Origin of the sequence: Streptomyces sp. NPDC088766, assembly GCF_044750845.1 — a bacterium.
In the GTDB taxonomy this organism is placed as follows: Bacteria; Actinomycetota; Actinomycetes; order Streptomycetales; family Streptomycetaceae; genus Streptomyces.
Genome location: NZ_JBIVKQ010000008.1, coordinates 111,384 through 223,275 on the forward strand (window position 1 = coordinate 111,384; position 111,892 = coordinate 223,275).

At 72.9% G+C, this 111,892-nt stretch carries 103 protein-coding genes and 7 pseudogenes (2 of these 110 only partly in view); 55 read left to right on the forward strand and 55 right to left on the reverse strand.

The features are described from left to right. The 5 genes and pseudogenes from ACIP5W_RS13665 to ACIP5W_RS13685 form a co-directional block, all read left to right on the forward strand. On the forward strand, positions 1-1,255 hold the 3' portion of the coding sequence (locus ACIP5W_RS13665; RefSeq protein WP_401471486.1) for an MFS transporter. It extends 29 nt beyond the left edge of the window; only the last 1,255 of its 1,284 coding nucleotides appear in the window; its start codon lies beyond the left edge, outside the window; its stop codon occupies positions 1,253-1,255. 125 nt (positions 1,256-1,380) lie between these two features. Then, positions 1,381-1,857 (forward strand): hemerythrin domain-containing protein, encoded by a 477-nt coding sequence (locus ACIP5W_RS13670; protein WP_401471488.1) that lies wholly within the window; start codon positions 1,381-1,383, stop codon positions 1,855-1,857. A gap of 119 nt (positions 1,858-1,976) precedes the next feature. Next, a pseudogene (locus ACIP5W_RS13675) lies at positions 1,977-3,887 on the forward strand (molybdopterin dinucleotide binding domain-containing protein); the annotation flags it as partial. Between the two features lies 1 nt (position 3,888). After that, positions 3,889-4,299 (forward strand): annotated as a pseudogene (narY, locus tag ACIP5W_RS13680) (nitrate reductase subunit beta); the annotation flags it as partial. Then, positions 4,289-4,540 (forward strand): annotated as a pseudogene (locus tag ACIP5W_RS13685) (respiratory nitrate reductase subunit gamma); the annotation flags it as partial. The pseudogenes narY and ACIP5W_RS13685, both read left to right, overlap by 11 nt. A gap of 59 nt (positions 4,541-4,599) precedes the next feature. Here the strand turns inward: ACIP5W_RS13685 and ACIP5W_RS13690 are convergent. The 6 genes and pseudogenes from ACIP5W_RS13690 to ACIP5W_RS13715 form a co-directional block, all read right to left on the reverse strand. Then, positions 4,600-5,085: pseudogene (locus ACIP5W_RS13690) on the reverse strand (GAF domain-containing protein); the annotation flags it as partial. Between the two features lie 250 nt (positions 5,086-5,335). Continuing rightward, the gene (locus ACIP5W_RS13695) at positions 5,336-5,638 is read right to left on the reverse strand and encodes a hypothetical protein (protein ID WP_401471491.1); all 303 of its coding nucleotides are present in this window, start codon (positions 5,636-5,638) and stop codon (positions 5,336-5,338) included. Positions 5,639-5,698: 60 nt separating this feature from the next. Continuing rightward, positions 5,699-6,871, reverse strand: coding sequence for a PP2C family protein-serine/threonine phosphatase (locus tag ACIP5W_RS13700; protein WP_401471494.1), 1,173 nt, complete (start codon positions 6,869-6,871; stop codon positions 5,699-5,701). A gap of 254 nt (positions 6,872-7,125) precedes the next feature. After that, positions 7,126-7,524, reverse strand: coding sequence for a gas vesicle structural protein GvpA (locus tag ACIP5W_RS13705; protein ID WP_401471497.1), 399 nt, complete (start codon positions 7,522-7,524; stop codon positions 7,126-7,128). Positions 7,525-7,730: 206 nt separating this feature from the next. Then, entirely contained in the window at positions 7,731-8,714 is a 984-nt protein-coding gene (locus ACIP5W_RS13710; RefSeq protein WP_401471500.1) for a zinc-dependent alcohol dehydrogenase family protein, read from the reverse strand. Positions 8,715-8,831: 117 nt separating this feature from the next. Further along, positions 8,832-9,404 carry a TetR/AcrR family transcriptional regulator gene (locus tag ACIP5W_RS13715; RefSeq protein ID WP_401471503.1) on the reverse strand — a complete coding sequence of 191 codons (573 nt, stop codon included), beginning with the start codon at positions 9,402-9,404 and terminating at the stop codon, positions 8,832-8,834. A 202-nt stretch (positions 9,405-9,606) separates the two neighbouring features. Here ACIP5W_RS13715 and ACIP5W_RS13720 point away from each other — a divergent pair, with 202 nt between their 5' ends. The 3 genes from ACIP5W_RS13720 to ACIP5W_RS13730 all read left to right on the forward strand — a co-directional run bounded on the left by ACIP5W_RS13720 (position 9,607) and on the right by ACIP5W_RS13730 (position 12,367). After that, the gene (locus ACIP5W_RS13720) at positions 9,607-10,305 is read left to right on the forward strand and encodes an alpha/beta fold hydrolase (protein ID WP_401471506.1); all 699 of its coding nucleotides are present in this window, start codon (positions 9,607-9,609) and stop codon (positions 10,303-10,305) included. An 83-nt stretch (positions 10,306-10,388) separates the two neighbouring features. Further along, positions 10,389-11,627: an acyl-CoA dehydrogenase family protein gene (locus tag ACIP5W_RS13725; protein ID WP_401471509.1), complete on the forward strand. Its 1,239-nt coding sequence runs from the start codon at positions 10,389-10,391 to the stop codon at positions 11,625-11,627. Positions 11,628-11,725: 98 nt separating this feature from the next. Then, entirely contained in the window at positions 11,726-12,367 is a 642-nt protein-coding gene (locus ACIP5W_RS13730; protein WP_401471512.1) for a TetR/AcrR family transcriptional regulator, read from the forward strand. 116 nt (positions 12,368-12,483) lie between these two features. On the opposite strand, the gene ACIP5W_RS13735 is transcribed toward ACIP5W_RS13730, so the two are convergent. From ACIP5W_RS13735 to ACIP5W_RS13750, 4 genes are all read right to left on the reverse strand, one after another. Beyond that, a complete protein-coding gene (locus ACIP5W_RS13735; RefSeq protein WP_401471515.1) occupies positions 12,484-12,612 on the reverse strand; it encodes a hypothetical protein in 129 nt (42 codons plus the stop codon). Positions 12,613-12,682: 70 nt separating this feature from the next. Continuing rightward, complete coding sequence (locus ACIP5W_RS13740) at positions 12,683-12,985, reverse strand: hypothetical protein (RefSeq protein WP_401471518.1); 303 nt, start codon at positions 12,983-12,985, stop codon at positions 12,683-12,685. 157 nt (positions 12,986-13,142) lie between these two features. Next, complete coding sequence (locus ACIP5W_RS13745) at positions 13,143-13,970, reverse strand: helix-turn-helix transcriptional regulator (protein ID WP_401471521.1); 828 nt, start codon at positions 13,968-13,970, stop codon at positions 13,143-13,145. A 160-nt stretch (positions 13,971-14,130) separates the two neighbouring features. Then, positions 14,131-14,619, reverse strand: coding sequence for a nuclear transport factor 2 family protein (locus tag ACIP5W_RS13750; RefSeq protein ID WP_401471523.1), 489 nt, complete (start codon positions 14,617-14,619; stop codon positions 14,131-14,133). Positions 14,620-14,871: 252 nt separating this feature from the next. On the opposite strand from ACIP5W_RS13750, the gene ACIP5W_RS13755 reads away from it, so the two are divergent. Next, positions 14,872-15,630, forward strand: a complete 759-nt coding sequence (locus ACIP5W_RS13755; protein ID WP_401471526.1) for an SDR family oxidoreductase — start codon at positions 14,872-14,874, stop codon at positions 15,628-15,630. 118 nt (positions 15,631-15,748) lie between these two features. On the opposite strand, the gene ACIP5W_RS13760 is transcribed toward ACIP5W_RS13755, so the two are convergent. After that, positions 15,749-16,162, reverse strand: coding sequence for a DUF302 domain-containing protein (locus ACIP5W_RS13760; protein WP_401471529.1), 414 nt, complete (start codon positions 16,160-16,162; stop codon positions 15,749-15,751). 291 nt (positions 16,163-16,453) lie between these two features. Between ACIP5W_RS13760 and ACIP5W_RS13765 the strand changes: the two are divergent. The 3 genes and pseudogenes from ACIP5W_RS13765 to ACIP5W_RS13775 all read left to right on the forward strand — a co-directional run. Further along, positions 16,454-16,699 (forward strand): annotated as a pseudogene (locus ACIP5W_RS13765) (rhodanese-like domain-containing protein); the annotation flags it as partial. 70 nt (positions 16,700-16,769) lie between these two features. Next, on the forward strand, positions 16,770-17,156 hold the full coding sequence (locus ACIP5W_RS13770; RefSeq protein ID WP_401471532.1) for a rhodanese-like domain-containing protein: 387 nt from the start codon (positions 16,770-16,772) through the stop codon (positions 17,154-17,156). Then, complete coding sequence (locus tag ACIP5W_RS13775) at positions 17,153-17,899, forward strand: sulfite exporter TauE/SafE family protein (RefSeq protein ID WP_401471535.1); 747 nt, start codon at positions 17,153-17,155, stop codon at positions 17,897-17,899. Before ACIP5W_RS13770 ends, ACIP5W_RS13775 begins: the two co-directional genes overlap by 4 nt. 16 nt (positions 17,900-17,915) lie before the next feature. On the opposite strand, the gene ACIP5W_RS13780 is transcribed toward ACIP5W_RS13775, so the two are convergent. Then, positions 17,916-18,203, reverse strand: a complete 288-nt coding sequence (locus ACIP5W_RS13780) for a metal-sensitive transcriptional regulator (RefSeq protein WP_401471538.1) — start codon at positions 18,201-18,203, stop codon at positions 17,916-17,918. Between the two features lie 104 nt (positions 18,204-18,307). Here ACIP5W_RS13780 and ACIP5W_RS13785 point away from each other — a divergent pair, with 104 nt between their 5' ends. From ACIP5W_RS13785 to ACIP5W_RS13795, 3 genes are all read left to right on the forward strand, one after another. After that, the gene (locus ACIP5W_RS13785; RefSeq protein WP_401471541.1) at positions 18,308-18,895 is read left to right on the forward strand and encodes a rhodanese-like domain-containing protein; all 588 of its coding nucleotides are present in this window, start codon (positions 18,308-18,310) and stop codon (positions 18,893-18,895) included. A 411-nt stretch (positions 18,896-19,306) separates the two neighbouring features. Then, positions 19,307-20,215, forward strand: a complete 909-nt coding sequence (locus ACIP5W_RS13790; protein WP_401471544.1) for a pyridoxamine 5'-phosphate oxidase family protein — start codon at positions 19,307-19,309, stop codon at positions 20,213-20,215. 159 nt (positions 20,216-20,374) lie between these two features. Beyond that, positions 20,375-21,049: an OsmC family protein gene (locus ACIP5W_RS13795; RefSeq protein WP_401471547.1), complete on the forward strand. Its 675-nt coding sequence runs from the start codon at positions 20,375-20,377 to the stop codon at positions 21,047-21,049. A gap of 48 nt (positions 21,050-21,097) precedes the next feature. Here ACIP5W_RS13795 and ACIP5W_RS13800 read toward each other — a convergent pair whose 3' ends face one another. Continuing rightward, entirely contained in the window at positions 21,098-21,547 is a 450-nt protein-coding gene (locus tag ACIP5W_RS13800; RefSeq protein ID WP_401471550.1) for a universal stress protein, read from the reverse strand. Positions 21,548-21,932: 385 nt separating this feature from the next. On the opposite strand from ACIP5W_RS13800, the gene ACIP5W_RS13805 reads away from it, so the two are divergent. The 5 genes from ACIP5W_RS13805 (at position 21,933) to ACIP5W_RS13825 (ending at position 26,551) form a co-directional block, all read left to right on the forward strand. Then, complete coding sequence (locus ACIP5W_RS13805) at positions 21,933-22,610, forward strand: CBS domain-containing protein (protein ID WP_401471553.1); 678 nt, start codon at positions 21,933-21,935, stop codon at positions 22,608-22,610. A 147-nt stretch (positions 22,611-22,757) separates the two neighbouring features. Next, entirely contained in the window at positions 22,758-23,171 is a 414-nt protein-coding gene (locus tag ACIP5W_RS13810; protein ID WP_401471556.1) for an Hsp20/alpha crystallin family protein, read from the forward strand. Between the two features lie 413 nt (positions 23,172-23,584). Then, on the forward strand, positions 23,585-24,358 hold the full coding sequence (locus ACIP5W_RS13815) for a hypothetical protein (RefSeq protein ID WP_401471559.1): 774 nt from the start codon (positions 23,585-23,587) through the stop codon (positions 24,356-24,358). 111 nt (positions 24,359-24,469) lie between these two features. After that, entirely contained in the window at positions 24,470-25,483 is a 1,014-nt protein-coding gene (locus ACIP5W_RS13820) for a 2-hydroxyacid dehydrogenase (protein ID WP_401471562.1), read from the forward strand. A gap of 237 nt (positions 25,484-25,720) precedes the next feature. Then, positions 25,721-26,551 carry an alpha/beta fold hydrolase gene (locus ACIP5W_RS13825; RefSeq protein WP_401471565.1) on the forward strand — a complete coding sequence of 277 codons (831 nt, stop codon included), beginning with the start codon at positions 25,721-25,723 and terminating at the stop codon, positions 26,549-26,551. Here ACIP5W_RS13825 and ACIP5W_RS13830 read toward each other — a convergent pair. After that, positions 26,541-26,954 (reverse strand): ATP-binding protein, encoded by a 414-nt coding sequence (locus ACIP5W_RS13830; RefSeq protein WP_401471568.1) that lies wholly within the window; start codon positions 26,952-26,954, stop codon positions 26,541-26,543. The two genes, ACIP5W_RS13825 and ACIP5W_RS13830, sit on opposite strands and share 11 nt — an antisense overlap. A gap of 321 nt (positions 26,955-27,275) precedes the next feature. Then, complete coding sequence (locus tag ACIP5W_RS13835) at positions 27,276-27,857, reverse strand: DUF4383 domain-containing protein (protein WP_401471571.1); 582 nt, start codon at positions 27,855-27,857, stop codon at positions 27,276-27,278. Between the two features lie 249 nt (positions 27,858-28,106). On the opposite strand from ACIP5W_RS13835, the pseudogene ACIP5W_RS13840 reads away from it, so the two are divergent. Continuing rightward, a pseudogene (locus ACIP5W_RS13840) lies at positions 28,107-28,286 on the forward strand (hypothetical protein); the annotation flags it as partial. 417 nt (positions 28,287-28,703) lie between these two features. On the opposite strand, the gene ACIP5W_RS13845 reads toward ACIP5W_RS13840, so the two are convergent. Beyond that, complete coding sequence (locus tag ACIP5W_RS13845; protein ID WP_401471574.1) at positions 28,704-29,381, reverse strand: alpha/beta fold hydrolase; 678 nt, start codon at positions 29,379-29,381, stop codon at positions 28,704-28,706. 235 nt (positions 29,382-29,616) lie between these two features. Between ACIP5W_RS13845 and ACIP5W_RS13850 the strand changes: the two genes are divergently transcribed. After that, on the forward strand, positions 29,617-30,201 hold the full coding sequence (locus ACIP5W_RS13850; protein WP_401471577.1) for a sigma-70 family RNA polymerase sigma factor: 585 nt from the start codon (positions 29,617-29,619) through the stop codon (positions 30,199-30,201). Beyond that, positions 30,198-30,950: an anti-sigma factor domain-containing protein gene (locus tag ACIP5W_RS13855; RefSeq protein ID WP_401471580.1), complete on the forward strand. Its 753-nt coding sequence runs from the start codon at positions 30,198-30,200 to the stop codon at positions 30,948-30,950. The genes ACIP5W_RS13850 and ACIP5W_RS13855 overlap by 4 nt, the downstream gene beginning before the upstream one ends. A gap of 59 nt (positions 30,951-31,009) precedes the next feature. On the opposite strand, the gene ACIP5W_RS13860 is transcribed toward ACIP5W_RS13855, so the two are convergent. The 9 genes from ACIP5W_RS13860 to ACIP5W_RS13900 form a co-directional block, all read right to left on the reverse strand. Continuing rightward, the gene (locus ACIP5W_RS13860) at positions 31,010-31,807 is read right to left on the reverse strand and encodes a DUF1295 domain-containing protein (RefSeq protein WP_401471583.1); all 798 of its coding nucleotides are present in this window, start codon (positions 31,805-31,807) and stop codon (positions 31,010-31,012) included. Further along, complete coding sequence (locus ACIP5W_RS13865) at positions 31,804-33,108, reverse strand: class I SAM-dependent methyltransferase (protein WP_401471586.1); 1,305 nt, start codon at positions 33,106-33,108, stop codon at positions 31,804-31,806. The genes ACIP5W_RS13860 and ACIP5W_RS13865 overlap by 4 nt, the downstream gene beginning before the upstream one ends. Next, positions 33,105-34,382: a class I SAM-dependent methyltransferase gene (locus tag ACIP5W_RS13870; RefSeq protein ID WP_401471589.1), complete on the reverse strand. Its 1,278-nt coding sequence runs from the start codon at positions 34,380-34,382 to the stop codon at positions 33,105-33,107. Before ACIP5W_RS13870 ends, ACIP5W_RS13865 begins: the two co-directional genes overlap by 4 nt. Continuing rightward, positions 34,379-35,113, reverse strand: coding sequence for a DUF1365 domain-containing protein (locus ACIP5W_RS13875; protein WP_401471592.1), 735 nt, complete (start codon positions 35,111-35,113; stop codon positions 34,379-34,381). The genes ACIP5W_RS13870 and ACIP5W_RS13875 overlap by 4 nt, the downstream gene beginning before the upstream one ends. After that, positions 35,110-36,435, reverse strand: coding sequence for an NAD(P)/FAD-dependent oxidoreductase (locus tag ACIP5W_RS13880; RefSeq protein WP_401471595.1), 1,326 nt, complete (start codon positions 36,433-36,435; stop codon positions 35,110-35,112). Before ACIP5W_RS13880 ends, ACIP5W_RS13875 begins: the two co-directional genes overlap by 4 nt. A gap of 88 nt (positions 36,436-36,523) precedes the next feature. Beyond that, positions 36,524-36,739, reverse strand: a complete 216-nt coding sequence (locus ACIP5W_RS13885; RefSeq protein WP_401471598.1) for a hypothetical protein — start codon at positions 36,737-36,739, stop codon at positions 36,524-36,526. 291 nt (positions 36,740-37,030) lie between these two features. After that, complete coding sequence (locus ACIP5W_RS13890; protein ID WP_401471601.1) at positions 37,031-37,879, reverse strand: carbohydrate ABC transporter permease; 849 nt, start codon at positions 37,877-37,879, stop codon at positions 37,031-37,033. Beyond that, on the reverse strand, positions 37,876-38,835 hold the full coding sequence (locus tag ACIP5W_RS13895; RefSeq protein WP_401471604.1) for a carbohydrate ABC transporter permease: 960 nt from the start codon (positions 38,833-38,835) through the stop codon (positions 37,876-37,878). The genes ACIP5W_RS13890 and ACIP5W_RS13895 overlap by 4 nt, the downstream gene beginning before the upstream one ends. 119 nt (positions 38,836-38,954) lie before the next feature. Continuing rightward, on the reverse strand, positions 38,955-40,274 hold the full coding sequence (locus ACIP5W_RS13900) for an ABC transporter substrate-binding protein (RefSeq protein ID WP_401471607.1): 1,320 nt from the start codon (positions 40,272-40,274) through the stop codon (positions 38,955-38,957). A gap of 268 nt (positions 40,275-40,542) precedes the next feature. Here ACIP5W_RS13900 and ACIP5W_RS13905 point away from each other — a divergent pair, with 268 nt between their 5' ends. Together ACIP5W_RS13905 and ACIP5W_RS13910 are read left to right on the forward strand one after the other, a co-directional pair. After that, positions 40,543-42,990, forward strand: coding sequence for a glycoside hydrolase family 2 protein (locus tag ACIP5W_RS13905; RefSeq protein WP_401471610.1), 2,448 nt, complete (start codon positions 40,543-40,545; stop codon positions 42,988-42,990). After that, positions 42,987-44,024, forward strand: a complete 1,038-nt coding sequence (locus ACIP5W_RS13910) for a LacI family DNA-binding transcriptional regulator (protein WP_401471613.1) — start codon at positions 42,987-42,989, stop codon at positions 44,022-44,024. Before ACIP5W_RS13905 ends, ACIP5W_RS13910 begins: the two co-directional genes overlap by 4 nt. A gap of 66 nt (positions 44,025-44,090) precedes the next feature. Here ACIP5W_RS13910 and ACIP5W_RS13915 read toward each other — a convergent pair whose 3' ends face one another. Continuing rightward, a complete protein-coding gene (locus tag ACIP5W_RS13915) occupies positions 44,091-45,437 on the reverse strand; it encodes a cellulase family glycosylhydrolase (protein ID WP_401471616.1) in 1,347 nt (448 codons plus the stop codon). Positions 45,438-46,467: 1,030 nt separating this feature from the next. Here ACIP5W_RS13915 and ACIP5W_RS13920 point away from each other — a divergent pair. The 3 genes from ACIP5W_RS13920 to ACIP5W_RS13930 all read left to right on the forward strand — a co-directional run bounded on the left by ACIP5W_RS13920 (position 46,468) and on the right by ACIP5W_RS13930 (position 48,512). Continuing rightward, the gene (locus ACIP5W_RS13920) at positions 46,468-46,770 is read left to right on the forward strand and encodes an ArsR/SmtB family transcription factor (protein WP_401471619.1); all 303 of its coding nucleotides are present in this window, start codon (positions 46,468-46,470) and stop codon (positions 46,768-46,770) included. Next, positions 46,767-47,159 (forward strand): VOC family protein, encoded by a 393-nt coding sequence (locus tag ACIP5W_RS13925; protein WP_401471622.1) that lies wholly within the window; start codon positions 46,767-46,769, stop codon positions 47,157-47,159. Before ACIP5W_RS13920 ends, ACIP5W_RS13925 begins: the two co-directional genes overlap by 4 nt. Before the next feature lie 861 nt (positions 47,160-48,020). Continuing rightward, positions 48,021-48,512 (forward strand): hemerythrin domain-containing protein, encoded by a 492-nt coding sequence (locus tag ACIP5W_RS13930; protein ID WP_401471625.1) that lies wholly within the window; start codon positions 48,021-48,023, stop codon positions 48,510-48,512. Positions 48,513-48,767: 255 nt separating this feature from the next. Here ACIP5W_RS13930 and ACIP5W_RS13935 read toward each other — a convergent pair whose 3' ends face one another. Then, on the reverse strand, positions 48,768-51,107 hold the full coding sequence (locus tag ACIP5W_RS13935) for a heavy metal translocating P-type ATPase (RefSeq protein ID WP_401471628.1): 2,340 nt from the start codon (positions 51,105-51,107) through the stop codon (positions 48,768-48,770). Positions 51,108-51,304: 197 nt separating this feature from the next. Here ACIP5W_RS13935 and ACIP5W_RS13940 point away from each other — a divergent pair, with 197 nt between their 5' ends. Both ACIP5W_RS13940 and ACIP5W_RS13945 read left to right on the forward strand, forming a co-directional pair. Next, positions 51,305-51,862, forward strand: a complete 558-nt coding sequence (locus ACIP5W_RS13940) for a CGNR zinc finger domain-containing protein (protein WP_401471631.1) — start codon at positions 51,305-51,307, stop codon at positions 51,860-51,862. Positions 51,863-51,935: 73 nt separating this feature from the next. Continuing rightward, complete coding sequence (locus ACIP5W_RS13945; RefSeq protein ID WP_401471634.1) at positions 51,936-52,667, forward strand: hypothetical protein; 732 nt, start codon at positions 51,936-51,938, stop codon at positions 52,665-52,667. 70 nt (positions 52,668-52,737) lie between these two features. Here ACIP5W_RS13945 and ACIP5W_RS13950 read toward each other — a convergent pair whose 3' ends face one another. The 4 genes from ACIP5W_RS13950 to ACIP5W_RS13965 form a co-directional block, all read right to left on the reverse strand. Beyond that, complete coding sequence (locus ACIP5W_RS13950; protein ID WP_401471637.1) at positions 52,738-53,403, reverse strand: DUF4389 domain-containing protein; 666 nt, start codon at positions 53,401-53,403, stop codon at positions 52,738-52,740. Between the two features lie 164 nt (positions 53,404-53,567). Then, the gene (locus ACIP5W_RS13955) at positions 53,568-54,224 is read right to left on the reverse strand and encodes a potassium channel family protein (RefSeq protein WP_401471640.1); all 657 of its coding nucleotides are present in this window, start codon (positions 54,222-54,224) and stop codon (positions 53,568-53,570) included. Then, complete coding sequence (locus tag ACIP5W_RS13960; protein ID WP_401471643.1) at positions 54,221-54,880, reverse strand: potassium channel family protein; 660 nt, start codon at positions 54,878-54,880, stop codon at positions 54,221-54,223. The genes ACIP5W_RS13955 and ACIP5W_RS13960 overlap by 4 nt, the downstream gene beginning before the upstream one ends. Continuing rightward, a complete protein-coding gene (locus tag ACIP5W_RS13965; RefSeq protein WP_401471646.1) occupies positions 54,877-57,576 on the reverse strand; it encodes a cation-translocating P-type ATPase in 2,700 nt (899 codons plus the stop codon). The genes ACIP5W_RS13960 and ACIP5W_RS13965 overlap by 4 nt, the downstream gene beginning before the upstream one ends. Before the next feature lie 923 nt (positions 57,577-58,499). Between ACIP5W_RS13965 and ACIP5W_RS13970 the strand changes: the two genes are divergently transcribed. Both ACIP5W_RS13970 and ACIP5W_RS13975 read left to right on the forward strand, forming a co-directional pair. Beyond that, entirely contained in the window at positions 58,500-59,339 is an 840-nt protein-coding gene (locus ACIP5W_RS13970; protein ID WP_401471937.1) for an endonuclease/exonuclease/phosphatase family protein, read from the forward strand. A 757-nt stretch (positions 59,340-60,096) separates the two neighbouring features. Beyond that, entirely contained in the window at positions 60,097-60,693 is a 597-nt protein-coding gene (locus ACIP5W_RS13975) for a LuxR C-terminal-related transcriptional regulator (RefSeq protein ID WP_401471649.1), read from the forward strand. A gap of 44 nt (positions 60,694-60,737) precedes the next feature. On the opposite strand, the gene ACIP5W_RS13980 is transcribed toward ACIP5W_RS13975, so the two are convergent. From ACIP5W_RS13980 to ACIP5W_RS14000, 5 genes are all read right to left on the reverse strand, one after another. After that, on the reverse strand, positions 60,738-62,609 hold the full coding sequence (locus ACIP5W_RS13980; protein WP_401471652.1) for an ATP-binding cassette domain-containing protein: 1,872 nt from the start codon (positions 62,607-62,609) through the stop codon (positions 60,738-60,740). Continuing rightward, positions 62,606-64,444, reverse strand: coding sequence for an ATP-binding cassette domain-containing protein (locus ACIP5W_RS13985; RefSeq protein ID WP_401471940.1), 1,839 nt, complete (start codon positions 64,442-64,444; stop codon positions 62,606-62,608). The genes ACIP5W_RS13980 and ACIP5W_RS13985 overlap by 4 nt, the downstream gene beginning before the upstream one ends. A 166-nt stretch (positions 64,445-64,610) precedes the next feature. Then, the gene (locus ACIP5W_RS13990; RefSeq protein WP_006130296.1) at positions 64,611-64,739 is read right to left on the reverse strand and encodes a SapB/AmfS family lanthipeptide; all 129 of its coding nucleotides are present in this window, start codon (positions 64,737-64,739) and stop codon (positions 64,611-64,613) included. A gap of 40 nt (positions 64,740-64,779) precedes the next feature. Then, positions 64,780-67,431 carry a class III lanthionine synthetase LanKC gene (lanKC, locus tag ACIP5W_RS13995; protein WP_401471656.1) on the reverse strand — a complete coding sequence of 884 codons (2,652 nt, stop codon included), beginning with the start codon at positions 67,429-67,431 and terminating at the stop codon, positions 64,780-64,782. Between the two features lie 298 nt (positions 67,432-67,729). Beyond that, positions 67,730-68,275, reverse strand: coding sequence for a DUF2231 domain-containing protein (locus tag ACIP5W_RS14000; protein WP_401471659.1), 546 nt, complete (start codon positions 68,273-68,275; stop codon positions 67,730-67,732). A gap of 878 nt (positions 68,276-69,153) precedes the next feature. On the opposite strand from ACIP5W_RS14000, the gene ACIP5W_RS14005 reads away from it, so the two are divergent. From ACIP5W_RS14005 to ACIP5W_RS14015, 3 genes are all read left to right on the forward strand, one after another. Further along, the gene (locus tag ACIP5W_RS14005) at positions 69,154-70,560 is read left to right on the forward strand and encodes a rhodanese-like domain-containing protein (protein WP_401471662.1); all 1,407 of its coding nucleotides are present in this window, start codon (positions 69,154-69,156) and stop codon (positions 70,558-70,560) included. A 105-nt stretch (positions 70,561-70,665) separates the two neighbouring features. After that, positions 70,666-71,250: a rhodanese-like domain-containing protein gene (locus tag ACIP5W_RS14010; protein WP_398097947.1), complete on the forward strand. Its 585-nt coding sequence runs from the start codon at positions 70,666-70,668 to the stop codon at positions 71,248-71,250. Positions 71,251-71,597: 347 nt separating this feature from the next. Continuing rightward, complete coding sequence (locus ACIP5W_RS14015; RefSeq protein WP_401471665.1) at positions 71,598-72,326, forward strand: adenosylcobinamide amidohydrolase; 729 nt, start codon at positions 71,598-71,600, stop codon at positions 72,324-72,326. Positions 72,327-72,562: 236 nt separating this feature from the next. Here the strand turns inward: ACIP5W_RS14015 and ACIP5W_RS14020 are convergent, their stop codons facing one another. Then, positions 72,563-75,250: a family 78 glycoside hydrolase catalytic domain gene (locus tag ACIP5W_RS14020; protein WP_401471668.1), complete on the reverse strand. Its 2,688-nt coding sequence runs from the start codon at positions 75,248-75,250 to the stop codon at positions 72,563-72,565. Between the two features lie 46 nt (positions 75,251-75,296). Further along, positions 75,297-76,841, reverse strand: coding sequence for an MFS transporter (locus ACIP5W_RS14025; protein ID WP_401471671.1), 1,545 nt, complete (start codon positions 76,839-76,841; stop codon positions 75,297-75,299). 167 nt (positions 76,842-77,008) lie between these two features. Here ACIP5W_RS14025 and ACIP5W_RS14030 point away from each other — a divergent pair, with 167 nt between their 5' ends. Beyond that, entirely contained in the window at positions 77,009-77,641 is a 633-nt protein-coding gene (locus ACIP5W_RS14030; protein WP_401471674.1) for a TetR/AcrR family transcriptional regulator, read from the forward strand. A 331-nt stretch (positions 77,642-77,972) separates the two neighbouring features. Here ACIP5W_RS14030 and ACIP5W_RS14035 read toward each other — a convergent pair whose 3' ends face one another. Beyond that, positions 77,973-78,662 carry a DUF5701 family protein gene (locus tag ACIP5W_RS14035; RefSeq protein WP_401471677.1) on the reverse strand — a complete coding sequence of 230 codons (690 nt, stop codon included), beginning with the start codon at positions 78,660-78,662 and terminating at the stop codon, positions 77,973-77,975. Positions 78,663-78,852: 190 nt separating this feature from the next. Further along, a complete protein-coding gene (locus ACIP5W_RS14040; RefSeq protein WP_401471680.1) occupies positions 78,853-79,362 on the reverse strand; it encodes a DinB family protein in 510 nt (169 codons plus the stop codon). A 192-nt stretch (positions 79,363-79,554) separates the two neighbouring features. Between ACIP5W_RS14040 and ACIP5W_RS14045 the strand changes: the two genes are divergently transcribed. After that, positions 79,555-79,872, forward strand: coding sequence for a UBP-type zinc finger domain-containing protein (locus ACIP5W_RS14045; RefSeq protein ID WP_401471683.1), 318 nt, complete (start codon positions 79,555-79,557; stop codon positions 79,870-79,872). 24 nt (positions 79,873-79,896) lie between these two features. Here ACIP5W_RS14045 and ACIP5W_RS14050 read toward each other — a convergent pair whose 3' ends face one another. From ACIP5W_RS14050 to ACIP5W_RS14060, 3 genes are all read right to left on the reverse strand, one after another. Then, complete coding sequence (locus ACIP5W_RS14050; protein ID WP_401471686.1) at positions 79,897-80,454, reverse strand: TetR/AcrR family transcriptional regulator; 558 nt, start codon at positions 80,452-80,454, stop codon at positions 79,897-79,899. Between the two features lie 10 nt (positions 80,455-80,464). After that, positions 80,465-81,049, reverse strand: a complete 585-nt coding sequence (locus ACIP5W_RS14055; RefSeq protein WP_401471689.1) for a sugar O-acetyltransferase — start codon at positions 81,047-81,049, stop codon at positions 80,465-80,467. A gap of 107 nt (positions 81,050-81,156) precedes the next feature. Further along, entirely contained in the window at positions 81,157-82,188 is a 1,032-nt protein-coding gene (locus ACIP5W_RS14060) for a MerR family transcriptional regulator (protein WP_401471692.1), read from the reverse strand. 274 nt (positions 82,189-82,462) lie between these two features. Between ACIP5W_RS14060 and ACIP5W_RS14065 the strand changes: the two genes are divergently transcribed. From ACIP5W_RS14065 to ACIP5W_RS14075, 3 genes are all read left to right on the forward strand, one after another. Further along, a complete protein-coding gene (locus ACIP5W_RS14065) occupies positions 82,463-83,656 on the forward strand; it encodes an acyl-CoA dehydrogenase family protein (protein ID WP_401471695.1) in 1,194 nt (397 codons plus the stop codon). 328 nt (positions 83,657-83,984) lie between these two features. Beyond that, on the forward strand, positions 83,985-84,233 hold the full coding sequence (locus ACIP5W_RS14070; RefSeq protein WP_401471698.1) for a WhiB family transcriptional regulator: 249 nt from the start codon (positions 83,985-83,987) through the stop codon (positions 84,231-84,233). Between the two features lie 296 nt (positions 84,234-84,529). Continuing rightward, complete coding sequence (locus tag ACIP5W_RS14075) at positions 84,530-85,156, forward strand: RNA polymerase sigma factor (RefSeq protein WP_401471701.1); 627 nt, start codon at positions 84,530-84,532, stop codon at positions 85,154-85,156. A gap of 123 nt (positions 85,157-85,279) precedes the next feature. On the opposite strand, the gene ACIP5W_RS14080 is transcribed toward ACIP5W_RS14075, so the two are convergent. The 5 genes from ACIP5W_RS14080 to ACIP5W_RS14100 form a co-directional block, all read right to left on the reverse strand. After that, positions 85,280-86,083 (reverse strand): anti-sigma factor, encoded by an 804-nt coding sequence (locus ACIP5W_RS14080; protein ID WP_401471704.1) that lies wholly within the window; start codon positions 86,081-86,083, stop codon positions 85,280-85,282. Then, the gene (locus tag ACIP5W_RS14085; RefSeq protein WP_401471707.1) at positions 86,067-86,681 is read right to left on the reverse strand and encodes an RNA polymerase sigma factor; all 615 of its coding nucleotides are present in this window, start codon (positions 86,679-86,681) and stop codon (positions 86,067-86,069) included. The genes ACIP5W_RS14080 and ACIP5W_RS14085 overlap by 17 nt, the downstream gene beginning before the upstream one ends. Then, entirely contained in the window at positions 86,678-87,382 is a 705-nt protein-coding gene (locus ACIP5W_RS14090) for a class F sortase (RefSeq protein WP_401471710.1), read from the reverse strand. Before ACIP5W_RS14090 ends, ACIP5W_RS14085 begins: the two co-directional genes overlap by 4 nt. An 86-nt stretch (positions 87,383-87,468) precedes the next feature. Beyond that, complete coding sequence (locus tag ACIP5W_RS14095) at positions 87,469-88,296, reverse strand: DUF4397 domain-containing protein (RefSeq protein WP_401471713.1); 828 nt, start codon at positions 88,294-88,296, stop codon at positions 87,469-87,471. 402 nt (positions 88,297-88,698) lie between these two features. Continuing rightward, positions 88,699-89,133 carry a MarR family transcriptional regulator gene (locus ACIP5W_RS14100; protein WP_401471716.1) on the reverse strand — a complete coding sequence of 145 codons (435 nt, stop codon included), beginning with the start codon at positions 89,131-89,133 and terminating at the stop codon, positions 88,699-88,701. A gap of 213 nt (positions 89,134-89,346) precedes the next feature. On the opposite strand from ACIP5W_RS14100, the gene ACIP5W_RS14105 reads away from it, so the two are divergent. From ACIP5W_RS14105 to ACIP5W_RS14115, 3 genes are all read left to right on the forward strand, one after another. Then, the gene (locus ACIP5W_RS14105; protein WP_401471719.1) at positions 89,347-90,501 is read left to right on the forward strand and encodes a PP2C family protein-serine/threonine phosphatase; all 1,155 of its coding nucleotides are present in this window, start codon (positions 89,347-89,349) and stop codon (positions 90,499-90,501) included. Positions 90,502-90,970: 469 nt separating this feature from the next. Further along, a complete protein-coding gene (locus tag ACIP5W_RS14110) occupies positions 90,971-91,390 on the forward strand; it encodes an ATP-binding protein (protein ID WP_401471943.1) in 420 nt (139 codons plus the stop codon). Between the two features lie 243 nt (positions 91,391-91,633). Beyond that, a complete protein-coding gene (locus tag ACIP5W_RS14115; protein ID WP_401471722.1) occupies positions 91,634-92,854 on the forward strand; it encodes a PP2C family protein-serine/threonine phosphatase in 1,221 nt (406 codons plus the stop codon). A 6-nt stretch (positions 92,855-92,860) separates the two neighbouring features. On the opposite strand, the gene ACIP5W_RS14120 is transcribed toward ACIP5W_RS14115, so the two are convergent. Then, entirely contained in the window at positions 92,861-93,367 is a 507-nt protein-coding gene (locus ACIP5W_RS14120) for a MarR family winged helix-turn-helix transcriptional regulator (RefSeq protein WP_401471725.1), read from the reverse strand. A gap of 401 nt (positions 93,368-93,768) precedes the next feature. Here ACIP5W_RS14120 and ACIP5W_RS14125 point away from each other — a divergent pair, with 401 nt between their 5' ends. The 6 genes from ACIP5W_RS14125 to ACIP5W_RS14150 all read left to right on the forward strand — a co-directional run bounded on the left by ACIP5W_RS14125 (position 93,769) and on the right by ACIP5W_RS14150 (position 99,235). Next, positions 93,769-95,388, forward strand: coding sequence for a PP2C family protein-serine/threonine phosphatase (locus ACIP5W_RS14125; protein ID WP_401471728.1), 1,620 nt, complete (start codon positions 93,769-93,771; stop codon positions 95,386-95,388). Then, positions 95,385-96,491 carry a B12-binding domain-containing protein gene (locus ACIP5W_RS14130; RefSeq protein WP_401471731.1) on the forward strand — a complete coding sequence of 369 codons (1,107 nt, stop codon included), beginning with the start codon at positions 95,385-95,387 and terminating at the stop codon, positions 96,489-96,491. The genes ACIP5W_RS14125 and ACIP5W_RS14130 overlap by 4 nt, the downstream gene beginning before the upstream one ends. A 50-nt stretch (positions 96,492-96,541) precedes the next feature. Beyond that, on the forward strand, positions 96,542-96,892 hold the full coding sequence (locus ACIP5W_RS14135) for an STAS domain-containing protein (RefSeq protein ID WP_401471734.1): 351 nt from the start codon (positions 96,542-96,544) through the stop codon (positions 96,890-96,892). 246 nt (positions 96,893-97,138) lie between these two features. Then, on the forward strand, positions 97,139-98,479 hold the full coding sequence (locus tag ACIP5W_RS14140) for a PP2C family protein-serine/threonine phosphatase (protein ID WP_401471737.1): 1,341 nt from the start codon (positions 97,139-97,141) through the stop codon (positions 98,477-98,479). A gap of 29 nt (positions 98,480-98,508) precedes the next feature. Continuing rightward, positions 98,509-98,751 (forward strand): hypothetical protein, encoded by a 243-nt coding sequence (locus tag ACIP5W_RS14145; RefSeq protein ID WP_401471740.1) that lies wholly within the window; start codon positions 98,509-98,511, stop codon positions 98,749-98,751. Between the two features lie 31 nt (positions 98,752-98,782). Further along, entirely contained in the window at positions 98,783-99,235 is a 453-nt protein-coding gene (locus tag ACIP5W_RS14150) for a hypothetical protein (protein WP_401471743.1), read from the forward strand. Between the two features lie 221 nt (positions 99,236-99,456). Here ACIP5W_RS14150 and ACIP5W_RS14155 read toward each other — a convergent pair whose 3' ends face one another. Continuing rightward, a complete protein-coding gene (locus tag ACIP5W_RS14155; protein ID WP_401471746.1) occupies positions 99,457-100,311 on the reverse strand; it encodes a family 16 glycosylhydrolase in 855 nt (284 codons plus the stop codon). A 477-nt stretch (positions 100,312-100,788) separates the two neighbouring features. On the opposite strand from ACIP5W_RS14155, the gene ACIP5W_RS14160 reads away from it, so the two are divergent. After that, the gene (locus ACIP5W_RS14160) at positions 100,789-100,977 is read left to right on the forward strand and encodes a hypothetical protein (RefSeq protein WP_401471749.1); all 189 of its coding nucleotides are present in this window, start codon (positions 100,789-100,791) and stop codon (positions 100,975-100,977) included. Between the two features lie 281 nt (positions 100,978-101,258). Here ACIP5W_RS14160 and ACIP5W_RS14165 read toward each other — a convergent pair whose 3' ends face one another. Beyond that, positions 101,259-101,447 (reverse strand): hypothetical protein, encoded by a 189-nt coding sequence (locus ACIP5W_RS14165; RefSeq protein WP_401471752.1) that lies wholly within the window; start codon positions 101,445-101,447, stop codon positions 101,259-101,261. Positions 101,448-101,453: 6 nt separating this feature from the next. Beyond that, positions 101,454-102,029, reverse strand: a complete 576-nt coding sequence (locus tag ACIP5W_RS14170) for a DUF5994 family protein (RefSeq protein ID WP_401471755.1) — start codon at positions 102,027-102,029, stop codon at positions 101,454-101,456. A gap of 1,269 nt (positions 102,030-103,298) precedes the next feature. Here ACIP5W_RS14170 and ACIP5W_RS14175 point away from each other — a divergent pair. Then, the gene (locus ACIP5W_RS14175; protein ID WP_401471946.1) at positions 103,299-104,279 is read left to right on the forward strand and encodes a hypothetical protein; all 981 of its coding nucleotides are present in this window, start codon (positions 103,299-103,301) and stop codon (positions 104,277-104,279) included. A 118-nt stretch (positions 104,280-104,397) separates the two neighbouring features. Here ACIP5W_RS14175 and ACIP5W_RS14180 read toward each other — a convergent pair. Next, positions 104,398-104,748 (reverse strand): annotated as a pseudogene (locus tag ACIP5W_RS14180) (dienelactone hydrolase family protein); the annotation flags it as partial. A gap of 352 nt (positions 104,749-105,100) precedes the next feature. Here ACIP5W_RS14180 and ACIP5W_RS14185 point away from each other — a divergent pair. The 3 genes from ACIP5W_RS14185 to pntB all read left to right on the forward strand — a co-directional run bounded on the left by ACIP5W_RS14185 (position 105,101) and on the right by pntB (position 108,593). After that, complete coding sequence (locus tag ACIP5W_RS14185; protein ID WP_401471758.1) at positions 105,101-105,274, forward strand: hypothetical protein; 174 nt, start codon at positions 105,101-105,103, stop codon at positions 105,272-105,274. Positions 105,275-105,563: 289 nt separating this feature from the next. Further along, positions 105,564-107,120, forward strand: coding sequence for a Re/Si-specific NAD(P)(+) transhydrogenase subunit alpha (locus ACIP5W_RS14190; protein ID WP_401471761.1), 1,557 nt, complete (start codon positions 105,564-105,566; stop codon positions 107,118-107,120). 6 nt (positions 107,121-107,126) lie between these two features. Beyond that, on the forward strand, positions 107,127-108,593 hold the full coding sequence (gene pntB, locus ACIP5W_RS14195; RefSeq protein ID WP_401471764.1) for a Re/Si-specific NAD(P)(+) transhydrogenase subunit beta: 1,467 nt from the start codon (positions 107,127-107,129) through the stop codon (positions 108,591-108,593). Between the two features lie 285 nt (positions 108,594-108,878). Here the strand turns inward: pntB and ACIP5W_RS14200 are convergent, their stop codons facing one another. After that, complete coding sequence (locus ACIP5W_RS14200) at positions 108,879-109,514, reverse strand: response regulator (RefSeq protein WP_401471767.1); 636 nt, start codon at positions 109,512-109,514, stop codon at positions 108,879-108,881. After that, on the reverse strand, positions 109,511-110,737 hold the full coding sequence (locus ACIP5W_RS14205) for a sensor histidine kinase (RefSeq protein ID WP_401471770.1): 1,227 nt from the start codon (positions 110,735-110,737) through the stop codon (positions 109,511-109,513). The genes ACIP5W_RS14200 and ACIP5W_RS14205 overlap by 4 nt, the downstream gene beginning before the upstream one ends. Positions 110,738-110,909: 172 nt before the next feature. Here ACIP5W_RS14205 and ACIP5W_RS14210 point away from each other — a divergent pair, with 172 nt between their 5' ends. Continuing rightward, positions 110,910-111,892, forward strand: the 5' portion of a protein-coding gene (locus tag ACIP5W_RS14210; RefSeq protein WP_401471773.1) for an ABC transporter permease. The gene runs 112 nt beyond the window's last position; the window shows 983 of its 1,095 coding nt (coding positions 1-983); it begins with the start codon at positions 110,910-110,912; the stop codon falls past the right edge of the window.

Below are 111,892 nucleotides of genomic sequence, written 5' to 3' on the forward strand. Positions count from 1 at the left end.
CAGCTCGGCGTCCAAGGCGCCGGTGCCCCGCCGGGCGTGGCTGATGCTGGCTCTGTCCACCGTGGGTTTCGCGGTGAACTTCTGGGCCTGGGCGCTGCTCAGCCCCCTCGGCCCGCGGTTCAAGGACAGCCTCGGCCTGTCGTCCTTCGAGCAGTCGCTGCTGGTGGCGGTCCCGGTCGTGGTCGGATCGCTGGGCCGTATCCCGGTCGGCGCCCTGACCGACCGGTTCGGCGGACGGGTCATGTTCCCGATCGTGTCGGCGGCCACCATCGTGCCCGTGCTCTACCTCGGCCTGGCCGGTCACTCCTCCCTCGCGGCCCTCCTGATCGGCGGGTTCTTCCTCGGCATCGGCGGCACCGCCTTCGCCGTCGGCGTGCCGCTCGTCAACGCCTGGTTCCCGCCCGAGCGCCGGGGCCTCGCCGTCGGCGTCTTCGGCGCCGGCATGGGCGGCACCGCCATCAGCGCCCTGACCACGGTGAAGCTGGTCGACGCGAACAGCATGTCCACCCCGTTCCTGATCACCGCCGCGGTGCTGGCCGTGTACGCGGCGGCCGCCGCACTGCTGCTGCGTGACGCGCCCGGCCGCACCGTGCCGACCGAGCCGCTGGTGCGCAGGCTGGCCGCCACCGCCCGGCTGCCCATCACCTGGCAGGCGTCGGCGCTGTACGCGGTCGGGTTCGGCGGGTACGTCGCCTTCTCCGTCTACCTGCCCACCTACCTCAAGACCGGCTACGGGCTCACCCAGGCCGACGCCGCGAACCGGATGGCCGGGTTCGTGCTGCTGGCGGTGGCGATGCGTCCGGTCGGCGGCTGGCTGTCGGACCGCACGGGCCCGGTCCGGGTCCTGGCCGGCTCGCTGGCCGTGGTGGTGGCCGGCGCGGTGACCCAGTCCTTCACCCCGGCACTGGCACCCGTCGGCACCGTCGCCTTCCTGGCCATGGGCGCCGCGCTCGGCGCGGCCAGCGGCGCCACCTTCGCCCTGGTGGCCCTCCTCACCCCGGCCGGCCAGGTCGGCTCCGTCACCGGCGTGGTCGGCGCCGCGGGCGGCCTGGGCGGATTCCTGCCGCCGCTGGTGATGGGCTCGCTGTACGGCGCGTACGGCACCTACGCGGCCGGTCTCGCCCTGCTCGCCGTCGTGGCCGCCGCGGCGCTGGCCTACACCCTCACCGGGGTCCGCGCGGCCGCGGACGGCGACGAGCGGAAGCGGAGCACCGGCCGCCGCCGCGAACACCGCCCCGCGGGCACCACCGCCTGAGGACCGGCGGACCGGAAGCGACGGTCCGACGACCGATGGCCCGACGACCGACGGGCCCAGGACTGCCGGGCCGAAGAACCGGTGGGCCGAGGAACCGGTGGGCCGAGGAACTACGGAGAAGACCGATGTGCGAGTACTGCGGCTGCCAGGCCCTGGAGACCATCGACGAACTGACCCAGGAGCACGAGGAGGTCCTGCGACTGATCAGTCACCTCCGCCCGGCCCACCGGAGCGGCGAGACGACCCGGATGGCACAGACCGCCCGCGAGATCGCGCGGGTCCTCGGCCCGCACACCCGGGTCGAGGAGGAGGGCCTGTTCCCGGCGCTGGCCGGGGAGTTCCCCGGCCAGATCGCAGCCCTGGAGGCCGAGCACCGCCGTATCGAGTCGGTTCTGGCCGAGGCCGCCGACGGTGCGACCCCCTCGGATCCGGACTGGCCGGACCGGCTGATGGACGCGACGGCCGTGCTGCGCGACCACATCCTCAAGGAACAGGACGGCGTCTTCCCGGCCGCGCTCGCCAACCTCGGCACCGAGGAATGGGAGGCGGTCGAGGCCGCCCGGACCAGGGCGGGCAGCACACTGTCCCGGCCGGCCGGCTGACAGGCCCCGCCCGCCGGCCCCGGCGCGGCGGCACCACCGACCGCCCCGCACCACCGACCGCCCCGCACCACCGACCGCCCCGCACCACCGACCGCCCCGTGCCCCGCTCGGGACGAGCCTGGAACCGGCCGGCCCGGCTGATGATCCAGACCGCGTACTGGTACCTGCACAGCGACCAGTTCCGCTACGACCCGTTCTCCGCCGACACCCTCGCGGCGGCCGGTGCGGGGGCCCCGTTCGCCGGGAGGACCACGGCCGACGTCATCGCCCAGTCCGCGCGGATGGGCTGGATGCCGTCCTACCCCACCTTCGACCGCAACCCGCTGGACCTCGCCGACGAGGCGGCCGCCGCGGACCGCCCGGCCGCCGAGCACGTCGTGGACGAACTCACCGCGGGGCGGCTGCGGTTCGCGGGCGAGGACCCGGACGCCCCCGAGAACTTCCCGCGGGTGCTGACCGTGTGGCGGGCCAACCTGCTGGGCTCCTCGGCCAAGGGCAACGAGTACTTCCTCAAGCACCTCCTCGGCACCGACGCGTCGGTGCGGGCCACCGAGGCGCCGCCTCAGGCCCGCCCGCGGGACGTGGTGTGGCGGGAGGAGGCCCCCACCGGCAAGCTCGACCTGCTGCTCACCCTGGACTTCCGCATGACCAGCACGACCGTCTTCTCCGACATCGTCCTGCCCGCCGCCACCTGGTACGAGAAGCACGACCTGTCCAGCACGGACATGCACCCCTTCGTCCACGCCTTCAACCCGGCGATCGCCCCGCCCTGGCAGACCCGCACCGACTGGGACGCCTTCCACACGCTGGCCAGGGAGTTCAGCCGTCAGGCCACCGGCCGCCTCGGCGTCCGCACGGACGTCGTCGCCGCGCCCCTGCTGCACGACACCCCGGACGAGATGGCCAACCCGCGCGGCAGGGTGCTCGACTGGAAGGCGGGCGAGTGCGAACCGGTCCCCGGCCGCACCATGCCGAAGCTGGTGACCGTGGAGCGCGACTACACCGCCGTCGCCGACAAGATGGCCGCCCTCGGCCCCCTCCTGGACACCCTGGGCGCCACCACCAAGGGCGTCACCTTCAAGGTCGACCGCGAACTGGATTACCTGCGCCACAAGAACGGCACCGTGCGCGGCGGAGCCGCCGGCGGGCGGCCCTCGATCGCCCGCGACACGGACGCCTGCGAGGCGATCCTCGCCCTGTCCGGCACCACCAACGGCCGTCTGGCCACCCAGGGCTTCCACACCCTCGAAGCCCGCACCGGCACCCCACTCGCCGACCTGGCGGCCGAGCACGAGGGCAAGCGGATCACCTTCGCCGACACCCAGGCCGCGCCGGTCCCCGTCATCACCTCACCCGAGTGGTCCGGCTCGGAGACCGGCGGGCGCCGCTACTCCCCGTTCACCGTCAACGTCGAGCGCCTCAAACCCTGGCACACCCTCACCGGCCGCCAGCACTTCTTCCTCGACCACGACTGGATGACCGCGCTCGGTGAGCAACTCCCGGTCTACCGGCCCCCGTTGAACATGGACGTGCTGTTCGGCGAGCCGCGCCTCGGGAGCGTCGGGGAACTGGGGGTGACGGTGCGCTACCTGACCCCGCACAACAAGTGGTCCATCCACTCCGAGTACCAGGACAACCTGTTCATGCTCTCCCTCTCCCGGGGCGGCCCGACGATCTGGATGAGCAAGGAGGACGCGGCGAAGATCGGCGTGCACGACAACGACTGGGTCGAGGCCGTCAACCGCAACGGCGTGGTCGCCGCCCGCGCGGTCGTCTCGCACCGCATGCCCGAGGGCACCGTCTACATGCACCACGCGCAGGACCGCCTCATCGACGTACCCCGCACCGAGACCACCGGCCGGCGCGGCGGGATCCACAACTCCCTCACCCGCCTGCTGATCAAGCCGACCCACCTCATCGGCGGCTACGCCCAGCTCTCCTACGCCTTCAACTACCTCGGCCCCACCGGCAACCAGCGCGACGAGGTCACCGTCGTCCGCCGCCGCACCGACCAGGAAGTCGAGTACTGAGATGCCCCGTGGCGAAGCCACCGTCGGACGAGTGATGGCCCAGATGGCGATGGTGATGAACCTCGACAAGTGCATCGGCTGCCACACCTGCTCCGTCACCTGCAAACAGGCGTGGACCAACCGCACCGGCGTCGAGTACGTGTGGTTCAACAACGTCGAGACCCGCCCCGGCCAGGGCTGTCCACGCCGGTACGAGGACCAGGAGCACTGGAAGGGCGGCTGGGAACTCAACAAGAAGGGCCGGCTGGCACTGAAGGCGGGCGGCCGGTTCAAGAAGCTGATCCAGATCTTCTCCAACCCGGTGCTGCCGTCCCTCGACGACTACTACGAGCCCTGGACGTACGACTACGAGACGCTGACCAACGCCCCGCTGCAGGAGCACACCCCGGTCGCCCGCCCCAAGTCCCTGGTTCCGGTCGGTCTTCTTCCTCCAGCCCGACCCGGACCTGATGGCCGACACCCCGGTCCTGTTCCGGCTGCACGCCCTCAGCGCGCTCCTGCTCTTCGCGTTCTGGCCCTTCACCCGACTCGTCCACATGCTCACCGCGCCGCTGGGCTACCTGACCAGGCCCTACATCGTCTACCGCAGCCGCGACGAGAGCCGCCTCGGCGCCCGGACCCCGCGCCGCGGCTGGGAACGCACGGGATCGTGAGCGACGGATCGTCCCCAGCCTCCGGCACCGGCTCACGACGGTTCCGGTGCGGGCAGGGGCACCGCCTCGTCCTCTTCGTCGAATTCCGCGCCACCCCGTTTGTCGGTGAGGTACGGGTTCCCGAAGACCTTCTCGCGCACCCGGACCGGCGCCCCCAGGAACGTGGTCATTGTCGGATGCCCCTCCGGGAAGCCCGCCGCTTCGGGATGGCTGCCCGGATCGGCCAGGCGCAGCGGCTGCGGGTTGCTGATCAGCAGCCCCGGGATGCCCCGGCCCTCGGGGTAGGGGCCGATCGCGCCGGCGGTCTCCTCGTCCATGCCGACCGTGACGAACTGCCTGATCCGGCCCTCGTCACCCAGTACCCCCAGCGCTCCGTACCGGGCATCCACCAGGGTCACGGCCGACTCGGTGATCCGCCGCAGCACCACGTCGAGATCCAGGTCGGAGCCGATGGCGAGGACCGCGTCCAGCAGCGTGGACACCCGGTCCCCGGCGGCGCGCACCTGCGCGACCTGTGCCTGGAGCCCTTCCAGCAGCTCGTCCAGCCTGAGGCGGGGCGCCGTCGGCCTGCGCTCCCGCGCCGGAGTCTTCGCCGTTCCCGCTCCCTCCCGGAAGGCGCCGGCGGCACCTTCCGCATGATGCCGGAGCGGCCCTTCCCGCACGCGAACGCACGTGCTGCGCACGGTCGTCCCGGCACTCAGGATCCTACGACCCGGTGCCCCCGGGAACCGAAGCGCTCCCCACCCGGCACCCGGACCGCCGAAGGCGCGCACCGGCACGGTGGCCTCCCGGCGATCAGAGCCCCGTGCCGTCGGGCGGCCCGGCCGGGGGCGACGGCAACTCGGCGTCCGCTGCCTCTCGGCCGGCCGATGCGTCAGTGCGTCCACGCCTCCACGCCTCCGGGCCGCCACCGCGCCACTCGACCATCTCCGACTGCCGCACCCAGGCGTCGTCGACGTCGTCCAGGCCGGCGAGACGCAGGAAATCGACGACGTCCAGCAGCCCGTACGCCAGCCCGACGAAACGTTCATTGACGCGGACACGTCGGCCGCCGTCCTCGGCGGGCGGGTAGATAACGATGGGCTGTGTGCCGTTCATACGGCCAGCCTGCCGTCGAAACGAGAGGGACGCGCGGTGGGATGCGCCGGCCGCGCTGCCTCAGGCGGTGCCCATCCGGCCGCGCCAGTCCAGGCACATGACGCTGGCGTCGTCCTGAGGGCGGCCGTGGCAGGCGTCCTTCACCGCCTCCGTCAGCGCCTGCACCGTCTGTCTGGGATGCAGACGGCGGGTCCGGCGAAACAGCGCGGGCAGGTCGACCGCCGCCGCCTCCCGGTCCTGCATGCCGTCGGTGAGCAGGACGAGCCGGTCACCGGGACGCAGGTCGAGCTTCTGCACGCGGTAGGGGATGGGCGAGGGGACGCCGAAGGGCAGGTTGATGGCGAGGGGGATCTCCTCCACGACGCCGTCACGCAGGCGCAGGGGCCAGGGATGGCCGGCGTTGACCAGCTCCACGCGCTCCTGCACGAGGTCGACGCAGAGCAGTTGCCCGGTCGCCATGGCGCCGCGTCCGTGGGACAGCAGCGCCTGGTGGGCCTGACGTGCCTGGCCGTCGACGCTGCACCCCGCGCGCCGGGCACCGCGCAGGGCGCCGAGCAGCAGGGTGGCCAGCAGGGCGGAGTCCACGTCGTGGCCCATGGCGTCGGTCAGCGACAGGTGCAGGGTGTCGCGGTCCAGGCTGTAGTCGTAGGTGTCTCCACCGATGTCGTCCGCGGGGACGAGCGCGCAGGCCACGGTGAACTGCGGTGCTTCGCAGCAGGAGGCGGAGGGCAGCAGCTGGTGCTGGATCTCCGCGGCGAGCGTCAGGGGCTTGGTGCGCTGACCCCACTGGTAGGCGTCCGTGAAGCGGCGGTCGGTGACGATGATGTACGCGAGGGCGTGGGCCGCCTCCGCCACGTGCCGCAGCACGTCCCCGTCGATGTGGGGGAGTGTCATCTCGAGGACACCGATGCAGTCGCCGCGGTTGGTGACCGGCGCGATGACCCGGTGCCGGCCCTCGGCGTCCCGCTGCCGGTGAAGTCGCTGCTCGTGGAGGACCAGTTCGTAGACGCTGCCCTGCACGGGGATGCGCACGGGGCTGGTTCCACCGGCTTCGGCGTCGTCGGCAGCGGTGAGCCGCACCAGTTCCTGGCCGACGAAGTCCAGGAACAGGAAGGAGACGGAGACGGCCCCGAAGCGCTTCTGCACGTTGCGTGCGACGACGTCGACGGAATCCATCGGCGCGGCGTCCTCGGCAGCCGCCAGGACTTCTCCCAACGCGAACTCATCGGCCATGACAACCTCCTGACGGGTCGCCCCTACGTCTTTCCGCAACCGGTCGAGACATCCCTGGCCGATCCCGGGCGTCGCCCGCATGGGTGATCCACCGGCGGTGGGCGCGGCCCTTTGAACCCGGCGTGCGGACATGGCCGTGCCCCCGGACCGGGGGCACGGCCGGGGGCACGGACGCGGGGGTGGTGCGAGGTGAACCGGTCGCCGCGCCGGGACGGCACGCGACGACGGCGGGGGTCCGGTCATGCGGTCGTCGCTCAGTCCGCACTCCTGCGCGCGCCGGACCGTCCCTCCTGGCTCCGGCTCTGGCCGCGGCCCTGCTGGAAGGCATCGGCGACCGTCTCCGCGGCGCCGGACAGCACGCCCTTGGTCTTGCCCTTGGCGCCGGACTCCATCATCTTTCCGGGCAGCTCCGTGAGGCCCGCCGGCTTGCGCGGCCCGGCCTCGAGATCGAGACGGTTGCACGCCTCGGCGAACCGCAGGTACGTGTCGACGCTTGCCACCACGATCCGAATGTCGATCTTGAGTATCTCGATGCCCACGAGGGAGACCCGCACGAAGGCGTCGATCACCAGCCCGCGGTCGAGAATGAGTTCCAGCACGTCGTAGAGCCCGCTGGAACCTCCGCCGCCACCCTGCCGCGCCGCTACCGTCATCACCCAACCCCCTGTCGGACCCGTGTGTACCGCCCCGGGCCGTGCGCCGACCGTCGGAAGTGACGCGGGTGCGGACGACAGCGGCGAGGCGGAATCGTAGGGGTACGGGTTGCCGCTGCCGACGGTGGGCAAACGCGTGTGACGACGCGACGGTCAGGCCGGCCGGGTAGGGGCGGGCGCGGACGAGGGGGTGCCGACGAGGGGCGTCAGCCGACGTCGACCACGATCTTGCCGTGGGCGGTGCCGGTCTCCACGGCCTCGTGGGCGTCCGCGACGGTGGCGAGGGTGAAGTGCCGGGGATCGAGCAGGGGCTTGAGAGCCCCCGCGTCGGCGAGGGCGGCCGCCTCGCGCATGATCTCTCCGTGGTGCTCCCGGCCGCGGCCGGTGAGCAGGGGCAGCAGCGTGAAGACACCGGAATAGGTGGCCCCGCGGAAGGAGAGCGGGGCGATGCTGTGCGTGCCCCAGCCCAGGGCGCTCAGGACGTGGCCGGTGTAGGTGCGGACCGCGGTGAAGGACGCGTCGAGCACGGGACCGCCCACGGTGTCGAAGACGACGTCGAAGCCCTCGCCGCCCGTGTGCCGTGCGACGTACTCGTCCACGGTGGTCGTGGTGCGGTCGATCGGGGTCGCCCCCAGGTTCTCGACGACGTCCGTGCGCGAGGGCGAGACGGTGGCGAAGACCTCGGCGCCGCGGGCACGGGCGATCTGGACGGCCACATGACCGATGCCACCGGCCCCGCCGTGGATCAGGACCTTCTGTCCCGCGTGGACCCGCGCCCGGTCCACCAGGCCCTCCCAGGCCGTGATGACGACCAGGGGCAGGGCCGCGGCCTCGCGCATGGTCAGCGAGGCCGGCTTGCGGGCCAGCAGGCGGGCGTCGACGGCCGCGTACTCGGCCAGCGAGCCCTGCAGGTCACCGACACCGCCGGTCATGCCGTAGACCTCGTCGCCGGGTGCGAAGCCGGTGACGCCCGCGCCGGTCTCCTCGACCACGCCGGCGAGGTCGAGGCCGAGGACGGCCGGCAGCGTACGCCTGGCATGGGCGGCCTTGCCGGCCCGGATCTTGGTGTCCAGCGGATTGACGCCGCTGGCCCTGATCTTGACCAGCACCTGACCCGGGCCGGCGGCGGGCTTCTCGATCTCCCTCAGGACCAGCGGAGTGCCGAACTCTTCCAGAACCACTGCGCGCATGGTGTGCGCCTCTTTCCTGTCGTGTCGAACGGGTCTTCCCGGCCGCTGCCGGCCGTGGCGGGGCGAGGACCGGGTCCTCGCAGGCCGCCGCTCCTCCTCCGGGCATGTCGCCAGTGATCAGGTGTGGTCGGCGACGAGGCGGCGGGCGGCACCCTTCGCCTCGTCCACGACGGTGCGGTCCTGGAGCAGGCGCCCGGAGGCCAGGGCGCCGTCGATCAGGAGTCCGAGGTGCCGGGCGAGCGCCTCGGGCGCACCGGCGCCGGCCCGCTCGCTCAACTCCGTGAGCCACGCCTGGCGGCGTCGCGTGTGCTGCACGGTGACGGCCCGGGCCTCGGAGTCCAGGTCCGCCTCGACCGCCGCGCTGACGAACGGGCATCCGAAGAACCCGTGCCGGTCGAAGGCGTCCGTGAGCGCGTCGAACAGTCCGACGAGCTGGTCGCCGGGATCGTCGCCGGCGCGTGCGGCGGCGCCCTGGAGCTGCGCCATCCAGGAGTCGTCGGTCCTGCGCAGGTACGCCGCGACGAGCTGTTCCTTGGTGCGGAAGTGCACGTACAGCGTCGATTTCGCGACTCCCGACGCCGCGATGACCTGATCCATCCCCACGCCGCGGAGCCCGTGCGCGTAGAACAGCTCGGCCGCGGCGCTGAGGATCTTCTCCTCCGACTTGGTCTTCCTGACCTGGGTCACCATGACCACACCTCCTTAATCAAACAGACTAGTACGTTCGATTAAGCTCGGCAAGCGCCGGACGGAACGCACGGGACGTGCTGTTGGACGCGCTGTCGGACGGCACGTCGGACACGGTGTTGGACACAGTGTCCGATCTTTCGTAGTCTTCCGCAACAGCCCGCAAGGGCTCCTTGACCGTCGAATCGTGAGAGTGGGATTTCCCGTGATCTCTGGTGGAGTGGACCGTCCGACCCTGTTGCTGGTGCACGGGGCGTGGCACGGCTCCTGGTGCTGGGACGCGCTGAGAGCGGAGCTCGGCGCCGGGGGCTGGACGACCAGGGTGGTCGACCTGCCCAGTGCCGGGCAGGAGGCCGGCGTGCAGGACGACGCACGGGCGGTGCTCGCGGAGCTGGAGCGCATCGGCGGACCGGCGGTCGTGGTGGCCCACTCCTACGGAGGCATACCCGTCACCCAGGCCGTCGCCGAGGCCGGCGATGTGGCACACGTCGTCTACCTGGCGGCGTACCAGCTCGACGTGGGCGAAAGCCTGCTGGGACACCACGGCGCGCCCGTCCCGCCGGAGCCGCACGGTTTCCAGGCGGTACCCGACAACCCGGTCCCGGTGTTCTACGGGGACGTGCCCGGGGCGGAGGCCGACCGGGCCGCCCGGCGGCTGGTGCCGCAGAGCACGAAGTCCTTCGTCGAGCCGCTGACCCGGGCGGGATGGCACACGGTCCCGTCGACGTACGTCGTCTGCGAGCACGACCGGGCCCTGCCGCCGGAGAACCAGGAGACGCTGGCCGCCAGGTCCGGCGCCGTCCACCGCCTCGCCTGCCACCACTCGCCGTTCCTGTCGATGCCCGGGGAACTCGCCGCCCTCCTCGCGGAGATCGCGCACGGATCCGTCGGCCCCGCCGCGTGAACCGGCCGTACCCCGCAGCCCCGCAAGGATTTCGGGAAGGGGCCGCGTGGCCCGCCCGGACAGCCCCGCAGAAGGAGAACGAGATGACCGGCACCACGACCACCGTCACCACCGGCACCGGCCGTGCCCACGAGGCGGGCGTACGGTCCGAGGAGGACGTCAGGGCCGAACTCGTCGCCCGTGCCACGGCTCTGCGGCCGCTGCTCCGTGACCAGGCGGCGCGCGGCGAGTCCCGCCGCGCCGTCCCGGAGCCGGTCGTCGAGGCCCTGGCCGAGGCCGGAGTCTTCCGCCTGCTGACCCCCAGACGGTACGGCGGCCACGAGAGCGACCTGCGTACGCTGACCGAGGTGTCGGAGACCCTGGGGGCGGGGGACGGCTCGGCCGCCTGGGTCGGAATGATCATTTCGGTGACCAACTGGCTCGCCTGCCTGTTCCCGGACAGGGCCCAGGAGGAGGTGTTCGGCGCCGATCCCGACGCCCGGGTGACCGGAGTGGCCGCGCCGACCGGCATGGGGGAGCGGGTCCCGGGCGGCTGGCGGGTGAGCGGCCGCTGGTCCTACAACTCCGGCGCTCCCTACGCCACCTGGGCGGCGGTCGGCGCGCTGCTGAAGGACGAGGACGGCGCCGTCGCCGACCAGGCGCTGGTCCTGATACCCGCCCGCGACCTCACCGTCGAGGACACCTGGCACGCGGCGGGCATGAGGGCGACGGCGAGCAACACCCTGATCGGCCAGGACGTGTTCGTGCCGGAACACCGGGTGCTGTCGGTCCCCGCGGCCGCGGAGGGCGCCTACCCGCGCTCGCACCGGGGCGAGGACCTGTACGGGTCGGCATTCGGTCCGATGCTGCTGCTGTGCCTGGTCGGGCCCCTGCTCGGACTCGGGAGGGCGGCTCTGGACCTGGTGGTGGAGGCGGCCGGCACCAAGCCCCTGTCGTTCACCGTCCACGCCAGGCAGGCGGACTCGGTGGGCGTCCAGACGCAGGTCGCCGACGCGGCACTGCGCCTGGAGACGGCCCGGCTGCACACCTACGGCGCGGTCGCCGAGGTCGACCGGGCCGCCGGGGCCGGCGTGCTGGACCACGCGGCGCGCACGCACATCAGAGCCCGCGCCGGGTACGCGGCGCAGCAGGTCGTCGAGGCGATCGGCATCCTGCTGAACGCGCACGGCTCGTCCGCGTTCGCCGACACCCACCCCCTGCAGCGGATCTGGCGGGACGCCAACGCCGCGGCCCGCCACGCCGGCCTGGTCCCGGCCGTCGGCCTGGAGGTCTACGGGAAGTCCCTGCTGGGAATCGGTGACCGGGTGAGCCTCATGGTCTGACCGCGGCGGTGCGGACGCCTGCGGACCCGTGCGGCCGGCACGGATCCTCCACCGGGCCCTGCGGGCCGGTCGTCCGGGCGGCTCCCTAGGATGACGGCATGGCCTCCACCACTCGACGACCCTCCGCCGCAGCCGACCGACGGTCCGCGCTCGAGAAGCGGATCCTGTCCGTGATCGAGGAACTCCTCGGCGGTGGTGTGAGCTACACCGAGCTGAGCGTGGAGCAGATCGCCCAGCCCGCGGGAATCTCACGCTCCACCTTCTACCTGTACTTCCGCGACAAGGTGGATGTGCTGCTGCGGCTGAGCGGTTCCCTCAAGACGGAGAGCTTCGCGATCGCGCAGGCCTGGCGGCCCACGGGCCCCGACGGCGGCGTCGAGGGGCTGGCCCGCACCTACGAGCTGATCCTGCGGCACTACCGCCGGCACGCGGTCCTGCTGTCGGCGATCAACGAAGTGGCCGCCTACGACCCGGTGGTCCGCGGGGCCTGGACTGCCGACCAGAACCGGTTCACCGACCACCTCGTGTCGGTGCTGCGGGAGGAGCAGCGGGCCGGCCGCACACCGGCGGACATCGACCCCCGACTCGCCGCGGGGATGATCGTCCAGGGGGGCAGCCAGGTCATCGCCCAGCAGGTGGCGAACAGTGACGGCGGGGACGACGCACGCGTCGCCCGCGAGCTGGCGCACACCTTCTGGTACGGCGTGTACCGGCGCCCCGCCGCCCCGGACGCCGGCTGACGACACCACCCACGGCGCCCCGTCCCCGTCCCCGTCGGCCGCCGTCGCCCGGAGGGCCGCGGTCCCTGTCCGGCGGACGCCACCGGACAGGGACCCGCGCCGCGAAGCGGGCCCGCTCACGCAGCGAGAGGGTGCCGTGCCGCCGCCCGCGACGCGGGGAGTTCCGCGCCGGGGAGCACCGCGTGCACGGCCCGTGTCAGAGACCGTGCGGTGTGGGCGTTGACGAGTTCTTCGGCGAGGGACATGTCCGGCTCTTCCAGGGGCTCAGGGCTGCTCGGGCGGGGTGACTCGGCCGTCGGAACGGCTCGGGGCGCGTCACTCGACGTGCTGGAGCACGGTGGTGAACTGCCAGTCGACGGTGCGGTGATCGATGGCGCCGTGCACCGGGGAGCCGCCCATCTCGCCGGTGATGCCGGCCGCCCCGGAGCGGGCGTGCTCGATGCTGTCGTAGGCGACGAGGTCGAGGATCGTGCCGTCGTCGCGCACGACGATGCGGCGCCACCGGAAGCCGGGCCGGCGCCTGAGGTACTCGTTGATGTCCGCGTTCGCCGCGACGAAGTCCTCCGGTGTGAGGCCGGGGGCGGGGCGCAGGGTGGTCACTTCCAGGATTTCGGCCATGACGGCATGCTCTTTCGCAGAGGGGGCTGATCCGGTCCGCCCGGTGGTCCGCGGGCGCCGGGTCCAGCGTGCGGTGCGGGCCGGAGCGCGGGAAGGCAGTGTCTTCCCGGGTGTACGGCACCCAGGAAGCGAGGGCGGTCCGCGCAGACGGTGGGGGTCAGGCCGGCTCTGCCATCGGGGCCAGACAGGCCAGGGCCTCCTCGCTGCGGCTTCCGGGCTCCGGGGTGCCGACCAGCAGCAGCTGTCCCGGAGCGTCGACCACGTCGAACGTCTGGTAGGTCAGCTCGATGCGTCCTGCCCGGGGGTGCACGAACACCTTGAAGGCCCGGGCGAGGCCGCCGACCTCGTGGTCGTCCCACAGGGCGCGGAACTCCGTCGACGCCGAGCCCAGTTCGGCGACGAGGCTGGTGATGCCCGCGTCGTTCGGGAACCGTCCCGCGTTCAGCCGCAGGGCGTGGACGGTGCTGCGCCGCAACATCTCCCGGTCCGTGAACACCGTCTTGGCCGCGGGGTGCGTGAACAGGATGCGCGGCATGTTCCGCTCGTCCCCGAACGGTGACAGCAGCGCGTCGGCGACCGGGTTGACCGCGAGCACGTCGAAGGCCGGGCCGAGTACGTAGGCCGCGGCTCGGGGAAAGGCGTCCAGCAGACGCAGGAGATCCGGGTGCACCTCGTCCCTCGGGCTGTCCGGGCCGAGCCGGGGGTTCAGCCCCGCCAGCCGGTACAGATGCTCGCGCGCGTCGGGCGCGAGGCGCAGCGCGCGCCCGACGGCACCGACCACCTGCGCCGAGGGGTTGCGCTCGCGCCCCTGTTCCAGACGGGCGTAGTAGTCCGCGCTGACCCCGGCGAGCACGGCCACCTCCTCGCGTCGAAGACCGCGGACGCGTCGTCCCGAGATCCCGCCGGCGAGTCCGGCGTCGGCCGGGTCCACCCGTGCGCGGCTCGCGCGGAGGAACACGCCGAGTTCGTTGTCCCGTGCCGTCATGACACCGATGCTAGCGGTGCCCGCCCCCGCCGCCCTGGGACGGCCGGGGACCATGAGGCGGGTGATCATGACCTGCCCTTCCGTCCGTGCGTCGCGGCGGTGGTTCCTCCCCGGAGTGGGACCACCGCCGGCGACACCGCCCGTGCCGGGCCCGTCCCTGTCAGACCCCCGGGACGACGTACGGCATGTCCAGTCGGATGCGGTGGCCCACGATCTTCCACTCGCCGTCGATCCGCAGCAGATCGGTGTCGTAGTAACCGGATTCGATCGGCTGCACGGTGCCCTGCGCGCCGAAGGCACCGGCCGGCCAGCCGGTCTCGGGACGCGAGGCGGCCTGAACGCGGAAGACGACGAACTGGGCGTTCAGGTGGGCACGGTCGCCGTCGACCTCGATGAGATGGCCGGCGGTCATGTGGTGGCTGGAGCCGCCCACGGGATGCGGGGCCATGTAGTTGTCGACCGCGTAGGCCACGGCCGCTCCGCCGATCAGAGGCGGCGCCACCACCTCGTAGCTGTCGGGGCCGGTCCTGGAGAAGCTCTGCACCACCGCGTCCTCCGTGAACAAGGCGCCCTGCGCCTTGCCGTCCCGCCGGTCCGTGGCCCGCACATAACGGGCCAGTATCTCCTGGATCTCGCGCTCGTCGCTCATGACGGCTTCCCTTCCTGTCCGCATCGCACCGCGGTCCCGACTGCGTCGCGGCGGCTCCCCCGGAGTGGACCTTTGCCGGGGTCGGCCGCCGTCACCGACCGGCACCCCCAGCATCCGGCACCGCCCCGCGTCCAACCAGGCAGTGTGAGCCCGGGTGCCCGGCACCCAGGCTCACGCTGCCTTCCGGCCCCCGGCACCGCGCGGTGCACTTCAGGCGGCGGCGGCCGCCGCCTGAACACCGAAGGAGCACCCATGACCACGTCCGCAGATTCGACGACCACGCCGGCACCCGCGAAGACCGTCCTCGTCACCGGCGCCAGCAGCGGCATCGGGGAGGCCACCGCCCGCCGGCTGGCCGGGCTGGGACACCGGGTGCTCCTCGGCGCCCGCCGCACCGGGCGGCTCGCCTCACTGGCCGGGGAACTACGGGCCGGCGGAGCGACCGTCGCCCACCGCGAGCTGGACGTGACCAGCCTCGACTCCGTGCGGGCGTTCGCCGCCGCCGGCCTCGAGGAGTACGGCCGCATCGACGTGCTGATCAACAACGCCGGGGTGATGCCGCTGTCCCCCCTCGCCGACCTGCGGATCGACGAGTGGGAGCAGATGATCGACGTCAATCTGCGCGGCGTGCTGCACGGCATCGCCGCGGTACTGCCTCAGATGCGGCGGCAGGGCGGCGGACACATCGTGAACGTGTCCTCCGTCTCCGGGCACCGGGTGGATCCGACCGCCGCGGTCTACAGCGCCACCAAGTTCGCCGTGGCGGCGCTGTCCGAGGGTCTGAGGCAGGAGAGCCGGGACATCCGCGTCACCGTCGTCAGCCCCGGTTTCACGCAGAGCGAGCTGACCGACCGCGGTGGCTCGGCGCAAGCACAGGCCGCCGCACGGGCCGCGGCCGCGCAGCTGGCGATTCCCGCCTCGGCCATCGCCGACGCCATCGCCTTCGCCGTGGACCAGCCGGCGAACGTGGACGTCAACGAGCTGATCGTGCGGCCCACGGCACAGGGCTGATCCCGCCCGCCCGCCCGCGCGCCGCGTCACCGTCCCGGGTGCGGCCTCACCACCTGCGCGCCGGGACCGGGGACCCCGGCCCGGCCGTCCGTCCCCGGCGACGGGCCGGTGTCCGCCGTCAGCTCTTGAGGTCCGTCGCGGTGAGGTCGGCGAGGGCGGCGTCGAGGCGCCGCCCGGCCTCCTCGGCGACCGGTCGGAGGGCGTCGCTGCCGGTCAGGGTCACCATGGTGTCCGGGTCGAGAGCCTGTACGGCGGTGCGGTCGCCGTCGCGGCGGACGACGACGTTGCAGGGCAGGAGCAGGCCGATGGTGCGGTCGACGTCCAGGGCCCGGTGGGCGAGGGGCGGGTTGCAGGCGCCGAGGATGACGTAGTCCTCCATGTCCTCTGCGGCGCGGCCGAGTTTGGTCTTGAGGGTGGCGGTGACGTCGATCTCGGTGAGGATGCCGAAACCCTGGGCGGCCAGGGCGTCGCGGGTGCGGGCGACGGCGGTGGCGAAGTCGGTGTCGAGGTGGACGGTGCGGTCGTAGCGCATGACGATGACCCTTCCGGTGTCTCGCGCGGCAGCGGACGGGTGTCCGGTGCGGGCGAGCGGTCTGTGAGGTGTTTCCCGGGGCTCTCCCTGCCCTCCAAAATACCCCCCGGGGTACTCGTGCTACCTTCGTATGTATACCCCCCGGGGTAATTTTCCACTGGAAGGGAGTACCGCGTGTTCTTCGTCGACACGATCGAGGTGCAGGGGCTCGGCAACCGGAGCCACCTCGCCGGCGGTGAGCGGACGGCGGTGGCCGTCGACCCGCCGCGCGACATCGACCGGGTGATCGCGGCGGCCGTACGGCGTGGCTCGGAGCGGGCGGGCGGGTACATCGAGGGCTCGGTCCACATTCCGGTCCACACCCTGCACCGCCGCCTGGCGGAGGTCCCCGACGGTGAGGTGTGGGTGCACTGCGCGGGCGGCGCGCGGGCCGCCATCGCCGCCTCCCCGCTGGACGCCGCCGGCCGGGACGTCGTCGCCGTGGACGACTCCTTCGACGCCGCCGCGGCGGCAGGACCGGCCATCCGGAACCCCTGAGGGCGCCGGGCGCCGCGCCGGCCCCCGCCGACCGTCCGTACCGACACGGGAAACAGGAGCGAGAAACCACATGAGCATCTTCCGACGGGACCAGGGGGATCCGGGCCGGGTGACCGCGCGGGAAGCGGCCGCGCGCACCGGCCACGGCGCCGCCGACGGCGCGGGTGACGCCGTGCTGCTGGACGTGCGCGAGCCGTACGAGTGGCAGTCGGGGCACGCCCCCCGCGCCCTGCACCTGTCGCTGTCCGCGCTGGCCGCCGGGGTGGCGCTGCCCGCGCACGCGCAGGCGCGGCCCCTGATCGTGATCTGCCGCTCCGGCAGCCGCTCCCGGCAGGCCGCCGAACTGCTGGCGGCCCGCGGCGCGGTGGCCGTGGACGTGATCGGCGGGATGCGTTCCTGGGTGGAAGAGGGGCTGCCGGTGGTGGACACGAACGGCAAGAACGGCACCGTCGCGTGAGCGCGGTCGTCCTCGCCCTCGCCGCCGGCGCCGTGATCGGTGTGGCGCTGGGCGCGCTCGGGGGCGGCGGGAGTGTGCTCGCCGTCCCCGCCCTGATCTACCTGCTCGGCTTCAGCCCGGTCGGTGCCACGACCGCCAGCCTGGTCATCGTCACCCTGACCTCGGCCACCGCGCTGCTCGCGCACGCCCGCGACGGTCATGTGCGCTGGCGTACGGGGCTGCTGTTCGCGGCGGCCGGGATCGGCCCGGCGATGCTGGGCGGCGCACTCGCCGCCCAGGTGCCGGCCGCCGTACTGACGGGGGCCTTCGCCCTCGTCGCGGCGGTGGCCGCCCTGCGCATGATGCGGTCCGCGCCGGCCGCGGCGGACGCTGTGCCGGTCCGGCAGGCGCGCGCCGCGGGGACCGGTGCCGGGCTCGGCGCGGTCACCGGCGTCCTCGGCGTCGGCGGCGGCTTCCTCGCCGTGCCGGCACTGGTGGGCGTGGTCGGGATGCGGATGCGCAACGCGGTGGGCACCAGCCTGCTGGTCATCACCGTCAACTCCGTGGCGGCGCTGGCGACGCGTGCGGGTACCGTCCAGCAGCTGGACTGGGCGGTCGTCGGCCCGTTCGTCGGCGCCGCGATCCTCGGCGCGTGGGACGCGAAGCGGCTGGCCGCGAAGGTCACCGGCGACACGCTTCAGCGGATCTTCGCCGGGGTGCTGCTGGCCGTGGCGGCCTTCATGCTGATCGACGCGCTGCTGTGACGGCCGCCGCGGCGGCTCAGGCCAGCGACAGGAACAGTTTCTCCAGCCGGGTGCGTATCGCCTGCGGGTCCTCTCCGTCCTCGCGCCCCGAGTCGATGTCCCTCACGCACTGCTGCAGGCCGGTCGCGATGATCGCGAACCCGGCCCGGTCGAGGGCGCGGGAGGCCGCGGAGAGCTGTGTGACGACGTCCTCGCAGCCGCGTCCCTCCTCGATCATCCGGATCACGCCGGATATCTGACCCTGCGCACGGCGCAGCCGGTTCAGCACGGCCGCCAGGTCCGCGCCCGCAAGCTCCAGTTCCACGACCACTCCTCGGTCCACGCCCGCTCGATCAATACCCCTAGGGGTATTGTACGTCCCGGTTCGTGCCCATACCGATCAGTACCGACCCTCAAGGACCCCCTGCCATGACCGGCTCCTCCGCCCCCTCCGCCCTCCGCGCCGACGAGGCCCGCACCCGGCTGCACGAGTTCACCGTCATCGACGTGCGCACGCCCGCCGAGTACGCCTCCGGCCACCTGCCCGGCGCGGTGAACATCCCCCTCGACCACATCCGCCGCGCGCTGCCGGAGATCCGGCACGCCGCCGAGCGCGGCGACGTCCTCGTGGTGTGCGCCTCCGGCGCCCGCTCCGGGAACGCCTGCAAGCTCCTGGCCGAGCAGGGCATCGACGCCGCCACCCTGGTCGGCGGCACCGGCGCCTGGGCCGCCGAGGGGCACGACCTGCAGACACCGGCCGCATGCGACACGCGGGCGGGCTGGAGCATGGAACGCCAGGTCCGTTTCACCGCCGGCAGCCTGGTCCTGCTCGGTCTCCTCCTCGGCCTGCTCGTGCACCCGGCCCTCCTGCTCATCTCCGCCGGCATCGCGGGTGGCCTGGTCTTCTCCGCCCTGACGAACACCTGCGGCATGGCGGCCATGCTCGGCAAGCTGCCCCACAACCGCCCGCGCGCGGCCGACCTGGACGCGGCGCTCGCCGCTCTGCGCAGCCGCTGAGCCCCACGCCGCCCGCCGACGGTCCGGGAGGGGTGCACAAGCTCCCCGCGGATCCCGGGCCGACGCGTCGGCCCACCCATGCCGACCCGGGGGCGTCCGAGCGGCGTGCACCGGTCCGTCCCGGCTCCCAGCGTCGCCGGGGGCCGAGCCGGGGTCAGGGCCGAACGGGTCGCGGACGGACGGCGGCCGCGGTCGGTCGCCCGCCCCCCACCGCGCCCCGGCCGCCTGGTGCCGGTCGGCGTCCCACGGGACCCGGCGGCGGCCGCCGCCGGGTCCCGGACTCCTCGGCCCGGCCCGTGGGTCCCGTCGCAACGGGCCGACGGGACCGCTGCGACGGGACCGTCGGCCCTGTGGTGCGGTCGGCGCCGCGGAGCGATGCTGGAAGGGGATCCGCAGCGAGAGGGCACGGTCATGCACGCACACGTTGGGGACCGGCTGATCGTCGAGAGCCCGGCCACGGGCGTCGTCCGGCGCGACGGGGAGATCGTCGGCCTCCACCACCAGGACGGAACCCCGCCGTACGACGTGCGGTGGTCGGACACGGGCGACATCACGCTCGTCTTTCCCGGGCCGGACGCCCACATCCATCACCCCGGCCACGACGAGGCGGCGCCCGGCGCACCTGCGTCCGCGAACGCGGACGCGGAGACCGGGGGCGGTGAGACGGCCGTCGCCGGCCCCGGCGACGTGGGCCGCCGGGTGGCGGAGGCGCGCCGGCGGCAAGGCCTCGGCCTGACGGAGACCGCCGACCGCGCCCGTATCTCACCGGCCTACCTGGACTACCTGGAGACGCACCCGGCCGACCCGAGCCTCGGGACCCTCATGCGTCTGGCCGACGCGCTGGGGACCACGCTCCTCGAACTCCAGGGCGGCGGCCAGGAGCGGCCTCCCGGACAGGGGCAGGCGCTCTACCACCCCCGCCTGCGGGACCTGGACGAAGAGGAGTGCCGGGCCCTGCTGTCGACGCACGGCATCGGGCGCATCTCGCTGACCACGCAGCACGGCCCTGCCGTGTTCCCCGTCAACTACGAGGTGGTCGACGGGGCGATCGCCTTCCGTACGGCGCCCGACGCCGTCCCCGCCGCCGCCGTCGGCCACGAGGTGGCCTTCGAGGCCGACCACATCGACGAGGCCATGAGCCAGGGCTGGAGTGTCCTGGTGGTGGGGCCGGCGCGGGCCGTCACCGACCCCGCCGCGGTACGCCGGCTCGACGAGCGGGCACACAGCGACCCCTGGGCCGGAGGACGGCGCACGCTGTGGGTGGTCATCACCGTCGAACGGCTGACCGGCCGCCGCATCACGCCCGCCGACGACGCCTGAACGCCCGCGGCGGCAGGCGGCCCGGAGCCGCCCCGGTGACTTCGGGACTTCCGGGCCCCCGCGGGGACCGTTCCACCCCGGACAGCTCCGCGCGCGGGCGGTGCACCGGAAAGCGCAGTGCCCGGCCGCCGCGGCGGCACCGGCCGACAGGGAGCCGAGATGAAGATGCAAACGCGCTGTGGCCGCACCATCAACGTCACCCGCTTCGCGCCACAGGGACTGCCGGCCCCGATGGGCCGCGTCGTCCTGGACACCTCCTTCGAGTCCCACGACGAAGGCGGTGAACTGTGGGCGTCGCTCACGGCCGAGGAGGCCCGGCGGCTCGCCGGACTGCTGTTGTTCCAGGCCGCCGCGGTGGACCCCGAACCCGGCGGCCGGCCCGGAGTGGCCGAGGTGGTGCCCATCGCCGGCGACGCGTACGAGGTCCGGGTGCGCGGACACGTCCTGACGGTCGACCAACCGCTGTCCGACGGGGGAAAGGACACCGCCCCCACCCCGGTGGAACTCTTCGTGGCCGCCGTCGCCTCCTGCGCGGCGCACTACGCGGGTCGCTTCCTCGACCGCCACGGCGCCGACCGGGACGGCCTGTCCGTCCGCGCGGAGTTCCGCATGGCGGACGACCGGCCGCCCCGGGTGGCCGGGATCTCCCTCACCGTCCTCGCCCCGGGCCTGGCGCCGCACCGGCTGGCCGCGTTGCGCGCGGTGGTCTCGCACTGCACGGTGACGAACACGCTGGCCCAGGCCCCCGAGGTGCAGCTCGAGGTCCGCTGCGCCACCGGCGACGAGGCCGACGGCGATGCCGGGGCGGGCCCGCGTGCGAGTACCCGCCGGTGAACCGGCCCCGTCCCGCCGGGACGGTGCGTCGGGGTTCCCGGCGGGCGTTCAGTGAGCCGTGTCCTCTTCCCGGGGGACGACGACGACCGGGCAGGCCGCGTGCTGGGCGCAGCGCTGGCCCACCGACCCCAGCATCGCCCGGGCGAAGCCGCCCCGGCCCCGGCGGCCGACGACGAGGAGTGCGGCTCCCTCCGAGGCCTGGATCAGGGCCTCGGACGGGTCGCCCTCGACGAGATGCTCCCTCAGCCGCGCCGGACGCTCCCCGGGGAAGACGGAGTGCAACTCCGCCGCGAAGCGCTCCCGTGCCTGCTGCAGGTCGAAGTCGGGATCGATCGCCGGTCCGCTCCAGCCCGCGGAGGACGGCGTGTCCCAGACGTGGATCGCCTCCACGACACCGCCGACGGCCCGTGCGTACCGCTCCGCCCACCGCAGCGCCGCGTACGACGTCGGGGATCCGTCCACACCCACGACCACCCGTGGTACCGGCTCAGATTGCATGGTCACCTCGCTCAGCCGTCGTTCTCCATACGTATGTGCATATCTGCGTATCCGCGTGTCCACGCTGCCGGGCCGCGCGCCACCGCGCCAGCCGGGGAGCCGTTCGGCGGTCCGGCAGCGCGGACGGGACGGCCGGCGGACGGGCGTGCGGCGCCTCACCGGTGCCGGGACGCGTCCGGCCGCGCACGGCGCACACATGCCGGGTCCGGACTGGGCCAGGTGGGCGGCGAACCGGCGGGGCACGCGGTCGTCGCGGCGGTGCGGCCCGCTGGCGGTCAGGGGCGGGCGACCCCTTGAACCGGGCCCTTCGGCCCATGCCCGGGCCCGCCGGACGGCACAGGCTGGAGGTGTCGCGACACGCGGCCCGTACAGGTGGGAGGACACCATGATCGGCTCCGAGTACCGCGTGAGCGATGTCATGACCCGAACGGTCGTCGCACTCGCCGCCGGGGCGACGTTCAAGGACATCGTCAGGACCGTCGAGGTGCAGCGGATCAGTGCCCTGCCCGTTCTCGACACCGGGAACCGGGTGGTCGGCGTCGTGTCCGAGGCCGACCTGCTGCGCAAGGAGGAGTTCCGTGACAGCGTCCCCGACCGGGGACCGCGGGCCCGGCCCCCGGCCGGCCTCGAGAAGGCGCAGGCCGTGACCGCGGCCGACCTGATGACCTCTCCGGCCGTCACCGTCCGCCCCGACGCCACTCTCGCGCAGGCCGCCCGCGCCATGGCCCGGCACGGGGTGAAACGCCTGCCCGTGGTCGACGGCGACGGCGTGCTGAAGGGCATCGTCAGCCGTTCGGATCTGCTCAGGGTGTTTCTCCGCTCCGACCGGGACATCGCCGAGGAGGTGCGGCGCGAGGTGGTCCTCGGCCGGTTCCCGGACCCGATCGAGTCGGTCGGCGTGGAAGTGCACGAGGGTGTCGTCACACTCACCGGCCGCGTCCGGGACCTGTCCGTCGTGCCGCTGGCGGTGCGGCTGGCGCGGTCCGTGGAAGGCGTGGTCGACGTGCGGTGCGCGCTCACCGGGCCCCCGCACCGCCCGGCCCTCGAACCGGACCTCCCGTAGGACGACGGGGCCGACGACGGGGCCGACGACGGTGTCGAGGACGGGAAGACGGGGGACAGGGGCCGGCCGGCTCCCGACCCGGGCCGGTCGGCCCATACGCGTGCGGGGTCGCCTGAGCGACGCTGGAGGAGAGGGAAGGAGCGTGCCATGACCAGCATGCTGGAGCGGCTGCCTGGGTGGCCGGACGTGTTCGGCTGGATGGAGACCGGGCTTCCCGGGGCGCAAGCCGCCCCCGGGCTGCACGGCATCCGTGTCGAGGATCATTTCGGGGACGGCACGTACGTCCTGAGGGCCGAACTTCCCGGCGTGGACCCTGACAAGGACGTCGAGATCACCGTCGACGAGGGTCTGCTGACGCTGCGCGCCGAACGCACGGAGCAGACCACGGAGAAGCACCGCACCGAGTTCCGCTACGGCACCTTCGCCCGTTCCGTCCGGCTTCCCGCCGGGGCGCAGGGCGACGAGGCGACCGCCGACTACAAGGACGGTGTCCTGACCATCACGGTCCCGGTCCCGGAGGAGAAGCCGGGCGCCAGGACCATTCCGGTGCGGCACGCCTGAGCGGCTCGGGAGCCCGCACCGAACCCCCGTGCGCGGCCGGTGCACCACCGACCGCGCACACGCCTCCCCACAGCGGATCAGGACCCGCAAGGGGAGGCGGAACGAGGCCGGTCGGTACTCCGCGGGGGCCTGCCCGGCTCCCGGTCTGCCCGGCCCCGTGCCGGGCCCGCCGGCCCGTGCCTGCTGAACCCGCGGGCGAGCGGGACGGAGACCGCTCGCCGGGCGTGATGCCCGGCCACCGGGCCGCCGTCGTCCGCGGCGCGGGCGGGCCGCGCGGCCTCCCGTGCACCGTCGTCGTCCCTACCGGAACGGAGGCGCCATGAACGCCCGCACGAACAGCGCGTGGAGCGTGGGCAACCCGGCCCGGGGCGGCACCACGCGCTTCGGGCGCCCCACCGGCGACCGACCCGCCCGTGCTGCGCGCCACCTCGTCGGCCGACCGCGTCGTCCTGGACGGACCGCTCACCGCCAAGCAGCTCGACCGGCACCTGCCGCGCACCGCGCTCGACCGGCTCGTCATCACCGACAACCCCGCCCTGAGTGACCTGTCGTTGCTGAGGGGGCGCCCGCGGATCAGGCACCTGCACGTCGAATCCACCGTCCGGATCCGGGACATCTCCGACGTGGCGGGCTCCCGCCTTGCGACCCTCGCCCTGGACGCCGCACTCCTGCTGCCGGAGGATCTGGAGGCCATCCCCGCGGTGGACAGCCTGCGGGAACTGCACCTGCACCGGCTGCCGATCGGACCGTACGCGTGGCTCCCGCCACCGCACCCGTCCGTGGCGCGGCTGTCGGTGTCGAGCCAGGACCTCCAGGTCGACTCCCTGCACCGCCGGGTCGGGCTGCGCGCCCTCGCCGTCCGGCAGCCGACCAAACAGGGACCCCCGCCCGGCCGGCCCTGCAGGCGGTCGCACTCCTCGACCGGTTCACCGCAGGCCGCCGGGGTCACGGCCCGTCCCTTGCGGACCGCGAGGATCCCCGCCGCGTCGCAGCCGTCCGCCAGTTTCACGGCCGCCGCGGCGATCTCGTCCAGTGTCGCCCGGACGGAGTCCTGGGCCGGCAGATCCCGCGCGAGCACGGCCATCTGTTCGGCGTGCTCACGCCACTCCACCGTCACCGCCGCCTCCGTCACCGGTTCGACCGCACCAGCGGCACGGCGGGGCGTCAGCGCCACGGACGGACGGTGACCACGTGAGCGGCTCACAGGTGACCCACCCCGACGAAACGTGCACCGGTCCCCGGCCGCCGGTCACCTTGCCTAAAGTTGGGAGGCCGACAGCCGCTACCGAGGAGTGCACGTGGAGATCGTTGCGTACGGAGTCCTGGCGGACGAGCAACCGCTGCTGCAGGCGGAGTTCGAGCGGGTGCTCGCCGACCGTCACGACCTGCGCTGTCTGGGGCTCTTCCTGAACCGGGACACCGTCCCGACCGCGGTGGGGCATGAGATCGTCCTCAGCAGTGTCAACGACACACTGGACGCCGAGGTGCTGCGCGCACTGGCGGCCGGCGGTACACGGATGATCGCCCAACGGGCCACCGGCTACAACAACATCGACCTGACCGTGGCGCGTGAGCTGGGGCTCGCCGTGGCGCGGGTGTCGTACTACTCGCCGTACTCCGTCGCCGAGTTCGCCTGGACGCTGGCCCTGGCGGTCAACCGCCGGATCGTGCGCGCCGCGCACCGCACCCGTGAGTTCGACTTCCGGCTCGACGGTCTGATGGGCCGCGATCTGCGCGGCCGGACGGCCGGGGTGGTGGGCACCGGCAAGATCGGTGCCGCGTTCGCGAGGATCGCCCACGGATTCGGCATGCGCCTGCTGGGCTGGGACATCGCCGAGAACCCCGACTGCCTGGCCCTCGGCATGGAGTACGTGGAGCGGGAGCAACTGTTCGCCGAGGCGGACCTGGTGAGCCTGCACGTGCCGCTGCTGCCCGAGACGCACCATCTTCTCGACGCGAAGGCCCTGAGCCTGATGAAGCACGACGCCGTCCTGGTCAACTCCAGCCGCGGCGGTCTCGTCGACACGGACGCCCTGCTGGAGACGCTGCGCGCCGGACGGCTGAGCGGGGTCGGCCTGGACGTGTACGAGGAGGAGGCCGGGGTGTTCTTCCTGGACAAGTCGTTGGAGGTGATGACGGACGAACGCCTCGCCAGGCTGATGACGTTCAGCAACGTCCTGGTCACCTCGCACCAGGCGTACTTCACCGAGGACGCCGTCGGCCAGATCGCCCGGACCACGGTCGCCAACGTCGCCGACTACTTGTCCGGCCGCACCGGTGACAACGTCCTCGTCCCACCGCCCGCCGGCTGACCTCCGCCCGCGTCGCGCCGGCGACGCGGGTGACGCCGGAGGGCGGGCATCCGGGAGCCCCGCGCACCGCCCCGCGCCGTGCTCCCGGAAGCGAGTCGCCCTGCGAGGGGGTAATGTCCGGAGTTGCCCGCAATCGCGACAGCCCCGGTCGGCGCGTCGACGCGCCCCGACCGCCCTGTGCGACTGCCGCTTCTCGTGAACCCCCCGATCGGGAAAGACAAGTGGGAAGGATCTGCCATGGGCACGGTCACCACGAACGACGGCACCAGCATCTTCTACAAGGACTGGGGTCCGCGCGACGCCCAGCCGATCGTCTTCCACCACGGCTGGCCGCTCAGCGCCGACGACTGGGACGGTCAGATGATGTTCTTCCTCAACGAGGGATATCGCGTGATCGCCCACGACCGGCGGGGCCACGGCCGCTCCTCCCAGAGCCCGACCGGTCACGAGATGGACACCTACGCCGCCGACGTCGCGGCCCTGACCGACGCCCTCGACCTCCGGGGAGCCGTCCACATCGGCCACTCGACCGGTGGCGGCGAGGTCGCCCGCTACGTCGCGCGCGCCGAGCCCGGCAGGGTGGCCAAGGCCGTCCTCGTCGGCGCCGTGCCCCCGATCATGCTGCGGACACCGGACAACCCCGGTGGTCTGCCGATGGAAGTCTTCGACGGTTTCCGCGCCGCCCTCGTCGCCAACCGCGCGCAGTTCTACCTCGACGTACCGTCCGGTCCGTTCTACGGCTTCAACCGGCCCGGCGCGCACGTGTCGCAGGGCGTCATCGACAACTGGTGGCGGCAGGGCATGCAGGGCGCGGCCAACGCCCACTACGAGTGCATCAAGGCCTTCTCGGAGACGGACTTCACCGAGGACCTCAGGCGGATCGAGGTCCCCGTCCTCGTCGCACACGGCACCGACGACCAGATCGTGCCCTACGACGACTCGGCACCCCTGTCGGTCGAGCTCCTGCAGAACGGCCGGCTCAAGAGCTACGAAGGGCTGCCGCACGGCATGCTGACCACGCACCCCGACGTCCTCAACCCCGACCTGCTGGCCTTCGTCAAGGAGTAGCGGCGTCCGTGTCGAGCGTCACGTGCACGGTCTTGCCGCCCAGGGCGGGAACGACCGTGACGCTGTCGCCGAGGAGGGCGACGAGAGCCAGTCCGAAGCCGCCCCGCTCCCCGGGCGCGCTCTGCCGCTCGGGGAGGTCTTCGCTCTCGTCGGCGACGCCGATGTCCAGCAGCGTTCCCCGCAGGGTGAGTGTCAGTACGCACGGGCCGCGCGCGTGGTGGACGGCGTTGGTGACCAGTTCGGAGACGATGAGCTCCGCGTCCGCGGTGCGGCGCGTCCCGCCGGCTTCGGCGGCGAGCCACCTGGTGGTGTAGCGGCGCGCGGTGCGCGGGGCGTGCGGGTCGTAGGGGAGGAAGACGGTGAGGCGTCGCATGGGGGTCGCCGTCGGTGTGGTGATGGTCATGACCGCTTCCCTCGCGGGGTCCGGTCGGTCGATGCTCAGTGCCGGCGATCTGCCGGTGTCGCGGCGCCGCGGCGTCGGCGGACAGGAGCTGTCCCCGTGCCGTCGGCAGCCCTGGGGATGAGTCGACGCCCCGGGCGGGCGCCCGCTGCGCGCGGGCGGCCGTGCTCGCCCGCGCGTCGCGGTAACCGCTCGCCGTCGAAGCGGGAACTCGGCGGCAGGGCGGTGCGCGCCCGGCCGTCGTGACGGTCGGGCGCGCACCGGTGCCCCACCGCTTCATGGCCGCCCGGCGGCAGATGCCGCCGGGCGGCCCGGGATGCGGTGTCACTCGCCATGGCCCACACGGCCGGTCAGGGCCGGGCCGGCCACGGCGTCGGCATGGCTCCCGGGAAGGCTTGCGGCGGCGGTGACGGCCCGCCGGCGCGCGAGGGACTCCCGGGCCGCCTCGCGCGGGTGGCGGCGGCGCCAGTAGGGGTTGTCGTGGGACAGCTTGCTGGAGACGCGGCCGTACATGCCGAAGGTCAGGATGACCAGGCCCATGATGAAGCTGAACATCACGTTGGTCATGCCGAAGTCGAGGACGTTGGCGGGCTTGTCCAGGATGAAGATGTGGGCGAAGCCGCTGAGCAGGAAGAGGGTGCCCACGGTCATGTTGAGCGTGGAGGCGAAGTTGCCGCCGACGACGCCGCCCGCGACGAGGGCGAGGCCGACGACGACGGAGACGAGGCTGAGGACGCCGTTGGTGGTCAGCCCGGCGAGGCTCTCGCCGTCGGTGTTGAACGGGGCGAGCCGGTCCGCGAAGCCCAGCACGCCGAAGACGAGCAGGACCACACCGCAGAACGCGGCTCCGTAGCGGTACACCGTGGCGAGCTTGTGATCGACGGGAAGCTCGTCGCTAAGCCTCATGGCGTTTCCTTTCCGGCCGGGAAGACGGCTGGCCGCCGGGCTGCTGCGCCCGGCGCCGCTCCCTCTCGTCCCCGTATTCGCGACATAGGGTGCGAAAGGTTGCAGGGGGGCGAAGAAAGGCGGTACCGGTGCGCCGAGCCGTCCTCGCGGGTCGCGTCGCGGACGCGGAGAGGCGCGGCATTCCGTTGAGGGATCGCCCCTCGTCCTGGGATGATCACCGGATCTCAGGAACGAGGCAGGGGTGGGAACATGGCTGTCGTGGTGATGCTGGGCGTCCTGGCGCTCGTCGTCGGAGGATGCGTCTGTGTGGTGTGGGCGGCTCGCGGCGGGCCCCGCTGGACCCGTGTCGTGGCGGCCGTGACGATCGCCGCGGGCGAACTGCTGAGCAGCAGCTCGGGGAAGAAGCGGACCACGACGGACGGCGACGACGCTAGGGCGTGTTTCGAAAGTCCCGTCTGCCCGGCGGCGTCTGGCACGCACGCTCGCCGCGTTGTCGGGATCACCCCGATACAACCAGTATCGGGGCGACCCTCCGCCTTGCGATCGCACGCACCAGACGCCGCCGGGCCTGCCCTTCGGGCAGACGACGCCACTTTCGAAACACGCCCTAGGACGTGACGGGCGGCCGCACGGCGCCGGTCCTCACGGCGCCGCTCCTCATGGCGCCCGCCCGCCCGTCGCGCGGCGCCGGCCCTGGGCGTCGCCCTCGCCCGCGAGCGGGGCGTGGCCCCAGTTCTTGAGCCAGTGGCGCCGGCCCGCGTCGCCTGCGTCCCCTCCGTCTCCGAACCTTGCCCCCCACCCTGCCGCCCACCCCGCGGCCCGCACCGGTGCGGGCCGCGGCGGCTCCTACGCCGGGCCCCGCTCGACCGCCAGCAGATCGGCGACGGCCGAGCCCGTCGTACGGTGCCAGGTTCCGCTGTGGCGGAGCATGGCGTGGTCGCCGCCCACCACGGGAAGGAAGCGGGCCCGGGCACCCGCCAGGCGGGCCCGCCGTACGTATGCCGCCGATGCGCCCGGGTCGGTCACGCGATCGCGGTCCCCGTGGACCACGACGATGCCCTTGTCCCTCAGATGCGCGACCGGTTCCCCGGCGGGGCACCACGGAGCCAGGGCCACCACGGACCGCACCTGGGGCGCCGAGGCGGCGCGCAGAGCGGCCCGCCCGCCCATGGAATGGCCCACCAGGACGACCGGCACGTCACCGACGAGACGGGTCAGTTCCGCCAGCGCCCGCCGGGCGTCCCGCAGGGGATCGGCAGCCTCCTGGTTCCAGCCCCGCACCCGGTAGCGCACCGCTCCCAGGAAGACGTCGTCGTCCGGCACGGCGGCGGCGACGGCCCGCACCACGGGCCTCATCCGCACGGCCGCCAGATGCCAGGGACGTGAGGGGTCCCGGCTGTCGGACCTGCCGCCGTGCAGGAACAGCACCGCGGCGCGGGCCGCACGGGGAACGCGGCGTGTCAGCAGGGCTCCGGCGGGCTCGACCGCCACCTGCGAGGGCGCTTCGTTCTCGGGCGTGGGCATCGGTGCTCCTCGGCGTTCGCGGGGGTCTCCCGGCCGGGACGACCGGTGATCCACTGATGATTCGTCGCCGACGGTCCGACGGTTCGGTCCGCAGGCGACGCGCTTTCGCCCGTCCTCCTGCCCGGCTCCCCGCACCCCACCCGCGACCGCCCGCGGGTGGTGTACGACTGGGACCAATCCGCCGCCCGCCGGGGACCGGATTACCAGCGGAAAAGCCCGACCTCGGAGGACCCTTGTGAAAGAAGCCGTCTACATCGGCACGAACCCCTCGGCCAAGCCGGACCTGCAGGAACTGCTGAGCCAGGTGGCTCTCGGCGACGAGAAGGCGTTCGCCATGGTCTACGACGCCGTGGTGGGGTCGGTCCTCGGGGTCGCCCGTGCCGTCCTGCGCGACCAGGCACAGTCGGAGGAGGTGGCCCAGGAGGTCCTGGTGGAGGTGTGGCGTACGGCACCGCGCTACCGGGCCGACCGGGGTACCGCCATCAACTGGATCCTGACGCTGGCGCACCGCCGTGCCGTCGACCGGGTCCGCTCCGTGGAAGCCGCGGCCGTCCGCGATCACAAGGCGGCGCTGCTGGACCGGACACCGGAGTACGACGAGGTGACCGAGCAGGTCGAGGCCCGTCTGGAGCGGGAGCAGGTGCGGCGCTGTCTGCGTACCCTGACCGACATCCAGCGGCAGGCCGTCACGCTCGCGTACTACCGCGGCCTGACGTATCGCGAGGTGGCGGAGGCGCTCACGCTTCCGCTCGGCACGGTCAAGACCCGACTGCGCGACGGACTCATCCGGATGCGCGACTGCCTGGGGGTGAGCGCGTGACGACCGCCGATCTGCACCGCATGACAGGTGCCTATGCCCTGCACGCACTTCCCCCGGACGAACGCGAGGACTTCGAGCGGCACCTCGAGGACTGCGAGCTGTGCGTGGAGGAGACCGCGGAGCTGTCCGCCACCGCCGCCCGCCTCGGACTGGCGACGTCCGCCACACCCGGCCCGGCACTGCGCGAGCAGGTCCTGCGCCGCATCACCACCGTCCGGCAGGACAGCCCCGGCGCACCCGTGCCCGCGCGCTCGGTCGGTGCCGCCCGGCGCATGCGGACGATGTCGCGGTGGGCGCTGGCCGCCTGTGTCGCGGCCGCCGCCGGACTGGGCGGCGCGACCGTGTGGCAGCACCAACGGGCCGACGACGCCCGGGAACAGGCCCGCCGGGCCGAACGCAGCGTCGACGAGATCGCCGCCGTCCTCGCGGCTCCGGACGCCAGGACCAGCACCGCGCGTCTGGCCGACGGCGCCACCGGCACCGTCGTCGTCTCCGGCAGCCGGGACAAGGCCGTCTTCCTCGCCTCGGGGATGGACCGGCCGCCCTCCGGGAAGGTCTACCAGCTCTGGTTCGACGACCACGGCACCATGCGGTCCGCCGGTCTGATGGACCCCGACCGCACCGACCAGGCCGTCGTCATGGCCGGAGCCCTGGACGGGGCGTCCGCAATGGGCATCACCGTGGAGCCCGAGGGCGGTTCGCGTCGGCCCACCTCCGATCCGGTCGCCGTGGTGGCGTTCACCGCCTGAACGGACCCGGACGGACCGGGCCCCGCCGGCACCGGCGGGGCCCGGTCCGTCTTCGCACGTCACTTCGGCGGCAGCGGGAAGAACCCGCTGGTCCGGGCCGCGTACGCGGCATAGCCGGGCCGGCCCGCCATGTGCCGCTCCAGCAGCCGCTTCCCGCTGCCGTTGATCAGCAGCAGGCTCATCACCACCGGGGAGACGACCGTGGCCGCCGCCGCTCCGGCCGAGTCGCAGGCGATGAGGAACAGCCCCCACCAGACGCAGAAGTCACCGAAGTAGTTCGGGTGCCGCGTCCAGCTCCACAGCCCGCGGTCCATGATCCGCCCCTTGTTGGCCGGGTCCCTCTTGAAGCGGGCGAGCTGGGCGTCGCCCACCGCCTCGAAGACCAGCCCGACCGCCCACACGCCGGCGCCGGCCCAGGCGAGTGCCGTCATCGGCCCCGGCACGTAGGAGGCCGCCTGCACGGGCAGCGACACCAGCCACACCAGGAAGCCCTGCAGGAGGTACACGACGCGCAGCGCGTACAGATTCCGGCTGCCGGAGGCCTTCGCCAGCAGTGCCTCGTACCGCGGGTCCTCGCCCTGCCCCCGCCCGCGCCGGGCGATGTGCACGGCCAGCCGCAGCCCCCACACGGCCGTCAGCGCGGTCACCAGCAGCCGCCGCCCGGGGTCCCCCGTGCCGGCCGACGCCACCCAGGTGACCGCGGCGACCGCGGTGAAGCCGACACCCCAGGCGACGTCGACGACCCGGTGCACCCCCTTGCGCACGGCGATGCCGAAGGTGACCAGCATGACGCCCAGCGCGGCCGCCGCCGACCACGCGAGGTTGACGGCGAAAGCGCTCCACACCACGTCGTTCACCACCGCTCCGGCCCCGTGTACCAGTCGCCGGGCGTCACGGGGGTGTCGTCGGCCCCGCCCGGCGCCGGCCGGGTGCTCAGGATCTGGTCGACGCCCATCCGGCCCTCCTCGAAGGCCAGTGCCGCGCCCACCAGATACAGCCGCCACACGCGCGCCGTCTCCACGCCGACGAGCCGCACGACGTCCTCCCAGCGTTCCTCCAGAGTGCGGTGCCAGGCGTTGATCGTGCGCACGTAGTGCTCACGCATCGACTCCACCGACCGCACCTCGAGACCCGCCCGCTCCAGCAGGGCGACCGTCTCGCCGAGCGGGCGCATGTGCATGTCGGGGGCGATGTACGCCTCGATGAACGCGCCGCCGCCGGGCGCCTTGCGCCCGCGCGACATCTGCTGCACCAGCACCCGGCCCCGCGGGCGCACCAGGCGGTGCAGGGACGCCGCGAACGCCGGGTACTCGGCGTCCCCGACGTGTTCGCCCATCTCGACCGTGGCGACGGCGTCGTAGGCACCCCCGGTGATGTCCCGGTAGTCCTGGCACACCACCTCCACGCGGTGCTCCAGGCCCCGCTCGCGCACCTGCTCGCGGACGTACGCCGCCTGTTCCCGGGCCAGCGTCACCGCGGTGACCTGCGCCTTGTGCCGCTCCGCCGCGTGGAGCGTGAGCGAACCCCAGCCGCAGCCGATGTCGAGCAGCCGGGCGCCGGGCACCAGCGCGAGCTTGCGGCAGATCAGCTCCAGCTTGGCGCGCTGGGCGTCGGCCGGGGTGCACTCCGGGTCCTCGGCGGGCCAGTAGCCGCACGAGTAGGCCATCGTCTCGTCGAGCAGGAGGCGGTAGAAGTCGTTGGACAGGTCGTAGTGATGGCTGATGGCGGCCCTGTCCCGGGCCTTGCTGTGCAGACCGCCGCGCAGCCGGGCCTGCGAGGCCGGCGCGCCGGGCCGCGGACCGAGCGCACCGAGCCGCAGCGCGGTGCCGACCGCGCGGGCCCGGTCGGCGACCGAGGGACGGGGAAGGTCCAGGTCCCGTTCGCGTGCGGCGGCCCACACGGCCCGCAGCCCTTCGCCCAGGTCGCCCTCCACGTCCAGGTCACCCGTCACATAGGCCTGCGCCAGGCCCAGTTCGCCGGGCTCCCACAGCAGCCGGCGCAGGGCGCGTCGCGACCGTACGACGACGACGGGCCCGTCGGGCGGGCCGGCCTCGCCGCCGTCCCAGGTGCGCAGCCGCACCGGAAGAGGACCGCCGGTCATGGTCTCGGCGAGGTCGGCGATGCGCCCGGCGGCGCCGGACCGGGAGGTGGTGGTCATCGGGCGTGGTTCTCCTTGGTGAGCAGGTACTGCTGTACGTCCAGGTAGCCGGAGCGGAAGCCGGCCTCGGAGTAGGCCAGGTAGAACGTCCACATGCGGCGGAACGTCTCGTCGAAGCCGAGGGCGTCGACCTCGTCGGCGCGTCCGGTGAAGCGCTCCCGCCACAGCCGCAGGGTCTCCGCGTAGTGCGCCCCCAGGGCTTCGCGGCGGGCCAGGCGCAGCCCGGTGTGGTCACGGACGGTCTCGGCGACCGCCTCCACCGAGGGCAACTGCCCACCGGGGAAGACGTACTTCGCGATCCAGGTGAAGGTGGTCCGGCTGGCGAGCATCCGCTCGTGCGGCATGGTGATGGCCTGGACGGCGGCCCGGCCGCCCGGCGCCAGCCGCGCCTCCAGCGTGCGGAAGTAGTGCGGCCAGAACTCCGCGCCCACGGCCTCGATCATCTCGACGCTCACCACGGCGTCGTACGTGCCGCGCGCCTCGCGGTAGTCCCGCAGCTCGACCGAGACCCGGTCGCCGAGACCGGCCGCCGCGATCCGCCGGAGGGCGAGGTCGCGCTGCTCGCCGGAGAGCGTGATCGAGGTGACCCGCGCGCCGCGCGCCGCGGCGCGGATCGCCAGCTCGCCCCAGCCGGTGCCGATCTCCAGCACCCGGGTGCCCTCCTCGACCCCCGCCAGGTCCAGGAGCCGGTCGATCTTGCGGTGCTGCGCGGCGGCGAGCAGGTCCCAGGTGGCGGGAAAGCCCCGGAACAGCGCCGCCGAATAGGTGAGCGTGTCGTCGAGGAACAGCGCGAACAGGTCGTTCGAGAGGTCGTAGTGACGGCTGATGTTGTTCCGGGCGCCGTCGGGGGTGTTGCGCTGGGAGGCCGGCCGGCGCGGCGCCCACAGCGCGCGCAGCCGCTGGAGCGGGGCCGGGACCAGCCGGTCCATGTTGCCGGCGAGCACGGTGAGCACGGCGACCAGGTCGGGGGCGTCCCACTCGCCCGCCATGTACGACTCGCCGAAGCCGACGGTTCCCCGGCTGCCGATCCGGCCGTGGAACGCCTGCGCGTCGTGGATCTCCAGGACCGGTCCGCCCCTGCCGAGCCAGCTGCCGTCGGCGAACCTGACCCGCAACGGCAGTCGTTCCAGCGCCCGGCGCAGGACGGCCGCGGTGATCGCGGTCCGCCCCGCGGAGGCCTTCGGCGGTTGTGCCACGTCGGGCCAGCGGGCCGGGTCGACGGCCGCGGTGGTCGTCCGTGCCGAGGCGGCGGGTCGGGTCTCGGCTGTCCTCATGCTGCGTTCTCCGGTGTCTCGTGGTGGTCGGCGCGCGGCTGGACGGGCAGCCCGCGCAGGTACAGGCGGATGCCGTGCAGGCGGATGGCGGCCGACACGGCGAGCGTCGACCAGGGGTGCCGCAGCGCCAGCCGCAGCACGGTCCCCGCCGTGACGGGGTGCCGGGCCCCGCGTACGGTCGCGGTGAAGGCCCTGCCGCCGTCGCGCTCCAGGTGTACGGCCAGGTCGAGCCGGCGCTCCGGCGCCGGAAGGCGCATGCGGTAGTGGCCGTCGACGGGGAAGAACGGCGAGACGTAGAAGGCCTTGTCGGACCGGGCCGTCCCGGAAGGGTCCGGGTGCAGCAGGTAGCAGTGCCGTCCGCCGTAGGTGTTGTGGACCTCGGCGACGACGCACCGCGGTGTGCCGTCGCGGTCGTGGCACCAGTACAGCGTCAGCGGATTGAACACGTGGCCGAGGACGCGCGCGTGGGTGAGCATCACGACGCGGCCGCCGTCGAGGTGCACGCCGCGGCCGGCGAGGAACGCGTCGAGTGCCGCGCGGAGGGACGGATGGTCGCCGGTGAAGTGGTCACGCGCGTCGAAGCGGGCCAACGGCCGCAAGAACCAGGGCAGTTCGGGAAGCCGGTCGACGTCGACGAACCACATGTACGTACGGTGGCGCAGCGTGTACCGCGAGGGTGCCGTACGCACATGGGATATCGCGCACGAGTACAGCGCGGGTGCGTCGCTCACCAGCGTGCCCCCAGCGCGGCGGCCGCCGCCACCCCGGACCGGCAGCCGTCCTCGTGGAAGCCCCAGCCGTGGTAGGCGCCCGCGAAGGCGGTCACCGCGGTGGCGAGTCCGGGCAGCCGGCGCTGCGCGGCGACCGACTCGGGGGTGTAGACCGGGTGTTCGTACTCCATCCGCGCGAGCACCCGCGCGGGATCGACGCGGTCGGCCGCGCCGAGCGTGACGACGAACGTCTCGTCCGCGTCGAGGCGCTGGAGCCGGTTCATGTCGTAGCTGACCCGCACCCGGTCGGCGGCCGCCGCGCACGACGGCATCAGGTAGTTCCACGAGGCACGGGCCGCCCGGGACGTCGGCAGCAGGGCCGTGTCGGTGTGCAGGAGCGTGGTGTTGCGCGCGTAGCGGAACGCGCCCAGCACCTCCTTCTCCCGCGGCGTGGCGTCGACCAGCAGACGCAGTGCCTGCTCGGGGTGAGTGGCGACGACCACGGAGTCGTACGGCTCCGTGGTGCCGTCCTCGGCGGTGATCTCCACGCCGTCGGGGTGCCGCCGCACGGCACGCACGGGCGTGGCGAGGCGGACCGCGTCCAGCCGCTCGGCGACACGGTCGACGTAGGTGTGCGAGCCGCCGGTGACGGTGCGCCAGGTCGGCGAGCCGTGCACGGAGAGCAGGCCGTGGTGCTCCAGGAACCGGAACAGGTAGGCGGCCGGGTAGCGCTGGGCGGTGACGGCGTCGCAGGACCACACGGCCGACACCAGCGGGGTCATGAAGTGGGTGCGGAAGTAGGGCGAGAAGCCCTGCCGGTCGAGGAACTCTCCCAGCGTCGAGGTGTCCCGGGCGTCCGGGTCCCGCGCGAGATGACGGCGGGCCGCGCGGTGGAAGGCGGGCACCTCGGCGAGCATCCGCAGGTAGGGCGGGCGCAGGGCGTTGCGGGGCTGCGCGAACAGTCCCGCGGGCCCGCGGGCGCCGGCGTACTCCAGGCCGCAGCCCTCGCACCGCACCGACATGCTCATCTCCGACTCCTGCGTGGCGACGCCGAGTTCGCCGAAGAGCCGCCGGAGGGTCGGGTAGGTGCGGTCGTTGTGCACGATGAAGCCCGAGTCGACGCGGTGGGTGCGTCCGTCACGGCCGGTCAGCCGGTGGGTGTGGGCGTGCCCGCCGAGCCGGTCGTCGGCCTCGTAGAGGGTGACGTGGTGAGCGCCGCCGAGTACGTACGCGGCCGTCAGGCCCGCCACCCCGCTGCCCACGACGGCCGTGCGACGGCGTCCGCGGTCCCCTCCCGCCGCGGACGCCTGCCGCCCCGGTTCCCTCCGTGGTGCGCGTGCCATCGTCACTTCCTCTCAGCCGGTCACGGACGCTGCGTACGCGCGTAATCCGGAGCCCGGCGGAGAGCGGATTGGCCTAACGGCGTTCTTCCTACGATGCGGTGAACACCCTCGTCGCGGCCAGTTCCGGACCGAGGCCGTCCGGCGGGCAGCCGTCCCGGTCCTCCCGGTCCTCCCGGTCCTCCCGGTCGTTGCGGCCGACGGCCGCGGCGTGGCCTGCTGTGGCGGGCATCGCCGTCACCGGGACCGGAACGCACGCGACCGGCAGCGCCGCGGTGAACAGCCGGCGCGAGGGGTACGCCGCCACGCCAGGACGCTTCTTCCGGTGCCGGTGCCGGTGCCGGGCAGGTGCGGGTGCCGGTGCAGGTGCGGCCACGTCACCGTCCCGGCTCTGGGGCGAGGCCCCCGCCCGGCCCGGACGGCTCCGCCCCGGGAGACGTCCGGGCCGGGCCGCTACGCGACGGGGGCCGGTTCCGGCCCCGGCCCGCGGTCCGTCCGCCTGAGCGGACGACCGGGGGGCGTCGTCCCGTGCGACCCGGCGGGCGGAGCGGAACCCCGGCTCCGCGGCCGCCGTCCGCGGTGCCGCGGTGCCGCGGGGTCACTTGGTCGCGCCCTGCGAGAACCCGTTGTAGATGTAGCGCTGGAGGAAGAGGAACACGAGCAGGGTCGGGACGATCACCAGGATCGTGCCGGCCGAGATGTTCTCCCAGTGCGCACCGAAGGGGCCCTTGAAGCGGAACAACGCGGTGGAGATGGTGCCCAGGTCCTCCGAGGGCATGTAGAGGAAGGGGATGTAGAAGTCGTTGTAGACGGTGATCCCCTTGATGATCACGACCGTGGCGATCGCCGGCTTGAGCAGCGGCAGGATGATCTTCCAGTAGATGGTGAGGGAGTTCGCCCCGTCCAGGCGCGCGGCCTCGTCGAGGGAGACCGGAATGCCCCGGATGAACTGCAGGAAGACGTAGATCGAGACGATGTCCGTCCCCATGTAGAGCAGGATCGGCGCCCACAGGCTGTTGAACAGGCCGAAGCTGTTGACCACCTGGAAGGTGGCCACCTGGGTGGTGACCCCGGGCACCAGGGTCGCGATCAGGAACAGCGCCATGACCGGCTTCTTCGCACGGAAGGCGAAGCGGTCGACGGCGTAGGCCGTCATCGATCCGATGAGGACCGTTCCGGTGATCGAGAAGAGCAGGATGAACGCGGTGTTCGCGAAAGCGGACAGCATGTGGCCGTCGGTGAAGGCCGTGGCGTAGTTGCCGAAGTTGAGCCAGTCGCGCGGCAGTGTCAGGGCGCCGCCGTCGGCGACCTCCTTCGACGTCTTCAGCGAGGTCAGGAAGACGACGACGAGCGGGACCAGCACGATCAGGGACGCGGCGACCAGCGACAGATAGGTCAGGGCCGGAGCGATCCGGCGACGGCGTGCGGCGGGCGGCGGCGTGGTCATACGAGATCCACTTTCTCGTCGGGCACGAGGCGGCGCTGGATCCAGGTGACGAGCAGGATGATCAGGAGCAGGACGACGGCGGCGGCGGAGGCCAGACCCGTCTTGTTGAACTGGAAGGCGAGCTTGACCGTCTGGATGACGAAGGTCGAGGTGCCGGTCGCGCCGCCGGTCATGATGTACGGGATCTCGAAGACGGACAGCGACCCCGAGACGGCCAGGATGACGCTGAGGCCGACGACGGGTCGGATGCCCGGGGCGATGATGTGGCGGAACTGCTGCCACCGGGAGGCCCCGTCCAGTTGGGCCGCCTCGTACAGTTCGGCCGGGATCGACTGGATCGCGCCCAGGAACAGCACGAAGTTGAGCCCGGTGAAGCGCCAGACGGACACCCCGGCCAGCGAGGTGTTCGCCGATGCGGGGTCGCCGAGCCACGCGTGGTCGGAGCCGGCGCCGAAGAAGGACAGCACCGAGTCCAGCGTGCCGCCGTCCTGGAAGAAGTAGAGGAAGACGAAGCCGATGGCCACGCCGTTGACGAGGTAGGGGAAGAACAGGATGCCCTTGAAGAGGTTCCGCAGGCGCAGGTCGAAGCTGAGGACGGTCGCGAAGTACAGGGCGATCACGATCTGCACGGCGGAGGCCGCGAGGTAGTAGAAGCTGACGAGGAACACCCGGAACAGCTCGGGCCGGGTGAAGATCTGACGGTAGTTGTCGATGCCCGTGAAGTCGCGGTCCGGGCTGACGCCGTCCCAGTCGGTGAAGCTGTAGAAGATCATGTTTCCCACGGGTACGTAGGTGAACGTGATCAGCAGGGCCAGGGGGGCGGCGAGGAAGAACCACGGGGTGAGGCGGCGCAGCAGCGGGGGGCCGCCGCGGGGCGACGGGCGGCGTGGCCTGCCGGGGGGCGGGGTGGCGGCGCGCGGCACTTTCGCGGGTGCCGTCTCGGTCGTCTCGGGCATGTCGGGCCTTTCGTCGTCCGCTGGTGTACGGCGGCCGGCCGGCCCCGTCCGTCGGTCCGGGCGGGGCCGGCCGCGGCTGGGGGCTGTCCGGCGGGTCGGGTCGGAGGGGCCGGCCGGGGTCAGGAGCCGACGGTCCCGGCCGCCTCGTTCCACCGCTTGTCGAGGTCCGAGAAGAAGTCCTCCAGGTCGCCCTTCTGTGCGCCCCGAGCGGTGTCGACCAGCTTCTGCCGGTAGTCCGGCTTGTTGAGGCCGATCTCGGCCGCGTTGTCGATCGCGTTCACCTCGCCGGTCTTCGCCTCGGAGCGCTCCAGGAAGGTGACATCGTTGTCAACGAAGTCCTTGAGCGTGCTCGGCATCTCGGCGGACTTCAGCGCGGAGACGGCGCCCTCCTTCGCCGCGAAGCCGGACTTCTCCGCGAACCAGTCGATCCAGGCCCGCGCGGCGGCCTTGTGCTCGGAGTGGGCGTTCACCGCCTGCTGGTAGTCGGAGCCGAGCACGACGCAGTACTTGCCGTCCTTCTGTGCGGGGAAGGGCATGAAGCCGATGTCGTCGGGGTCGGTGCCGGCCTGCCGGGCGGCGTCGCGCATCTGGGTGATGGCCCAGGACCCCAGCTGCATGGTGGCGATCTCGCCCTTGGCGATCATGCCCTTGGACGCCTCCCAGTTGGTGGTGCCGGGGTCCTTCTCCGACAGGCCGGAACTGACGATGTCGTGGAGGAGCGAGTCGATCGTGTGCAGCTCGCCGCCCTTCCTCCAGGGCGACACCGCGCCGGCCAGCTTGTCGTTGGCCCGGGCGTCACAGGTGACCGAGCCGATGTTGTTGCTCCACGCGGTCAGCGGCCAGCCGTCCTTGAAGTTCGTGTAGTACGGCACCGAGTCCGTTTTCGACCCGATCGCCTTCAGGTCGCCGACGAACTCCTGCGGCGTGGTGGGCCAGGCGGTGATGCCGGCCTTCTTCCACACGGCCTTGTTGTAGAGGAAGCCGTTCGCGGTGCCGAAGGTGGTGATGCCGTAGATCTTGCCGCCGACGTCGGTCCTGTCGCTGAAGCGGTACCTGCCGCCCAGCTCCTCGCGGCTGCCCAGCGGGGCGAAGAACTTCGGGTAGTCGTTCTTGGCGACGGCGGCCGGGATCATCAGGACGTCACCGTAGTCCTCGGTGTTCATCCGGATCTTGACCTCGCCCTCGTAGTCGGTGAGGGCCTCGAACTTCACCTTCACCTTGGGGTAGGTCTTGTTGAACTCGGCGGCGTACTTGTCCATCGTCCCGTTCTGGACGAGGTCGGTGCGGTGCGTCAGAACCTTGATGGTGCCCGAGGCGTCGGCGGGATCGGCGGGTGCCTCCGCCGCCTCGCCGGAGGCCGTGCCCTGGCCACTGCAGCCGGCGACGGTCAGGATCGTGGCGGCCAGAAACGCTCCCGTGAGCGACTTCTTCTTCCCCATGTGCCCAGCTCCTTCAGGATTGCGGCTCAGCGCTGCGGGTGGGATGTGGGCACTATGGCAGTCGCCGATTAACCGGTAAAGCTGGGATTTCCCGCACGATACGCAATCGTTACCGTGGGTCGCGTGCGGCCGATGCTGACGTGCACTGAGTCACGGGAAGGGATCACGGAGGGAACTAGACCGGTTTATGGACAGTCGTTGATCAGCGGGCTAGGTTGTCGGCCGTTGTCCCTCCACCGGGGCCTGAGTCAGGCGATTGGAGCCGCACATGAAGGACGTCACCCAGCTCACGGAAGGCTGGAGCCTGCGCCACGGACAGGAACTGCTGGAGGCCACGGTGCCCGGCTGCGTCCACACCGATCTGCTGGCCGCCGGCGTCATCCCCGACCCGTTCGTCGGACTCAACGAGACGGAGGTCGCCTGGGTCGGCCGCCGAGCCTGGACCTACGTCCGCGATCTCGCGGACCTCACGCACGACAGCGCGCACGAGCGCACCGACCTGGTCCTCGACGGCCTCGACACGGCCGCGCACCTCACCCTCGGCGGCCGTCCGGTCGGCACGACCCGCAACATGCACCGCCGTTACCGGTTCGACGTCACCGGCCGCACCGGGCCGCTGGAGATCCGCTTCGCCTCCGCCTACGACGAGGCCGCGGCCGTCCGCGCCGTCACCGGGGAGCGGCCCAACGTCTACCCGGAGCCGTCGCAGTACATCCGCAAGATGGCCTGCAGCTTCGGCTGGGACTGGGGTCCCACGCTGGTGACCGCCGGCATCTGGCGGCCCGTGCGACTCGAGCACTGGTCCACCGCCCGCATCGCCGGCGTACGCCCGCTCGTCACCGTGGACGAGGGCACCGGCCGGGTGGAGGTGCGGCTGGAGGTCGAACGCACCGCGCAGGGGCGCGGGCGCACGCTGCGCGCCGAGGCCCGGCTGGCCGGCGCCCGCGCCGAGGCCGTCCTGACCTGCGACGAGGCGGTACTGCACCTGGAGGTGCCCGGCGCGCGCCTGTGGTGGCCCCGCGGATACGGCGAACAGCCCCTGTACGACCTCCACCTCGCCCTGAGCGACGACGAGGGCGGTCCGCTGGACACCTGGCACCGCCGGATCGGCTTCCGCACGGTCGAACTCGACCGCTCGGCCGACGAGCACGGCACCGGCTTCACCCTCGTCGTCAACGGCGTGCGGATCTTCGCCCGCGGTGTCAACTGGATCCCCGACGACGCCCTCCCCTCCCGGATCACCCCGGAGCGCTACCGGACCCGGCTCACCCAGGCCGCCGAGGCCAACGTCGACCTGGTGCGGGTCTGGGGCGGCGGCATCTACGAGGACGACGCCTTCTACGACGCCTGCGACGAACTGGGCCTGATGGTCTGGCAGGACTTCCTCTTCGCCTGTTCCGCCTACCCTGAGGAACAGCCGCTGCGCGGCGAGGTGGAGGCGGAGGCGCGCGACAACGTTGTCCGGCTCATGCCGCATCCCTCCCTGGTCCTGTGGAACGGCAACAACGAGAACCTGTGGGGCTTTCGCGACTGGGGCTGGGAGGACGCGCTCGCCGGCGACTCCTGGGGCGAGGGCTACTACCTCGGCCTGCTGCCCCGCGTCGTGGCCGAACTCGACCCGACCCGCCCCTACACCGCCGGCAGCCCCTGGTCCGGTTCCTGGGACCACCACCCCAACGACCCCGCCCACGGCACCCACCACTCCTGGGAGGTGTGGAACCGCCAGGACTACACCGAGTACCGGGCGAGCGTCCCCCGGTTCGTGGCGGAGTTCGGCTGGCAGGCACCACCCGCGCAGGCCACCCTGCGGCGCGCCCTGCCCGGCGAGCGGCTCGCCCCCGACTCCCCGGGCATGCTCCACCACCAGAAGGCCGAGGACGGCAACGGCAAGCTCGACCGCGGTGTCGCACGCCACTTCCCGCTGCCCGAGGGCGACTTCGACCGCTGGCACTACCTGACCCAGCTCGTGCAGGCCCGGGCGGTCGCGGCGGGCATCGAACACTGGCGCTCGCACTGGCCCGTCTGCGCGGGCACCATCGTCTGGCAGCTCAACGACTGCTGGCCCGTCACCTCCTGGGCCGCCGTCGACAGCGACGGCCGCCCCAAGCCCCTCCACCACGAGCTGCGCCGGGTCTACGCCGACCGGCTCCTGACCCTGCAGCCCGGCACCGACGGCCCGGTGCTCGCCGCGGTCAACCAGGCCGCCGAGCCCTGGCCGACGGCGGTCACGCTGCGCCGGTGGCGGGCGGACGGAACCCTGATCCACGAGAGCGTCCTCGACGTGACCGTCGGGCCCCGCTCGGTCGTCCGGCTCGCGGTGCCCCGCGACCTCGTCCCGGACGCGCAGTCGGCGAAGGAGTTCCTGGTCGCCGACGCGGGGGCGTCTCCCCGCCCGGGCGAGGGCGAGAGCGGGGAAGGACTGCGCGCCCTGCACTTCCCGGTCGCCGACAAGGACTTCGCCTACCCGCGGCCCGTCTACGACGTCAGCGTGGAACCCGTTCCCGGACAGCGGGATAGAGTCGACGTCGTGGTGAGCGCCCGTACCCTCGTCCGAGACCTCCTGCTCCAGGCAGACCGGCTCGGCCCGGCCGCCGTCGGCGACCGGGGCCTTGAGACCCTGCTGCCCGGCGAACACGTGCGGATCCGGGTCACCGGCTGCGACAGCGTCGACGTACAGGATGTCCGGGCCGCACTGCACTGCGTGGACGTGACGTGAACAGCTCGACGGACCGGGTCACCATCAAGGACGTCGCCGCCCGGGCCGGGGTGTCCAAGGGCGCGGTGTCGCTGGCGTTCAACCACAAGCCCGGCGTCTCCGCGGCCACCCGCGAGCGGATCTTCGAGGCGGCCCGGGAACTGGGCTGGGCCCCCAGCGCCACCGCGCGCAGCCTGTCCAACCAGCGGGTGGACGTCGTCGGGCTCGCGCTGTGCCGGCCCGCCCGGCTGCTCGGCCTCGAGCCGTTCTACATGGAGTTCATCTCCGGCATCGAGAGCGTCCTGGCGGAGCGGTCGTGCTCGCTGCTGCTGCGGCTGGTGCGCGACCTCGACGAGGAGATCGCCGTCTACAAGGCGTGGTGGAGCGGCCGGATGATTGCCGGGGCGATCCTGGTGGACCTCCGCGAGGACGATCCCCGGCTGCCCGCCCTCAAGGGGGCCGGGCTGCCCGCCGTGGCCGTCGGCCACCCCTCCCTCACCGGTCCGTTCCCGGCTGTGTGGACCGACGACGCCTCCGCGGTCGGCGAGGCCGTCCGCTACCTGGCGGCGCTCGGCCACCGCAGGATCGCCCGCGTCGGCGGCCCGGCCGACCTCGGCCACAGCGCCATCCGCACGCGGGCGTTCGCGTCCACCATGAGTGAACTCGGGCTGGAGGAGGCCCGGCAGATCGCCACGGGCTTCGACGAGAAGGAGGGTGCCCGCGCCACCCGCTCGTTGCTGCTCGCCGCCGACCGGCCCACCGCCATCGTCTACGACAACGACATCATGGCGGTCGCGGGCGCGGGCGTCGCCGCCGAAATGGGCTTCACCGTCCCCGACGACCTGTCGCTGGTCGCCTGGGACGACTCCCAGCTGTGCCGCATCACCCACCCGACGCTGTCGGCGATGAGCCACGACGTGCACCACTTCGGAGCGGAGGTGGCGCGGATCCTGTTCGACGTGATCAACGGAACGCGGACCGGTCCGCACCAGGCGCCGACGCCCACGCTGACACCACGGGGCTCCACCGCCCGGGCGCCCAGGACCGGTGAATAGTGCGGTGAACGCGCGCAGGGCCGCTCCGCCGAGGGAAGCGACCCTGCGCCTGCCGGCCTGCGGCCGTCAACTCGTCGTGCAGGTGCTGCCGTTGAGGGTGAAGGACGCGGGAACGCCGTTGGTCCCCACGGTGGAGGAGCCGTTGAAGCCGAAGCTCACCGTGCCGCCGGCCGGAATCGTCTCCGTCCAGGACTCGTTGGCGGCCTGCACCTGGCGCCCCTGCTGAGTCGCCCGGGCGTTCCAGGCGTGGCCGAGCCTCTGCTCGCCCGGGAAGGCGAAGTCGAGCCGCCAGCCCTTCACGGCCGTGGCGGCGGTGTTGCGTATGGTCACGTCCGCGTTGAACGAGTTGCCCCAGTCGCTGAGCCGGTAGGTGACCGCACAGCTTCCCCCGGTGGAACCGTCGTCCGGGACGGAGCCGAAGACGCCGGACTCGCGCGCGGTCTGCTTGGTGCCGTTGGTGCCGTCGAAGATGCGGCGACCCCAGTCGGTGAGCCGGGAGGCGTCGAAGCCGGTGGCCATGTCGAGGTACTCGACGCCGCCGCCGTTGCCGCTCCAGGACCACCCCAGATACCCGACGCCGAGTCGCTGGGCGGCGGCCATGACGGCGTCCTCGTCCGGGTTGCCGTCCGAGTGGTTGTTGCCGAATTCACCCACCACAATGGGCAGCTTCTGCGATGTGAACCGGTTCAGGTAGTCGTTCACCTCGGCGGCGGTGTCGAAGACGCCGTACATGTGGATCGAGAAGACCGTGTTGCGGTCGGGGTCGGCCGCGAAGACCTTCCCGGCGTTGTCCCGCATGGTGAAGGACCAGTCCTGGCCCCAGTTGGGCGCGTCGACCATGAGGGTGTGGTCGAAACCGGCGTCACGCATGCGCGCGATCGCGTTCTGCGTGTCCGAGGTCCACGCCCCGTAGCCGGAATTGCCGTACGGCTCGTTCCCGAGGTTCAGGACGACGTACTTCTCCTGGCCCCGCAGTACGTCCCGGATGCCGATCCAGTAGTCCACGGCGCGGGCGAGGGACGCCGCCCCGGCCTGCTCGCCGTAGCCGGTGGTGTCGTGCGCCTCCAGGACGCAGATCAGACGGTTCCGCCTGCACTCGGTGATGACGGCGGCCACGTCGGCGGCGGTGTTCCTGGTCCAGCGGTCCCCCGTGGCGAGGACCACGCGCACCGAGTTGGCGCCCAGCGCCTTGACGTCCTTCAGCGCCTGGGGCGTCCGGGCGGGGTACCAGGTGTGGGCGTGGTTGACGCCGCGCAGGACGAAATCGTTGCCGTTCGCGTCCAGCAGGCGGCCGTCACCGACGTGGAACCCCGCCACCGCCTGCGTCTCCGCCTGTGCCGGGGACGGGGCGGCCAGTAGCGAGGCCGCGACGGCCAGCAACGCTCCCGCCGCGGTGGCCAGTCCTCTTCTCATTGCTGCTCCCAAGGTTGTCACGGGCGCGGACACGCGTGCTCGCCGTTCCTGGCCGTGCCCGGGCCGGGAAAGGGGTGCCTCGTGCCTGCCGGGAATCCCGCTGCCCGGGTCTGGCGTGCGACTCGCACCGGGCAGCGGGACGTCGGACGACCGCGACGGACCACCACACGTTTCCCGTGGTCAGGAAAGAAACGAATGGCGGGGATGACCCTCCCGTCGGCGGTCGTGAGAGAGGCTAGAAGGAGAATCGGCGCACAGACAACCATTCGAGCAAAACCGGTTAAGTTTAGTTGCGGTTAAGTGCTCGGGAGGGAAAACGTTGCGGGCCGCAACGGCGTCCCCGCGTCCCGCGGGCGTTCCCTCTCCCGCCGCGGACACGGATCTCCTCGCCCGGCGACGCGTGGGGTGCCGGGCTCCCCGTGCGGTGCGGTGACATGCGCAAGTCCCTCGAGGAGGAACCTGGTTGCCCGTTCCTTCCTGTACCCTCCCGGCCGGAGCCATCGAGTCCGACACCCGGTTCGGGCCGACTGCGGGACGCGGGTGCGGTCACTCGGCTCACGCCGCCCCACGGACTGGAGAACACCATGCCCCGATGGGTCGTCCTGCGCGCCGAAGGTGAGGCGGAGGCCTGGCGCCACACGGTTCACCGGGAGTTCGAGGGAACGGAGGCCGAAGCCCTGGCCGTGATGCTTCACCTGGCCGACACCTTCTCGGAGGCGTCGACCGCATCAGGGCGCCGACGCCAGAGGAGACAGGTCTTCCGTGTCTCCGAACGCGCCTGCTTCGTGCGCGTCCAGAACCGGATGTCTTGCCGTGAGGCTCATTTCACCCTCGCCGAGCTCGTGGCCGACACGCATGACGACGACCTCCCTGACGTCGTGGGCGGTCGGCGGAGTCCGGGGCGGTGACGAAGTGCCGCCGCTCGTCCCGGGCGGACGCGCGCAGGCGGCGCGGGTGCGGCGGGGGGCAACCCCTGCCCGTTGCCCGCTCCGACTTGATAGGCAAGTGATTGCTTGCCTATGCTGGGGTGGTGGCCGACGACGTTTTCAAAGCTCTGGCCGACCCCACCCGGCGTGCCATCCTCGACGAGCTCACGGAGAAGTCCGGGCAGACCCTGTTCGAGATCTGCTCGCGCCTGACCATGAAGCACCAGCTGGGCATCTCACGCCAGGGCGTGTCCCAGCACCTCGCCGTGCTGGAGGCCGCCGGGCTCGTCGGGACCAGGCGGGAGGGCCGCTACAAGTTCCATGACCTGAACACGACGCCGCTGCGGCAGATCGCCGAGCGCTGGCTCGTGCCCGACCCCTCCGGACCGCAGGAGAGCACCCCGTGAAGATCCATCTCACCAGCGTCTTCGTCGACGACCAGACCAAGGCCGAGCGCTTCTACACCGAGGTCCTCGGCTTCGTGAAGAAGTACGACGTCCCGTTGGGCGGGAACGCCCGGTGGCTGACCGTCGTCTCGCCCGACGAGCCGGACGGCACCGAACTGCTCCTGGAGCCCGCCGGTCATCCGGCCGTCAAGCCCTACCGCGATGCGCTCGTCGGTGACGGCATCCCGCTCGCCCAGTTCGCCGTCGACGACGTGACGGCGGAGTACGAGCGCCTGCGCGACCTCGGCGTCCGCTTCACCCAGGAGCCCCTGGAGACGGGCCCCGTCACCACCGCCGTGTTCGACGACACCTGCGGCAACCTGATCCAGATCGCGACCAGGCCGCAGTAGCCGGCCGGTTCCCGGGACGGAGGGGGACGGTCCGGTCGGTCGTTGCAGGTTCCCCGGTCCGAAGAAAAGGCTCCATCCGGGTGGGGACCGAGCGGGTACGGCAACGGCCGGACCCGCTCGGACCCCACACGCCTTCGGGATCGTCCATTCGACCAGGTCGCGTCCCTCCACGCTCACGCTGCAGATCACCCGGTGGGGGCGGGTGCCCCGTTCGACGGAGTACGTGATCTTTCCGCGCAGGCAGGTGCCCGGCTGCACCGCGGCGCCGTCGGCGGAGTACTCCGGCTTCGGCACCCCGAGCCGCTGAGGCCGGGGGAGTCCAGGCGGGTGTCATCGGCGAAGCCCAGAGCCCACGGGGCCTGCGAGACCATCACGGTGGTGCTCTTGTCGTCGGCGCACACCTTCACCTCGAGGACGGCCCGCACGGGATCGGGGAAGTCGGCGGCCGTGTCGGGCAGGTCGACGTCCTCGGCAGGCTGGGCGTACCCGACGACGGTGGTGGTGCCGCTGACGGGGCTGCCGTCCGTGTCGATGTCGCTCCAGTGGCGGCCCGTACCGATCGCGAGCGGCCCGGTCCCGGCCGAGGCCGAGGCCGCAGGAGTGGGCGTGGGAGTGGGCGTGGGCGTGCGCGCTCCGGGCGGCCGGAGACGGCCACCGCGTCGAGCGGCCCTCCCACGCCGGTCCGCGGAAGCCGGACGTCGTCGAGCGTGGCCTCGTCCCGCCGGCTCGGGGCGGGACCGTCCGCTGTTCCCGCGCCCCGACGCGGAGCCGGGAACGTCGCGGAGCCGGGAACACTGAAGTCGCCGGGCGGGGGTAGCCGGTTCCGGCAAGGTTCCCCCGCACGAAAGAGAAGCCCCTTCCATGGCCGAGACACGAGACGTCGTCGAACTCATCCTCCGGGACCACCGCAGGATGGAGGACCTCTTCCGCCTGATGCGCAGCGTCGAGGCCGACCGGGCCGCCGCCCTGCGCGAGTTCGCCGATCTGCTGATCGCGCACGCGCTGGCCGAGGAGGCGAAGGTGTATCCCGCCCTCAAGCGCTACCAGAAGATCGACGACGAGGAGGTCGAGCACGGCGAGGAGGAGCACGAGGAGGGCAACAAGGCGCTCCTCGAACTCCTGGAGGTCGAGCAGGTCGGCTCCGAGGAGTGGGACGAGAAGCTGGAAGCACTGGTGGAGGCGGTCACCCACCACGCCGACGAGGAGGAGCGGACGATTCTCAACGGCGCACGCGAGAACGTCGCCATGGAGCGTCGGCAGGAGCTGGGGGAGGCCTTCCTGGCGGAGCGCGAGCGTCAGTTGAAGGCGGGCTGCGGCACGCTGGACAACGTCCGCGCTGTCGTCGGCTCCTGACCGTCCCCTCGCCGTGGTGTTCCCGGGTCGGGTCAGGTCCTCCCGACCCGACCCGACCCGACCCGACCCGACCCGGGGCGGCCGCGGGCGAAACCGGCCCGTTCCCGACGTGGTGCGGCCGGTCGGGAGCGGGCGGCCGCTGCGCCGCCGGGGGCCTTCGGGCCACGTCCACCGACGGATCCGGCACGGGGGACACCGACGCCGGCGACGCAGGTCCGGGCGGCCGGGTGCGCTCGCCCGGACCCGGGCGCGTTCTCACGGGGCCAGCGAGAAGTAGTTCTCCTCCTCCTGCGTGAAGTGCAGGCGCAGGACGGTGTTCAGCCCGTACAGGCTGGAGCGCAGGTCGTCCAGCTGGCCGGGGGTGAGGCCGCCGTCGGCGTGCGCCAGGCGCAGATGGGTGGCGATGCGGCGGGAGAGACGTTCGATCTCGGCGTGGGCGCGGCTCATGGTGGCGGTGGCCTCGGGGCCGCCGAGGGCGGGGGCCAGGGCGGGGTAGAGCTGGTGTTCTTCGGCGTACTCGTGGGGCAGCAGCCGTTCGGTGAGCAGCCGGTGGGTCTCCTCGACGGCCGCGAGGGCCTTGGGGCCGGGGTCTTCGGAGAGCTGGTCGGCGGCGTCGCGCACGGCTTCGAGGACGTCCTGGAGGTCGTCGTGCTCCGCCGCGAAGCGGTGGATGAGCGCCTCGGCGGTCGGCGTCAGGGCCGGTCGCGCGGACCGGTCGACGCGCAGCGCGCGCAGGGCGTTGAGGATGACCGCGACGTCGATGCCCTCCTGGAGCAGCGCGCCGGCGGCGGGCGGGAGCAGGCCGAAGGCGGCCACGCCCATGGCGGCGAGCGACATCAGCATGCCGCCCAGCGCGCTCTGCACGGCGATGCGCCGGGCTCGTACGGCGATGGAGACGGCGTCGGCCAGACGGTCGACGCGGTCCGAGGTCAGGACGATGTCGGCCGCCTCGGAGGAGGCGGTGGAGCCGCGAGCCCCCATGGCCACGCCGATGTCGGCGGCGGCGAGGGCGGGTGCGTCGTTGACGCCGTCGCCCACCATCACGGTGACCGCGCGTTCGCGTTCGGCGCGCACGACGGCGACCTTGCCGGCCGGGCTGAGCCCGGCGCGCACGTCGTCGAGGCCGAGGACGGTGGCGACCTCCTGGGCGGGTTCGGCGCGGTCGCCGGTGAGCATCAGCAGCCGTTCGATGCCCGCCGCCCGCAGGTGGCGCAGGGTGCGGGGCGCGTCGGGCCGGACCGGGTCGCGCAGCAGGACGGCGCCGGCCGGTTGTCCGTCGACGGTCAGCCAGGCGACGGCCGCGCCGTCGAGGAGGGCGCGGTTGTCGACGGCGCGGGCCCACGCAGGCTTCAGGTCCGAGGCGTCGAGACGGCCGATGTAGACCCGGTGCCCCTCGACCGTGCCCGAGGCGCCGCGTCCGGGCTCCTCCCCGACGTCCGCCGGAACCGACAGTTCCAGCTTGCGTTCCCGGGCCGTGTCGACGATGGCGTGGGCGAGGACGTGCGGCGAGTACTGGTCGAGGGACGCCGCCAGGCGGAGCACCTCCGCGGGCTTGCCGCCGGGCGCGGCGGTCACGTCCAGGACCCGGGGGCGGCCGCCGGTGAGGGTTCCGGTCTTGTCCAGCAGCAGGGTGCGGGCGCGGCCCAGGTTCTCCAGGGCGCCGCCGTCGCGGATGACCACGCCGAGGCGGGAGGCGCGGGAGAGACCGGAGACGATCGCGACCGGCGCGGCCAGCAGCAGGGGGCACGGGGTGGCGACCACCAGCACCGCCACCGCCCGTACGGCGGATCCGCTGATCAGCCAGGCGAGTGCCGCCACCACCAGGGACAGGGGCAGGAACCAGGCCGCGTAACGGTCGGCGAGCCGCACCACGGGCGCGGACTCCGCCCCGGCCTGCCGGGCCAGGCGCACGATGCCCGCGTAGGTGCTGTCCTGCTCGGTCGCGGTCGCCCGCAGTTCGAAGGCACCGCCCGCGTTGACCACACCGCTGCGGACCGTCTCGCCCCGCGGCCGTTCGACCTGGAGGGGCTCACCGGTGAGCACCGACTCGTCCAGGACGGCGGCGTCGCTCTCCACCCTGCCGTCCACGGGGACCACTTCGCCGGGACCCACGACGAGCAGGTCGCCGACACCGACCTCGGCCAGCGCCACCGTGTCCACGCCGGCGTCCGTCCGCCGGCGCGCCGATCGCGGCGCGTGTTCCAGCAGGGCGCGCAGGTCGTGGGAGGCGCGCCGCTGGGCGGCGGCTTCGAGGGTGCGGCCGGTCGCGAGCATCAGCGCGATCAGGGCCCCGGCCAGGTACTCGCCCACGGCCAGGGTGCCGCCCAGGGCCAGCACGGCGATCAGGTCGACGCCGGCGCGCCCGTGCCGCAGCGCGGCCACCACCCACCCCACCGCGGGTATGACGGCGGACACCGTCCCCAGGGCCCAGAGCAGGTCCGCGAGACCGTCGGCGCCGACGAGCCGGGCGATGCCACCGGCCGTCAGAGCCCCCGCCGTGACGGCCAGCAGCACCGGTTCCCACCGGAGGGACAAGACGGCGCCCGTCAGGCGGCGCAGCCGTCCGGTGAGGGTGGGGCTGGTGGAGTCGTCCATGGCACACCTCGTCCGGCCGTCGCGGCAGCCGCCTTTGGCCCCGTCCCTTCCATCACACCGCGCCGACCGGCGTTCCTCCAGCGGACGTAAGGCCCTGATGCGTGGGCCGTACGGCGGTCCGCGCGGGCGCCGGTCAGGTCACGGCCCTCCTCACCGCGCCTCTTGCATCCCGATCCGTCACCGCTCAAAATGGTGACATGATGCACGCTTTCCCCGGAGGTGCCCCCGCGCTCGACTTCGCGGGAACGCTGCGTTACCGGCACCGCTCTGCGCCCCGTGAGGACCTTTCCTCACCCGAGAGCCTCAGCGTCTGGTTTTGCGAGAGCGGGATCGCGGAGCACGAGATCCCCTGCGAGGCCACGGATCTCCGTGCGGCCCTGGCGCTCCGCGAGGCCGTTCACCAGCTGATCCTGGCGCGGATGGCCGGTGCCGCCTACGACCGCGACGCGCTGGCGCTCGTGAACGCGTACGCCCGCAGGCCCACCCCCGTTCCGCAGCTCAGCGCGACAGGGCGTCATGTCGAAGCCTCCCTCGAGCAGGCGTTCGCCGCCGTCGCCCGGGACGCCGTCGCGGTGCTCGGCGGGCCGGACGCCTCGCTGCTCAAGGAGTGCGGCAATCCCGAGTGCTCGCAGGTCTACATCGACAGGTCCCGGGGGGCGCGGCGCGAATGGTGCGCCATGGATCCGTGCGGCAACAAGATCAAGGCGGCGGCCTATCGTGCCCGCAAGCGGATGAGCGGGCAGAGGACGGGCTGAACGCCCTCGCCGCGGTCACCCTGATGGACGCGGCCCCCGCGCAGGTGCGCGAGGGCCGCCACAGACTGCCTGCATGTCCGAGGACGAGACGCGGCGTACCCCTGCGGACCCACTGCTGCGGGTGATCGACAACCTGGCGCGGTTCCACCGGGAGCACGAGGAGTACTACTCACAGGCTCCGCTGCGGCAGGCCGCGGAGCTCCAGGCGCGCTCCCGCGCGCTGAAGTCGCTGGCCGACCGGTGGAGCGAGGCCGAGGCCGGTGAGCGGACGTCGGCGATCGGATTCGCCGGCGCCGAGGACCTGAACGCCCCGGGGCTCGTCGCGGAGTCGGGGATCCTCTTCATGGAAGGGGAGGACGAGCCCGCGGAACTCCGGAGACTGAAGAGGGAAGTCGGCACGATCGCCGACGACACCGAGCAGGGCGGTGCCTGGCTGGCCCGGGCGATGGAGCAGGCCTGGGAGATCGCGGGAAGCCTGGCCGCCTACCCGGCGCTGGCCGACCTGCTGGGGGAGCGGCACCGGATCATCGCCGACGACTGGCAGTCGGCGGGGCTGCAGACCCTGGTCGCGCGGCTGCTGCGCCGCGCCCTCGACCTGCTGGCCCGGGTCGACTTCTCTCCGGCGGCGCTCAGGGCCGACCTGGAGGGCGAGCGCGAGGCCCCCCGCTACCTGTACGCGGCTTCCGAACTGTTCGACCGGGCGGCCGACCTCATGGCGGAGTCGGCGATGCTCGTGCACGGCAACGAGAGGCGCTGGCGCGTGTTCCGCGCCCGGGTCCGCGAACTGCGATCCGAGCACGGATGAGCGGCCGTGCGGGCGGCGCCGGAGGGGAGGAGGCGCCGGAGGGGAGGAGGCGCCCCTCCGGGGGCGGCGATCAGGCCCGCTCTTCGGCGGCCGGCGTTTCCGAGCCGCCCATGTCCAGACGGAACGGCGGGTACGCGTCCGTCATCAGCGCGGCGTAGGCAAAGACGCGCAGCACCCACCGGTTGAGGCCGATGACCAGGTCGAACAGGTCCTTCGGATACTTCTCGGTGAAGGCCAGGACCACGACCGCGACGAGTGTCAGCACGCCGATCAGCCCGCTCGACCACCAGCCGAGGTGCGCGCCGCCGACGAGGAAGCCGATGACCAGGTAGTGCGGGATCGCCAGCAGCCACCACTTCACCAGCACCAGGCCGCGGGAGAGCCGCTCGGGGTAGGCGATGTCCAGCCGGGCCGGGTAGTCCGCTTCCTCGCCCAGGCTGAACGGGGGGTACCGGTCCGTGCCCAGCGCGTCGTACGCGTAGAAGGCCACCCGCCAGTTCCAGCGCAGCACCCCCAGGTTGAAGTCGAACAGGGCGCGGGGGTAGCGCTCGGTGAACAGGATGGCGAAGAACGCGATCACCGTCACCACGCAGAAGGCGATCCAGAGGAAGAAGAGCACCACGTAGTGCGGAACGGCGAGTATCCACTTCACGAGCCACAGCCATCGCGACAGCGGCGCGTCGACACGGGCGTTCACCCGGACCGGGCGGTCCGGGGACGCGGCCAGGTGTGTCATGGCGATCAGCTCCTTCACTCCGGCGTTTCGGTGAGTCGCCGGATTGGGCTCATGACAAGCCTGGCCGCTTCGGCGCGACGCCGCGAGGGCGGTCCGGCCCTTTCCGGGGACCTGTCGGCCCACGCGACCGCCGCTCTCGACATCCCGTGCGGGGCCCGCGGCCGTCACTGGAACGCGGCGTGGATCTCCTGCTCGGTGGCGGTGTGGGAGACCAGGAGGAGTTCGTCGCCGGCCCGGAGGGTGAAGGCCGGGGTGGGGACGGTGGGCTGCCCGTCGCGGATGACGGTGGCGATCACCGTGCCGTCGGGCAGCGGCACCTCGGCGAGGGTGCGGCCCGCGGTGCGGGACCGCGGCGTGATCACGGTCTCGATGACGTCGACGCCCGCCTTGCTCAGCCGCAGGAGTGCCACGGTGTCCGTGGCGCCGGTGGCCTCCTCGATCAGGGAGATCAGCGGGGTCGCGGCGGGCACGACGACGTCGACTCCCCAGCGCTGGTCGAACAGCCAGGTGTTGTCGGCGTCGTTGACGCGCGCCGCGACCCGGTCCACGGCGAACTGGCGCTTGGCGAGCAGGCTGATGACCAGGTTGTCCTCGTCGGCGCCGGTGGTGGCGACGACGAGGTCGGCGGTGAGGGCACCCGCGTGTTCCAGGAGGCCGGGCTCGCAGGCGTCTCCGGCGACCAGACGGAGCGGGAGGCGGCCCGCCAGCTCGGCGATGCGGTCGTCGTCGGAGTCGATCAACGTCACCTCGTTGTGGGCGGCGGCGAGCACCTGGGCGATCTGGGTCCCGAGCCGTCCGGCCCCGGCGATGATCACGTTCATGTGCCCAGCTCCTTGTCCAGGAAGCCGCGCAGTCTGCCCAGCGCGGTGGTGGCGACGGCGAAGGTGACCAGATCACCCGGGCGCGCGGTGGTGCTGTGGGAGGGGACCATGGAGTGGCCGCCACGAGTGACCTCGACGACGCGGATCTCGCCGTCGACGTCGAACTCGGCCAGCCGCCGTCCGCTCAGATAGGCCGGCAGTTCGGAGCGGTGGAGCAGGGTCTCGCCGTTGCCGAAGCTGATGTCGGGGGAGAGATGGCGGTGCAGCAGCATCCGGTGGATGCGGTGCACGGTCCAGCGGACACTGGCGATGGTGGGGATGCCGAGCTCGCGGTAGATGTCGGCGCGGCGGGGGTCGTAGATGCGGGCGAGGACGTTCGGCACCCGGTACGTCTCCTTCGCCGTCCGTGCGCTGACGATGTTGCTGTTGTCCCCGGAGGTCACGGCCACGAGGGCGTCGGCGTGCTCGACGCCGGCCGCCTCCAGCACGGCCCGGCTGTAGCCGTTGCCCTCGTGGAAGTGGATGTGGGAGCTGTCGGGCAGCCACCGGGCCGCCTTGGGGCACCGGTCGACGACGTGCACGTCGTGCCCCTCGGCGGCGAGCTGGACGGCCAGCGTGGAACCGACTCGTCCGCAGCCCACGATGATCACTCTCATCGGTCCACCTCTTTCCCGGCGACGCGGTGGTGACGACGCAGCCACCCCTTGCGGAGCTCGTCCGCCAGCAGCGGCAGCACTCCCAGTCCGGCCAGGACCGCCCAGTCCCCGGCGGCCAGCGGCGCGGTGTTGAAGACCGCCTGCAGCAGGGGGACGTAGCTGATCGCGGCCATGAAGGCGATTCCGACGAAGCCGGCGCCCAGCAGCGCGGGGTTCGACAGCAGTCCGGCCTTCAGGACACTCTCGCGGTCGGTCCGTACCGCCTGCGCGTTGAAGAACTGGCTGACCACGATCCCGGCCTGGACCATGGTGATCGCCTCCCGGTAGACCGGATCGTCCTTGGTGAACTCGTCGAACGGGATGCCCGCGGAGTGGATGTGCCAGAAGAACACGGCGCACACGCCGAGAGCCTGGATGCCGCCGAGGAACAAGATCCGTCCCACCACCGCCGCCGAGAACAGCGGCTCGCGCCGGGAGCGCGGGGGGCGGTCCATCACGTCCGGCTCCGGCGGTTCCGCGCCCAGCGCGAGGGCCGGAAGCACATCCGAACCCAGGTCGATCGCCAGGATCTGCACCGCGCTGATGGGTACCAGCGGGAACCCGGCCAACGTCGCGGCCAGGATCGGGACCAGCTCGCTGATGTTGTGGCTGAAGAGGTACACGAAGAACTTGCGGATGTTCTGATAAACCGTCCTGCCCAGCCGCACCGCCGTGGCGATGGAGGCGAACGAGTCGTCCAGCAGCACCATCGAGGCCGCCTCCCGGGCCACGTCCGTGCCCGAGGCACCCATCGCCACCCCGATGTCGCCGTGCTTCAGGGCCGGTGCGTCGTTCGCGCCGTCCCCGGTGACCGCCACCACCTCACCCCGCCGCTGGAAGGCGGTGACCACCCGCATCTTGTGCTCCGGGCTGACCCGGCACAGCAGCAGCTCCGACGGCTCGGCCAGCAGCGCGTCCAGCGCGTCCTCGTCGAGGGTGTCGAGCCGGGCGCCGGTCACCACCACGGGATCCGGCCCGAGCACGATGCCCACCCGGCGGGCGACCGCCTCGGCGGTCAGCGGATGGTCGCCGGTGACCATGACGATGCGGATACCGGCCCGGCGGCAGGCCCCGACCGCGTCCGTGACCTCGGGCCGCGGCGGGTCCAGCATGCCGACCAGACCGAGCAGCGTCAGCCCGGACTCCGCCTCCTCCTGCGCGGGGTGGGGGCCGGCCACCTCGCGCCGTGCCGCCGCCAGCACCCGTAGTCCCTGGGACGCGAGGTCGTCACCCGCGGCGACGACGGCGGCGCGCGTCTCCTCGGTCAGGGGCCGGCGCTCGCCCTTCCACTCGACGGCGGTGCAGCGGGCCAGCAGCTCCGAGGGAGCTCCCTTGACGTACGCGTGGTGATCCGCACCGCTGCGGTGCACCGTCGTCATCAGCTTGCGCTCGGAGTCGAAGGGGAACTCCGTCACACGGGGCGTGGCCGCCTCCGCGGCGTCCAGGTCGACCCCGGCCTTGGCCGCCGCGACCAGCAGCGCTCCCTCGGTGGTGTCGCCGAGCACCCTCCAGTGCCGCAGATCCGCCGGCGGGACCAGCCGGGCGTTGCAGCACAGCCCCGCCACGCGCAGCAGTTCCCGCACGGGCGCCGGATTCTCCACCTCGCCGACGGGCGCGTAACCCACGCCCGACACCGAGTGCAGCGAGCCGTCGGCCCACACCTTGCTGACGGTCATCTCCGCCTGCGTGAGCGTGCCGGTCTTGTCGGTGCAGATCACGGTCGTCGAGCCGAGCGCCTCCACCGCGAGCAGCCGCTTGACCAGCGCGTGCCGCCGCGCCATGCGCCGCACGCCGATCGCCAGCGACACCGAGAGCGTCGCGGGCAGCCCTTCGGGAACCAGCGCGACCATGACACCGAGCGCGAAGACGAACGAGGACACCACGGACTCGCCGGTGGGCAGCCGGACGGCGAACAGCAGGGCGCCGATCGCCAGGGCCGCCCCCGCCACCCGGCGGGCCATCGAGGCCACCTGCCGCTGCAGCGGCGTCTTCTGCCGCGGCGCCGCCGCGGCCAGGCGGTAGATCTTCCCGAACTCCGTTCTCGCGCCGGTGGCGAAGACGACGGCCCTGCCCGACCCGGCGACCACCTCCGTACCCATGAACAGGCAGTTGCGGGCCTCCAGCGGCGGTCCGGCCGACACCGGTTCGGCCGTACGGCCGACCGCGTTGCTCTCCCCGGTCAGCGGAGCGTTGTTCACGGACAGCTCGTGTGCCTCGACGATCCGGCAGTCGGCCGACACCGCGTCCCCGGCCTCCACCCACACCACGTCCCCCGGCACCAGCTCGCGCACCGGCAGCTCCAGCCGCTCCCCGTCGCGCAGCGCCCGGCAGGCGTGCGGCACCATCGCCTGCAGCGACTCCGCCGTACGCTCCGCCGAGTACTCCTGGGCGAAACCGATGACGGCGTTGAGCACCACCACGCCCAGGATGGCGAAGGCCAGCTGCAAGGTGCCCGGGTCACGGGGCTGTCCCAGCCCGTACGCGACGAAGGTGATCCCCGACGCGACGAGCAGCACGATCGCGAACAGGTCCGTGAACTGCGCCGCCAGCTGCCGCCACACCCGGGTGCGGCCCGAGCGGGGCAGCTCGTTGGCGCCGTACCGGTCCAGTCGTGTGCGTGCCTCGGCCGCCGAAAGCCCCCGCGGCGAGGTGTCCAACGTGGTGAAGACGTCCCCGGCACGCAGCTCCTGAACGGCCGGCGCCCCACCCGGACCGGCTGACGGGCCGGTCCGGGCACCGGGCCCCGTGAGGTCCGCCCCGACGTTCATCAGCCCCGCCCGTGGAGCGAGACCCGCGGGGCCGCGGAACCGTCCGGCGGACACCGTCCGGCTGTGGCGCACGTGCTGGTGAATGTCTCCATCGTGGGCTCCTGGGTTCCTGGACGCTCACAAAGCGTGCCGGCGGGTACCGGCCCCGTCGCGGGGGTGACGACCACCTCCCCGTCCTTGGCCCCGCCCGCCGCGGCGGCCAGGGCCGTCCGGGCCTTGAAGGCGGGCCCGTCGTCGCGACACCGCCGGCTCCGGGCCGTGAACCAGGGCCTGTCGTCGCGGCACCGCCGACACCCCCATGAGCGTCCGCTGCCGTCCGAGCCCGGCACGGCCGGCTCCGGGCGGTCCCGCGCCACGGTCGTCCCTGTCACCAGCCTGAGGGCCTGCGGCGTTCGGCGCCACGGCACCGGGTCCGGTTCCCCGGCAGGTGCGCGAGCGGTTCGCCGGCGCGGGCGCCGGCCGCGGCGCGGAGGGTGCGCACGACTCCGGCCGGTGCACGACCGGGACCGTCTTCGGGCCTTCCACGGCCCCGCGCCCCGGTGCACCACGCCCACCGCCCGTACGCCCACGACCGGCCGCGGTACCCGGCGCCGGCTTCGGCTTCCCGGGCCCGGACGCGGCCGTCGAGCGCGGACACCCCCTACCGGGACGCGGTGGCGCCGTCCCGGGCGGCCGGACGACGCCCCGCTGCCCAGCCGGCTCAGGAGGGACCAGCACGTGTTGCCGGCCGTCCCGTCCCGTAATCTCGTCGCCGGGGGCGTCTGTTGCCGTGTGCGCCCCACAGCGAGGAGGCGAGGGTGTCCGGAAGGCGCATGCCGTTGCTCGCGGGTGCCGCGATCCTGGCCCTGGTCTGCGTGGCGCTCGTCGGCCGCAGTGCGCCGGGCGATGACCTCTCCGGCAGATCACTGCCCGCCGACGCCGCCGGGGACGTCGTACCGAACCGCGTCATGACGTGGAACCTCTGCAACCCCTGCGACACGGGCGCCGCCGACCGGGCGGCGCAGATCGCCGCGTACGCGCCCCAGGTCGTCGGGCTGCAGGAAGCGTGTGTGCGTGACGTCGAGAAGATCCGGGACCACCTGGAGAACCTCTACGGGCTCGTCTACCACGTCGCGTACGGGACGGTCCTGCGGAACTGGGGCCGCTGCGGCGGAATGCCCTGGAGTCCCGGAGGCTACGGCCAGGCAGTGCTCTCGGCGGCCCCGATGACCGACCTGGTCGAGGTGGAGTACCCCGACGGCGGATCCGAGGACCGCGGGTACATGGCGGTCACCACCACGGTCGGCGGCCGGACCGTCCGGGTCTTCAACACCCACCTCGCCGAACGACGCCAGGAAGCGGTCCGGGCGGAGCAGGCCGCGGTGCTCGCCGCGGAAGTCGCCCGTCACGACCGCGCGATAGTCCTCGGCGACTTCAACGCGGTGCCGGACGCTCCCGAACTCGGCCGGATGTGGGCACTGGCCGAGGACGCGGACCCCCGGTGCCGTCCCTCGTCCGCCGGCACCTGCGAGCCGACCACCGACTGGCACAGCAAGTTCGACTACGTCTTCCTGCGCGGCATCACCCCGCTCGCGCACCGCGTGCGATCCACCCCGTACTCGGACCACCACCTGTTCCACGCCGACCTGGGCCCTGTCCGGAACCCGGTCTGAGGCCCGCCGGGCGGACCGAAGGCCTGTCCGGGAGCGCATCGCCAAAGCGGCCAGGACCAGCAAGGAACGGGTCTACGCCTACTTCCGCAGCAAGGAAGCCCTCCACCGGTTCATCGCCGAGCAGGAGTTGGCCGCGGTCTCCGAAGCGACCCGCACGGACGTCACCTGCCTGCCCGAGGCGGCCGTCGTCGCGGCCGTCCAGCGCCTCTTCCCCGCTGCCGGCCCCGGCACCCGCGCGGCGGACGGGGCGCAACCGCACGCACCGGGCAGAGGGAGCCGCTGATCCGCGAAGCGCCTCCTCGAGAACTCACTCCGCGCGGCAGCGGCGGCAGGGGAGCCGTCCGGTGGGGCCGAGGGTTTCGCGTCAGATCGGAAGAGAACTGTTTCCGGCCGGGCTCCGGGCGGTGCCGCACCACTGTCCGTCACCTCTCGTCCGGCGGGGTACGGCCGCTCCGCGGGGCGGTCCGCCGTCGTGGCCAGGGGGGCGAGGACGGCGAAGGGGGCGCGCCGGCCCGCCGTCCGGGCCTCCGGGGGGTGGTCCCCGTCGGCGGCCGGAGCGTGTCTCCGCCGTTTTCGCCCGCGCGGGCAGCGGTTTCGCGCTCCCTTCCGTGCGCCGGAAGCGGCGGATTGCATCCGGTGCGCCCCCACCCGGCTCCTGTGCCGTGTTCCCCCGGGGCGGATCAGGGCACATGGCCCTGGTGTGCGAGCGGCGCGGCCGGCCGCCCCACGGAAGAGCCGCTGACAGGGGATGGGGGAGATGGTCCGTATCCGCGTGGTGCACGAAGAGGAATTACTGCGCTCGGCGTTGGTGGAACTGCTGAGATCCGACGACACGCTGGAGGTCTCGGCCATGTCCCCCCACGCCGACGCCAGGGACGACGAGGTGCTGCCGACGGACGTGTGCGTCGTGGACGGCGAGTGCCTCCAGGGGCCGGGGGAGGCGCGTGACGCGCCGTTCCGGGCGCGGCAGGGGGACCTGCTCGTCGTCCTGACGACACCCAGGCGTCCGGGCGTCCTGCGCAGGGCGTTCGACGCCGGCGCACTCGGTCTGGTGGACAAGAACGCCCCGGCCCAGCGGTTGATCACGGCGGTGCACACGGTGGCCAAGGGGGAGCGCTTCCTCGACGCCGCCCTCACCGTGGCCCTGCTCGAAGGCGCGGTCATGCCCCTGACCGCCCGTGAACTGAGCGTGCTCTCCCTGGCGGCCGAGGGGACGCCGATGGCCGAGATAGCAGCCCGTCTGCACCTGTCCAGGGGGACCGTCCGCAACTACATGGCGACGGCGATCCGCAAGGTCGGCGCCCGCAACCGGGTCGACGCGATCCGCATCGTCCAGGACGCCGGCTGGACCTGAGGAACCGCGCGGTGCCCCACCCGCGCCCGTCCGGCGTCCCGCGTTCAGGCCTCCCGGCCGGGACCGCCGTTCCAGTGGCCCGTCAGGTCGCGGTAGAGGGCCGAACGGGCCAGCACCTCCTCGTGCCCGCCGCACACCGCCGCCACGCCGTCCAGCACCAGCACCCGATCGGCGCGGACGGCCGACGACAGGCGGTGCGCCACCACCAGCAGCGTCCCCGGCCGCCGTGCGAGGGCCTCCTCCGCCCGGGCCTCGGACGCGGGGTCCAGATGGCAGGTGGCCTCGTCGAGCAGCAGCAGGGGTGCGGGCGACAGGTACGCGCGCGCCAGCGCGACCGACTGCCTTTCGGCCGGGGAGAGTTCGCCGGGCCGCACGGTGCCGTCGAGTCCGCCCAGACGATCGACCAGCGACCTCAGGCCGAGCGCCCGGACGGCTGCGTCGAGATCCGTCCGGCCCGCGTCCGGACGCAGATACGCCAGGTTGTCGCCCACGGTGCCGGAGAAGACGTACGCCTCCTGGGGCACCAGCGTGCGCAGTGCGGCGAGTTCGAGGGCGGCGCGCCCGGTCACCCGGCGTCCCGCCACCCGCACCTCACCGCCGCTGGGCGCGAGCGTCCCCGCGACCAGGCGGGTGAGCGTCGACTTGCCGATGCCGCTCGGTCCGACGACGGCGAGGTGCTCACCCGGCGCTACGCGCAGGTCCAGCGCGTCGAGGACCGGCTCGGCGCGGACGCCGTAGGACAGGGTCACGGACCGCAGCTCCACCGCCGCGGCCGGCCCGTCGTCCGCGGGGGGACGCGAGCGCGCGCGAGGGCGGTGGCCGCCGGGCGCCGGGGCGGCGGTGGCTGTACCGGCGGCCGGGGGCGGCCCTGCCGGGTGTGCCGGCGCCGGCCGCGTGCGGTCCGCGGCCGCCGGCGAGGGCGCTGGACCGGCGATGCGGTCCAGGACGACCAGCAGCCGGGAGCCCGCCGCACCGAGCGCGGTCATCAGCGTGTGCAGGGCGGGCAGCAGCGACTGGACGAGATAGGTGAACGCGCCCAGCAGCGCGCCCGCCGTCACCCCGCGACCGCGTAGCCACGGAACCGCCACCAGCAAGGCCAGGACGGGCAGCTGGCCCGCGATGCCGAGCGCCGCCGTGCGCACCGCCGCCCAGCCGGCCAGGACACGGGATGCGGCGGCGGCATCGGCGACCAGGTCCGCGCCGCGCCGTGCCGTCCCGGGGCCGGTCCCGCAGGCCGTCAGATCGCGCAGCGCCGCCCGGGCGCGGGCCGCGTGGTCGCCCAGCGCCTCGTCGGCCGCCAGGGCGTGCCGTTGAGCCGCCGCCATGGGCCGCAGCGTGGCCAGGAACAGGGCCAGGCCGCCGATCAGCGGCGGCAGGACCACCACGATCAGGGCCGGGTGCAGGGACAGCAGTCCGAGCAGCGCTCCGGCGGCGGTGAAGAGGAACGAACGCAGGGTGAGGACCAGGCCGGCGAAGCTGTCCCGGGCGATCTCGGCCTGGTTCGTCAGCCGGGAGACGGCCGCCCGGTCCGCCCCGCCGGGCCCGTCCAGGGCCTGCTCCATGGCCCGGTCGACGGCACGCCTGACCAGGCCGTCGCGCAGCGGCTCCGTGAGCCCGGCCAACTGGGCGAAGACACCCCGGATCACCGGAGCACCCAACAGCACCGCGACCACGGCGACCGCGAGCCACAGCAGCCCCTTGCGGGTGTCGCCGGCGAGGAACCCCTGGTCGACGGAGTGGGCGACGCCGTAGCCCACCAGGAAGGCCTGCCCCGCCTCCGCCAGTGACCAGAGGGCGAGCCGCGCGAGGACCCCTCTGCGGCGGGCGAGGAAGCGTCGGGCCGGCGGTGCGATCCGGCGCAGGGCCCCGGACCCGTCGTCCGCGCGGTGGGCGCGGTCGTCGCCGGCACGGCTCACGGCCGCGCCTCTTCGGGTTCGGGCAGCCGCGCGGACCCCGCTGCGGGCGCGGGGGCCTCGCGGCCGCCGGTGCCGTCGCTGCTGCCGTGGCGTTCGTCGCCGCCCGTGCCGTCGACGCGGCCTGCGTCGCCGAGGCCGAAGACCGCCCGGTAGTCGGCCTCGTGCCACAGGTCGCGGTGCGGCGCGACCGCCCGCACCCTTCCGTCCTCCAGCCAGATCACCAGGTCCGCCCGGCCGGCGACCGACGGGCGGTGCGCGACGACCAGCCGGGTCCCGGGCCGCGGCGACCGGCGCAGCGCCCGGTCCACCTCGTGCTCCGTGGCGGTGTCCAGGCTGGACGTCGCGTCGTCCATGATCAGGAGCCGTCCGGCGTGCGCGAACGCCCTTGCCAGTCCCAGGCGTTGGTGCTCGCCGCCCGACAGCGGCGCAGCGGGCAGCGGGGTGTCGTAACCGTGCGGCAGCCGGCGTACGAAGCCGTCGGCGCCGGCGGCCCGGGCGGCCTGCCGTACCTGTTCGCGGGAGACGGGGCGTGGCCCGGTGGCGACCGCTTCGGCGACCGTCCCCTCTCCCAGCGCCGGACGCTCGAAGGCGTAGGAGACCTCGGTGCGCAGCGCCTCGCGGTCCAGCCGGTCGAGGCGGACGCCGTCCAGCAGCACCTGTCCCTCGTCGGGGTCGATCAGCCGCCCCGCCACGGCCGCCAGCACGGACTTCCCCGCTCCGCCGCGGCCGACCACCGCGGCGGTGGTGCCGCCCGGTATCCGCACGCCGTCGGCGCGCAGCACCTGTCTGCCGTCGCGCACCACGCGCACACCGCGCAGTTCGAGAGCGCCCCGGCCCTCCGGCGGCAAGGTGCGTGTTCCGTAGGCCAGCGCGGGCAGCCGTTCCAGCTCCAGGGTCCGCTCCCGCGCCCGGCGGCCCCGTACGACCGTGCCCAGCAGCGACGCGGCACCGCCGACGCCGGCCGTCAGCTGTGCGTACCGGCAGACGGCGAGCAGGCCGCCCACGCTCAGGGCGCCCGACGCGAGCCGCAGGCCCCCGACGGCCGTGGCGGCCAGGACCAGCAGCGGCACCAGGACGCCGCTCCTGCCCAGCGCCCGTCCGTGCAGTGCCCACATGCGTCGGCCCAGGGCCGCGAGTTCCCCCAACGGCGCGAGCACCCGCTCGCGTTCCCGGGCGCCGGTCCCCGCGGCGGCGATCGTCGCGGTGCCCTCCAGCGCTTCCAGCAGCCGGGACGCGATCTGTGACTGGGTGCGCTGGTAGGCGGCCACCGACGCACCGGTGTCACGGGCGAACGCCCGCAGCACCAGCACCAGGGCGGGCAGCCCGGCCAGTACGCACGCCGCCACCCATGCGTCGACGACGGCCAGCGCGGCGAGCGCGCCCACCGGGGTGACCAGCGAGGCCGCCAGCGCCGCGCGGGCCGCCGGGGCGCCGCCCGCGTCGGCGGCGTTGAGGGTCAGGCGGGTGCCGACGTCCCCCGGGGTGTGGCCTCGTGCGCGGTCCGGTACGGCGCCCAGCAGTCCGGCGAAGGCGCGCGAACGGATGGCAGCCGTCCAGCCGGCGTTGCAGCGGACGGTGAACAGCGCGGTGAGGCTGTCCAGCAGTATCTCGCCGACGAGCAGTGCGGCGCTGAGCGCCGGCCAGTGCCCCGCGTCACCGCCGCGCAGCAGAAGATCGAGGGTGCGGCCGAGCACGAAGGGCTGGGCCACCGCCGCCACCGCCGCCCCGGCCGAGGAGAGCAGCACCAGCAGTTCGGGCGTGCGGCCCGGCCCGCCGCCGTCGGCCCCGTCGTCCGCCGTGGGCACCTGCCGTGCCCGTGGCCCGGTCGTCACCACCACCCCACCAGCCCCTTCCCCTCCGTCCCTCTGCCGGGACACCGCTCACGCACGCGGTGGAGCGTGTGGCGGAGGTGTCCGTGCACGCGGGCACCGGTGCCCCGGGCGAGGGCCCGGGGCACCGGTGCCGAGCGTCACCGCGTCATCGCGGCGGTCGGCCCGGGCGTCAGTTACAGGTCGTGACGCTGAGGCTGCTGTCGCCGCAGAGCAGCAGGCTCGCGCGGCTGCCGGTCTCGACGTCCCCCATGGCCTCTTCCTTGGGGGTCTCCATCGACTGCAGGTCGAACAGGTTCATGACATCTTCCCTTCGTACGGCAACGGGTGCTGCTCTTTCATCACGACCCCGGGTGGGGCCGAGTCAGGGGCCGCCGGCCGGTGGGCGGCGGCGGTGGGAGGAACGGCAGGGCGGCGGGCCGGTCGCCGTGGACGGAGGCGACGGCCAGCAGGCATCCGGCCGTTCCGGTGGAGAGGTCCATGGACAGGCGCATCATCTGCTCGCCGGGGAAGGCCAGGTGGCCGCGGTAGGACATGGCGTGCCAGGCCAGCGCGTCGAGCTGGCGCCGCAGAGCCCCGGGCCCGGTGCCGGGAGTCGTGCCGGCGGTCGCGGCGGCGGTGCGGCCGAGGTACAGCACCATCCCGGACACACCCCGGTAGAGGCCCGGCTGGGCGTAGAACATGGCCTGCGCGGCGGCCACGATCTCGTTCCTCGCCCGCGCGAACTCCTCGTCGTCGCGGTGCGCCAGGTAGTCGTCGAGCACCATGCCGATGCCCACACTGCCCGCGCCCAGGTACGGCATGGTGCGCCACCCCTCGTCGACCTGCAGCGCGCCGCCCGCGCCCCGGACGCAACGCGCCAGGTCCCGGCGCAGCGCGTCACGCGCGAGGTCGAGCAACGCGCGGTCCCCGGTGCGTTCGTGGAGCCGCAGGAAGAGCAGCGCGCCGCCCGCCGCACCGTGCAGCAGGCCCGCGCGCGGCCGGGCGGAGCTCCCGGCCGGTGTGCCGCGGGCGGTCAGGTCGGCGCAGCGCAGGGCCGCCGCGTGCAGCGCGGCCTCGCCGGTGGCGGCGGCCAGGGAGTCCAGGGCGAGGCCCAGTCCGGCGGTGCCGCTGTGCAGGTCCGGGGTCAGATGGTCGAAGGACTGGTCGAGGAGCAGCTCGGTGAGGTCGAGGGCGCGGTCGCGATGGCCGAGGCGCTCCAGCGTCCAGGCGATCCCGGCGAGCCCGTCGTGGAAACCGAGCGGCATCCCGGACGGCGGCTGCTTGGTCCGCTCCAGCAGCCACTGTTCGCCGTCCTCACTGCGCCGCGCGCCGCTCTCGGCGAGGGCGTACAGCACCCCCGCCGCGCCGTGGCCGAAGGCCAGCCCGCCGCCCGCCGTGGCGAACTGCGCGATGTCGCCGGGGAAGAGACGGTCCGTGCGGGACGGCGTCGCGGACGCGTGGATCGCCGCGGCCATGGACTCCCGGCTGCGCGGCCAGTCGCCCGGCCGCACCGGTACGAACGGCTCGGCCGCAGCCGCGGCGGCGGGTCGCACCGCACCGGCCTCGGGCCGCACCGCCGGCGCGCCGACGGCGTCGGCCGTGATCTCCTCGACCGCCGCGTCCAGGAAGGCCCGGTCCACCGGGAACTGGTCCGCCACCACGTCGGCGAGATGCGCCGCCTTGCGCCGGTCCAGCACGAGCAGACTGGTGAGCGGCAGGAACAGCGCCAGCCGCAGACAGGCCAGCGCGTACCGGTCCACGGCCACGCCCCGCCGGTCGGAGGGCGCCACGAACGCCGGGTTCGCGACGGTCTGCCGGCCGGCCTCGTCCACCTGGTGCGCCGCCTCGAAGTCCAGCAGGGCGACGCTGCCGTCCTCCCGGAGCATGATGTTGAACAGGTGCAGGTCGTTGAAGACCACGCCCCGCGCGTGCACCTCTTCGACGGCCCGTTCCACCCGGGCGTGTACGTCGAGCGCCCAGGCGGTGTACTCGGCCAGCCGCTCCGCGTCCGGGTCGGCCTCGATGAGCGGATGGCGGCGGGCGAAGAACGTGTTGAGCGGCTTGCCGTCGATGTGCTCCAGCACGAGGAAGTGGTGCTCCCCGACGGTGAGGTGATCGAGCACCTCGGGTGTGCAGTCCAGCCCCGACAGACTCTCCAGCGCCCGGCGTTCGCGGTGCAGCCGGGTCACGGCGTCGGCGCCGTCGGCCGCCAGCCCGGCGTGCGGACGGGCCTCCTTGAGGACGACCTGCTCACCGGTGCGGGTGTCCCGGGCGAGGTAGACACCGCCGCCGTTGGAGAAGTGCAGTGCCGACTCGATGGTGTAGGGGAGGTCGGCGACGGTCACCGCGGAACGGGCGGCCAGGTGCGGGTGCAGGAAGGCGGGCGGGCTCACCCAGTCCGGCACCCGGAAGACGGGACCGCGCAGGTCGGGTACCAGCGCTCCGTCGGGACCGGTCACGGCGGGCCGCAACTCGCCGTTCGCGTCGTAGCAGTTGCGGCGGGTGAAGCCGCCGTAGCGGACGTGCACGGGGCCGTCGCCGAGCCGCAGGTCACTGAGGATGTGCGGCCCGGCCTCGCCGGCCAGCAGGGCCGAGAGCTCGCCCGCGAGCTGTTCGAACCGTGCCTCGTCCGCCGGGTACACGGTGATGAACTTGCCGCTGCCGGCCCGGTCGGCGTACTTGGCGTTGCGCAGGTGCAGCAGATGGCGGCTGGGGACGAACTTGAAGGCCGTGCCGCCGGCGACGCAGTGCCGCCACACGCGTTCCAGCACGGACTCGGCGTTGTCGAGGCAGGCGGAGACGTGGATCTTCCAGCCCTGGTCGGGCAGGTCCGCGTCCACCGGGCGCAGGGCGAGCCAGTCCCCGCTCTCGTTGCGCTGCCATCCCGCCGGGACGGGCGACGAGGCCGCGGCGTACCGGGAACGTCCGGAGCCGGTACGGGGAACCGTGCGGTACGGAGCGTCGTAGAAGTACGGGTCCGCGTCGCAGTACACGGCGTAGCCCTTGTTCACGCCTTCTCCCTCCCACCGATCGCTGACGGGCAAGACGCTGTCACGCGGCGCGGGAGTCCGCACAGTTGCCGCTGTCATCAATCCGACGTGCGGAACGCACGGGTAACTTCGGCGGGGCATCGGCGGGGGAAGGGAGCGGAGGGGAGCGGAGGGGAGCGGAGGGGAGCGGAGGGGAGCGGAGGGGAGGAGCGGGCGTCCGGTCCGTCGGCCGGAGCGCTCGCGGCGCACCGCGGCCTGGATCGCGGGCGGAGCGCGGGCGGAGCGCGGGCGGAGCGCTCCGGGCCGGGAACCGGTGGTGTCAGTCGTTGTCGCCGCGGTCGCCCGTGGCGGTCCGGGAGAAGCCGTCCTGCCAGGCCGCCTTCGCCCCCGAGTCGCCGACCCGGTACACATCCACCACGGCGCCCGCGGCCACCCCGACGCACAGCACCGCCGCCACCACCCGGACGACCAGCGCGGACCGGGGCGAGACGGAGCGGGTCCGGCCCCCGGAGGAAGCGGTCTGCGCGGCGGCCGACCTGCGGTTCGTCCACCAGATCGCCGTCGCCAGCAGGAACAGGCCCGCGGCCCAGGGGAGCAGTCCGTCACCGAGTTCGGCGTGCCTGCGTACCAGGGGGTTGCTGTCGACGTGCTCCTCCAGCCACTCGCCGGCCTCCGCGGCGACGGGCACGCTCGCCAGCGTCACCAGGGCCAGCGCCGGCAGCACGATCCCCATGCGCCGAGCGGCACTCGGCCATATCGCGCCGACCACGACGGCCAGGGCGCTCAGGGGGACCAGCACGATGACGAAGTGCACGATCAGGACGTGTGCCGGCAGGCCGTTCACGAGGGAGAGGCTCAGGCTCATCGGGTGTTCCTCCATGGGGCGACGACGAGGAGTCGGCGCGGGCGCGTCTGCGCGTACCGGCCGAGGGGGCGCGTCAGCCTCGCACAGGAATCTCTCAACTTCCTCTGAGGATCACGTCCTTCCGGAAGCAGTGATTCCGTGCCCCGCGCCCGCCACGGCCACTCGTCCACGGGCACCCGACCGGAGCCGCCGGGTACCCGGCCCGGTTCTCCGTGCCCGCCGTCACCGCCCCGCGGACGGGGCGACGAGCCGCACCCGCACGGCGCGTTGCGCACGCCCGCCGGGGGTATGGTGCCGCGCCACGGCGGCGACGCCCGGGACGACCCGGCACACCGTGCGGCCATGCCGAGGTGTCGGTGCCGATGAGCGGCACCGTGGTGCGTTCCAGGCCCACGAGGCCGCCGACGGCGATGTTGACGACGACGAGCAGTGAGAACTGAGGCCAGTTCTCTCGCAGCCCGAGGCGGACCGGGCGCCCGCAGGCATCGGTCGGCGCGGTGCCGGTCGGTGCGGTGGCCGTCGGCACGGCGGCTGTGGGCGTGGCTTTCACGTACGGGGTCCTCCGTGCCGTGGAGAGGCGAGGGCAGGGGTGCGGGCGCTGGGCGGAAGGCGGGCTGCATCCGCACTTCAATATACCCCCACGGGTATTTTAATCATGGGCCGGAGGGCGCGTCTCGCCTGTGATGCGGAATACCCCTGGGGGTATTTGACAGCGACGTGGGCGTCGGCCTACTGTCGAGTACGTAAATACCCCAGGGGGTATGTAGTCGGGTCGGGCGGCACCGCAGGAACCCGTACCCGTCACGCCGGGCGTGCGACAGCCCGCGTCGCCCCACCCGCGCACCCCTGCGGTGCGCGTTCCTCAGGAAGGGATTGCCGTGTTCTTCGCCCAGTACTACCTCGACTGCCTCTCCCAGGCGTCGTACATGATCGCCGACGAGCGCACGGGCCGGGCGGTGGTCGTCGACCCGCGCAGGGACGTCTCCGAGTACCTGGCCGACGCCGCCGCGCACGGCTTCACGGTGATCGGCGTGATCAACACGCACTTCCACGCCGACTTCGTCGCCGGCCACCTGGAGATGGCGGACGAGACCGGCGCCTGGATCGGCTACGGCCGACGGGCCGAGACCGAGTACCAGATCCGCAAGCTGGCCGAGGGCGAGCGCATCCTTCTCGGTGACGTCGTCCTGGAGATCATGGAGACGCCCGGGCACACCCCCGAGTCCATCAGCGTCGTGGTGTACGAACACGCCGACGACAGCGTCCCGTACGGCGTCCTCACCGGCGACGCCCTGTTCATCGGCGACGTCGGACGCCCCGACCTCCTCGCCTCGGCCGGCGTCACCGCCGAGGAGCTCGGCGCGATGCTCCACGACAGCGTCCAGAACAAGCTCATGGGCCTCGCCGACGAGGTGCGGGTCTTCCCCGCGCACGGTGCCGGCTCCGCCTGCGGCAAGAACCTCTCGACCGAGAAGCAGTCGACCATCGGGGAGCAGCGCGCCACCAACTACGCGTGCGCGCCGATGGGCCGCGAGGAGTTCGTCGCGCTCGTCACCGCCGGCCAGCCCGCGGCACCCGGCTACTTCGCCTACGACGCCGAACTCAACCGCAAGGACCGCGTCCGCTACGACGCCTCGGCGGCCCCGCGGCCGCTGTCCCTCGCCGAGTTCACCGGCCTGCGGGCCGCCGGCGCGGTCGTGGTGGACGCCCGCGACCCGCAGGAGTTCGCCGCCGGACACCTGCGCGGCGCGGTGAACGTGCCCGCGGACGGGCGGTTCGCCGAACAGGCGGGCACCGTTCTCGACCCGACCGACGAACTGGTCGTCATGGCGCCGCAGAACCGGGAGGAGGAGGTCGTCACGCGCCTCGCCCGGATCGGCTTCGACCGCGCCGCGGGCTACCTGCGCAACCCCGAGGACGGGTTGGAGGCGCTGGCCGACGAGGTCGTTCCCGCCAGCCGCGTGACCGCCGCGCACCTGCGCACGGCCCTCGCCGGCGACACCCCTCCGCTCGTCGTGGACCTCCGCACCTGCGGCGAACGCGAGGCGAACGGCTTCATCGAGTCCGCCCTGCACGTCCCGCTCAGCGAACTGCCCCGCCGGGCGGACGAACTGCCCGCAGACCGTCCCCTGGTCCTGCACTGCGCGGGCGGCCACCGCTCCTCGATCGCGGCGAGCCTGCTGCGCCACCGCGGTTTCCAGGACGTCTCCGACATCCTCGGCGGATACGCCGCCTGGGCCCTGTCGGCGGAGCCGGCCGAAGCCGCCGCACCCGCCGGCGCCTGACCGCCACAGCCCACCCACGCCCCCCGGGGCCCCACCGCTGACAGGGCCCCTCCCACTCGCCCGCACACCCCCCTCGGTATGCGGGGCCGACCGGAACGGAAACCCATGAGCACCACCCCCGCACCCGCCGCCACCCTCACCCCCGCCGTGCTGCACCGGCTCGTCCAGGAAGGACGGGCGCCGCGCCTGCTCGACGTGCGCACCCCCGGCGAGTTCCGTACGGCCCACATCCCCGGCTCGTACAACGTGCCCCTGGGCACCCTGCGTGAGCACCGGGCCGAACTCCTGGCCCACCTCGACGAGGACGTCGTGCTCGTCTGCCGCTCCGGGGCCCGCGCCGCCGAGGCCGAGAAGGCCCTGGCCGACGCCGGCCTGCCCAACCTCCGCGTCCTGGAGGGCGGCATCGTCGCCTGGGAGACGGCCGGCGCGCCCGTCAACCGGGGCCCCGAGCGGTGGGACATGGAGCGCCAGGTCCGGCTCGTCGCAGGCTCGATCGTCCTGACCACCGGCCTCGTCGGGGTCTTCGTGCCCGGCGCGCACCTGATCGGCACCGCGGTCGGCGCCGGCCTCACCTACGCGGCCCTCAGCAACTCCTGCGCCATGGGAGTCCTGCTGTCCAAGCTGCCGTACAACCGCGGGCCGCGCCCCGACATCCGCGCGGTGATCGCGGAACTGCGGAGCACACCGTGATCACCCCTGCGCGCCGTCGCCCTGCAACGCCTCTCCCCGGACACGGCCACGGTCGACCACGTTCTCGACCTCCTCGGTCCCCTGGAACCCCACGACGGCCTCCGGTTCTGGGCCGCGGCCGCCGCGGCGGGATGGCCGGGACCCCGGGTCGGGGAGTTCCTCCGGGAATGCGCGGCCGGACCCCGGGCCGACGTGGCCGAGGCTGCGACCGCATCCCTGCGGGGCGAGCACCGGGCCTGCTCCCCTTCGTGGAGGGGCCCCGCCGGGGAGCGCGGTACCGGCCCTCCGCGTGACGGGGCCGGTTCGTAGCATGTGCAGGTCATACCCGCCCGTGCGAGGAGCCCCCTGTGCAGCGCGCCGTCCTGCCGCCGACCCCGACCGCGCGGCGGCTGACCGTGGAGCGCCTGAGCCGCTTCGAGGACGGGGAGGAACTGTCGGCGCTGGTGTGGCGGGCGGGCCCGGGATGGCGGATGGTCAGCAGCGCCGTCCTCGGCGGGGGAGTGGGGGAGCGGCTCTGGGTCCTCAACGCCCAGGTCTGCCACGGCTACCGGCGCCTCGACCCGGCCGAGCACCTGGAGGAGGTCGCCACCGCCGCCGGTCTGACCGGCGAGGGCGTGGGCCTGATGACGGCGGCCGACGTCGCGGACCACGCCCACGCCGGTGACGGTGGCGTCGATGCCGTGGTCACCGCCGGCATCGAGGTGCGCGGGTGGGCCGCCGCGTCCGCCGACCCGGAGGGCACGAACGGCCCCTTCGAGCCCGGCACGATCAACGTCCTCGCGACGATTCCTGCGGCCCTGAGCGACGCCGCGCTGGTCAACGCCGTCGCCACCGCCACCGAGGCCAAGGTGCAGGCCCTCGTCGAGGCCGGTCTCGACTGTTCCGGCACGCCCACCGACGCCGTCTGCGTCGCCGCCCGCGTGCCTCGGCCGGGCGAGGACGTGCACGCCTTCGCGGGACCGCGGTCGCTGTGGGGTGCACGCCTCGCACGGGCCGTGCACCGTGCCGTCCTCGCCGCCCTGCCGCGGCCCGTCGCCCCGCCCGTCGCCCCGCCCGCCGGAACCCGCGAGCCGTGACGGCGGCGCCGCCCGTGCCGCCGCACCCCGCGACGAGGGGAAGGGCCGTCGGCACCACGGCCAGGCGCCGCGCGTACGTCGTCGTCATCGCCACCGCGTCCATGCCGGGTCGCCTTCCCCGTCTCACAGCGGTCAGGTCCGGGCTTCCGCGGATACCCTCAACGGGCTTGCTCTGAACAAATACTGATGGCGTGTCAGTACGTGACCGCCATGCGCCGCCGCACCGTGCGTCTGCCTCAACCGCGTGGGCAGGTGACGGTGTACGTGTGGGTGCCGGGGTGAGCGATGGTGGGCTCGCTTCCGGGGAGCCGGACCTCGGCCGTCGTACCGGGCGGAACGGTCACGGTCACGGTGAACTCCTCACCGTGCTGCCGCCATCGGCAGGTGAGGGGCCCGTGCAGGCAGTCGTGGCGGGCCGAGGTCCACGTGAGGCCGCCGCCGGGCCGGGGCGCGATGACGAAGCGCCGGTGTCCGGCAGCGGCCGGGTCCGGGACCGGGTGCGGACGGATGCCGGCGACGTACCGGTGGAGGAAGGAGACGACGGCCCCTTTGCTGTAGTGGTTGTACGACATCTTGGGGCGGCCCCGTTCGTCGACGCCGTCCCAGTCCTCCCAGACGGTCGTCGCGCCGCGCTCGATCATGGCGAGCCAGGACGGCGGGGTGGGCTGCCGCAGGAGCTCGTGGGCGAGGTCGAGGTGACCGTGGTCGGCCAGGACCGGCAGGAGCAGGCCGGTGCTCAGGAAACCTGTGGTCAGGTGGGTGTCCGCGGAGCGGACCAGGGTGGCGAGCCGGTCCGCGGCGCGGGCGCGCACGGCTTCGGGGACGAGCCCGAAGGCCAGGGCGCGCACCAGGGTGGCCTGGGTGTCGGGGGCGGTGACGGGTTCACCGGGGGAGGCGTCGGCGACGAGGTACTCGGCCCGCCAGGCGGTACGGGCGCCGTCGGCGACGCGCCGGTAGCGGGTCTCGTCGTCCCGGTGGCCCAGCAGGGCCGCGGTACGGGCGAGCAGGTCGGCCGAGCGGTGCAGGTAGGCGGTGGCCACGTCACCGCGGTCCCGGGTGGGGTCGAGGTCAGGGGCGACGCCGGGCTCCAGCCACTCGCCGAAGTGGAAGCCGGTGTCCCACAGGAACTCCTCGTGCGCGGCGGCGCGGGGGCGGGAGGCCGCGCGGTCCGGGTGGCGGCGGGTGCGGGCCTGGCGGGCGGCGAAGTCCACCCAGGCGCACATCGAGGGGTACTGGGTGTGCAGCAGGTCCAGGTCGCCGTAGGCGCGCCAGATCTCCCAGGGGACGATGACGGCCGCGTCGCCCCAGCCGGCCGAGCCGTTCATGCCGCCCTCGGGCGAGCCGCGGCGGGTGGCCTCGTCGGCGGGGTCGGGGACGAAGTTGGGGACGGTGCCGTCGGCCCACTGGTCGGCGGCCAGGTCGGCGAGCCACTTGGCGGTGAAGCCGGCGACGTCGTAGAGGAAGGCGGCGGTGGGGACGAACACCTGCCAGTCGCCGGTCCAGGCGGCGCGCTCCCGCTGGGGGCAGTCGGTGGGCACGTCGCAGATGTTGCCGCGCATGCTCCACACCGCCGCCTCGTGGAGGCGGTTGAGACGTTCGTCGCTGCAGGTGAACCAGCCGGTGCGGGTCAGGTCGCTGTGCACGACGACGCCGGTGACGTCGTCGGCGGTCAGGGGGCCGGGGTGGCCCTCGACACGGACGTAGCGGAACCCGTGGGTGGTGTGGCGGGGTTCGAACACCTCGCCGGGCCGGCCCGCGGAGGTGACGGTGTCGATCTGGCCGGCGGGCAGCGGCCGGCGAGTGGTCCAGTCGAAGGCGCGGATGTTGTCGGTGGTGACGTCGCCGTGCTCGTCCAGGGCCTCGCCGTGCACCAGGCGGAGCCGGGTGCCGGCCGGGCCGAGGTTCGTCAGCCGCAGCCGGCCGTTGATGTTCTGCCCCAGGTCCACCACGTGCCGTCCCGGCCCCCGCCGGGTCACCGCGACCGGTCGCACGTCCTCGACCTGGCGGACGGGTGGGGCGAGGGGGCCGGTCAGGCGGGTGAAGTCGTCGTAGAGGCCGCCGTGGGCGACGGCCGCCGGGTGCCACGGGCGGTCGTCGAAGCCGGCCGTCGCCCAGCGCGGGTCGTGGACGCGCAGGTCGCTCTCCTGGCCGTCCATGAGGTCGGCTGCGCTGACGGGACCGGCGGTGCTGCGCCAGCCGGGGCCGGTGCCCAGCACGGTGGTGGTGCCGTCGGGATGCCCGACGGTCAGCTGGACGAGGAGGGCGGTGCGGGTGCCGAAGCCGTCGGCCTCGCGGGCGAAGCCGTGGCGGCCGCGGAACCAGCCGTCGGAGAGTACGGCGCCGAGCGCGTTGTCGCCCTGGACCAGCAGGCCGGTGACGTCGTAGGTCTGCACCTGGAGGCGGGAGCGGTAGGCGGTGAAGCCGGGGGTGAGTTCGGCGTCCCCGACCCGGTGGCCGTTGAGGAACGCCTCGTAGATCCCGTGGGCGGTGGCGTGCAGGCGGGCCTCGCGGACGGGCTTGCCGAGGGTGAAGGCGTGGCGCAGCAGGTGGGCGGGGCGGAGGCCGGCCGCGGCGGGTTCCGGCTCGGCCGGCTCGATCCACCGGGCCTGCCACGCGTGCGGCTCCAGGAGGCCGGTCTCCCACCAGGAGGCCTGCGACCAGTCGCTCTCGCCGAGGTCCGTCCAGACCTTGACCCGCCAGGGGATCCGGGCGGCCGACCCCGGCGTGGGGCCGGCGTACCGGACGTAGGTGTTGACCGTCGAGTCCACCCTCCCCGAATCCCAGTCCCCGGCCTCGATCCGGTACGCGGTCTGCGTACGCGATCCGTGCGGGAGTCTCCAGGACAGGCGCGGACACCGAACGTGGATGCCCAGTGGCCTGTCGAGGTGTTCGACCCGCAGGTGGGTGGGTGTGGTGCTGAACAAGGAGGGTCCTCTCGGGGAGGGGGTCGGCGGTGAGCGGGAGGTGCGGTCAGGCGGACCGGAGCGCCTCGGATCCGGGGGGTGCCGGATCGAGGTCGCGGGCCGCGACGTCCGCGGGACGGGCCAGTCTCGGGATGGCGAGGGAGATGAGCAGTCCGACGGCGACGACCGCGGCCATCGCCAGGTAGGCGTGGGTGAAGGCACGGTCGTGGTAGAAGGCGGTGCCGTCCAGCACGGTGGAGTCCGCCGCCAGGACCGCGTAGAGCATCTGGTTGGTCAGTGCCAGGAAGACCTGGGTGAGCAGGGAGGACATGCCGTTGGCGGCGGCCTGCTCCTCCGCGGAGACCACCGACACGATCATGGTCTGCTGCCCGGCCATCAGGATGCCGCCGCCCAGTCCCATGACGATGCCGGTGGCGATGATCTGCGTCGCGTCGCCGTGGTGGAAGGCGGCCAGGACCAGCCCGCAGGTGAGGATGCCGAGGCCGGCGTACCAGACGGCGCGGGGGCTGACGGTCCGTACCGCCCGGCCGACGCCGATACCGGCGGCGAAGGTGACGAGCCCTGCGGGGATGCCGATGACGGCGATGCGGGTGGTGGACCAGCCCAGACCGTCGGACACGTGCGGGATGGGCGGGAAGAGGGCGAGGAAGATCAGGATCACCTGGGAGGCGAAGAAGGCGGCCTGCGGCACGGAGGAACCCAGCAGGACTGTGGCCAGGGAGCGGCGCCCCAGCATGCGCAGGTCCATGATCGGTGCGGCGACGCGCAGTTCGACGACGACGAAGGCGGCCAGCGCGGCCACCCCGCCGGCCAGGGTGAGGAGGACCCCCGCAGAGCTCCAGCCCCAGTCGCGGCCCTGGCCTATCCCGATGATCACCAGGGAGAGGCCGCCGCCGAGCAGGAGGGCGCCCGCCCGGTCCAGCGGACCGGCCGCGGTCCGCAGGGGGGTTTCGGGGACGGCGAGCAGGGTGGCGATGGCGACGACGGTCGAGGCCACCAGGAACCACAGGGCACCGCGCCAGCCGAAGGCGTCCAGCAGCCAGCCCGACAGCAGCGGGGCGAGCAGGCTGAGCACGCCGACCGAACCGGCGACCGTCCCGAGGGCCATGGCGACCTTGCGGGGCGGGAACAGATCACGGACCGCGGCCAGGACGAGGACCGCGACCGGACCGTACAGACCCCCGATCACCCGGCCCAGGACCATCACCGGATAGTTCGGCGCCACGACGGTGACGACGTCGCCGATGAGCCCGAGGGCGGCCAGGACGAGCATGACGCGCCGCTTGCCGTGCACGTCGCCCAGGCGCACCGCGAACGGGGTGGCCACGATCGTCGCCAGTGTGAACGACAGGCTGAACCAGGCGATCTGTGTGGTGTGGAAGTGCTGGGCGATCTGCGGCTGGGCGTTGGCGGCGATGATGCCGGCCACGACGAGCAACTGGCCGGGCCACACCAGGGCGGCCAGCCGGCGCAGTTCCGCGCCGGTCCAGCGAGAGGTTTCGGAGGCGAACCGTGTGGGGCCGGTCGCGTCGGTGTCACCGGTCGAAACCGGCGCCGCGGGCAGCGGTGCCGGGTCGGGTGAAGTGTTCATGGTCGCTCCGAGGAGAGGTCGGCGCGTCGTTACGCCGAGGTTTCCGACCGATGATGCGAATCAAAAACCGAGTGCGCTAGGTTTTGGGAATGTGTTCCACGTCACACCGGGCTGCCGTCGGTGCCCCGCAGGTGTCCATCCGCCGCGTGATGACTACGGTGAACGGCATGACCAGCAGCACCCGAGGCCCACGCGGCAGCTACTCGGTAGGCGTAGCCCGGCGGCAGAAGATCGTGGAGGCGGCCGCACGGCGGTTCGCGCAGGAGGGGTACCACCGCACCGCGCTGACCCGCATCGCGGAGGACGTCGGCATCACAGAGGGCGGCCTGCTCCACCACTTCCGCAGCAAGAAGCACCTGCTCCTGGCCGTCATGGAGCACCGCTTCGCCACCGAGGCGGAATGGTGGTCGCGTCTGCCCGGTGACGTGGGCGGCCGGGACGTCCTGCGGGCCATGGTGGCGGCGACCGAACGCCACCTGGCCGAGCCCGGCCTCATCGAGCTGTTCGTTCTCACCTCGGCGGAGGCCGCCGATCCGGCCAGTGCCGCCCACGCCCTCTTCGCCGAGCGCTACGAGCGCGCCGTCGACGCACTGGCCCGCCAACTGGGCGCCGCCATGGGCAACGGGACGCTGCGCGAGGGCACCGACTGCCGGGCGGTGGCCCGGGAGTGCATCGCCGTCAGTGACGGCCTCCAGCTCCAGTGGGTGATCTCGGGCGGCACGCTGGACCTCGCGGGGGCTGTCCACACCCACGCCGACCGCATCGCCCGCACCGTCCTCGCCGACGGCGGTGGTCTCTGACGGCCGGATCACGGCCTCGGCGGCCCTGACGCGGGCCGTGGAGGAAGAACCGCTCCCGGCGAAAGGGCGGCTGCCGGCGCGGGAGCCGAAGGCGACGGCGGCGGCTTCGGGACCGCCGCGGCCGAACTCCCCTCGGGGCGACGGACGTTCACCGTGGAGCCGTGCCGGATCCTCTCGGCCGCGCCGGCGGACCGTTGGCGGCCGCTGTGCGCCGGTCCGCACCGGCAGTGAGGCGTGTGCGGCGGCGGGCCGCCCGATGGGGGGGCGGGTCGGCCGATGTCCGCCGTCGTCGCGACGCTCGGCGGCCGCCCCTCCGCACGATGACGGCGCGTCACATCTCGCGGCCCCAGCGGCCCGTCGCGGACGCGAAACCCAGCCAGGTGTGCCGGTTGCCTGCCCAACACCAGCCGACCTTCGGCGCGTTGCGGCGCTCGCGGCCGTCCCGCCCGGTGCCGTTGCTGATCCAGATCGCCGGAGTACGGGAATCCAGCGCGCCGTTGGCCTTGCGCAGCCGGGAACCGATGGTCATGAAGCAGCGGTTGCGTTCCAGCACGGCGGGCAGCTGCATCACCCAGTGGATGCCCTCGGTGAGCAGCAACGGGGTGCGGCCCTCTCTCGCGAGGGCGGGCAGAGCCTCGTCCGGGCTCCAGTTGGCCATGCGGTCGCCCCGGTCGATGCCCCGGAGGAGGTAGAGCGGGGAGTCGGGCAGCGCGATGCCGTCGAGCGGCGCGAAGAGGTCGACGTCGGGCATGTCGGTGACGACGAAGCCCGGCTTGCCGTCGAGGCGGAGCAGGGGTGCCAGGGCGGAGACGGGCGCCCGGTCCGGGTGAACGGCGAGCAGGACGCCTTCACCGCCCCGGGAATCCTCGGCGGACTCGGCGGACTCGGCGAACGACCGCAGGTCGGCCGTGGACAGCCCCGCGATCTCGTGCATCCCCAGTTCGATCAGGCGCTCGGCCTGTGCGCTCGGGGACGGGAGCGCGGGCAGGGCGGTGGAGGCGGTCTGCGAGGTCTCGGGCACGGTACTCCCAGGGTCGGCGATGTCGTCGGCCCAGTGACAACGCGGCAACCCGCCGGGACGTTCCCCGGCCGGGTCGGCGGGCGCCTGTCGCGGATGCCCGGACGCCGACGCGACCCGGCCCGCGCGCGATGCGGCGGTCCCCCGCGGCACCGCGCGCCCGGCCGCGGGTGCCGCAAGGACGGTCCCGGCCTCAGAGGGGGCGCGTCGTACCGGCGAGGATCTGTTCGCGCAGGATGTCCGCGTGGCCGCAGTGCTGGGCCAGTTCGCGCAGCGTGTGCAGGTAGACCCAGCGCAGCGGCAGCGGGCCGCGGCGGTTGCCCCGCAGGAGGTCGTCCAGGGCCAGATCCGCCGTCGCTCGGCGGGACGCCGCACAAGCCTGCCGGTGGGCGCGCTGGACCGAGGCGATCGTGTCGTCGTCGTGGACATCGAACGACTCGTCGGGAGAGGCGGGAATGCCGATCTCGGTACGTGACCGGCAGGTGATGGCCTCGTCGAACCAGACCTTCTCGACGAACGCGGCATGCTTGACCAGGCCCAGCAGGGTGGTCTTGGACGGGACCAGCGACCTGCGCGCCTGCTCCTCGGTCAGTCCGTTCAGGCTGTCGTGCAGCGCCGATCGGTGCTCGTCGAGGAACGCCTCGAACTGATCGCGCAGGGGTGCTTGGAAGACGGCGGGTTGCACTGACGGTGGGGAAACCATGACCGCAACGATAGTCCGGCGGGCCCCGGAGTCGGTGCCGGTCCGCGCCCCCGACCGGCAGCCGCTGCACCCGGGGCCGAACGCCGCCCGCGCACCTGTCTGCCGGAGCGTTTCCGGCACGAGTCGCATCCGGCGGGCCCGCGGCGGTCGAAGAGAGGAACGGCGAGCAGAGGCCGGCGAAGGAGAGACGACATGACGAGGTGGACACTGCGCCCGGACGGTGGCCGGCCGGAGGGACGCGGCTGCGCACACATCGAAACGCTCGAGCGGGAGCACGAACCGCAGAGCGACGTGTGCCTGCGGTGCGCGGCCCTCGGACACGACTGGGTCGGCCTGCGGGTGTGCCTCACCTGCGGCCACGTGGGCTGTTGCGACAGTTCGCGCCATGGTCATGCCACCGCTCACTTCGACTCCACCGGTCACCCGTTGATACGGGGCATCGGAGGCGGCGACGAGTGGGCCTGGTGCTTCGTCGACGAGGTCTACCTCCGGCCACGTCAGGCGACCTGAGCGTGCGGTCCCGCCGCACGGACCCTAGCCGTCCCCCCGGCCGACGGTGGTGATGCGGGTGACGGCGTCCAGGGTGAGGGCGCGGTCGTGGGGTTGCTGGGCCAGGGCGCGGTGCAGGGTCAGGCCCTCGATGAGGGCGTCCAGCTGGCGGGCCGTGTCGGCGTCGAAGTGCTTCTCCAGGTGGGTGCGGCTGCCTGCCATCCACTCCTGGGTGAGTTCCCGGTAGGCCGGCCGGCGCGCGGCGAGGGTGTAGAGCTCCTGCGTCAGGACGAGGTCGCGCGGGCTCCCCTCGGACAGCGCGTGGATGAGGTCGGTCACTGCCGCCCTGGCCTGGTCGCGGTCGGCCGGGGGCGCCAGATACGCGTCGAACAGCGCCACGATGTGGCCCGAGAAGTGCCGGAACGCCTCGCGGAGCAGCTCGTCCATGCCGCTGAAGTGATACGTCATCGACCCCAGGGGCACGCCGGCACGTGCGGCGATCTTGCGGTGGGAGACGCCCGCGACCCCCTCGTCGGCGATGAGGTCGAGGGTGGCGGTGAGGATGCGCGCGCGGCGCCGGGGGTCGGTGTGTCCGGTGGCCATGGCGGCGGGCTCACAGGCTCCGCACCGGCCGGGCCGGATTGCCGACCGCCACGACGTTCGCGGGCAGGTCCTTGGTGACGACGGCGCCCGCGCCGACGACGGAGTTGTCGCCGATGGTCACACCGGGCAGGACGATCACGCCACCGCCGAGCCAGACGTTGTCGCCGATGGTGATCGGCTTCGCCGCCTCCAGCTTGTCCCGCCGCGGCTGCGGCTCCAGGGGGTGCGTGGGGGTGAGCAGTTGGACGTTGGGGCCGATCTGGCAGTCCTGGCCGATGGTGATGGCCGCGACGTCCAGCGCGGTCAGGTTGTGGTTGACGAAGGTGCGCGCGCCGATCGTGATGTTGCTGCCGTAGTCGACGTGGAGCGGCGGCCGCACGTGCGCCTCCTCGCCCAGCGCGCCCAGGAGTTCGTCGAGGAGCGGCCGGGCGGCGCCGGCGTCCTCGGCGTAGGCGGCCTGGTAGCGGGCGGCCAGGCGGACGGCCTGCTGCTGGCGGCGCGCGATCTCCGGGTCGTCGGCGATGTAGAGATCGCCCGCGAGCATGCGCTCCAGGTTGGTACGGGGGTCGTCCGGGAAGTAGTGGTCCGTCGTCATGCGTACGATCGTACACTCGAAGCGTACGAACGTACGTTACGGGGCGCGGCGCCCGGCCGCCGCGGCGGACGTCACGAACCGTGCCGTCCGGCCGAAGGCCGTGCTCCTCAGGCGGACCCTGCCGAGCTGAGCATCTGGACCGCCGCGCCCAGCCCGGCCGGACGCGTCAGACCGGGCTCCGTCGGCCTGCTCCAGCCGGGTCCGCAGAGCATGACCAGGCTCTGCGTGCGGGCGCCGCGCACCCCCCAGCGCGTCGCCGCGATGTGGCGGGCCAGCGGAAGACTCGCTGTGGCCCGCGACTGCGACCAGAGGGCCACCGCCGCGGGCCCGACGCGCTGGACCGCGGCCACGACCGTTTCGGTGGGGACGGCGGCGCCCAGCACCAGGGCGGGAACACCCAGTTCGGCCAGCGCCGCGCTGAGCGCCTCGATCGGCAGCGTGTGCTGCTCGCCGGGCAGGCAGGCGAGCAGCACGGGGGGCGCGGCGTGCGGCGCGTGCCGCAGGGTCGAGGTGACGTAGACGTGGCGCAGCGTGGCGGAGATGTGCCAGGACAGCAGGTGCTCCACCTCGATGTAGCGGTCGCCCGAGGATTCCCACCTGCGGCCGACCGCCCGGAGCGAGGGGACCATGATCTTCTCCCAGGCGCCGATCAGCCCGTAGGTGCTGACGGCGTGGGTGAGCCGCTCCTGGACGGCTACGGCGTCCAGGCGCACCGCGGCGCGCGCGAGTCCCACGCAGGCCTGCCGCGGATGCTCGGAAGACGCCCCGCTCCCGTGGCGCGCCGGAGGAGGGGACGGTACGGCGACCGGATGCCCCGTCTCCTCCCGGCGGTCTGCCGCGGGCGTCGCGTGCAGGGCGGCCGGGAGCGCCGCTCCGGTGGACGGGCGCTGTCTCGCGATCCGCGCGGCCTCCGCCGGAGGGACGCCACTCGCGGTCAGACGGCACATCTCCTGGACCGTGGCGACGTCCTCCGGCGTCCAGCGGCGATGCTTGCCCTCGTCGCGCACGGCCGGCCCGAGGCCGTACCGCCGATCCCAGCTGCGCAAGGTGGTGGGGGAGACCCCGAGCCTGCGCGCCAGGCAACCGGTGGTGATTCCGGCGTCGGACGTCTCCGCGGCACCCCGCGCATCGAGGTCCATCACAGGTTCCGCACGGTCGCGCGGCACGGCGCCGCGCGCTCCGGACCGCCGGGGCCGGACGGCGAGGACACGGGGGACGTCAAGGGACACCTGCCTCGTCTCGGTTGCTTCGGGATCCCGCCACCTCGGGGGACCTGCACGCTCTTCGCCGGAAAGGGCGCTCGTGGATGCACCGCCGGCCCCATTGCGTCTCCCGTGCCGAGAACGCCGCGGCCGCCCGCGGACACCCGGCCGCGGCGTGCATTGCCCGGCGCGGGCGTGGAAGAAGGGCCCCATGACTTCACTCACGCAACAGCACAACGCCGCCGACTTCTACGACTTCGAGACCGCCCTGACCGAGGACGAACGCGAAGTCCTCCTCAGGACCAGGGCGTTCATGCGCGACGAGGTCCAGCCGCTGGTGGCCGACCAGTGGGCCGACGGCTCCTTCCCCAGGGAGCTGATCGCCCGTTTCCGTGAGAGCGGGCTGGTCGGCCTGCCCTACGAGGGTTACGGCGATCACCGCCCCGCCGCCAGCCATCTGCTGACCGGGATGATGGCGATGGAGATGAGCCGGGTCGACGCCTCGGTCGCCACCTTCTTCGGAGTCCACAACGGGCTCGCCATGCACGCCATCCACGCCGGGGGCGACCAGGCTCAGCGCGACCGCTGGCTGCCCGGCATGGCGAGGATGGACACCGTCGGGGCGTTCGCGCTCACGGAACCGCTCGACGGCTCCGACATCGCGGCCGGCATGCACACCACCGCCCGGCGGGAGGGCGACAGCTGGGTGCTCGACGGCGCCAAACGCTGGATCGGCAACGCCACCTTCGCCGACCACATCGTCGTCTGGGCCCGCGACGTCGACGACGACCAGGTCAAGGGATTCGTCGTCGACGGCGGCACGCCTGGACTCAGGATCGAGAAGATCGCCCGCAAGACGTCGCTGCGCATCGTCGAGAACGCCGACATCACCCTCGAGGACGTCCGCGTCCCGGAGTCCGACCGGCTGCAGAACGCGTCCTCCTTCCGCGACGTCGCCGAGACCCTGCGCGCCACGCGCAGCGGCGTCGCCTGGCAGGCCCTCGGAGTCATGATCGGCGCCTATGAACTCGCCCTGCGCTATGCCTCCGAGCGGCAGCAGTTCGGTCGTCCGCTCGCGGGTTTCCAGCTGGTGCAGGACCTCCTGGTCAAGAGCCTCGGCAACATCACCTCGAGCTGGGGCATGCTGCTCCAGCTGGCCCGGCTCCAGGACGCGGGGGTGTTCCGCGACGAGCACTCGTCCCTGGCGAAGGCGCACGTCACCGCCCGGATGCGGGAGGTGGTGGCCTGGGCCCGGGAGATGTTCGGGGGAAACGGCATCGTCCTGGAGTACGATGTCGCGCGCTTCTTCGCGGACGCGGAGGCCATCTACTCCTTCGAGGGCACCAGGGAGATGAACACGTTGATCGTGGGAAAGGCGATCACCGGGCAGAGCGCCTTCGTCTGATCGCCGACGACTCGTCACCGGCGATCGTCGCTCGGCGAGCTCCTCGCGGGCACGGGCACGGGCTCCGGGGCGCCGCCGCCGGTGACCCGGACGACCGGGGCACTGAGAGTGACGAGTGACGAGGGTGGCCGAAAAGAACCGAAAAGCCTATATTCCTGTCTACCCCTGCCGGGTCCCGCGGCGCTCCGGGCGCCGGGGACAGGACTGCCCGAAAACGGGCGGCCGGGCGAACGGCGGAGGATCCCATGTTGTCTTCATCCCGCGACGATGCCCGTTCCGTGCTCCACGGCGGCATCCGTCGTGCGACGGCCGGGACGGCGGAAGGCGTATGAACTGGCGTGACTCGGCGGCCTGCCGCTGCGAAGACCCCGAACTCTTCTTTCCCATCCGTGAGGACGGCCCGTGGCGGCGGCAGATCGAGCAGGCCCGCTCGGTGTGCAACCGGTGCCCCGTGGTCAGTGCCTGCGGCGCCTGGGCGCTGCGCAACGGAGAGTCCGACGGGATGTGGGGCGGGATGACCCCGGAAGAACGCCGGACCCTGCGGCTCAGGCGGGTCGGCGGGAACAGCCCCGCCTGAGCCGGGCGCACCCCGCCTGAGCCGGGCGCATCCCCGCAGTGCCCTTTGGGGCGCACGCTCCTGGCCTGGGGCGGAGGAGCGGTCCGCCGGGGGCGGCCGGGCGCGGCGCCGACGGCACGGTGCTGATCCGATGCAGAGTCGATGCAAGTTGCCGGACAGATGTACGGCTCCGCATGCTGGACGCGTCGAATCGCTTCCTGCGACCGGCTGCCCGGAGTCCGTGGCTCCGCGTGGCCGCGCAGTGGCCCGGGCCCTCCGAGCCGGAACAGGTCCCTCCTGTACGAGGAGTAATCGCCATGACTGCACGGCAGGCCATCGAACCGACCCTCCGGTCCGCGCCGCTACCGGCCCCTGCCGAGGAGTCATCGGCGGACGACGAGATCGTCGCAGCCTTCATGGCGGGTGACGAGACAGGTGTGGCCGCCGTCTACCAGCGGTGGGGCCCACTGGTCTACACCCTGGCGCGCCGCTCCCTCGGGGACGCCCGCGAGGCCGAGGACGTCACGCAGGTCGTGTTCCTGGCGGCGTGGCGGGGACGTTCCGGGTTCGCCCCGGAGCGCGGCACCCTGGCCGCCTGGCTCACCGGGATCACCCGTCGCAAGATCGCGGACGCGCTGTCCGCCAGGACCCGGCGGGCCGAACTCGGCGCGGCGGCCCAGTCGTTGCTGCCCGCCACGGCGCCGGAGCCGGACACCCAGCCGGACGCCGTGATCGACCGGGTGATCATCGGCCACGAGCTGGCCAGACTCCCCGCCCCGCAGCGCCGCGTTCTCGGCCTGACGTTCTACGACGACCTGACGCAGAAGCAGATCGCGGAGGTGACCGGCTGGCCGCTGGGCACCGTCAAGAGCCACGCCCGCCGGGGCCTGCACCGGCTCAGCCGCTGTCTGCGGGACAGCGAGACGTTTCGCCACCTCGCATGAACGACGCACCGACGACATGAACGACGCACTGACGACGCGACATCGGCCCGCCTCCGGCCCCGGCCCCGCCACCGCTGCCGGGCCGGAGTCCGGTGCCCGGTGTCCGGTGCGGAGAACGGGCGGTCAGCCGGCGAACGGGCCGCGAACGACGCTGTCGCCGGAGTGGTCGGGTTTGCCGTTGTACGGCTGAACGGACACGTCGACCACGGAGTACTCCTGGAGGTCGATGTTGTCGGGGACGGGCAGTGCGGCGCGGCCGTCGGGGCCCAGGACGCCCATGGAGACCAACTTGGTGTGCGTGCGGTCCATGAGCCAGACCTCGAAGTAGCCGGACGTACGGGGCAGACCCTTCACCGTGATGTCGAGGGTGCGGCGCCCGCCGCCGTCGCTGAGCCGGGCGTAGCCGGCCGAGTCGGCGCGCAGTGAGTCGAGCCGCTCGGAGGCGGTCGACGGGACGCTCGCGGACTTCTCCTGGGTCATCCACCAGGTGACGGTGCTCCCCGCCGCCGCGCCGAGCAGCGCGGCACACGCGGCCAGCGCCACGGCGAAGCGGCCCGGCCTGCGAAGCCCTGCCCACGCCACGGTCCGTGCCGCCGTCCGTGCCGCGGGGCGGCCGGTCTCCGCGCCGGTGACGCCTTCCTCCTCCGTGCCGCGTGGCGGGCGGGCGGGGGACGGTGCCGTCCCGGCGTCGCGGTCGTGCCGGACGGCGATGCCGAGTTCGGCGGCGATGGAGTCCCACAGGCCGGCCGGCGGCTGGAGCAGGTCGTGCTCGTCCAGCGAAGACCCTCTGGCGCTCGTGACCACATGGCGCAGGGCCCGGAGTTCCCGCGCGCAACGGGCGCATTCGAGCAGGTGCTCCGCGGTGGGAGGGGACGGCTCCTCCCCGATCGCGATCAGCGCCAGTGTTTCGTCATCCGTGTGCTCCACCGTCCACCTCCAATCGGTTCTTCATCCGCATCAGTCCGCGCCGGGTGTGGCTCTTGACGGTGCCGAGCGGGAGACCGGTCCGCTCGGCGATCTGCGCTTGGGTGAGATCTTCGTAGAACGCCAATCTGAGCACCGTCTGCTGCTGTTCGGGAAGCCTGTCCAACTCGTTCGTCAGCAGGACGTGGTCCAGTACGGAGTCGGCCGGGGCCGCGGGCTGCCCGGGCGCGGCCGGCGACGTCGCCGAGGTGATCGCCTCCACGTCCCTCAAGTGCCGGGAGCGTCTGGTGAGGGCGTCGGCGACCTTCTTGTGGGCGATGCCCATGATCCAGGTCTTGAGCGACCCGCGCCCGGCGTCGTAACCCTTGCGGCCCTGCCAGGCTCCCACGAAGACCTGCTGAGTGACGTCCTTCGCCTCCTCGGCATCTCCCAGCTTCCGCGTCGCCACCGTGAACACCAGCGCACCCCACCTTCGGTATGCCTCGCCGAGGCACGACTCGTGACCGACCGCGAAGCCGTCTCCCAGGCCGGCGTCGGACATGGACGCCGCGGCCGCCACACCGGCGGCCAGGACCTCGGATCCGCCCCATCGTGATGTCACTTCGGTGCCTCCACCGCGGTGACCACCAGATTGTTCTGGTACCCGCCACGGTCGGGGAGGTAGGGGCCGGTGCAGGTGATGAGGGTGAGGACGGCCGGGCCGTCCCTGCGGAACGCGTCCGACGACGGCAGGTCCCGCTTGCCGATGGTGCGACGTGCGGTGACGCGGTACGCGGTCGCGTCGTCGTCCCCGCTCCTGACGAGCACCTCGTCGCCCGGTCTGACGTCGTTCAGGGCGTCGAGGACGCCCAGGCCGCGCCCCTTGGCGTCGACGTGGCCGACGACGACGGCGGAGCCCTGCGGGGAGCCCGGCGCGGGGGAGTAGCGGTACCAGCCGACGCGGTCGGGATCCTTCGGTACCTCGACCTGCCCGTCGCCCGTGACTCCCACCGGGTCGATCGGTGCGCGGACGTCGAGCCGTGGCAGCGCCAGCGACGTCGGCTCGGCGACCGGCTCGGCGACCGGCTCGGTGGCCGGGGCGGGGGTGCTGGGCGCACGCCCGTCGGCGGCCGTCGCGGGAGTCGTTTCCCGCGCCGGCCCCGCCGTCGGGGCGCCGGTGACCGCCGTCGCGCCGAAGTCGTCGGCGACGGGGGCCCGCTCTGCGGACCAGGAACCGGCGAGCAGGGCGGTGGAGACGATGAGCCCCGCCAGCGCGAACGCCAGCCCGACGAGGACGGGCCGCCGTGACGACCGCTTGCCCATGGAGAAGTCCTCCCTGCGCTGAGATTGCGGGGTGCCACCGCCGGGCGGCGGCACCCCTGCTGTGACGGGGGCCGTGTCCGGTGCGCCTATCGGCCCGAGGTGCGCAGCCTGAACAGCAGTCCGGCTGCGGCCAGGGCGGACACGGCGCCCAGGGACAGGGCGCCGAGCGGCAGGCTTTCGTTGTGCGCGGCGGCCTGGCCGCTCTCACCGGCCGGGACTCCGCTCGGGGCGGAGTGCATGCCCGTCAGCGTCTGGGTCTTGAGCGCCAGGTTCTTGTCCTGGGCGCTGCCCCAGGCGTAGACGACGGTGCTGGTGCCCTCGGCCAGGTTCAGCTCGGCCGGTCCGATCGCCACCGTGTCGGTGCCGGCCAGGACCACGTCGGCGGACACGGTCCCGGCCGGGACCTCGCCCTTGGCCTCCTTCGGGTTCTCCAGGCCCTTGAACACCGGCGTCCCGTCGGCTCGGACGTCGACCGCGGGGGCGGCGGCGACATGGCGGACGGTCAGCCGCGCCTGGCCGGCCGGCACCTTGGAGGTGTCGTTGACGAACGCGTCCAGCGCGGGTTTGCCGTCGGCGGTCAGATGGGCGACCAGGGTGGCGTTCGCACCGGCGGGCACGTCGACCGTCTTCTCGATGGCCGGAGTGCCGTCCGGCCCCTCACCGTCCTTGAATATCTTGATGTCGTACGAGCCGGCGTCCAGCTTCATCGGATCGGTGAGCGTTCCGGGCTTGAAGTCGGGGATCAGCTCCTTGTCTCCCGCGTAGACGTCGACCGTCAGGCCCGGTACTCCGTGGAGCACGGAGACGGTGGCCTGGTCGCTCGCTGCTTGCGGCTGGGCGAGTGCGGGGGCGGCGGCGGACAGGGTGACTGCGGCACCGACGGCGAGGGCGGCACCTGCAACGCGTGCGGTCATGGCGGCTCTTCCCTTCGTTCGAGCTCGTCTCGAATCTGTGAGGACGCATTCCGCCGCCTGTGGCGCCTTGGTTTCACTTCCGGCCGATTTTTTCTTCCGCCCCGGACCCAGGGGGAGAACCACCGCCCGCCGGCGGCGACCCGACGGGGTCGTCGTGGGCCCGTACGTCCGCTGTCCGGCCGCGACCGGTCCCTTTCGCCGGCGTCGGGACCAGCGGTGCGGGCCGTCCCCGTCCGGGAGGCTCGAACAGTTGCCATTTGACAACTATGGCCGTGAGACAAGAGAGTGGAACGGGGCGCTGGCAGGAGGGATCCAGGAATGTTCCAGTGGGCGGGGACCGCTCTGCTCGCTGGCGACCGGCGCCGGGCGGAGGGTGGTGCGACGGACGCCGTTGCGCGTCACTCAGGCGGTCCGGCTGCCGACGTCCTGGGCGTCGTCGTGTATCTGCACCGCCGCCGCGTCGCAGAACGCCTCGAGCCCTTGCAGCAGTGCGGTGCGCTGCGCGGGGGACATCTGGTCGAGCACCGCCCGCAGCACCTTCTCCCTGCGTGCGCGCAGGTCGGCGAGGAACGCGGTGCCCCGGCCGCTGAGATACAGGCGCACTTCGCGCCTGTCGTTCGGGCTCACCGTCCGCTCGACGAAGCCGGCGGCCTGGAGGCGGTCGCACAGTCTGCTGGCCGACGGCGGTGTGGAGGCGAGAGCGTCGGCGAGGGTGCGCAGGTTGATGCCTTCGTGATGCTCCAGAATGAGCAGGACGCGCAGTTGCGACGCCGACACGGGGGCCGTCGAGGCCCTGCCCCACAGGACTTCCAGCAGCTCCGCGGCCGTGGAGGTCACGCGAGCGACCCCGTCTGGCTCTGGGTGGGGGCGGAAGGAAGCCACAGTCACACTCTCGTAGGCACCGGGACAAGCGTCAGCGTACTAGGCGATCGAGCCGGCCAGAGAGGGAACCGCCACGGGCACGGCTGCTCCGCAGTGGGTACCCGCCAGGTGGGCCAGGCCTGCTCCATCCGACAAAAGATTGGTGTACTTCCCAACGTGAAGAGATTCGTGACCGCAGAGCGCGCTCTGCGCGCGGCGGCACCGGACAAGTTGCTCGAGGCGGTCCGACGCGTTCTCGTCGAGCAGTACGCGGCGGAATCCGTCGAACTCTTCATGGCCGACTACGGCCTGACCGTTCTGCAACCGGTGTCCGGGCTGCCGCAGATCCAGGAGTCGGTGCCGGCGCACCATGGCCCGGTCGGCCGTGCCTTCGGGGCCCAGGAGGCCTTCGTCGAGGGCGTCTCGGACGGCCTGGTGTGCGTACACCTGCCCGTCACCGTCAGGGGAGACCGTCTCGGTGTCCTGTCGGTGACCCTGCCGGGCGGCGATCACGCGCGCGACAGCCTCCAGGAACTGACGGAGATCGCGGAGGTCCTCGGGCACGAGGTGGTCGTGGCGGAACGGGACACGGATCTCTACCTCCAGGCGCGGCGCAAGGACCGGCTGACCCTGGCCGCGGAGATGCAGTGGCAGTTGCTCCCCGGCCGTTCCTGTGCCCGCCCGGAGTTCGAACTGGGGGCCCAGCTGGAGCCCGCGTACGCGATCTTCGGCGACAACTTCGACTGGTCGTCGACCGCCGACCGGCTCATGCTGTACCTCTCCAACGGCATGGGCGAGGGCATAGAGGCCTCCTTGCTGACGAACCTGGCCGTCAACGCGCTGCGCAACGCCCGGCGGGCGGACCTCTCGCTCGCGGACCAGGCGGCGCTCGCCGACCAGGCGGTCTACGCCCACTACCGGGGGCACCGCTACCTGTCCGTCCTCATGTTCGAATTCGATCTCGCCGGCGGACGGGTCCAGGTGGTGGACGCCGGCTCCCCGCAGATGCTGCGCCTGCGCAACGGCAGGGTGGAGCGCGTCACCTTCGAGGCACAGCTGCCGCTCGGCATGTTCGAGGAGACCGACTACGTGCCCCAGGAGTTCGAGGTCGAGCCGGGTGACCGTCTCGTCTTCGTCAGCGACGGGGTCTACGCGGTCGCCTCCCCGGGCGGCGAGACGTACGGCGACGCCGCGCTGGCCCGGGCGATCCTGTCCACCCGGCTGCTCCCGGCCGCCGAGGTGCCCCGGGCCGTCCTGCGCGAACTGACGGGCCACCGCGGTGACGCGGTCCCGAGTGACGATGCCCTGGTGGTCTGTCTGGACTGGCGCGGCCGACAGCCGTGAGGGCCGGGCACGGGAGCCCTTGCCCGATTCCGGTGATGACGTGTTGTTCGCGTCTCGCCCCACCCGCTAATGTTTGCCGTACGGCAAGTATTGGCTGATCGCCCTCCGCGAAGTGGCCGAGCGGCCCCGCTCGGAGGGGGGAGATGCAGATGCCGGGAACGCGAGCGGCCGCCGGACCGGCGGTACGGCGGGAGGGTGTGTTCCCCGGTCGGCTCCGGGCCCCGATCCCCGTGCGGCCCCTTCCCGGCGCCACCTCCACCGCCCCCTCCCCGGCCGCGCACGGGATCCCGGCCGGTATGTCACCCGCCGCGGCCCGCACCCGCACGGAAGCGGGGCCCGCCTCGCGTCCCCTGCACCCCGCCCACGGTGTCGACCGCGCGGGAGGACCGCTCACGCGCTTCGTGACGGGCGCCCCGTCCGTGGGCGCGGAGGGCGGCCGGTGAACGACGTCTCGCGCCGCACCGTCACGATGAGCCTGCCCATCGCGTCGGACGCCGACCTGGCCCGGGTGCGTCAGCGGGTGCGGCAGGCCGCGACCGAACGCGGTTTCGCTCTGGTGCCCCTGACCAAGCTGCTCACCGCGGCCAGCGAGCTGGCCCGCAACACCCTGGTCCACGGCGGCGGCGGACAGGTGGAGATCGCCACTCTGGACCGCGGGGCACTCCGCGGGCTCCAACTGGTCTTCACCGACAAGGGGCCGGGCATCCGCGACCTCGACCAGGCCATGACCGACGGCTACACCTCCGGCGACGGCCTGGGCCTGGGGCTGAGCGGAGCCAGGCGGCTGGTGCAGGAGTTCGCCGTCGACAGCCGGCCGGGGCACGGCACCACCGTCACCGTCGGCGCCTGGGTTTCCGGCATGCCGTCGCCCCGGCCTGCTTCGGAATGACCTGACGGGGCGAGAACGGGTGCACGGTAGGGCGCGGTGCGCGATGCGGTGCCCGCCGCGGTCGAGCCGGCCTCCCCCGGGCCGGCCGCGCGGAGTGCCGCTCAGACCTTTCGGGCCGCAAACGGACGGGGCGCATCCGGGCGTCGTGTCCGTGCCTCGTGTCCGGGCCGTCGTTCGTCCGAAGCGTCCTGGGCCGGGAGGCGACCGGGATAACGTGGAGAGGTCGAGGGGATAGGGGAGAAGGTGGACGCCTTGAACACTTCACAACCGGTCCCGTCCGCGGAAAGCCAACTGCGTGCCGCTCCGCCCGACGCGCTGGTCGCCACGGCCCGGCGTCTGCTCGCCGACCGGGTCGGCGCCGAGCAGGTGACCGTGTTCCTGGCCGACTACGGGCTGAGCGTTCTGCAGCCGGTCACGGACCTGCCGCACACCGGCGATCCCGTCCCCGCCCACGAGGGACCCGTCGGACGAGCCTTCCTCGGCCAGGTCCCGGTCGTCGAAGTCACCGACGACCCGGCCCCCGTCCACCGCGTTCATCTGCCGATGACCGTGCGCGGTGACCGGCTCGGCATCCTGTCCGTCCGCCTGCCCCGTGCCATGACGGACCCCACCACGGTGCTCCAGCTCACCGACTTCGCCACCGCACTGGCCCACGAGGTCACCACCGCAGACCGGGACACCGACCTGTATCTCCAGGCTCGCCGCACCCGGCGTCTCACCCTCGCCGCCGAGATGCAGTGGCAGCTCCTTCCCGGCCGGGGCTGCGCCCGCCAGGAATACGTCATCGGAGCCCATCTGGAACCCGCCTACAGCGTCGGCGGCGACAACTTCGACTGGTCGACCGGAGCCGACCACCTGACTCTCAGCGTCACCGACGGCATGGGCCAGGGCATCGACGCCTCCCTGCTCACGGGCCTCACCGTCGGAGCCCTGCGCAACGCACGCCGCGCCGGCATCGGGCTTGCCGATCAGGCCTGCCTCGCCGACCAGGCACTCTTCGCCCAGTACCGCGGCAAGATGTACTCCTCGACCCTGCTGCTCCGGTTCGATCTGGACTCCGGCACCGTGCACGCCGTCGACGCCGGCTCGCCGTTGCTCTACCGTCAGCGCGGCGACACGATCGAGCAGATCGAACTGGAGGCGCAGCTGCCGCTGGGCATGCTCGAGGAGACGCTCTACGAGGAGCAGACCTTCACGGTGGAACCCGGCGACCGGCTCATCGCGGTGAGCACCGGCATGCACGGCGCCCGCGACGCCGAAGGCGGATCGTTCGGGGACCGTGCCCTGCGGCAGACCCTCAGTGCCACACGCCGGGAGTCCCCGCACGAGGCGGCGCGCGCCATGGTCTCCGGTGTCATCGAACACTTCGGAAGCAGGCACCTCGCAGCCGACGCCGCGGTCGTCTGCCTGGACTGGCACGGCCGCACGAGTGGGACGGCACGGCAGACGCCACCGGCGTCCTGACTCCCCTCACCCGGGGCCGGGATGCCGCGACGGTGACGGTCCGGCACGACGTGCCCCGAGGAGAGCCCTCAGCCCACGGCGCAACGCGTCCCTGTCGGCTGGTTCCAGCACCCCCAGAGCGACGGCGAGAGCCCGGGCGCGACGCCCGGCGACCTCTCCGAGCACGTCCTGACCGGCCGCGGTCAGCATCAGCTGGACCTCGCGGCGTTTGCGCGGATGGAACGAACGGTCGAGCAAGCCGGCCGCCTCGAGGCGGTCACACAGCCGGCTTGCCGTGGGCAGTCCGATGTCCAGACACTCCGCCAGGGCCGTGAGATTGAGGCCCGGCGTGACCTGCAGCGCGCGCAGTGCCCGCAGCTGATGCGGCGACAACCGCAGCGTCGCGTCGTGCGCGGCGGCGGACCAGAGGTCCGCCAGGCTCTCCACGGCATCAGCGATCTCGAGGGCCATCGCCTCCGGGCCGTCAAGGGGTCCGTTGGCCTGGTCGTCGCCGGGGCCGTCGAGATGCGTCACTAATCAGTCACTTTCAGTAAGCCTGAGGCACTGTGAACACCCATGCTCATTCAAACGCAGTACCCGAGGAACTGACGAGCAAGCGACCGTTGATGTGTGCGATCGCAGATGAATGTGCGCGCATATGCCAAAAGGGTGCGGCTCCCGGGTCCGCCCCGGCGGCGACACCCCGCTTCGGGGCTCCCATGTGAACGAAGAGTGAAGGTTCGCCGGGTCTCGGGCAGGGGTGAAGAGGGCGGTAGCCCCCATTTTCAGGGGTATTGGCGATTCGAGGGGATGTGACGTCGCACCGGTCCCGGGTCTCGTGGTTGCACCACGCACCCACCTGCGCGATTGTTGTTCTCCGACAACTGTCTTCTTCGCTGAGTGAGGTGAGGGTCCACGCGCAGGGGCCCCGCGGCATGACTTCCTTCCCGGACGCCCCCAGCAACGGTGGCGCCAGCACGCCGATCGCTGCCACCGCCCCCCATCCGGTGATCGTCCTGACCCCGGACGGGCACGTCGTGGAACTCAACGGCGCCGCCTCCGATCTCCTGCCCGCGGCCCGGTCCGGCCAGAGCCTGTCCGTACCGCCCTGGCTCGCCGCCGCCAACGAGCGTCTCCACCCGGAACCCGTCAGCGGCGCGGTGGACGACCGCTTCTTCTCCGCCCACCCGTCCGTCCTGCCCGACGGGGACACCGCGTGGTGGCTCGTCGACGAGACCGCGTACCGGTCGATGCTCGAGGAACTGGAGGCGGAGCGCGGGCGCACCCGGTTCCTCACCGAGGCCTCCAGCGCTCTTCTCGCCTCACTGAACGTGAGCCGCTGCATGGAGGTCACCGCCCGCCTGGCCACCGAGCACCTGGCGGACGCCGCGCTGGTCGTCGCCCCCACCGCGGCCAGGAAACTGCCCCTGGTCGTCTGCGACCACACGGGCGAGGTGACCCACACCACGGCTGCCGGGGCACCGGACACCGTGCCGGGCCTGGCCGAGGCGCTGCGCGGCTTCCCGCCGGTGCCCTCGCGGTGGATAGATCCCGCCGCGGCACCGCACTGGCTGGTCCCCCCGGGATTCGGGGAGGTCGGTTCGCTGGTCATCACACCGCTTCCGGGCCACGGTGTGCCGGCCGGCGCGCTGGTCCTGCTGCGCCGTAGCCACAAAGCCGCCTTCACCGGTGCGGAGGAGGCGCTGGCCGGGCTGTTCGCCGCCCGGGCCGGCGCGGCGATGTCGGCCGCCCGTCTCTACGCGGAGCAGAACTCGATCTCCGACACGCTCATGCGGGAACTCCTGCCGCCCACCCTGCGGCAGGTGCAGGGCGTCGAGTTCGCCGGGGGCTATCGGCCCAGCAAGGACTCCGAGCGCGTGGGCGGCGACTTCTACGACGTCCACCCGCCCACCGAGGACTCTCCCGAGACGCTCGCCGTACTCGGGGACGTGGCCGGCAAGGGTCTGGAAGCCGCCGTACTCACCGGCAAGATCCGCAATACGCTGCACGCTCTGCTGCCCATGGCAGACGACCACGACAAGATGCTGAGGCTGCTGAACAACGCCATGCGCAACAGCCACCACACCCGCTTTGCCACCCTGGTGCTGGCGTCCGTCCGCCGCGAGAACGGCGACGTGATGCTCCGCCTGACCTCGGCCGGCCATCCCACACCACTGATCGTGCGCGGCGACGGAACGGTCGAGGAGGCCGACACCCGGGGGACCCTGATCGGCGTCATGCCGACCATCACCTCCCGGACCGCGGACATCAGGCTCGCCCCGGGCGAGACGTGCCTGATGTTCACCGACGGCGTCACCGAGGCCAGGGGCGGCCCCCTGGGCGACACGATGTTCGGCGAGCAGCGCCTCCGGCGTGCCGCACAAGAGTGTGCCGGCATGCCCGCCGAGGCCGTCGTCGAACGCATCCAGATGGTCGCCTCCCAGTGGATCGGCAGCGGCCGCCACGACGACATCGCCCTCATGGCCATCACCGCTCCGCGCGGCGCCCACCTCAGTGCCGTGGACGGAACGACCCGAGGCAGGTACACGGCATGACCAGCCACATCACCGACACCCAGGAGGGCTCGCGCCGGCCCTGCGCCGACGCCGGCCCGACCTCACCGCACGACGGCGAGCAGGCTTCTCGCTGGGCGGACGGACTCTGGACGGCCGTCCGGGCGGGAGACGAGCACGCGGCCGTCGACGTCGTCACCGAAGCCCTGCGCACCGGGCTGGAGCCCGAGGCGGTACTGCTGGACGTCATCGGATCCGTCCAGCGCAAGGTCGGCGGCGAGTGGGCGGCCGGCCGCATGAGCGTGGCGGACGAGCACGTCGCCACCGCCATCAACGAGCGGGTCATCGCCGCCCTGCCCAGCAATCGGCCGGCCGTACCGCACGCTCGCGTCACCGTCGCCTGCGTGGACCAGGAATGGCACGCACTGCCCGCACGCCTGGTGGCGGAGACGCTACGGCTCCGCGGCTGCCGGGTGGACTACCTCGGCGCGCAGGTGCCCACCGCCCATCTGATCAGCCACATCCACCGCACCGGACCGGACGCGGTGTGCCTGTCCAGCTCCCTGCCGACGCGCCTGCCACTCGCCCACACGGCGATCACCGCCGTCCAGGCCACCGGCACCCCGGTCATGGCCGGAGGTCTCGCCTTCGGCGCCGACGGCCGATACGCCCGCCTGCTGGGCGCCGACGCGTGGGAGCCCGACGCGCGGGCCGCCGCCGACCGGCTCGCCTCCGGTCTCCTGGCCCGGCCGGCGGCCGCCCACCAGACGATCGACGACCTGCCGCATCTGGGCGACCAGGAGTACACCCTGGTCGCGAGTGCCTCCACCCGCCTGGTGCGCGAGACGTTCCACTCCCTCGAACAGCGTTTTCCGCCCATGAAGGCCTACAACGACGAGCAGCGGGAACGGACAGCTGAGGACCTCGCCCACATCGTCGACTTCCTGACCGCAGCCCTGTACGTCGACGCCCCCGAGATCTTCACCGACTTCCTGACCTGGACCGCCGACCTCCTCACCGCCCGGGGAGTGCCCGCGCGGTCCCTCGTACCCGGCCTGGAACTGCTGGAGGAGCAACTGCGCGACTTCCCCCGTGCTCGCCGTTTCATCGATGCCGGACGAGCCGCGCTCGCCCCCTGTCCCTGACCCCGAGACGCTGGACGAATCCTGTGACTACCTCGCCCGACGCAGACCCCGTGCAGACCCCGTCCCCGACCGGCCGCCACACCGTACGCCTGGCCCTCGAAGGGGACCTGGACTACGACACCAGCGGCGACGTGCTCCACCAGGTGAGACTGGCCCTCCTGGACCGTGAGCACGTCGAGGATCTGCGCCTGGACTGCCGTCGGCTGGAGGTGGTCGACTCCATGGGGCTGTCGACCCTGCTGCAGATCCACCGTTCCGCCCGTCAGGACGGCGTCCGCTTCCACCTGGACAACATCGGACCGACACTGCGGCGCCTGCTGGAACTCACCGGCACCTACGACTACCTGACCGCCTCCCGTGAGGGTGATCAGCCGGCCGACAGCCGGCCCCGCCCGACCTGACACGACGACCGTGCCGCCCGGCAGCCCCGGCACCCCGGTGTCCGCTGTCCCGGGCACGGCAGTCCCGGGCACGGCGGCGGACAGCACGGCCCGCACGGCCGCGCCCGGCCTCTCCCCGTCGAGGTGAGCCCCGAGGCCGCCGCGGCAGCCCACTTCACCCCCGCGTCGAAGGCGCCGTCCGGGCGTATGCCCCGGCCGCGTGACGGAGTCGCGCGTACCGTTGACGGTGATGAACGAGGCGATGCGGTGAGCCCCGACGAAGACCCGGCCGGGTCGCCGGGCCAGGGGAACCTGCCCGAGTTCCGGCCGCACCCGGACGAGCGGCCGGAAGACGTGGCCCGGCAGCTGCGCACCCTGGCCAGGGCGAAGGACCGGCTGCAGGGGCTGTTGTCGGCAGTGCTGGCCATCGGTGGCGACCTGGACCTGCCCACGGTGCTGCACCGCATCGTCACCACCGCCATGGACCTGGCCGAAGCCCGCTACGGAGCACTCGGCGTCCTCGCCCCTTCCGGTGATCACCTGGAGCAGTTCATCACCGCGGGCCTCTCGGACGACGAGCGTGCGGACCTCGCCGGCATCGACTTCCCCCACGGGCGGGGCGTCCTGGGCCACCTGATCCACCACCCCGAACCGCTGCGCGTGGACGACATCCCGTCGCACCCCGCCTCGGTCGGCTTCCCGCCCGGCCATCCGCCCATGCGGACCCTGCTGGGCGTGGCCATCACCGTCCGCGGCGAGATCTACGGCGACCTCTACCTCTCCGAGCGGCGCGACGGCCGGCCGTTCGACGAGGACGACGAGGAGGTCGTACGCGCCCTCGCCGGCGCCGCCGGCATCGCCATCGAGAACGCCCGCCTGTTCGGCTACGTGCGCGACAGCGCCGAACAGTTCCAACGGCTGCTGCTGCCCGTGCTGCCCGACCTTCGCCCGTTCTCCGGTGCCGCGGTCTACCGAGCCGCCGCCGAGCCGGCCAGTGTCGGCGGGGACTGGTACGACGCCGCCGTCCTGCCCGACGGGGCGTGCGCGGCGGTCATCGGCGACGTGGTCGGCCACGACCTGCACGCGGCCGCCGCCATGGCGCAGGCCCGCAACATGCTTCGCGCCCTGCTGTACGACCGCAAGTCCCCGCCCAGCTCGGTGCTGACCCAGCTCGACCGCACCGTGCACGCCATCACCGACCTCCCGGTCACCACCGCCTGCCTGGCCAGGATCGAACCCGCCACCGAGGGCTGGACACTGCACTGGAGCACCGCCGGTCACCTGCCGCCCCTGGTGCTCGGCCCCGATGGGCGCACCGAGTACCTGCACGCCGACCCGGGCGTCCCCCTCGGTGTCGACCCCGACATCCACCGCCCCGATCACACGCACCCGCTGTCCGCGGGCGACACCGTCCTGTTCTTCACGGACGGCCTGGTGGAACACTCCGGTCACCCGATCGACGACCGCCTGGCCGCCCTCGCCGACCTCGCGGCGATCCACGCCGGCCGCCCCCTGGGCGACCTCGTGCGCACACTCGCCGACCACCACCCGAGCGACGGCCACGACGACATGGCCGTCCTGGCCGTCCGAACTCCCACCGGAGGGTGACGTCCGCGGCGCGGTTGAAGCAGGGGTCGGTGTCGACTTCGCGGCGGGCGCCGTGTGAGCCGGACGCGGGGGGTGTCGTCCTCCAGGACTACTACGAGGTCCCCGTGGACCTGGAAGCCGTGATCCGGGTGTACGCCCTTCGGCTGCTGACTCAGGAACTCGTGGCGTCGCTGAACCCCGAGGTCGACTTGACCGACCTGGTTCAGGACGTCTCCGGGATCGGCTGTCCGCAGCAGGGCCGGGGGCGGCCTGAATGCCTGCCCGGGAAGTGAGACCCGGGTCGGTGACTGCCATGATGCCGGCATGGCCGCCGACATAGCGTTCTTCCTCGCTCCTGATGACCGGACTGCCGCCGCGACGCGTGTGGGCGGCCCTGGTCGCGCTTTCGAGACTGTGACCTGCCACTTCATCGAGCCCGACAGTGCCGTCGTCGAGTGGGACATGTACTTCGAGGCGCCGTCCGCCGAGCTCCCGCCGCTCGAGCAGCTGCACGCGTGGGAGTGGCCCGGCTGGGTCGCGCCCGCCTTGAACGACGGCGCCGAGGTGTTCGTTGTGCCGGGACGGTTGACACGGGCGTTGGCCGCCGCTGGTTCCGGCGAGCTGCGCGAGCTTGCCGCTCGCTGGACCACGAGGCTCAGGCACGCCGATGGAGACGACATGACCGACGACGATCCGCTGGCGATCCTGCAGGGGGTTGCCCGACTCGCCGCGTCTGCCGTGAACTCGGGCGGCGGCCTCTACTGCTGGAGTTGTTGACACACCAGTCGCGGCCACCGGCGACGCCAGGCCGGGCCGCACAGGAACACGCTGCAGAGGTCTCGTGGGCACTCGCGCGCGGGACGGCTCGCGCGGGAGGTCGCGGTCCCGGATTGTGGTGATGCCGGCGCCCGCTGCCGACGGGTCGTCCTCTCACACGGTGGCGGAGCACGCAGGCGGGCAGCGGCGGACGGTCACACCAGGTGCGGCGCTGCGGACGGTCACACCCGGCCGGTGCCGTAGAAGCGCACGTAGTCGACCGTCATCGTCGCCGGAGAGGGTGTCGAGGTGTCCGGAGGGCCCGGCCAGTCACCTCCGACGGCGATGTTGAGCAGCAGGTGCATGTCCTGTTCGAATACCCAGTCGCGCGGTGCGGGCAGCTTCGACGGAGTCAGGGTGAAATACGGCTTCCCGTCGACGGACCAGGTGATGCGGCGCGGCTGCTTGTCGACGGCGTACGTGTGGAACGCCTGCGACGCGTCGGCCGGAAGGGCGGTGGAGCCGCCGATCCCGTTCTCGTTGAAGTAGGTCGGTCCGTGCGCGGTGCCGTACACCGTTCGCGGTTCTCCGCCCACCACCTCGCAGATGTCGATCTCGCCCTGCCCGGGCCATTCGACGCCGTTGTCGCCCAGCATCCAGACAGCCGGCAGCAGTCCTGTGCCGGTGGGCAGCTTCGCGCGGATCTCCGCGCGTCCGTGAGTGAGCGCGACCTTTCCCTCGGTGGTCAGACGGGCCGACGTCCAGGTACAGAACTCCGTTGTGTAACAGGGAAGTTCCGAGTCCGAAGGGGCCGGCCGCGCCGAGATCAGGAGGTGACCCGTGCCGTCGAGCGCGGAGTTGGCCGCGTCGTCCGTGTAGTACTGCAGTTCGTTGTTGCCCCACCCCTCGGCGTCCCGGTTCCCGATGTCGGTGTTCCACGATCTTTCCGACGGACGGGTGGCCGCCGCCCCGTCGAACTCGGCCCGCCAGAAAGGCTTTTCCCGGTCTGCTGGGGAGCGCGTGTCCGGGACGGAAGCACATCCGCACAGCAGTCCACCCAGCGCCAGCGCGAGTGCCAGGCGGGTACGTCGATTCATCGCGCCGCTCCCGAGAGGTCGTGCAGAGAGGTGAGCGCAGCCGGTTTCCTCGCCTGCGGGGGGTGACCGAAGCGGCGGGGACGAACGCTGTGCGCCATGCGCAGACCCTACTGAACGACTGCTTCAAAGGGTGCGGCGGGCGTTCGGCTCCGCGCCGTCAGGCCTGCCGATCGCGTGTGACGCACCGTCGCCGTCGAGCGCTCCACGGGGAGCGTCACCTACGCTCCGGACGGCAGGACGGCCCCGTCCGGCTGCGGGATCTCGGCATCCCCGACCGGGCCACCGCTCCGTGCCGACCGGTGGGCCCCGTCGACCGCCGGGCCCGCGTCGCCCGCGGCTCACCGGCCCGCACGCCGGCCGTTGCACTGTCGGCCGTCCCGCGCCCCGGAAGGCGGCCCACCGACGCGATCGCCGCCAACCCGATTGCCGCGAACGTGCCGGGGTATGCCTCTCGCCGTATTCGTCGGGGAGGGGACCATGAGCAGCGACAGCGACAGCGACAGCGACAACGACGACGGGCACGGCGGGGGAACGCGGAGCCGCCGCGAATTGCTCTGGCGCATCGGCATCGCGGTCTTCTTCGTGGCCCTCATCATCTTCTTTGCCTCGATCTACGAGGACCCCGGCCCGGTATGCGGAACGGGCCAGGACAAGGGCCCCTGTTGAAGCACTCGAGGGAGGCCGGCCACGCACACCGCCGCTGAACGGCATGTCTGCCGCGGCCCCGGACTGCGAGTGCTCCGGGTGCCGCAGTTTCGTCGTCGCCCCGCCGCCGGCGCCGTCTCACCCAGCCGTGTGGAGCTCAGCTCCGCGGTCTGCCGGCGGCCGGTCAGGACCGGGCGGATCCGGCGGGTTTCGCCGTGTCCACGGTGGGCGAGAAGTCGGCGCGTGCGGCACTGCACGCGCCACCCGTCGCCCCGGCCGTCGCCCCGGCCGGAAGTGCTTCTTCACCTGTCGGCATGCGTACGGAGGGCTCGACGACTGGTGTCGTCCGCCTGACGGGGAGGTCTCGGCAGGGGGTCGCTGTAGTGGTGGGCCGCGATCCGGGCGTCGTGCTGTGCGTTGAGCAGACGGATCAGCAGTACTCCGATGCCGGTCGCGAGGATGATCGCCGCGATGAGGATGAGGGTTTCCACGGAAACTCACCTCCGGGTGTTTCCGGGCAGCGGGAGGGCGCGTCGGCCCATGGGGGACCCGAAGGGGGACATGCAGGCCCCGCCCTCGCTCTCCCAGCCTGCTTCCCGGCGCAGGGCGTCGCCAATGCCGCGCCCGATCACGGCCTCGTCGGCCATCAGGGCTCCGGCGGTGAGGACGCTCCCGGGGATCGTCGCGGCGGCCATCAAGCGGGCCGCGGCGGCGGGCTCCGTCTCGGGCGGGATCACCAGCAGGTCCCAGCGGCCGACGGTGTAGGAGAGCAGAATCAGCTTGTCGGGGTGCTGTTCGGTGAACCAGCCCACGTGCACGGTGTGCCCGGCCACGGGCACCTTGCGCGGGATGACGGGCCAGCGGGTGGGGTTCACGGTGACGCGTGTGATGCGTCCCCAGACGTCGTCGAGTGCGGCCACGAGCGGCGGAAGCTCCGCCTCGAGATTGCGTGAACAGGGCCACCAAGCCCCGTCGAGCTGGCCGGCGAGGGTGGTCTTCGGGGTGAGGGACAAGCGTGCCGGGAGCTCTGGGGCGAGATCGCGCGGCGCGGTCCGGTCGAGGGTGGTGGTCATGGTGCGGACCTGCCCCCGGGCTGCCCGTCGGCAGCCCGGTTTTCCGTGATCGCCGGAAACGACACCTGCGTGAAAGCCGGTGTGCGAAGTGCTCCCGGTGCTTTCATTGTACATCTGTTCGATGTGGTGTGACCGCCTTGACCAGGTATTTTCCGACGGAAGTGCAGAGGCGAGGGCCGTGGAAGCACCGTGAAACGACGGCAGGCGCACGCACATCGCCGACCGGGCACCGGCAGCGGTCCCACCTGCGACGAGGTGACGGCTTCACCTCGCAGACGGGTGGACCCGCCATGGCCGACTCCGGCACCCCCGGACGCCCCGCTGCTCCTGCCGGAGGTGATCCACCAGGCGCTGAGACCCGGTACGCCCTGGAGGCCACGAGCTCCCGAGAGGGAGTCCGGCCTGGCTCGCGGCGCGTTCGTCCACCACGTCGCCTCCACGTCGCGCGCCAAAGCCGCGGTTCGTCCCCGAGCACCTGGCGCGGCAGCCGGAGGCGTCCGACGGAGTGGCCCCACGGGTGTGGTCCACGATGACCACCGTGCAGCCGCGGCTCGCCGGTTCCACGGCCGTCGAGATGACAGGCGCGCGGGGACCCCCAGGCCCGGCGAGCACAGCAGGACCGACCGCCTGCCGCGGTCGTCGGCAGGGGCGGCCGAGGTCGCGTCCGTCCGGATGGCGGCCCGGTCCACCTCGCCGGGACGGGCCAGTCCGAACGAGCCCGGCTCGTCCACGAAGCGCGCGGCGCCGGGCTGCATGTACGGCCGGCGGGAGCATCCGCTCACCGAACGCGCCGGACACCGGATACCGGCCATCGGCTCCCGTTCCCCGTCGGTGCCCCAGGTGCCGGGCCGGTCGCGGTCGGCGAGTGGCTCTGCCTCTACGGATTCGCATGCCGGCCGATCCGGCCCCGGACCCCGCATCGACACACCCGCCCACAGGGGGAGCCGATTCCTGGCGTTCCACCGAGCGCCTTCTCCCACCTTTTCGGGGCCGGGGACACCCCGAGGTACCAGATGGCCAACAGCAAGGAGTCCTCCGGTTCCGACGGGCCCCGGAGCGGCTCCTGCCCGTTTCGGTACCGGTGGGAACGGACCGCCCGGTCGACGTCGCTCACGCCAAACACAACCATTCGGCGGCGTCATGAGTCTTCGTCAGCGATCACGTGATGATCGCACTGACGAGGAGACCATCATCACCGCCATACGTAAGACCCTGACCGGCGCCGCAGTTGTCGGCGCCGTCCTGGCAGGTTCGGCCGCCTGCGGCACCGTGGAGCAGCTCTCCGCCGGGAGGAAGCTCGACCAGGCCTTCGAGAAGCTCGCCGCGCAGAAGACGATCTCCTTCGAGCTCGATCTCGACACCGACGCCCGGAGTCTGAAGGCGCTGGACGCCTCGTCGGACCCGGAGCCCGGTGAGGAACTGCCCGACGAGGTCGCTGAGCTGTTCAGTGGTGCGAAGATCAGCGTCACTGTGCAGTCGAGGAAGCCGATCGAGGAGTCCGGGGAGAAGGACTACGTCGGCATGGCCCTGAAGATCAGCAACAAGGACGGCGACCTCACCGAGTACCGGGTCGTCGGCGACTACACCTACATCCGCTCCGACGTGAACACGCTCGGCAAGGCGATGGGCTTCCCCGTACCGTCGGTGAAGGACCTGCCCCCGGAGGCGAGCGGGCTCGAGAAGGTGCTTGAGGGCGAGTGGGTCAAGATCAACACCAAGGAGATGGAGGAGACCACCGCCGAGATGGGAGCGGAGCCCGGTGCGGAGCCCGCGCCGCAGCCCACCCTCGACGCCAAGACGCAGAAGCACCTGCTGGAGGCGCTGCGCAAGACCATCGCCCGCGAGGTCGACTTCAAGACAGCCGGCGACAAGGACGGTTCCGAGCACATCACCGCCACCGCTCCGTTCCGTACGCTGCTCACGGAGTTCCTCGGCGAGATCCGTCCGCTCGCGAAGAACCTGCCGCCGGGCATGGAACTGCCCACGGACAAGGACCTCAAGGACGCCCCTGACACCAAGGTCACGGCTGACTTCACACTCAGGAACGGCGAGCTGACCCAGGTGTCCGTCGACCTCGCCAAGCTGGCCGAGAACGCGAAGGTGAAGAAGCTGGGCCTGGTGGTGCGGATGAGCGAGGGTCAGACGCCCACGGCCCCGGCCGGCGCCACCGAGCTGAGCATCGACGAGGTCCTGGGCGGGTTCGGCGCCGCGATGATGGACGAGGAGGCCTTCCTCGAGGACGCGGCGTAGGCACGCCTCGCGTCGGGCGGACGAGGGGCGTTGCAGACGCGCCGCGCCGAGCCGTCTCGACGAAAATCGCCAGGACTCCGGAGACGTTGACTTCGGGCCTGGTTTCCGGGCCGGAGCCTCAGCCGTCGGCCGGGGTGCGGCCGCGGAGGGGCAGCGGGCGCTCCCGGTGGCGCTGCAGTGCGGCGGGGCTGAGGGCGTCGGTGTCGGAAGCGGTGAAACCGTGGACGGTGCCGGGGCAGATCTCGGAGGTGTGGCTGACACCCGCGGAATCCAGGGCCCGGCTGAGCTCGCCGAGGGCCTCGGGCGCCATGTCCGGTTTCGGCGTGGCCCGGACGGACCTCGACGGTGAGGCGGTGCAGGCCGTCGGGCCCGGCGGCGCCCACGGGGCCGTGGAATCCGGCGACAGCGGCCACCTGGCCGGGGTGGGCCTCAGCGGTGCGCATCGCCGGAGGCCGCCTGTGCAGTGGCCTCGGGCCGTTCTGGGTGATCGTGGATCGTCCTGCCGGGCACGGAAGGCCCCAGCCAACCCGCACGCGACCACCGGTCACTGAGACCGTGGCCGTCCTCACGGCCGTGAGGACGGCCACGGTCCGTCCGGCCGTCGAACTCCCGGGCGCGGGCTGCCTGGGTTCCGGTGCGTACAGACGTTGTGGCAGAACCGCCGCCCGGCACCGGCCGTCCGGACAGCCGACCGACCCGCCACCGGCGGGAGCCCCTGACGGACCGGCCCGGTCAGCAACGTCCTCAACCCGAAGATCGCCGTCTTCCCCACCGGACGGCTGCCCGCGCTGCCCCCGTCCGGGCTGCCCGCCGCCCGGTCCATGACGCTCCTCGCGCTTCTCCACGCCACCCTCACCTGGCTGGGCGGCCACGTACTCCTGCTGGCCGACGCCGGGCCCGTCCTCGACAAGCCGCGGATTCGCCGAGCGCTCGGGCGGGCCACCGGCGTCGCACGGATCGGCTTCGGCCTCGCGGTCGCCACCGCTGCCGGCTGACCGGACGGTTCCGTCCGCACCTGCCTGCTGACCGGACGGAACAGTCCGCACCTGCCGTGCGTGTCGACCGGATGCACAAGGGCGTACGCCGGCAGTCGTCCGCCGCCGAGTCAGAGCTCCCTCTGCGTTCTCTCTCGGCCGTTACCGCAAGGTGAAGCACGTCACCGTCCGTCCACGTTGGCCCGTGACCGTCTGACGGGTAGGTTCCAGCGATCACGGGGGAGGACGTCCTCACCGCCCCGAGCGCAGATTTCCCTTCCGCACCCTCATCTGATGAGAGATACAGGACATGTCTGCTCAAGAACGCTCACAGCATCCTCCCCGGCGTATCGGCGTGGTGGCCGAGTCCGTCTCCGGGGAAACGCGGATCGCGGCGACCCCGGCAACGGTGCGACTGCTGCTGGGTCTCGGCTACGAGGTCGTCGTCGAGTCCGGGGCCGGTGAGGCCTCCGGCTTCACCGACCAGGCGTACGCCGACGCCGGCGCGGGGATCGGCGAGGCCTGGGACGCGGATGTCGTCCTCAAGGTGAACGCCCCCTCCGACACGGAGATCCGCCGGCTGCGAAGGGGCGCGACCGTGGTCGCCCTGCTGAGCCCGGCGCAGAACCCCGAACTGCTCCAGGCGCTCGCCGACGCCGGGGTGACCGCCCTGGCGCTGGACGCGGTGCCGCGCATCTCGCGGGCCCAGTCGATGGACGTGCTGTCCTCGATGGCCAACATCGCCGGCTACCGCGCGGTCGTCGAGGCCGCGCACGTCTTCGGACGGTTCTTCACCGGCCAGGTCACCGCGGCGGGCAAGGTGCCGCCGGCGAAGGTGCTGGTGGCCGGCGCCGGCGTGGCCGGACTCGCGGCGATCGGCGCCGCCTCCAGCCTCGGCGCGATCGTGCGCGCCACCGACCCGCGGCCGGAGGTCACGGACCAGGTGAAGTCGCTGGGCGGCGAGTACCTGCCGGTGGAAGCGGCCCAGGAGGCGAGCACCGACGGCTACGCCAGGGCGACCTCCGCCGACTACGACCGCGCCGCCGCCGAGCTCTACCACGAGCAGGCCAAGGACGTGGACATCGTGATCACCACCGCCCTGATCCCCGGCCGGCCGGCACCGCGCCTGCTGACGGCCGAGGACGTGGCCGTCATGAAGCCGGGCAGCGTCATCGTCGACATGGCCGCCGCGATGGGCGGCAACGTCGAGGGCACCGTGCCGGGGCGGACGGTGGTGACCGACAACGGCGTCACCATCATCGGCTACACCGACCTGGCCTCCCGGCTCCCGGCCCAGGCTTCGCAGATGTTCGGCACCAACCTGGTGAACCTGATGAAGCTGCTCACTCCCGGCAACGACGGGCAGCTGTCGATCGACTTCGACGACGTCGTACAGCGGGCGGTGACCGTGGTGCGCGCCGGTGACGTCACCTGGCCGCCGCCGCCCGTCGCGGTCTCGGCCGCGCCCGCCGCGCAGCCCGCGGCCGCACCCGAGGCACCCGAACCGAAGCAGCCGGGGCTGACGCCCGCCCGGCGCTTCGGCCTGATCGGGTTCGGGATGCTCGCGATGTTCTTCCTGGTGGCCTTCGCTCCCGCGCAACTCGCCGGAAACTTCACCGTGTTCGCGCTGGCGGTGGTCATCGGCTACTACGTCATCGGCAAGGTGCACCACGCGCTGCACACCCCGCTGATGTCGGTGACCAACGCGATCTCCGGGATCGTCGTGATCGGCGCCCTGCTGCAGATCGGGCACGAAAGCCGGATCGTCACCACGCTGTCCTTCGTGGCCGTCCTGCTGACGAGCGTCAACATCTTCGGAGGCTTCGCCGTCACCCGCCGCATGCTGTCCATGTTCTCGAAAGGCTGAGCCGAGATGACATCCCTGACGGCATCACACGCTGCCGACCTGGTCGCCGCCCTGCTGTTCATCCTCAGCCTGGCCGGCCTGTCCCAGCACCGCACCTCCCGCGCCGGCGTCGTCTACGGCATCGCCGGCATGGCCCTCGCCCTGGTCGCCACCGTGGTCGTGGCGGCGCAGAGCATCACCGCCGGAGCGGTCGCGCTGATCGTTCTGGCGATGGCACTCGGCGCGGCGGCGGGCCTGTGGCGGGCCCGCCGCGTCGAGATGACGCAGATGCCCGAACTGATCGCTGTCCTGCACAGCTTCGTCGGGCTCGCCGCGGTGCTGGTGGGCTGGAACAGCTACCTGGAAGTGGAGTCCCACGGCGCGGCGCAGACCCGTATCGGCGCCGACCTGCTCGGCATCCACCACGCCGAGGTGCTCATCGGGGTCTTCATCGGCGCGGTCACGTTCACCGGCTCGATCGTCGCGTTCCTGAAGCTCTCGGCGCGCATCAAGTCCAGTCCCCTGATGCTGCCGGGAAAGAACGCGCTGAACATCGGCGCGCTCGCGGCGTTCGTCGGGCTGACCGTCTGGTTCACGATCAGCCCGAACCTGCCCCTGATGATCGCGGTGACCGCGCTGGCGCTGGCGCTCGGCTGGCACCTGGTGGCCTCGATCGGCGGCGGCGACATGCCGGTCGTCGTCTCCATGCTGAACAGCTACTCGGGCTGGGCGGCGGCCGCGGCCGGCTTCCTGCTCGACAACAACCTGCTCATCGTCACGGGCGCGCTGGTGGGCTCCTCCGGTGCCTACCTGTCGTACATCATGTGCAAGGCGATGAACCGCTCGTTCCTCTCCGTCATCGCGGGTGGCTTCGGCATCGAGGCGCCGTCCGGCGGCGAGAAGGACCACGGCGAGCACCGCGAGGTGCGGGCCGTGGAGGCGGCCGAGATGCTGGCCCGGGCCGGGTCAGTGATCATCACGCCCGGATACGGCATGGCCGTCGCCCAGGCCCAGCACCCGGTCGCGGAGCTGACGCGGCACCTGCGCGAGCGCGGCGTCGAGGTCCGTTTCGGCGTCCATCCCGTCGCCGGGCGCCTGCCCGGGCACATGAACGTACTGCTGGCCGAGGCGAAGGTGCCGTACGACATCGTCCTGGAGATGGACGAGATCAACGACGACTTCACCGCCACTTCGGTCGTCCTGGTCATCGGCGCCAACGACACCGTCAACCCCGCCGCGACCGACGACCCGAGCAGCCCGATCGCCGGCATGCCGGTGCTGCGGGTCTGGGAAGCCGAGCAGGTCGTCGTCTTCAAGCGCTCCATGGCCTCCGGCTACGCGGGCGTGCAGAACCCGCTCTTCTTCCGTGAGAACAGCAGCATGCTCTTCGGCGACGCCAAACAGAGCGTGGAGGAGATCCTGCGCGCGCTCGGCACCGACGGCCGACGCGACGCGCCCCCGGCCACACGCCGGACGACGGCGGCCGGCCACTGACAGGCCGGACTCCGCCGACGCCGCCCCAGACGAGATGCCGACGGCTGCCGACGCCCACCTTCGCCGTTCCTGACCGGCCGGACTTCGCGCACGGCCGGGTGGGCGTGGGCCACCTTGTCCGTGGAAGCCGGCCCGCACCTCGTACCGGCCACCGGTCGTCGCGGGGCGCAGGCCGGCCCACCGGGAAGTGCGACAGGAGCGGCCCGGCGCACGGAGATCCGCCACGACAGCCGGCCGGCGCCCGGCCGGAGGGCCGGCCGGTGGGGGACTGGGGTGAGCTCCCGGTCAGCGGCGGATCAGACCGAGTTCCGTGGCGACGGCGACGGCGGCGGTGCGGGAGTCGACGTCGAGCTTGGCGTAGACACGTGCCAGGTGGGACTTGACGGTTCCTTCGCTCAGGTGGAGGCGTGCGCCGATGGCCTGGTTGGACAGGCCCCCGGCGACCAGGGTGAGAACTTCCGTCTCGCGCCGGGTCAGGGCGGTGCCGGGGGTGCGCAGCCGGTGCATCAGCCGGTCCGCGACGGTGGGCGCCAGTATGGTGCGCCCCGCCGCGGCGGTGCGCACGGCGGCGGCCAGGTCCTCGGGCGGGGCGTCCTTGAGGAGGTAGCCGGTGGCACCGGCCTCGATGGCGGGGAGGGTGTCGGCGTCGGTGTCGTAGGTGGTGACGACCAGTACGCGGGGGCCGTCCGTCAGGGCCGTGATCCGGGCGGTGGCCTCGGCGCCGTTCATTCCCTTGCCGAACTGGAGGTCCATGAGGACGACGTCGATGTCGCCCCGGGCGGCGCGGGCGACGGCCTCCTCGGCGGTGGCGGCCTCGGCCACCACGTCGATGCCGTCCTCGGTCTGCAGTACGGCCCGCAGCCCGGCCCGGACCACGGGGTGGTCGTCGGCCACGAGCAGGCGGATGGGGTGGTCGGTCACGGGCGGGCCTCGGGGTCGGAGGGCGGGACGAGGGGCAGCCGGACGGCCAGGGCGGTGCCGTGGCCGGGGGCGGATTCGACGCTGAGGGTACCTCCGAGCGCCTGGGCGCGGGCCCGCATGGCGGCCAGGCCGAACCCACCACCCTCAGGGGCGGGTCCGGGCGGACGGGCGGGGTCGAAGCCGCGTCCGTCGTCGACCACGGCAAGGACGACCTCTTCGCCGGCATGACTGAGCGTGACGTCGACGGCGGTGGCCCCGGCGTGCCGGACGGTGTTCGCCAGGGCGGACTGGGCGATGCGCAGCAGCGCGACCTCATGCGCGGTCCCAAGCGGCACCGGGGTGCCGGTGAGGTGGAAGCGTGCGGTGAGCCGGTGCCGGGTGCCGGTGGTGGCGCACAGGCGTTCCAGGGCGCCGGCCAGGGTGGTGCTCTCCAGGGCGGGCGGGCTGAGGGCGGCGACGAAGCGGCGGGCCTCGGCGAGGTCGTCGACGGCGGCCTGCCGTGCCTGCTCGACGTAGTGGGCCGCGTTCTGCGGTGCGTGGGGGAGAGCCCGTTCGGCGGCGCGGAGCAGGAGCTGGATGCTGGAAAGGCCCTGCGCGAGGGTGTCGTGGATCTCGCGGGCCAGGCGTTCGCGTTCGGCCAGCACCCCCGCGGTGTGCTGGACCCGGGCCAGGTCGGCGCGGGTGGCGGTGAGCTCCTCGATCAGGCGCCTGCGCTGTTCACTCTCCCGGTACAGGGCCTGGTACCCCCGCACCACCGCGACGGCGACGGCGGCGCCGAGCGCGGGGCCGATGGCCGTGGCGGGGCTGAAGGAGTGCTGATGGGCGGCGTAGCCGGTGATGGCCGCCGCCGCGGTGGCGGCCACGGCGGCGAGCCCGGCGCGGCGCGGCAGCAGGTGAAGCTGGAGGAAGTACAGCGGGAACGCCACCCACACGGCGTCGGGGGACAGGGCCAGCAGCACCAGCCACACCGTGCCCACGGCGGCCAGCCACCAGGCGGCGGCGGGCCGGGCGGAGCGGATGCGGGGCAGCAGCGGCCCGGCGGCGTACACCAGGCCGCATGCCGCGGCCGCGGCGACGATCACCCCGGCATGAGGCCGGCCGGAGGTGAGGGCCCGGCCGGCGGCCAGGGCGAGCAGGCAGATGATCAGCAGGTGCAGGCACCAGGCCAGCGCCCGGGTGGTCGGGGTCGGGGTCGAGGTGGGGACGGGGGCAGCGATGTTCACAGTGCCTCCCAGGCTACGAAGACGAGCTCCCGGCGGCCTCCGTCGAAAGGTACAAACCGCGTGCCGTCTTTCGGCCCGTGAAGTGCGGTCCTGCGCCGGAGGCGCGCGCAAGGGGTCTACGGCGACGGTGGGGGCGTACCGCTTCCGCTGTGGGAAAGGACCGGCAACAACCGTGTTTGTCGCCTGGAGAGACCTCAAGTTCGCCAAGGGACGCTTCGCCCTGATGGGGACCGTCATCGTACTGATCACCCTGCTGGTCGGACTGTTGTCCGGGCTGACCGCCGGGCTGAGCCGGCAGAACACCTCCGCGATCACGTCTCTGCCCGCCGACAGGATCGCCTTCCAGGCTCCCACCGGCGGGCAGGACCTGTCGTACTCCGACTCCACCGTCACCGAGCAGCAGTGGCGGCAGTGGTCCGAGGCGCCCGGAGTCGAGAGCGCCGAACCGTTGGGGATCACCACCACCAAGGCCACCGCCGGAGACAGGAGCACCGGTGTTTCCGCATTCGGCGTCCAGCGCGGTTCCCGCCTCGCCCCGGCGAGCGGCAGGATCGACGACGAGTCGGTGGTGCTGTCCACCACGGCCGCCGACGACCTCGGCGTCGAGGCCGGCGACCCGCTCACCCTGGCCGGCCGGCAGCTGAGGGTGGCCGCCGTGCAGGGCGACGCCCACTTCAGCCACACCCCGGTGATCTGGACCAGCCTGGACACCTGGCGGCGGACCGCGCCGCCCACCGGAGCCGGTGACGGCCCGACCGCCACCGCCACCGTCATCGCCCTGACCACCGACTCCCGGGCCGATGTGGCGGCCACGGACAAGCAGGCCGGCACCAGGACCGTCTCCCTCGACGGTTCCCTGTCCGCGATCGGCTCCTACACCTCCGAGAACGGTTCCCTGCAGCTGATGCGCGGCTTCCTGTTCGCCATCTCCGCCCTCGTCATCGGCGCCTTCTTCACCGTGTGGACGATCCAGCGCAGCGGCGACGTCGCCGTCCTCAAGGCCCTGGGCGCCTCGACCGCAGACCTCCTCAAGGACGCCCTCGGCCAGGCCGTCGTCCTGCTCGCAGGCGGCACCCTGCTCGGCACCGGCCTCGCCGCCGCCCTGGGGGCACTCGTCGCCGGATCGGCCGTGCCGTTCCTCCTCAGCCCCGCCAC

What these genes read in the sequence shown, in the direction of transcription:
- ACIP5W_RS13670 (WP_401471488.1), top strand. Translation starts at nt 1,381, where the DNA reads ATGTGCGAGTACTGCGGCTGCCAGGCCCTGGAGACCATCGACGAACTG.
- ACIP5W_RS13695 (WP_401471491.1), bottom strand. Translation starts at nt 5,638, where the DNA reads ATGAACGGCACACAGCCCATCGTTATCTACCCGCCCGCCGAGGACGGC.
- ACIP5W_RS13700 (WP_401471494.1), bottom strand. Translation starts at nt 6,871, where the DNA reads ATGGCCGATGAGTTCGCGTTGGGAGAAGTCCTGGCGGCTGCCGAGGAC.
- ACIP5W_RS13705 (WP_401471497.1), bottom strand. Translation starts at nt 7,524, where the DNA reads ATGACGGTAGCGGCGCGGCAGGGTGGCGGCGGAGGTTCCAGCGGGCTC.
- ACIP5W_RS13710 (WP_401471500.1), bottom strand. Translation starts at nt 8,714, where the DNA reads ATGCGCGCAGTGGTTCTGGAAGAGTTCGGCACTCCGCTGGTCCTGAGG.
- ACIP5W_RS13715 (WP_401471503.1), bottom strand. Translation starts at nt 9,404, where the DNA reads ATGGTGACCCAGGTCAGGAAGACCAAGTCGGAGGAGAAGATCCTCAGC.
- ACIP5W_RS13725 (WP_401471509.1), top strand. Translation starts at nt 10,389, where the DNA reads ATGACCGGCACCACGACCACCGTCACCACCGGCACCGGCCGTGCCCAC.
- ACIP5W_RS13730 (WP_401471512.1), top strand. Translation starts at nt 11,726, where the DNA reads ATGGCCTCCACCACTCGACGACCCTCCGCCGCAGCCGACCGACGGTCC.
- ACIP5W_RS13735 (WP_401471515.1), bottom strand. Translation starts at nt 12,612, where the DNA reads ATGTCCCTCGCCGAAGAACTCGTCAACGCCCACACCGCACGGTCTCTG.
- ACIP5W_RS13740 (WP_401471518.1), bottom strand. Translation starts at nt 12,985, where the DNA reads ATGGCCGAAATCCTGGAAGTGACCACCCTGCGCCCCGCCCCCGGCCTC.
- ACIP5W_RS13745 (WP_401471521.1), bottom strand. Translation starts at nt 13,970, where the DNA reads ATGACGGCACGGGACAACGAACTCGGCGTGTTCCTCCGCGCGAGCCGC.
- ACIP5W_RS13750 (WP_401471523.1), bottom strand. Translation starts at nt 14,619, where the DNA reads ATGAGCGACGAGCGCGAGATCCAGGAGATACTGGCCCGTTATGTGCGG.
- ACIP5W_RS13755 (WP_401471526.1), top strand. Translation starts at nt 14,872, where the DNA reads ATGACCACGTCCGCAGATTCGACGACCACGCCGGCACCCGCGAAGACC.
- ACIP5W_RS13760 (WP_401471529.1), bottom strand. Translation starts at nt 16,162, where the DNA reads ATGCGCTACGACCGCACCGTCCACCTCGACACCGACTTCGCCACCGCC.
- ACIP5W_RS13770 (WP_401471532.1), top strand. Translation starts at nt 16,770, where the DNA reads ATGAGCATCTTCCGACGGGACCAGGGGGATCCGGGCCGGGTGACCGCG.
- ACIP5W_RS13785 (WP_401471541.1), top strand. Translation starts at nt 18,308, where the DNA reads ATGACCGGCTCCTCCGCCCCCTCCGCCCTCCGCGCCGACGAGGCCCGC.
- ACIP5W_RS13790 (WP_401471544.1), top strand. Translation starts at nt 19,307, where the DNA reads ATGCACGCACACGTTGGGGACCGGCTGATCGTCGAGAGCCCGGCCACG.
- ACIP5W_RS13795 (WP_401471547.1), top strand. Translation starts at nt 20,375, where the DNA reads ATGAAGATGCAAACGCGCTGTGGCCGCACCATCAACGTCACCCGCTTC.
- ACIP5W_RS13800 (WP_401471550.1), bottom strand. Translation starts at nt 21,547, where the DNA reads ATGCAATCTGAGCCGGTACCACGGGTGGTCGTGGGTGTGGACGGATCC.
- ACIP5W_RS13805 (WP_401471553.1), top strand. Translation starts at nt 21,933, where the DNA reads ATGATCGGCTCCGAGTACCGCGTGAGCGATGTCATGACCCGAACGGTC.
- ACIP5W_RS13810 (WP_401471556.1), top strand. Translation starts at nt 22,758, where the DNA reads ATGACCAGCATGCTGGAGCGGCTGCCTGGGTGGCCGGACGTGTTCGGC.
- ACIP5W_RS13825 (WP_401471565.1), top strand. Translation starts at nt 25,721, where the DNA reads ATGGGCACGGTCACCACGAACGACGGCACCAGCATCTTCTACAAGGAC.
- ACIP5W_RS13830 (WP_401471568.1), bottom strand. Translation starts at nt 26,954, where the DNA reads ATGACCATCACCACACCGACGGCGACCCCCATGCGACGCCTCACCGTC.
- ACIP5W_RS13835 (WP_401471571.1), bottom strand. Translation starts at nt 27,857, where the DNA reads ATGAGGCTTAGCGACGAGCTTCCCGTCGATCACAAGCTCGCCACGGTG.
- ACIP5W_RS13845 (WP_401471574.1), bottom strand. Translation starts at nt 29,381, where the DNA reads ATGCCCACGCCCGAGAACGAAGCGCCCTCGCAGGTGGCGGTCGAGCCC.
- ACIP5W_RS13865 (WP_401471586.1), bottom strand. Translation starts at nt 33,108, where the DNA reads ATGACCACCACCTCCCGGTCCGGCGCCGCCGGGCGCATCGCCGACCTC.
- ACIP5W_RS13870 (WP_401471589.1), bottom strand. Translation starts at nt 34,382, where the DNA reads ATGAGGACAGCCGAGACCCGACCCGCCGCCTCGGCACGGACGACCACC.
- ACIP5W_RS13880 (WP_401471595.1), bottom strand. Translation starts at nt 36,435, where the DNA reads ATGGCACGCGCACCACGGAGGGAACCGGGGCGGCAGGCGTCCGCGGCG.
- ACIP5W_RS13890 (WP_401471601.1), bottom strand. Translation starts at nt 37,879, where the DNA reads ATGACCACGCCGCCGCCCGCCGCACGCCGTCGCCGGATCGCTCCGGCC.
- ACIP5W_RS13895 (WP_401471604.1), bottom strand. Translation starts at nt 38,835, where the DNA reads ATGCCCGAGACGACCGAGACGGCACCCGCGAAAGTGCCGCGCGCCGCC.
- ACIP5W_RS13900 (WP_401471607.1), bottom strand. Translation starts at nt 40,274, where the DNA reads ATGGGGAAGAAGAAGTCGCTCACGGGAGCGTTTCTGGCCGCCACGATC.
- ACIP5W_RS13905 (WP_401471610.1), top strand. Translation starts at nt 40,543, where the DNA reads ATGAAGGACGTCACCCAGCTCACGGAAGGCTGGAGCCTGCGCCACGGA.
- ACIP5W_RS13915 (WP_401471616.1), bottom strand. Translation starts at nt 45,437, where the DNA reads ATGAGAAGAGGACTGGCCACCGCGGCGGGAGCGTTGCTGGCCGTCGCG.
- ACIP5W_RS13930 (WP_401471625.1), top strand. Translation starts at nt 48,021, where the DNA reads ATGGCCGAGACACGAGACGTCGTCGAACTCATCCTCCGGGACCACCGC.
- ACIP5W_RS13935 (WP_401471628.1), bottom strand. Translation starts at nt 51,107, where the DNA reads ATGGACGACTCCACCAGCCCCACCCTCACCGGACGGCTGCGCCGCCTG.
- ACIP5W_RS13940 (WP_401471631.1), top strand. Translation starts at nt 51,305, where the DNA reads ATGATGCACGCTTTCCCCGGAGGTGCCCCCGCGCTCGACTTCGCGGGA.
- ACIP5W_RS13945 (WP_401471634.1), top strand. Translation starts at nt 51,936, where the DNA reads ATGTCCGAGGACGAGACGCGGCGTACCCCTGCGGACCCACTGCTGCGG.
- ACIP5W_RS13950 (WP_401471637.1), bottom strand. Translation starts at nt 53,403, where the DNA reads ATGACACACCTGGCCGCGTCCCCGGACCGCCCGGTCCGGGTGAACGCC.
- ACIP5W_RS13955 (WP_401471640.1), bottom strand. Translation starts at nt 54,224, where the DNA reads ATGAACGTGATCATCGCCGGGGCCGGACGGCTCGGGACCCAGATCGCC.
- ACIP5W_RS13960 (WP_401471643.1), bottom strand. Translation starts at nt 54,880, where the DNA reads ATGAGAGTGATCATCGTGGGCTGCGGACGAGTCGGTTCCACGCTGGCC.
- ACIP5W_RS13970 (WP_401471937.1), top strand. Translation starts at nt 58,500, where the DNA reads ATGCCGTTGCTCGCGGGTGCCGCGATCCTGGCCCTGGTCTGCGTGGCG.
- ACIP5W_RS13975 (WP_401471649.1), top strand. Translation starts at nt 60,097, where the DNA reads ATGGTCCGTATCCGCGTGGTGCACGAAGAGGAATTACTGCGCTCGGCG.
- ACIP5W_RS13990 (WP_006130296.1), bottom strand. Translation starts at nt 64,739, where the DNA reads ATGAACCTGTTCGACCTGCAGTCGATGGAGACCCCCAAGGAAGAGGCC.
- ACIP5W_RS14000 (WP_401471659.1), bottom strand. Translation starts at nt 68,275, where the DNA reads ATGAGCCTGAGCCTCTCCCTCGTGAACGGCCTGCCGGCACACGTCCTG.
- ACIP5W_RS14010 (WP_398097947.1), top strand. Translation starts at nt 70,666, where the DNA reads ATGAGCACCACCCCCGCACCCGCCGCCACCCTCACCCCCGCCGTGCTG.
- ACIP5W_RS14025 (WP_401471671.1), bottom strand. Translation starts at nt 76,841, where the DNA reads ATGAACACTTCACCCGACCCGGCACCGCTGCCCGCGGCGCCGGTTTCG.
- ACIP5W_RS14030 (WP_401471674.1), top strand. Translation starts at nt 77,009, where the DNA reads ATGACCAGCAGCACCCGAGGCCCACGCGGCAGCTACTCGGTAGGCGTA.
- ACIP5W_RS14040 (WP_401471680.1), bottom strand. Translation starts at nt 79,362, where the DNA reads ATGGTTTCCCCACCGTCAGTGCAACCCGCCGTCTTCCAAGCACCCCTG.
- ACIP5W_RS14045 (WP_401471683.1), top strand. Translation starts at nt 79,555, where the DNA reads ATGACGAGGTGGACACTGCGCCCGGACGGTGGCCGGCCGGAGGGACGC.
- ACIP5W_RS14050 (WP_401471686.1), bottom strand. Translation starts at nt 80,454, where the DNA reads ATGGCCACCGGACACACCGACCCCCGGCGCCGCGCGCGCATCCTCACC.
- ACIP5W_RS14055 (WP_401471689.1), bottom strand. Translation starts at nt 81,049, where the DNA reads ATGACGACGGACCACTACTTCCCGGACGACCCCCGTACCAACCTGGAG.
- ACIP5W_RS14060 (WP_401471692.1), bottom strand. Translation starts at nt 82,188, where the DNA reads ATGGACCTCGATGCGCGGGGTGCCGCGGAGACGTCCGACGCCGGAATC.
- ACIP5W_RS14065 (WP_401471695.1), top strand. Translation starts at nt 82,463, where the DNA reads ATGACTTCACTCACGCAACAGCACAACGCCGCCGACTTCTACGACTTC.
- ACIP5W_RS14070 (WP_401471698.1), top strand. Translation starts at nt 83,985, where the DNA reads ATGAACTGGCGTGACTCGGCGGCCTGCCGCTGCGAAGACCCCGAACTC.
- ACIP5W_RS14075 (WP_401471701.1), top strand. Translation starts at nt 84,530, where the DNA reads ATGACTGCACGGCAGGCCATCGAACCGACCCTCCGGTCCGCGCCGCTA.
- ACIP5W_RS14090 (WP_401471710.1), bottom strand. Translation starts at nt 87,382, where the DNA reads ATGGGCAAGCGGTCGTCACGGCGGCCCGTCCTCGTCGGGCTGGCGTTC.
- ACIP5W_RS14095 (WP_401471713.1), bottom strand. Translation starts at nt 88,296, where the DNA reads ATGACCGCACGCGTTGCAGGTGCCGCCCTCGCCGTCGGTGCCGCAGTC.
- ACIP5W_RS14110 (WP_401471943.1), top strand. Translation starts at nt 90,971, where the DNA reads ATGAGCCTGCCCATCGCGTCGGACGCCGACCTGGCCCGGGTGCGTCAG.
- ACIP5W_RS14125 (WP_401471728.1), top strand. Translation starts at nt 93,769, where the DNA reads ATGACTTCCTTCCCGGACGCCCCCAGCAACGGTGGCGCCAGCACGCCG.
- ACIP5W_RS14130 (WP_401471731.1), top strand. Translation starts at nt 95,385, where the DNA reads ATGACCAGCCACATCACCGACACCCAGGAGGGCTCGCGCCGGCCCTGC.
- ACIP5W_RS14150 (WP_401471743.1), top strand. Translation starts at nt 98,783, where the DNA reads ATGGCCGCCGACATAGCGTTCTTCCTCGCTCCTGATGACCGGACTGCC.
- ACIP5W_RS14155 (WP_401471746.1), bottom strand. Translation starts at nt 100,311, where the DNA reads ATGAATCGACGTACCCGCCTGGCACTCGCGCTGGCGCTGGGTGGACTG.
- ACIP5W_RS14160 (WP_401471749.1), top strand. Translation starts at nt 100,789, where the DNA reads ATGAGCAGCGACAGCGACAGCGACAGCGACAACGACGACGGGCACGGC.
- ACIP5W_RS14170 (WP_401471755.1), bottom strand. Translation starts at nt 102,029, where the DNA reads ATGACCACCACCCTCGACCGGACCGCGCCGCGCGATCTCGCCCCAGAG.
- ACIP5W_RS14185 (WP_401471758.1), top strand. Translation starts at nt 105,101, where the DNA reads ATGACGCTCCTCGCGCTTCTCCACGCCACCCTCACCTGGCTGGGCGGC.
- ACIP5W_RS14190 (WP_401471761.1), top strand. Translation starts at nt 105,564, where the DNA reads ATGTCTGCTCAAGAACGCTCACAGCATCCTCCCCGGCGTATCGGCGTG.
- pntB (WP_401471764.1), top strand. Translation starts at nt 107,127, where the DNA reads ATGACATCCCTGACGGCATCACACGCTGCCGACCTGGTCGCCGCCCTG.